This window comes from Pseudomonas sp. B7(2017) (assembly GCF_002112745.1).
GTDB lineage: Bacteria > Pseudomonadota > Gammaproteobacteria > Pseudomonadales > Pseudomonadaceae > Aquipseudomonas > Aquipseudomonas ekonensis.
This window is the reverse complement of record NZ_NEIP01000004.1, coordinates 114,162-224,218: the sequence shown is the minus strand read 5'-3', so window position 1 is coordinate 224,218 and position 110,057 is coordinate 114,162. Positions and strand designations below refer to the sequence as shown.

General features: G+C 64.6%; 109 protein-coding genes and 1 tRNA gene (2 of these 110 cut by a window edge). 57 read left to right on the top strand and 53 right to left on the bottom strand.

What is annotated here, in order from left to right; all coding sequences use genetic code 11:
- A protein-coding gene (locus tag CAG29_RS10110) for a short chain dehydrogenase (protein ID WP_085581640.1) crosses the window boundary here: on the bottom strand, positions 1 to 414 show its 5' portion. The gene continues 186 nt to the left of window position 1, outside the view; only the first 414 of its 600 coding nucleotides appear in the window; it begins with the start codon at positions 412 to 414; the stop codon falls past the left edge of the window.
- A gap of 104 nt (positions 415 to 518) precedes the next feature.
- On the opposite strand from CAG29_RS10110, the gene CAG29_RS10105 reads away from it, so the two are divergent.
- A complete protein-coding gene (locus CAG29_RS10105; protein WP_085581642.1) occupies positions 519 to 1,427 on the top strand; it encodes a LysR family transcriptional regulator in 909 nt (302 codons plus the stop codon).
- Between the two features lie 115 nt (positions 1,428 to 1,542).
- Here the strand turns inward: CAG29_RS10105 and CAG29_RS10100 are convergent, their stop codons facing one another.
- The 9 genes from CAG29_RS10100 to CAG29_RS10060 all read right to left on the bottom strand — a co-directional run bounded on the left by CAG29_RS10100 (position 1,543) and on the right by CAG29_RS10060 (position 9,356).
- A complete protein-coding gene (locus tag CAG29_RS10100) occupies positions 1,543 to 2,016 on the bottom strand; it encodes a DoxX family protein (protein WP_085632164.1) in 474 nt (157 codons plus the stop codon).
- Positions 2,013 to 2,771: a DUF2063 domain-containing protein gene (locus tag CAG29_RS10095; RefSeq protein ID WP_085632166.1), complete on the bottom strand. Its 759-nt coding sequence runs from the start codon at positions 2,769 to 2,771 to the stop codon at positions 2,013 to 2,015. Before CAG29_RS10095 ends, CAG29_RS10100 begins: the two co-directional genes overlap by 4 nt.
- A complete protein-coding gene (locus CAG29_RS10090; protein ID WP_085637310.1) occupies positions 2,768 to 3,655 on the bottom strand; it encodes a DUF692 domain-containing protein in 888 nt (295 codons plus the stop codon). The genes CAG29_RS10095 and CAG29_RS10090 overlap by 4 nt, the downstream gene beginning before the upstream one ends.
- Positions 3,656 to 3,680: 25 nt before the next feature.
- On the bottom strand, positions 3,681 to 3,986 hold the full coding sequence (locus CAG29_RS10085; RefSeq protein ID WP_085581650.1) for a DUF2282 domain-containing protein: 306 nt from the start codon (positions 3,984 to 3,986) through the stop codon (positions 3,681 to 3,683).
- A gap of 374 nt (positions 3,987 to 4,360) precedes the next feature.
- Positions 4,361 to 5,062: an ABC transporter ATP-binding protein gene (locus CAG29_RS10080; RefSeq protein ID WP_085581652.1), complete on the bottom strand. Its 702-nt coding sequence runs from the start codon at positions 5,060 to 5,062 to the stop codon at positions 4,361 to 4,363.
- The gene (gene livG / locus CAG29_RS10075; RefSeq protein ID WP_085581654.1) at positions 5,063 to 5,830 is read right to left on the bottom strand and encodes a high-affinity branched-chain amino acid ABC transporter ATP-binding protein LivG; all 768 of its coding nucleotides are present in this window, start codon (positions 5,828 to 5,830) and stop codon (positions 5,063 to 5,065) included.
- The gene (locus tag CAG29_RS10070) at positions 5,827 to 7,080 is read right to left on the bottom strand and encodes a high-affinity branched-chain amino acid ABC transporter permease LivM (protein ID WP_085581656.1); all 1,254 of its coding nucleotides are present in this window, start codon (positions 7,078 to 7,080) and stop codon (positions 5,827 to 5,829) included. The genes livG and CAG29_RS10070 overlap by 4 nt, the downstream gene beginning before the upstream one ends.
- Entirely contained in the window at positions 7,077 to 8,000 is a 924-nt protein-coding gene (gene livH / locus CAG29_RS10065; RefSeq protein ID WP_085581658.1) for a high-affinity branched-chain amino acid ABC transporter permease LivH, read from the bottom strand. The genes CAG29_RS10070 and livH overlap by 4 nt, the downstream gene beginning before the upstream one ends.
- Before the next feature lie 228 nt (positions 8,001 to 8,228).
- Positions 8,229 to 9,356 (bottom strand): branched-chain amino acid ABC transporter substrate-binding protein, encoded by a 1,128-nt coding sequence (locus tag CAG29_RS10060; RefSeq protein ID WP_085581660.1) that lies wholly within the window; start codon positions 9,354 to 9,356, stop codon positions 8,229 to 8,231.
- 351 nt (positions 9,357 to 9,707) lie between these two features.
- Here CAG29_RS10060 and CAG29_RS10055 point away from each other — a divergent pair, with 351 nt between their 5' ends.
- The gene (locus tag CAG29_RS10055) at positions 9,708 to 10,013 is read left to right on the top strand and encodes a DUF2288 domain-containing protein (protein ID WP_085581662.1); all 306 of its coding nucleotides are present in this window, start codon (positions 9,708 to 9,710) and stop codon (positions 10,011 to 10,013) included.
- 318 nt (positions 10,014 to 10,331) lie between these two features.
- Here the strand turns inward: CAG29_RS10055 and CAG29_RS10050 are convergent, their stop codons facing one another.
- A complete protein-coding gene (locus CAG29_RS10050) occupies positions 10,332 to 12,536 on the bottom strand; it encodes a hypothetical protein (RefSeq protein WP_085581664.1) in 2,205 nt (734 codons plus the stop codon).
- A gap of 196 nt (positions 12,537 to 12,732) precedes the next feature.
- Here CAG29_RS10050 and CAG29_RS10045 point away from each other — a divergent pair, with 196 nt between their 5' ends.
- On the top strand, positions 12,733 to 13,629 hold the full coding sequence (locus tag CAG29_RS10045; RefSeq protein WP_170929958.1) for an NAD(P)-dependent oxidoreductase: 897 nt from the start codon (positions 12,733 to 12,735) through the stop codon (positions 13,627 to 13,629).
- On the opposite strand, the gene CAG29_RS10040 is transcribed toward CAG29_RS10045, so the two are convergent.
- Positions 13,520 to 15,802 carry a bifunctional diguanylate cyclase/phosphodiesterase gene (locus CAG29_RS10040; RefSeq protein WP_085581666.1) on the bottom strand — a complete coding sequence of 761 codons (2,283 nt, stop codon included), beginning with the start codon at positions 15,800 to 15,802 and terminating at the stop codon, positions 13,520 to 13,522. The genes CAG29_RS10045 and CAG29_RS10040 overlap by 110 nt on opposite strands.
- Before the next feature lie 204 nt (positions 15,803 to 16,006).
- Positions 16,007 to 16,375 (bottom strand): YkgJ family cysteine cluster protein, encoded by a 369-nt coding sequence (locus CAG29_RS10035; RefSeq protein ID WP_085581668.1) that lies wholly within the window; start codon positions 16,373 to 16,375, stop codon positions 16,007 to 16,009.
- A gap of 301 nt (positions 16,376 to 16,676) precedes the next feature.
- On the opposite strand from CAG29_RS10035, the gene CAG29_RS10030 reads away from it, so the two are divergent.
- Positions 16,677 to 18,023 (top strand): MFS transporter, encoded by a 1,347-nt coding sequence (locus tag CAG29_RS10030; RefSeq protein WP_085632170.1) that lies wholly within the window; start codon positions 16,677 to 16,679, stop codon positions 18,021 to 18,023.
- Between the two features lie 164 nt (positions 18,024 to 18,187).
- On the opposite strand, the gene rapA is transcribed toward CAG29_RS10030, so the two are convergent.
- Positions 18,188 to 21,034 (bottom strand): RNA polymerase-associated protein RapA, encoded by a 2,847-nt coding sequence (rapA, locus tag CAG29_RS10025; RefSeq protein WP_085632172.1) that lies wholly within the window; start codon positions 21,032 to 21,034, stop codon positions 18,188 to 18,190.
- Positions 21,035 to 21,275: 241 nt separating this feature from the next.
- Here rapA and CAG29_RS10020 point away from each other — a divergent pair, with 241 nt between their 5' ends.
- The 3 genes from CAG29_RS10020 to ccoM all read left to right on the top strand — a co-directional run bounded on the left by CAG29_RS10020 (position 21,276) and on the right by ccoM (position 22,175).
- A complete protein-coding gene (locus CAG29_RS10020; protein ID WP_085581675.1) occupies positions 21,276 to 21,617 on the top strand; it encodes an aspartate-semialdehyde dehydrogenase in 342 nt (113 codons plus the stop codon).
- Positions 21,618 to 21,749: 132 nt separating this feature from the next.
- The gene (locus tag CAG29_RS28480; RefSeq protein WP_008016476.1) at positions 21,750 to 21,911 is read left to right on the top strand and encodes a hypothetical protein; all 162 of its coding nucleotides are present in this window, start codon (positions 21,750 to 21,752) and stop codon (positions 21,909 to 21,911) included.
- Positions 21,912 to 22,058: 147 nt separating this feature from the next.
- The gene (gene ccoM, locus CAG29_RS28900) at positions 22,059 to 22,175 is read left to right on the top strand and encodes a cytochrome c oxidase subunit CcoM (RefSeq protein WP_302471303.1); all 117 of its coding nucleotides are present in this window, start codon (positions 22,059 to 22,061) and stop codon (positions 22,173 to 22,175) included.
- Between the two features lie 989 nt (positions 22,176 to 23,164).
- Here ccoM and CAG29_RS10015 read toward each other — a convergent pair.
- Both CAG29_RS10015 and CAG29_RS10010 read right to left on the bottom strand, forming a co-directional pair.
- The gene (locus CAG29_RS10015) at positions 23,165 to 24,640 is read right to left on the bottom strand and encodes an inorganic phosphate transporter (protein WP_085581677.1); all 1,476 of its coding nucleotides are present in this window, start codon (positions 24,638 to 24,640) and stop codon (positions 23,165 to 23,167) included.
- Between the two features lie 375 nt (positions 24,641 to 25,015).
- Positions 25,016 to 25,216 (bottom strand): hypothetical protein, encoded by a 201-nt coding sequence (locus CAG29_RS10010; protein ID WP_007986337.1) that lies wholly within the window; start codon positions 25,214 to 25,216, stop codon positions 25,016 to 25,018.
- Between the two features lie 641 nt (positions 25,217 to 25,857).
- Between CAG29_RS10010 and pcaR the strand changes: the two genes are divergently transcribed.
- The 11 genes from pcaR to pcaC all read left to right on the top strand — a co-directional run bounded on the left by pcaR (position 25,858) and on the right by pcaC (position 36,887).
- Positions 25,858 to 26,700, top strand: a complete 843-nt coding sequence (pcaR, locus tag CAG29_RS10005; protein WP_085581679.1) for a pca regulon transcriptional regulator PcaR — start codon at positions 25,858 to 25,860, stop codon at positions 26,698 to 26,700.
- Between the two features lie 293 nt (positions 26,701 to 26,993).
- Complete coding sequence (locus CAG29_RS10000; RefSeq protein WP_085581681.1) at positions 26,994 to 28,340, top strand: MFS transporter; 1,347 nt, start codon at positions 26,994 to 26,996, stop codon at positions 28,338 to 28,340.
- Positions 28,341 to 28,594: 254 nt separating this feature from the next.
- Entirely contained in the window at positions 28,595 to 29,455 is an 861-nt protein-coding gene (locus CAG29_RS09995; RefSeq protein ID WP_085694348.1) for a CoA transferase subunit A, read from the top strand.
- Positions 29,452 to 30,231 carry a CoA-transferase subunit beta gene (locus tag CAG29_RS09990; RefSeq protein WP_085581685.1) on the top strand — a complete coding sequence of 260 codons (780 nt, stop codon included), beginning with the start codon at positions 29,452 to 29,454 and terminating at the stop codon, positions 30,229 to 30,231. Before CAG29_RS09995 ends, CAG29_RS09990 begins: the two co-directional genes overlap by 4 nt.
- Positions 30,228 to 31,433 carry a 3-oxoadipyl-CoA thiolase gene (pcaF, locus tag CAG29_RS09985; protein ID WP_170930273.1) on the top strand — a complete coding sequence of 402 codons (1,206 nt, stop codon included), beginning with the start codon at positions 30,228 to 30,230 and terminating at the stop codon, positions 31,431 to 31,433. The genes CAG29_RS09990 and pcaF overlap by 4 nt, the downstream gene beginning before the upstream one ends.
- A 37-nt stretch (positions 31,434 to 31,470) precedes the next feature.
- A complete protein-coding gene (pcaH, locus tag CAG29_RS09980) occupies positions 31,471 to 32,175 on the top strand; it encodes a protocatechuate 3,4-dioxygenase subunit beta (RefSeq protein WP_085637301.1) in 705 nt (234 codons plus the stop codon).
- 1 nt (position 32,176) lies between these two features.
- Positions 32,177 to 32,743, top strand: a complete 567-nt coding sequence (pcaG, locus tag CAG29_RS09975) for a protocatechuate 3,4-dioxygenase subunit alpha (RefSeq protein WP_085581692.1) — start codon at positions 32,177 to 32,179, stop codon at positions 32,741 to 32,743.
- A 231-nt stretch (positions 32,744 to 32,974) separates the two neighbouring features.
- The gene (locus tag CAG29_RS09970) at positions 32,975 to 34,270 is read left to right on the top strand and encodes an MFS family transporter (protein ID WP_085581694.1); all 1,296 of its coding nucleotides are present in this window, start codon (positions 32,975 to 32,977) and stop codon (positions 34,268 to 34,270) included.
- Between the two features lie 46 nt (positions 34,271 to 34,316).
- Positions 34,317 to 35,681: a 3-carboxy-cis,cis-muconate cycloisomerase gene (locus CAG29_RS09965; protein ID WP_085694346.1), complete on the top strand. Its 1,365-nt coding sequence runs from the start codon at positions 34,317 to 34,319 to the stop codon at positions 35,679 to 35,681.
- A gap of 11 nt (positions 35,682 to 35,692) precedes the next feature.
- Entirely contained in the window at positions 35,693 to 36,484 is a 792-nt protein-coding gene (pcaD, locus tag CAG29_RS09960) for a 3-oxoadipate enol-lactonase (protein WP_085581698.1), read from the top strand.
- A gap of 10 nt (positions 36,485 to 36,494) precedes the next feature.
- Positions 36,495 to 36,887, top strand: a complete 393-nt coding sequence (pcaC, locus tag CAG29_RS09955) for a 4-carboxymuconolactone decarboxylase (RefSeq protein WP_085581700.1) — start codon at positions 36,495 to 36,497, stop codon at positions 36,885 to 36,887.
- 96 nt (positions 36,888 to 36,983) lie between these two features.
- Here pcaC and CAG29_RS09950 read toward each other — a convergent pair whose 3' ends face one another.
- Positions 36,984 to 37,790: a methyltransferase domain-containing protein gene (locus CAG29_RS09950; RefSeq protein WP_085581703.1), complete on the bottom strand. Its 807-nt coding sequence runs from the start codon at positions 37,788 to 37,790 to the stop codon at positions 36,984 to 36,986.
- Between the two features lie 185 nt (positions 37,791 to 37,975).
- Complete coding sequence (locus tag CAG29_RS09945) at positions 37,976 to 39,235, bottom strand: OprD family porin (protein ID WP_085581705.1); 1,260 nt, start codon at positions 39,233 to 39,235, stop codon at positions 37,976 to 37,978.
- A 590-nt stretch (positions 39,236 to 39,825) separates the two neighbouring features.
- Between CAG29_RS09945 and CAG29_RS09940 the strand changes: the two genes are divergently transcribed.
- From CAG29_RS09940 to CAG29_RS09925, 4 genes are all read left to right on the top strand, one after another.
- Complete coding sequence (locus tag CAG29_RS09940) at positions 39,826 to 40,086, top strand: Os1348 family RiPP precursor (protein ID WP_085581707.1); 261 nt, start codon at positions 39,826 to 39,828, stop codon at positions 40,084 to 40,086.
- 98 nt (positions 40,087 to 40,184) lie between these two features.
- Entirely contained in the window at positions 40,185 to 40,661 is a 477-nt protein-coding gene (locus CAG29_RS09935) for a GNAT family N-acetyltransferase (RefSeq protein ID WP_085581709.1), read from the top strand.
- A gap of 192 nt (positions 40,662 to 40,853) precedes the next feature.
- A complete protein-coding gene (locus tag CAG29_RS09930; protein WP_256576787.1) occupies positions 40,854 to 41,837 on the top strand; it encodes an HEXXH motif-containing putative peptide modification protein in 984 nt (327 codons plus the stop codon).
- A 16-nt stretch (positions 41,838 to 41,853) separates the two neighbouring features.
- Entirely contained in the window at positions 41,854 to 43,809 is a 1,956-nt protein-coding gene (locus CAG29_RS09925) for a DUF692 family multinuclear iron-containing protein (protein WP_085694342.1), read from the top strand.
- 60 nt (positions 43,810 to 43,869) lie between these two features.
- Here the strand turns inward: CAG29_RS09925 and emhC are convergent, their stop codons facing one another.
- From emhC to emhA, 3 genes are read right to left on the bottom strand one after another with little or no spacing between them, the layout of a single operon-like run.
- On the bottom strand, positions 43,870 to 45,330 hold the full coding sequence (emhC, locus tag CAG29_RS09920) for an efflux RND transporter outer membrane subunit EmhC (protein ID WP_085581715.1): 1,461 nt from the start codon (positions 45,328 to 45,330) through the stop codon (positions 43,870 to 43,872).
- The gene (gene emhB / locus CAG29_RS09915; protein WP_085581717.1) at positions 45,327 to 48,491 is read right to left on the bottom strand and encodes an efflux RND transporter permease subunit EmhB; all 3,165 of its coding nucleotides are present in this window, start codon (positions 48,489 to 48,491) and stop codon (positions 45,327 to 45,329) included. The genes emhC and emhB overlap by 4 nt, the downstream gene beginning before the upstream one ends.
- Before the next feature lie 3 nt (positions 48,492 to 48,494).
- Entirely contained in the window at positions 48,495 to 49,652 is a 1,158-nt protein-coding gene (gene emhA / locus CAG29_RS09910; protein WP_085581719.1) for an efflux RND transporter periplasmic adaptor subunit EmhA, read from the bottom strand.
- A gap of 267 nt (positions 49,653 to 49,919) precedes the next feature.
- On the opposite strand from emhA, the gene CAG29_RS09905 reads away from it, so the two are divergent.
- Positions 49,920 to 50,552: a TetR family transcriptional regulator gene (locus tag CAG29_RS09905; protein WP_085581721.1), complete on the top strand. Its 633-nt coding sequence runs from the start codon at positions 49,920 to 49,922 to the stop codon at positions 50,550 to 50,552.
- Positions 50,553 to 50,795: 243 nt separating this feature from the next.
- Here CAG29_RS09905 and CAG29_RS09900 read toward each other — a convergent pair whose 3' ends face one another.
- The 3 genes from CAG29_RS09900 to CAG29_RS09890 are packed head-to-tail and all read right to left on the bottom strand — an operon-like array spanning position 50,796 to position 53,380.
- On the bottom strand, positions 50,796 to 51,845 hold the full coding sequence (locus tag CAG29_RS09900; RefSeq protein WP_085581723.1) for an alkene reductase: 1,050 nt from the start codon (positions 51,843 to 51,845) through the stop codon (positions 50,796 to 50,798).
- Positions 51,846 to 51,876: 31 nt separating this feature from the next.
- A complete protein-coding gene (locus CAG29_RS09895; protein WP_085656104.1) occupies positions 51,877 to 53,043 on the bottom strand; it encodes an MFS transporter in 1,167 nt (388 codons plus the stop codon).
- 34 nt (positions 53,044 to 53,077) lie between these two features.
- Complete coding sequence (locus CAG29_RS09890; RefSeq protein ID WP_085581727.1) at positions 53,078 to 53,380, bottom strand: helix-turn-helix transcriptional regulator; 303 nt, start codon at positions 53,378 to 53,380, stop codon at positions 53,078 to 53,080.
- A 169-nt stretch (positions 53,381 to 53,549) separates the two neighbouring features.
- On the opposite strand from CAG29_RS09890, the gene CAG29_RS09885 reads away from it, so the two are divergent.
- Positions 53,550 to 54,128: an ACP phosphodiesterase gene (locus CAG29_RS09885; protein ID WP_085632190.1), complete on the top strand. Its 579-nt coding sequence runs from the start codon at positions 53,550 to 53,552 to the stop codon at positions 54,126 to 54,128.
- 108 nt (positions 54,129 to 54,236) lie between these two features.
- Here CAG29_RS09885 and CAG29_RS09880 read toward each other — a convergent pair whose 3' ends face one another.
- On the bottom strand, positions 54,237 to 55,031 hold the full coding sequence (locus CAG29_RS09880) for a 1-acyl-sn-glycerol-3-phosphate acyltransferase (protein ID WP_085581731.1): 795 nt from the start codon (positions 55,029 to 55,031) through the stop codon (positions 54,237 to 54,239).
- On the bottom strand, positions 55,031 to 55,786 hold the full coding sequence (olsB, locus tag CAG29_RS09875) for an L-ornithine N(alpha)-acyltransferase (protein WP_085581733.1): 756 nt from the start codon (positions 55,784 to 55,786) through the stop codon (positions 55,031 to 55,033). Before olsB ends, CAG29_RS09880 begins: the two co-directional genes overlap by 1 nt.
- Positions 55,787 to 55,939: 153 nt before the next feature.
- Between olsB and CAG29_RS09870 the strand changes: the two genes are divergently transcribed.
- The 5 genes from CAG29_RS09870 to CAG29_RS09850 all read left to right on the top strand — a co-directional run bounded on the left by CAG29_RS09870 (position 55,940) and on the right by CAG29_RS09850 (position 60,247).
- Positions 55,940 to 56,818, top strand: a complete 879-nt coding sequence (locus CAG29_RS09870) for an acyl-CoA dehydrogenase family protein (RefSeq protein ID WP_085581735.1) — start codon at positions 55,940 to 55,942, stop codon at positions 56,816 to 56,818.
- Positions 56,819 to 57,037: 219 nt separating this feature from the next.
- A complete protein-coding gene (locus tag CAG29_RS09865; protein WP_085694340.1) occupies positions 57,038 to 58,114 on the top strand; it encodes a serine hydrolase in 1,077 nt (358 codons plus the stop codon).
- Positions 58,111 to 58,416 carry an amidase gene (locus CAG29_RS09860; protein ID WP_085637276.1) on the top strand — a complete coding sequence of 102 codons (306 nt, stop codon included), beginning with the start codon at positions 58,111 to 58,113 and terminating at the stop codon, positions 58,414 to 58,416. Before CAG29_RS09865 ends, CAG29_RS09860 begins: the two co-directional genes overlap by 4 nt.
- Before the next feature lie 84 nt (positions 58,417 to 58,500).
- The gene (locus CAG29_RS09855) at positions 58,501 to 59,088 is read left to right on the top strand and encodes a YceI family protein (RefSeq protein ID WP_085581741.1); all 588 of its coding nucleotides are present in this window, start codon (positions 58,501 to 58,503) and stop codon (positions 59,086 to 59,088) included.
- A 1-nt stretch (position 59,089) separates the two neighbouring features.
- On the top strand, positions 59,090 to 60,247 hold the full coding sequence (locus tag CAG29_RS09850) for a phosphatidylserine/phosphatidylglycerophosphate/cardiolipin synthase family protein (RefSeq protein ID WP_085694339.1): 1,158 nt from the start codon (positions 59,090 to 59,092) through the stop codon (positions 60,245 to 60,247).
- 82 nt (positions 60,248 to 60,329) lie between these two features.
- Here the strand turns inward: CAG29_RS09850 and bglX are convergent, their stop codons facing one another.
- Positions 60,330 to 62,621, bottom strand: coding sequence for a beta-glucosidase BglX (gene bglX / locus CAG29_RS09845; RefSeq protein WP_085581745.1), 2,292 nt, complete (start codon positions 62,619 to 62,621; stop codon positions 60,330 to 60,332).
- Positions 62,622 to 62,882: 261 nt separating this feature from the next.
- On the opposite strand from bglX, the gene CAG29_RS09840 reads away from it, so the two are divergent.
- The 4 genes from CAG29_RS09840 to CAG29_RS09825 all read left to right on the top strand — a co-directional run bounded on the left by CAG29_RS09840 (position 62,883) and on the right by CAG29_RS09825 (position 66,215).
- Positions 62,883 to 63,491, top strand: coding sequence for a LemA family protein (locus tag CAG29_RS09840; RefSeq protein ID WP_085581747.1), 609 nt, complete (start codon positions 62,883 to 62,885; stop codon positions 63,489 to 63,491).
- 13 nt (positions 63,492 to 63,504) lie between these two features.
- Positions 63,505 to 64,257 carry a YgcG family protein gene (locus CAG29_RS09835; RefSeq protein WP_085632202.1) on the top strand — a complete coding sequence of 251 codons (753 nt, stop codon included), beginning with the start codon at positions 63,505 to 63,507 and terminating at the stop codon, positions 64,255 to 64,257.
- 29 nt (positions 64,258 to 64,286) lie between these two features.
- Positions 64,287 to 64,904: a TPM domain-containing protein gene (locus tag CAG29_RS09830; protein WP_085585249.1), complete on the top strand. Its 618-nt coding sequence runs from the start codon at positions 64,287 to 64,289 to the stop codon at positions 64,902 to 64,904.
- 102 nt (positions 64,905 to 65,006) lie between these two features.
- A complete protein-coding gene (locus tag CAG29_RS09825) occupies positions 65,007 to 66,215 on the top strand; it encodes an SAM-dependent methyltransferase (protein ID WP_085632204.1) in 1,209 nt (402 codons plus the stop codon).
- Between the two features lie 150 nt (positions 66,216 to 66,365).
- On the opposite strand, the gene CAG29_RS09820 is transcribed toward CAG29_RS09825, so the two are convergent.
- Positions 66,366 to 67,256, bottom strand: coding sequence for a DMT family transporter (locus CAG29_RS09820; RefSeq protein WP_085585245.1), 891 nt, complete (start codon positions 67,254 to 67,256; stop codon positions 66,366 to 66,368).
- A 183-nt stretch (positions 67,257 to 67,439) separates the two neighbouring features.
- Between CAG29_RS09820 and CAG29_RS09815 the strand changes: the two genes are divergently transcribed.
- A complete protein-coding gene (locus CAG29_RS09815) occupies positions 67,440 to 68,021 on the top strand; it encodes a DJ-1/PfpI family protein (protein WP_085632208.1) in 582 nt (193 codons plus the stop codon).
- 64 nt (positions 68,022 to 68,085) lie between these two features.
- Here CAG29_RS09815 and CAG29_RS09810 read toward each other — a convergent pair whose 3' ends face one another.
- The 3 genes from CAG29_RS09810 to CAG29_RS09800 all read right to left on the bottom strand — a co-directional run bounded on the left by CAG29_RS09810 (position 68,086) and on the right by CAG29_RS09800 (position 72,259).
- Positions 68,086 to 70,644, bottom strand: a complete 2,559-nt coding sequence (locus tag CAG29_RS09810) for a TonB-dependent receptor (RefSeq protein ID WP_085632210.1) — start codon at positions 70,642 to 70,644, stop codon at positions 68,086 to 68,088.
- A 122-nt stretch (positions 70,645 to 70,766) separates the two neighbouring features.
- Positions 70,767 to 71,726, bottom strand: a complete 960-nt coding sequence (locus CAG29_RS09805) for a FecR domain-containing protein (protein ID WP_085694337.1) — start codon at positions 71,724 to 71,726, stop codon at positions 70,767 to 70,769.
- Complete coding sequence (locus tag CAG29_RS09800) at positions 71,723 to 72,259, bottom strand: RNA polymerase sigma factor (RefSeq protein WP_085632214.1); 537 nt, start codon at positions 72,257 to 72,259, stop codon at positions 71,723 to 71,725. The genes CAG29_RS09805 and CAG29_RS09800 overlap by 4 nt, the downstream gene beginning before the upstream one ends.
- Before the next feature lie 155 nt (positions 72,260 to 72,414).
- Between CAG29_RS09800 and CAG29_RS09795 the strand changes: the two genes are divergently transcribed.
- Positions 72,415 to 72,759, top strand: a complete 345-nt coding sequence (locus CAG29_RS09795; protein WP_085585235.1) for a YegP family protein — start codon at positions 72,415 to 72,417, stop codon at positions 72,757 to 72,759.
- Between the two features lie 80 nt (positions 72,760 to 72,839).
- Here CAG29_RS09795 and CAG29_RS09790 read toward each other — a convergent pair whose 3' ends face one another.
- Positions 72,840 to 73,727, bottom strand: a complete 888-nt coding sequence (locus CAG29_RS09790; RefSeq protein WP_085694335.1) for a dihydrodipicolinate synthase family protein — start codon at positions 73,725 to 73,727, stop codon at positions 72,840 to 72,842.
- A 25-nt stretch (positions 73,728 to 73,752) separates the two neighbouring features.
- Positions 73,753 to 74,535 carry an aldolase gene (locus tag CAG29_RS09785; RefSeq protein ID WP_085585231.1) on the bottom strand — a complete coding sequence of 261 codons (783 nt, stop codon included), beginning with the start codon at positions 74,533 to 74,535 and terminating at the stop codon, positions 73,753 to 73,755.
- A gap of 159 nt (positions 74,536 to 74,694) precedes the next feature.
- Between CAG29_RS09785 and CAG29_RS09780 the strand changes: the two genes are divergently transcribed.
- Positions 74,695 to 75,237: a helix-turn-helix domain-containing protein gene (locus CAG29_RS09780; protein ID WP_085585229.1), complete on the top strand. Its 543-nt coding sequence runs from the start codon at positions 74,695 to 74,697 to the stop codon at positions 75,235 to 75,237.
- Between the two features lie 94 nt (positions 75,238 to 75,331).
- On the opposite strand, the gene CAG29_RS09775 is transcribed toward CAG29_RS09780, so the two are convergent.
- Complete coding sequence (locus CAG29_RS09775; RefSeq protein WP_085632216.1) at positions 75,332 to 76,351, bottom strand: DUF4917 family protein; 1,020 nt, start codon at positions 76,349 to 76,351, stop codon at positions 75,332 to 75,334.
- Positions 76,352 to 76,506: 155 nt separating this feature from the next.
- Here CAG29_RS09775 and yiaY point away from each other — a divergent pair, with 155 nt between their 5' ends.
- The 5 genes from yiaY (at position 76,507) to CAG29_RS09750 (ending at position 82,515) form a co-directional block, all read left to right on the top strand.
- Complete coding sequence (gene yiaY / locus CAG29_RS09770) at positions 76,507 to 77,655, top strand: L-threonine dehydrogenase (RefSeq protein ID WP_085632218.1); 1,149 nt, start codon at positions 76,507 to 76,509, stop codon at positions 77,653 to 77,655.
- Between the two features lie 68 nt (positions 77,656 to 77,723).
- Complete coding sequence (locus CAG29_RS09765) at positions 77,724 to 78,632, top strand: LysR family transcriptional regulator (RefSeq protein WP_085694333.1); 909 nt, start codon at positions 77,724 to 77,726, stop codon at positions 78,630 to 78,632.
- A 202-nt stretch (positions 78,633 to 78,834) separates the two neighbouring features.
- Positions 78,835 to 80,028, top strand: coding sequence for a CaiB/BaiF CoA-transferase family protein (locus CAG29_RS09760; protein ID WP_085694331.1), 1,194 nt, complete (start codon positions 78,835 to 78,837; stop codon positions 80,026 to 80,028).
- Positions 80,025 to 80,951, top strand: coding sequence for a hydroxymethylglutaryl-CoA lyase (locus CAG29_RS09755; RefSeq protein ID WP_085585219.1), 927 nt, complete (start codon positions 80,025 to 80,027; stop codon positions 80,949 to 80,951). The genes CAG29_RS09760 and CAG29_RS09755 overlap by 4 nt, the downstream gene beginning before the upstream one ends.
- Before the next feature lie 232 nt (positions 80,952 to 81,183).
- Positions 81,184 to 82,515 carry an MFS transporter gene (locus CAG29_RS09750; protein WP_085585217.1) on the top strand — a complete coding sequence of 444 codons (1,332 nt, stop codon included), beginning with the start codon at positions 81,184 to 81,186 and terminating at the stop codon, positions 82,513 to 82,515.
- Between the two features lie 91 nt (positions 82,516 to 82,606).
- Here CAG29_RS09750 and CAG29_RS09745 read toward each other — a convergent pair whose 3' ends face one another.
- A complete protein-coding gene (locus CAG29_RS09745) occupies positions 82,607 to 83,128 on the bottom strand; it encodes a DMT family transporter (protein WP_085585215.1) in 522 nt (173 codons plus the stop codon).
- Positions 83,129 to 83,207: 79 nt separating this feature from the next.
- Between CAG29_RS09745 and CAG29_RS09740 the strand changes: the two genes are divergently transcribed.
- From CAG29_RS09740 to CAG29_RS09710, 7 genes are all read left to right on the top strand, one after another.
- Positions 83,208 to 84,137 carry a LysR family transcriptional regulator gene (locus CAG29_RS09740; protein WP_170930373.1) on the top strand — a complete coding sequence of 310 codons (930 nt, stop codon included), beginning with the start codon at positions 83,208 to 83,210 and terminating at the stop codon, positions 84,135 to 84,137.
- A 186-nt stretch (positions 84,138 to 84,323) separates the two neighbouring features.
- Positions 84,324 to 85,040: a hypothetical protein gene (locus CAG29_RS09735; RefSeq protein ID WP_085632230.1), complete on the top strand. Its 717-nt coding sequence runs from the start codon at positions 84,324 to 84,326 to the stop codon at positions 85,038 to 85,040.
- Between the two features lie 4 nt (positions 85,041 to 85,044).
- A complete protein-coding gene (gene fos / locus CAG29_RS09730) occupies positions 85,045 to 85,461 on the top strand; it encodes a fosfomycin resistance glutathione transferase (protein WP_085694327.1) in 417 nt (138 codons plus the stop codon).
- A 61-nt stretch (positions 85,462 to 85,522) separates the two neighbouring features.
- A complete protein-coding gene (locus CAG29_RS09725) occupies positions 85,523 to 86,161 on the top strand; it encodes a LysE family translocator (RefSeq protein ID WP_085585204.1) in 639 nt (212 codons plus the stop codon).
- A gap of 79 nt (positions 86,162 to 86,240) precedes the next feature.
- Positions 86,241 to 87,590 (top strand): bifunctional diguanylate cyclase/phosphodiesterase, encoded by a 1,350-nt coding sequence (locus CAG29_RS09720; protein ID WP_085585202.1) that lies wholly within the window; start codon positions 86,241 to 86,243, stop codon positions 87,588 to 87,590.
- A gap of 116 nt (positions 87,591 to 87,706) precedes the next feature.
- A complete protein-coding gene (locus CAG29_RS09715; protein WP_085585200.1) occupies positions 87,707 to 87,865 on the top strand; it encodes a KGG domain-containing protein in 159 nt (52 codons plus the stop codon).
- Between the two features lie 65 nt (positions 87,866 to 87,930).
- The gene (locus CAG29_RS09710) at positions 87,931 to 88,434 is read left to right on the top strand and encodes a DUF4142 domain-containing protein (RefSeq protein ID WP_085637258.1); all 504 of its coding nucleotides are present in this window, start codon (positions 87,931 to 87,933) and stop codon (positions 88,432 to 88,434) included.
- A 172-nt stretch (positions 88,435 to 88,606) separates the two neighbouring features.
- Here the strand turns inward: CAG29_RS09710 and CAG29_RS09705 are convergent, their stop codons facing one another.
- Entirely contained in the window at positions 88,607 to 89,017 is a 411-nt protein-coding gene (locus tag CAG29_RS09705) for a low affinity iron permease family protein (RefSeq protein ID WP_085694325.1), read from the bottom strand.
- A 196-nt stretch (positions 89,018 to 89,213) separates the two neighbouring features.
- Here CAG29_RS09705 and tam point away from each other — a divergent pair, with 196 nt between their 5' ends.
- Entirely contained in the window at positions 89,214 to 89,984 is a 771-nt protein-coding gene (gene tam, locus CAG29_RS09700) for a trans-aconitate 2-methyltransferase (RefSeq protein ID WP_085585192.1), read from the top strand.
- A gap of 389 nt (positions 89,985 to 90,373) precedes the next feature.
- On the top strand, positions 90,374 to 90,742 hold the full coding sequence (locus CAG29_RS09695) for a DUF6124 family protein (RefSeq protein WP_085585190.1): 369 nt from the start codon (positions 90,374 to 90,376) through the stop codon (positions 90,740 to 90,742).
- Positions 90,743 to 90,795: 53 nt separating this feature from the next.
- Here CAG29_RS09695 and CAG29_RS09690 read toward each other — a convergent pair whose 3' ends face one another.
- The 5 genes from CAG29_RS09690 to CAG29_RS09670 form a co-directional block, all read right to left on the bottom strand.
- Complete coding sequence (locus CAG29_RS09690) at positions 90,796 to 91,209, bottom strand: type II toxin-antitoxin system HicB family antitoxin (protein WP_085585188.1); 414 nt, start codon at positions 91,207 to 91,209, stop codon at positions 90,796 to 90,798.
- Positions 91,210 to 91,243: 34 nt separating this feature from the next.
- Positions 91,244 to 91,423, bottom strand: a complete 180-nt coding sequence (locus CAG29_RS09685; protein ID WP_007957952.1) for a type II toxin-antitoxin system HicA family toxin — start codon at positions 91,421 to 91,423, stop codon at positions 91,244 to 91,246.
- Positions 91,424 to 91,685: 262 nt separating this feature from the next.
- A complete protein-coding gene (locus tag CAG29_RS09680; protein ID WP_085585186.1) occupies positions 91,686 to 92,945 on the bottom strand; it encodes a type II toxin-antitoxin system HipA family toxin in 1,260 nt (419 codons plus the stop codon).
- Positions 92,938 to 93,255, bottom strand: a complete 318-nt coding sequence (locus CAG29_RS09675) for a helix-turn-helix domain-containing protein (RefSeq protein ID WP_085585184.1) — start codon at positions 93,253 to 93,255, stop codon at positions 92,938 to 92,940. The genes CAG29_RS09680 and CAG29_RS09675 overlap by 8 nt, the downstream gene beginning before the upstream one ends.
- A gap of 573 nt (positions 93,256 to 93,828) precedes the next feature.
- The gene (locus tag CAG29_RS09670) at positions 93,829 to 94,452 is read right to left on the bottom strand and encodes a TetR/AcrR family transcriptional regulator (RefSeq protein ID WP_085585180.1); all 624 of its coding nucleotides are present in this window, start codon (positions 94,450 to 94,452) and stop codon (positions 93,829 to 93,831) included.
- 83 nt (positions 94,453 to 94,535) lie between these two features.
- Between CAG29_RS09670 and CAG29_RS09665 the strand changes: the two genes are divergently transcribed.
- The 4 genes from CAG29_RS09665 to CAG29_RS09650 all read left to right on the top strand — a co-directional run bounded on the left by CAG29_RS09665 (position 94,536) and on the right by CAG29_RS09650 (position 97,502).
- Positions 94,536 to 95,426 carry an alpha/beta hydrolase gene (locus tag CAG29_RS09665; protein WP_085585182.1) on the top strand — a complete coding sequence of 297 codons (891 nt, stop codon included), beginning with the start codon at positions 94,536 to 94,538 and terminating at the stop codon, positions 95,424 to 95,426.
- 387 nt (positions 95,427 to 95,813) lie between these two features.
- Positions 95,814 to 96,359 carry a PAAR domain-containing protein gene (locus CAG29_RS09660; RefSeq protein ID WP_085694323.1) on the top strand — a complete coding sequence of 182 codons (546 nt, stop codon included), beginning with the start codon at positions 95,814 to 95,816 and terminating at the stop codon, positions 96,357 to 96,359.
- Positions 96,360 to 96,369: 10 nt separating this feature from the next.
- Positions 96,370 to 97,152: a hypothetical protein gene (locus CAG29_RS09655; protein WP_085694321.1), complete on the top strand. Its 783-nt coding sequence runs from the start codon at positions 96,370 to 96,372 to the stop codon at positions 97,150 to 97,152.
- The gene (locus CAG29_RS09650; RefSeq protein ID WP_085694319.1) at positions 97,137 to 97,502 is read left to right on the top strand and encodes a hypothetical protein; all 366 of its coding nucleotides are present in this window, start codon (positions 97,137 to 97,139) and stop codon (positions 97,500 to 97,502) included. The genes CAG29_RS09655 and CAG29_RS09650 overlap by 16 nt, the downstream gene beginning before the upstream one ends.
- 109 nt (positions 97,503 to 97,611) lie before the next feature.
- On the opposite strand, the gene CAG29_RS28155 is transcribed toward CAG29_RS09650, so the two are convergent.
- From CAG29_RS28155 to CAG29_RS09625, 6 genes are all read right to left on the bottom strand, one after another.
- Positions 97,612 to 97,722, bottom strand: coding sequence for an Arm DNA-binding domain-containing protein (locus CAG29_RS28155; RefSeq protein WP_139831484.1), 111 nt, complete (start codon positions 97,720 to 97,722; stop codon positions 97,612 to 97,614).
- Between the two features lie 238 nt (positions 97,723 to 97,960).
- Positions 97,961 to 98,034, bottom strand: a tRNA-Gly gene (locus CAG29_RS09645).
- 171 nt (positions 98,035 to 98,205) lie between these two features.
- Entirely contained in the window at positions 98,206 to 99,090 is an 885-nt protein-coding gene (locus CAG29_RS09640; protein WP_085585168.1) for an alpha/beta fold hydrolase, read from the bottom strand.
- A 308-nt stretch (positions 99,091 to 99,398) separates the two neighbouring features.
- A complete protein-coding gene (locus CAG29_RS09635; protein WP_085633018.1) occupies positions 99,399 to 100,091 on the bottom strand; it encodes a pseudouridine synthase in 693 nt (230 codons plus the stop codon).
- Positions 100,092 to 100,124: 33 nt separating this feature from the next.
- Positions 100,125 to 100,352, bottom strand: coding sequence for a cysteine-rich CWC family protein (locus CAG29_RS09630; RefSeq protein WP_085694317.1), 228 nt, complete (start codon positions 100,350 to 100,352; stop codon positions 100,125 to 100,127).
- Positions 100,345 to 101,832: a sensor domain-containing diguanylate cyclase gene (locus CAG29_RS09625; RefSeq protein ID WP_085633020.1), complete on the bottom strand. Its 1,488-nt coding sequence runs from the start codon at positions 101,830 to 101,832 to the stop codon at positions 100,345 to 100,347. Before CAG29_RS09625 ends, CAG29_RS09630 begins: the two co-directional genes overlap by 8 nt.
- Positions 101,833 to 102,074: 242 nt before the next feature.
- Between CAG29_RS09625 and CAG29_RS09620 the strand changes: the two genes are divergently transcribed.
- A complete protein-coding gene (locus CAG29_RS09620; protein ID WP_085585160.1) occupies positions 102,075 to 102,308 on the top strand; it encodes a hypothetical protein in 234 nt (77 codons plus the stop codon).
- A 178-nt stretch (positions 102,309 to 102,486) separates the two neighbouring features.
- A complete protein-coding gene (locus tag CAG29_RS09615) occupies positions 102,487 to 102,882 on the top strand; it encodes a hypothetical protein (protein ID WP_085633024.1) in 396 nt (131 codons plus the stop codon).
- A gap of 65 nt (positions 102,883 to 102,947) precedes the next feature.
- On the opposite strand, the gene CAG29_RS09610 is transcribed toward CAG29_RS09615, so the two are convergent.
- Positions 102,948 to 104,060: an enoyl-CoA hydratase/isomerase family protein gene (locus tag CAG29_RS09610; RefSeq protein ID WP_085637213.1), complete on the bottom strand. Its 1,113-nt coding sequence runs from the start codon at positions 104,058 to 104,060 to the stop codon at positions 102,948 to 102,950.
- A 132-nt stretch (positions 104,061 to 104,192) separates the two neighbouring features.
- Here CAG29_RS09610 and ung point away from each other — a divergent pair, with 132 nt between their 5' ends.
- Positions 104,193 to 104,885 carry a uracil-DNA glycosylase gene (ung, locus tag CAG29_RS09605; protein ID WP_085633092.1) on the top strand — a complete coding sequence of 231 codons (693 nt, stop codon included), beginning with the start codon at positions 104,193 to 104,195 and terminating at the stop codon, positions 104,883 to 104,885.
- 45 nt (positions 104,886 to 104,930) lie between these two features.
- Here the strand turns inward: ung and CAG29_RS09600 are convergent, their stop codons facing one another.
- The 5 genes in view from CAG29_RS09600 to CAG29_RS09580 are tightly spaced (at most 59 nt apart) and all read right to left on the bottom strand, a layout consistent with a single transcriptional unit that may run on beyond the window.
- Positions 104,931 to 105,965, bottom strand: a complete 1,035-nt coding sequence (locus tag CAG29_RS09600; protein WP_085694315.1) for an AbrB family transcriptional regulator — start codon at positions 105,963 to 105,965, stop codon at positions 104,931 to 104,933.
- Positions 105,958 to 107,472, bottom strand: a complete 1,515-nt coding sequence (locus tag CAG29_RS09595; protein WP_085633026.1) for a tripartite tricarboxylate transporter permease — start codon at positions 107,470 to 107,472, stop codon at positions 105,958 to 105,960. The genes CAG29_RS09600 and CAG29_RS09595 overlap by 8 nt, the downstream gene beginning before the upstream one ends.
- 1 nt (position 107,473) lies before the next feature.
- The gene (locus CAG29_RS09590) at positions 107,474 to 107,932 is read right to left on the bottom strand and encodes a tripartite tricarboxylate transporter TctB family protein (protein WP_085585149.1); all 459 of its coding nucleotides are present in this window, start codon (positions 107,930 to 107,932) and stop codon (positions 107,474 to 107,476) included.
- A 59-nt stretch (positions 107,933 to 107,991) separates the two neighbouring features.
- Positions 107,992 to 108,969, bottom strand: coding sequence for a tripartite tricarboxylate transporter substrate binding protein (locus tag CAG29_RS09585; protein WP_085585147.1), 978 nt, complete (start codon positions 108,967 to 108,969; stop codon positions 107,992 to 107,994).
- A 39-nt stretch (positions 108,970 to 109,008) separates the two neighbouring features.
- Positions 109,009 to 110,057 carry the 3' portion of an OprD family porin gene (locus CAG29_RS09580; RefSeq protein WP_085585145.1) on the bottom strand. 244 nt of this gene lie beyond the right edge of the window, so the window shows 1,049 of its 1,293 coding nt (coding positions 245-1,293); its start codon lies off the right edge, out of view — the gene reads right to left on this strand; the stop codon is at positions 109,009 to 109,011.

Below are 110,057 nucleotides of genomic sequence, written 5' to 3'. Positions count from 1 at the left end.
GGCGCGCACGAAGCTGTCGAGGGCGCCGTTGACCAGCGCCGCCGAGGCGCCGGTGCGGATCGGGTCATGGCTGAGCACGCCGGAGGTGAAGGTGAACGACGCGCCGTCGTTGGCGAACTCGCGGCCGATCAGCAGCAGGTTCACCTGGCCCATCAGCTTGTCTTTCAGGCCCAGCGCAAAGCTGTCTTCACTCATTTCGTTCAGCGCGGCGAAGGTGACGTTGCCGGCCGCGCAGACCAGCGCGTCGAACTTGCCGGTCTTTTCGAACAGTTGGCGGATCGACGCGCTGTCGCTGATGTCGACCTGGAAATCGCCGCTGCTGCGGCCGATGCGGATGATTTCATGGCGTTGCGACAGTTCTTTGTCCACGGCCGAACCGATGGTGCCGCCGGCGCCGATCAACAGGATTTTCATCGTGGGTTGCCTCAAGTGATTGAACGAGCCTTGAGTCTAGAGTGGTTTTTTCCGCAGATAAGCGCACTAATGGGCAACCTTTGGTTTTCAGGTGGAAACAATCCATGAGCGAAATGGATGATCTGGCGGCGTTCGCCGTGCTGATCGAGGCCGGCAGCTTCACCCTGGCGGCGCAGCGGCTGGGCTGCAGCAAGGGGCAGTTGTCCAAGCGCATCAGTCAGTTGGAGGCGCAGTTTTCCGTGGTCTTGCTGCAGCGCACGACCCGACGCCTGAGCCTGACGGCGGCGGGCGCGGCGCTGTTGCCGCAGGCCCAGGCGCTGGTCGCCCAGGCGGAGCGCGCGCGTCAGGCGCTGGCGCGGCTCAAGGACGACATGGCCGGCCCAGTGCGCATGACGGTGCCGGTGTCCCTGGGAGAGACGTTCTTCGACGGCCTGTTGCTGGAGTTTTCGCAGAAGTACCCCGACGTGCAGATCGAACTGGAGCTGAACAACAACTTCCGTGACCTGGCCCGGGACAGCTTTGACCTGGCCGTGCGCACCGACGTGGCCAACGACGAGCGGCTGGTGGCCAGGCCACTGTTGGCCTGGCAGGAAATGACCTGCGCCAGTCCGGCCTACCTGGAACGCTACGGCGAGCCGGCGACTCCGCAGGCGCTGGCCGAGCACCGTTGCCTGCTCAACAGCCACTACAGCGGCCGCGAGGAATGGCTGTACCACCAGCGGCACGAACTGCTTCGGGTGAAGGTGTCCGGGCCGTTTGCCAGCAACCACTACAACCTGCTGAAGAAGGCGGCGCTGGCTGGCGCCGGCATCGCCCGGCTGCCGTCGTACCTGTTGCCGACGGAATTGGCTGACGGTCGGTTGCGATGGCTCCTGCGGGATTTCCAGACCCGGCGCATGCCCATGTACCTGGTGCATCCGTATCAGGGCGGGCTGCCCAAGCGCACCCAGGTGCTGGCGGACTACCTGGTCGGCTGGTTCAAGCGCAGCGGCGAGGCGCTGGACAGGCTTTAGCGGCCAGGCCGCCATCCCTGTAGGAGCGAGCCTGCTCGCGATGGCGCTGTGTCAGCCGACGCATGTACTGACTGACCCGCCGCCATCGCGAGCAGGCTCGCTCCCACACAGGCAGTCATTTGTTCAGCCGGGCAATCAGGTGGTCGATCGACAGCTTGCCAGGCCCCGTCGCCATCAGGTACAGCAACAGCGCCGCCCAGGTGCCGTGGGTCGGGTAGGCGTCCGGGTAGACGAACAACTGGATGGTCAGGGTCATGCCCAGCAGCGCCAGCGCCGAAAAGCGGGTGGCGAAACCGAGCAGGATCAGGATCGGGAAGAAGTGCTCGGCGAACGCCGCCAGGTGCGCGGCGAGTTCCGGCGACAGCAGCGGCACGTGGTATTCGCTCTGGAACAGCGGCACCGTCGAGTCCGCCAGGTGCGGCCAGCCGAGTTCGAAGGTGCCGTCGATCAGGTCGATGGCCAGGCCTTCGACCTTGGTCTGTCCGGATTTCCAGAACACCGCGGCAATGGAAAAACGCGCGATGAAGGCGATCAGGCTGTGGGGAATCCGTTCCAGCAGCGCGATGGCGCGGGCGATCAAGTGGCTCATGGCGACACCTTGGGGTTCAAGTGGGTGATGGCGTTTCGGCTGATCAGCAGGGCCAGGGTCTGGCTGAGGTCGAAGGCCGGAAGGTCCGCCAGTGCCTGCCCCAGCGGTTGGCCGTGAAGCAGGCAGCGGATGAAGCGGCTTGCGCCGGGCTCGAGGGCGAACACCTCGACGTCGAGGCCGTGGCGCAGGATCAGCGCGTGCTGCGCACAGGCCAGGTCGATCCCGGCCAGCGTTGCGTCCTGCTGGTGCGCAGCCCAGATGTCCACCACGGCGAAGGCCGAATCGAGCAGGTGCAGCGAGGGATGCAGGCCGATGCACAGATCGTTGACGGTGCCGGGATCGGCGAAGGCGTCGGCGATCCGCTCATGGGGCAGCGGCGGGGCATCGGCGGCGTGATAGGCGACGGTGCGCAGGCGTTCCAGCCGGGTGACATCCGCCAGATAAGGCACACCGGCGGCGGGTTCGAAACCTTCGATGAAGTCCGCCAGGCCTTCGCCGTACTCGCTCATGACCGGGCTGCGGGGCGGTTGATCCTGCAGGAACAGCGCGGCCATGGCCCGGAAGAAATCGTCGCCGACCAGTTCGGCCACCACCGGGTAGCTGTCGGCCAGGGCACTGATCAACGAGCTCTGCACGTTGTTGCGGTACACCGCGAAACGGCTCGCCGGGTCGGCGCCGTTGGCGCTGCACAGGCCTTCGGGGCAGGGCCGGCGGCTATCGAGCAAGGCTGCGCTGAACACAGCTTGATCGCTCATGGGTGCCCCCCTGCGGCCAGCAGCATCTCATCGGCCTGGCGCGCCTCGGCCAGCAACACATTGAAGGCCGGGACGTGATTGTCCCGTTCGATGAGGGTCGCCACCGGGCCGGTGCGTTGCAGCGCTTGCCGGTACAGGGCCCAGACTGCCTGGTCGACGGGGGCGCCATGGTCGTCGATCAGCAGGCGGTCGCCGAGGCTGTCGGCATCTTCGGCGAAACCGGCCAGATGGATCTCGCCGACCGCGTGCAGCGGCAGCGCCTCAAGGTAGGCCAGCGGATCGCGCTGATGATTGATGCAGGAAACGTAGACGTTGTTGACGTCCAGCAGCAGGCTGCAGCCGCTGCGCCGGATGATTTCGTGGAGGAAGTCCGCTTCGTCGAAGGTCGAGTGCCGGAAGGCCAGGTAGGTGGCGGGGTTTTCCAGCAGCATCGGCCGCTTGAGGGCGTTTTGCACCTGGTCGATGTGGTCGCAGACGCGGTTCAGCGTCGGTGTGTCGTAGGCCAGGGGCAGCAGGTCGTTGAGGAACACCGGGCCGTGGCTCGACCAGGCCAGGTGTTCGGAAAAGGCATGGGGTTGGTAGCGTTCGATCAGCGCCGCCAGACGCTGGAGATGCCGGGCGTCCAGCGGGCCTTCGCCGCCGATGGACAGTCCGACGCCGTGCAGCGACAGCGGATGGCGTTCGCGGATCAGCCCCAGGAAGTGATGGAACGGGCCGCCGGCCACCATGTAGTTTTCGGCGTGGACCTCGAAGAAGCCGATGTCCGGGCGGGTGTCGAGCACTTCATCGAAGTGCCCGGTCTTGAGCCCCAGGCCGGCACGGGCCGGGAGCCCGGTGAGGGCTGCCCGAGTGCGGGGGAGGGCATGGTCGCAGGATGTGATCATGATCGACACTCGGGCAGCCGTCGGATCAGGCCTTGGCCTTGAACGCTTCGAGCTGGCCGAAGCCGGTCGGCGAGGTCTTGCTCTCGGTGGTGGTGCAGGTGCCCTTCGGCACCAGTTTCCAGGCGTTGGACTGGTAGTCCATCTTGGCGGTGCCGGCGCAGGTGGTGCCTGGGCCGGCGGCGCAGTTGTTCTTGCCTTTCATGGCCACGCCGAAGCATTTCTCCATGTTGTCGTCGGCGGCGTGGGCGGTGGAGACAGTGGCCAGGCTCAGGGCGGAACCGAGGGCCAGGACGAGGGCGGTGGCGGACAGGGTGCGGGTGGTGGCGGTCATGGTGTTTCTCCGGTTGGGTTTGGGTTCTGCAAGCGAAGTGCGCTTGCTTGCCCCACTAGAGAAACGACCTCGCGATGCGTTACACGCGATCCCGAATTTTTTTCGAAAAATCTTCGATGCGCCGATTTTTCCTGTGGGAGCGAGCCTGCTCGCGATGGCGTCGCGTCAGTCGGCGAATTCGTTGGCTGACCCACCGCCATCGCGAGCAGGCTCGCTCCTACAGTGGATTTGAGTCGTATAGAGCACCCGGGCATAAGCGCCGGGCGGTCATCGTGAACGGATCTAGGTACCTGTAATTTCTGACAGTCAAGCACGGTAAATGACAGGCACAAAAAAACGGCCCCGAAGGGCCGTTTCCTGTTCACCGCAACCGCTTACCCCCCCAGATACGCCTCGCGCACCTTAGGGTCGGTCAGCAGCGCCTCGCCGGTTCCCTGCATCACTACCCGGCCGTTCTCCAGCACGTAGGCGCGGTCGGCGATCTTCAGCGCCTGGTTGGCGTTCTGCTCGACCAGGAACACCGTCACCCCGTCCTTGCGCAGCTGTTCGATGATGTCGAAGATCTGCTGGATGATGATCGGCGCCAGGCCCAGCGACGGCTCGTCGAGCAGCAGCAGCTTGGGCTTGCTCATCAGCGCGCGGCCGATGGCGAGCATTTGCTGTTCGCCGCCGGACATGGTGCCGCCGCGTTGGGTGAAACGCTCTTTCAGGCGCGGGAAAAGTCCGAGGACCTTGTCCATCTGTTCCTGATAGTCGCCTTTGTCGGTGAAGAATCCGCCCATGGACAGGTTCTCTTCCACGGTCAGGCGGGCAAACACCCGGCGGCCTTCCGGCACCACGGCGATGCTCTTGCGCATGATCTGCGACGAGTCCAGACCGACCAGTTCCTCGCCCATGTAGCGGATGCTGCCGCTGTGGGCCCGGGGCGAGCCGCACAGGGTCATCAGCAGGGTGGACTTGCCGGCGCCGTTGGCGCCGATCAGGGTCACGATCTCGCCCTGGCGGACTTCGACGTTGACGCTGTGCAGGGCCTGGATCTTGCCGTAGAAGGTGGAAACGTTTTCGAACTGCAGCATTTACGCTTCCCCCAGGTAGGCTTTGATCACTTCGGGATTGTCGCGGATCTGTTCCGGCGTGCCGTTGGCCAGGGGCGTGCCCTGGTTGATCACGACGATGTGGTCGGAAATGCTCATGACCAGCTTCATGTCGTGTTCGATCAGCAGCACGGTGACGTTGTGCTCTTCGCGCAGCACGCTGATCAGCGCCTTGAGGTCTTCGGTCTCCTTGGGGTTCAGGCCGGCCGCCGGTTCGTCGAGCATGAGGATCCGCGGACGGGTCATCATGCAGCGGGCGATCTCCAGGCGGCGCTGCTGACCGTAGGCCAGGGTGCCGGCGGGACGGTTGGCGAACTCCTTGAGGTTGACCTTGTCCAGCCAGTAGCCGGCGTACTCCATGGCTTCCTGCTCGCTCTTGCGGAACGACGGGGTCTTGAACAGACCGGACAGGAAGTTGGTGTTCAGGTGGCGGTGCTGGGCGATCAACAGGTTCTCCAGGGCCGTCATTTCCTTGAACAGCCGCACGTTCTGGAAGGTGCGCACCACGCCCTTGAGCGCGATCTTGTGGCCCGGCAGGCCCTGGATCGGCTCGCCGTCCAGCAGGATGCTGCCGCCGGTGGGCTGGTAGAAGCCGGTCAGGCAGTTGAACACGGTGGTCTTGCCCGCGCCGTTCGGCCCGATCAGCGCCACCACTTGTTTCTCTTTCACGGTCAGGGCCACGCCATTGACCGCCAGCAGGCCGCCGAAGCGCATGCTCAGGTTTTCGACTTTCAGGATCTCGCGGCTCATTTGCGCAACTCCATGTGTGGGCGTTGCATCGGCAGCAGACCTTGTGGACGCCAGATCATCATCAGCACCATCAGGGCACCGAACATCAGCATCCGGTACTCGCTGAACTCACGCATCATTTCCGGCAGCAGGATCATCACCACGGCGGCGAGGATCACGCCCAACTGCGAGCCCATGCCGCCCAGCACCACGATGGCGAGGATGATCGCCGACTCGATGAAGGTGAACGACTCCGGGGTCACCAGGCCTTGGCGCGCGGCGAAGAAGCTGCCGGCGAAACCGGCGAAGCTGGCGCCCAGGGTGAAGGCCGAGAGCTTGATCACGGTCGGGTTCAGGCCCAGCGCGCGGCAGGCGATCTCGTCTTCGCGCAGCGCTTCCCACGCGCGGCCGATCGGCATGCGCAGCAGGCGGTTGATGATGAACAGCGCGCCCAGGGCCAGCAGCAGGGCCACCAGGTACAGGAACACCACTTTGCTCACCGGGTTGTAGGTCAGCCCGAAGAACTCGTGGAAGGTCTGCATGCCTTCGCTGGCCGAGCGTTCGAAGCTCAGGCCGAAGAAGGTCGGCTTGGGGATGTTGCTGATGCCGTTCGGGCCGCCGGTGAGGTCGGTGAGGTTGCGCAGGAACAGACGGATGATCTCACCGAAGCCCAGGGTCACGATGGCCAGGTAGTCACCGCGCAGGCGCAGCACCGGGAAGCCCAGCAGGAAGCCGAAGGTGGCCGCCATCAGGCCGGCGATCGGCAGGCACAGCCAGAAGCTCCAGCCGAAGTAGTGCGACAGCAGCGCGTAGCTGTAGGCGCCCACGGCGTAGAAGCCCACGTAGCCCAGGTCGAGCAGGCCGGCCAGGCCCACCACGATGTTCAGGCCCAGGCCCAGCAGGACGTAGATCAGGATCAGGGTGGCGATGTCCACCGCGCCGCGCGAGCCGAAGAACGGCCAGATCAGCGCGACCACGATCAGGCCGACGATGATCCAGCGCTGGGTGCGCGGCAGGGTCAGGAACTGACTGACCTTGGGCGAGACCAGCGGGCCGCGGTCGGTGCGCATCAGCGCACTGAACTGTTCGCTGAACAGCACCCGCAGGAACATCAGCACCGAGCACAGGGCGATGACGGTCAGCGTCAGCGGGCCGGTGCCGTGCACTTCGAGGTTGATGCCGACGATGCTCAGCTTGAGGCCGAGGACAGGGAAGGCGACGGCCCAGACCAGCAGGGCGCTGAACAGCGCTTGTTTAAGATGTTTGCTCATACTTTCTCAACCTCCGGACGGCCCAGGATGCCGGTCGGCCGGAACAACAGGACCAGGACCAGGAGACCGAACGCCACCACGTCCTTGTATTGGTCGCCGAAGATGTCGGCGCCGAACGCTTCGGCCACACCCAGCACCAGCCCGCCGAGCATCGCGCCCGGAATGCTGCCGATGCCGCCCAGGACCGCTGCGGTGAAGGCCTTCAGGCCCACCAGGAAGCCGGCGTTGGGGTTGATCACGCCGTACTGCATGCTCAGCAGCACGGCGGCGACCGCGGCCAGCGCGGCACCGATGACGAAGGTCAGGGCAATGATGTTGTTGGTGTTGATGCCCAGCAGGTTGGCCATCTTGATGTCCTCGGCGCAGGCGCGGCAGGCGCGGCCCAAGCGGGAACGGGAGATGAACGTGGTCAGGCCGAGCATCGCGATCAGCGTCACGACGAAGACCAGGATCTGCATGTAGGAGATCAGGACTTCCTCGGCGCCGCCCGGACCGAAGGAGAAGCTCCCCGGAATCAGGTTGGGGATGGATTTGTCCTTGGAGTCCTGGGACAGCAGCACGGTGTTCTGCAGGAAAATCGACATGCCGATGGCGGAGATCAGCGGGATCAGACGGTTGCTGCCGCGCAGGGGGCGGTAAGCGACGCGTTCGATGCTGTAGCCGTAGGCACTGGTGACGACGATCGACGCGATGAACGCGGCGGTCATGAGCAGCGGCAGTGAGTGGATGCCCATCATGGCCAGCCCGGCAAGGGCGATGAAGGCCACGTAGGAACCAATCATGTAGACCTCGCCATGGGCGAAGTTAATCATTCCAATGATGCCGTAAACCATTGTGTAGCCAATGGCTATCAACGCATACGTGCTGCCAATGGTCAGTCCATTAACCAGCTGTTGGAAAAAATGATAGATCTCAGGCATTACAGCGCTCCTAAAAACCCGATACGCATTTCACTGGTGGAGTCATGTTCCGGCCCTGTGCTGTGTTCTGTGGCCACATTTGCACGGAGCGTTTGCCAGCGAACCGCTGGTGACGGTTTTAAGATTTTCAGGTGAACCAGCGCCCGGATCGCGGGCGACTGGCCCATAAACCTCGTAAAACAAAGCCCACTGCTCGCACAGTGGGCTCACTGACCAGTAATGCCAGGCTTACTGAGGGGAAACTTCGGTCTTGGGCTTGCCGAAGTGCCACTGGTAGACCACGAACTTGAAGTCCTTCAGGTCGCCCTTGGCGTCGTAGGACAGCTCGCCGGTCGGCGTCTTGAAGGTGCCGGCGTGGATGGCTTCGGCCACCTTGGCGGTGTCTTCGGACTTGGCGGCCTTGATGCCTTCGGCGATCAGTTCGACGGCGGAGTAGGCCGGGAACACGAACGGACCGCTCGGATCCTTGCCGTCAGCCTTGATGGCGTCGACGATGGCCTTGTTCGCAGGGTCGGCGTCGAAGGACTTCGGCAGGGTCACCAGCAGGCCTTCGGAAGCGTCCTGGGCGATCTGCGAGATGGAGTCGTTGCCGACGCCTTCCGGACCCATGAACTTGGCGTTCAGGCCCTTTTCCTTGGACTGGCGCAGGATCAGGCCCAGCTCAGGGTGGTAGCCGCCGTAGTAGACGAAGTCGACGTTGTTTTGCTTGAGTTTCTGGATGATCGAGGAGAAGTCCTTGTCACCGGCGTTCAGGCCTTCGAAGACGGCAACCTTGATGCCTTTCTTCTCCAGGGTCTGTTTGACGGCGGTGGCGATGCCTTCACCGTACTGCTGCTTGTCGTGCAGGACCGCGACGACCTTCGGCTTGACGTGGTCGGCGATGTAGTTGCCGGCCGCAGGGCCCTGGGCGCTGTCCAGACCGATGGTGCGGAACACCAGCTTGTAGCCACGGGTGGTGATGTCGGGGCTGGTGGCCGCCGGGGTGATCATGATCACGCCTTCGTCTTCGTAGATGTCCGAAGCAGGCTGAGTGGAGCTGGAGCACAGGTGACCGACCACGAACTTGACGCCGTCGTTGACCACTTTGTTGGCTACGGCCACGGCTTGTTTAGGGTCGCAGGCGTCGTCGTATTCCTTGGCTTCGAGCATCTTGCCGTCGACGCCGCCCTTGGCGTTGATGTCCTTGATGGCTTGCTTGGCGCCGACGAACTGCATGTCGCCGTACTGGGTCACCGGGCCGGTCTTGGGACCTGCGATACCGATCTTGATGGTGTCGGCGGCGAACGAATGGCTGGCCACCCCGGCCAGAACCATAGCGGCAAACAGTTTGGAAATCTGCTTAGTAGCCTTAGTCATAGTGCTCCACTCTTGCTGTTGTATTTTTTAGAGTCCTGGCGCCGTAGCAGCAGAACCGGGTCCGATATCTTTGCGATACCTTCCGGAAATGCCCCCGGCAACTGTACCGGTACAGTGTAGAGCGCCGGTCGTTGGCCTGGGAAGCTGGCGCCAGGGGGCAAATCCTGAGGGTGTCGCTTTGATGAAAGAAAAAGACAGAATTGCGGCGGGGCGTTCAGGGGGCTTATGCCCCAATCATCGGCATTCCTTGGCGTTCCTGCTCTTTTCGTTCGGTACAGCCGTTTCCTACCGGGTTTTTCTGCCGGACCACCGACGTTATCATTCGCGCCGATTTCTTTTCCGGACATTCCCATGAATCAAGAACCTAGCACCCTCTATGCCAAGCTGCTTGGTGAAACCGCATCGATCCGCTGGAAAGAGCTGGAGCGCTTCTATGCCCAGGGTGCCCTATTGTGGGTCGATCCCGGGCTGGATCTGATCGCGGTCGCCGAGGCCGTGGCGTCGGACGAGGGCGAGAAAGTGGCCGCCTGGCTGGCCGCCGAGAAGGTCGCCAAGCTCTCTGAAACGCGGGCGCTGGACATTTTCGGGCGCGACCCCGAGATGTGGGCAGTGGTGGTGCGGCCGTGGATTCTGATCCAGGAAAGGGCGACGGAGTGACAGCGTGCACCGATTGTGTGCGTGATGTCGTCGGCGAAAAGTGTGTAGCCGAGTAGCGTGATGGCACGTTGCCGTAGAGAAATGCCACAAGCGGAGGTGGCATCACGGTGACGTAAACGTAACGGGAACAGTTCATCGGGCAGCCTGAGGGCTGCTCAATTGTTTCTGGATGTTTGAAGGGCTGAAATTTTGAGGGTGTTGTCTGGCCCCATCGCTGGCAAGCCAGCTCCCACAGGTTTGGTGGCGCTCACAATAATGGTGTTCACCTGGATCTTGTGGGAGCCGGCTTGCCGGCGAAGGGGGCAAGTCGGTCTGTAGTCAGGCCGAGTAGGTGCGCCCGGTATGGCTGTTGAGCGAGATGACTTTGGTCTTGCCGATCCGGTGACGGTAGATCTCGCGCAGGTACTTGATCGCTTTCTTCACGCAATCGCGGGAAAGGCGGATGTCGTTGATCGAGACGAACTTCTCTTTGTCGTTGATCAGCTCGCGGTACTTCTTCTCGTACATCGGCTTGATCGCGTACCAGTTGGTGTCGAGGATCTTCGCCGGGTTCTCGAATTCGTTGAGCAGGTCGTCGATCCGGTCTTCGTCGAAGTCCTCGTGGACGATGAAGTCCAGGATCGAGTTGTCCAGGGTCTCGTCGAAGCGGTACGGGTTCTTCGCGAAGCAACGCTTGATGAACGCCACGATCAGGGTCAGGAAGTCGTCCGACAGGCACGGGCTCTTGGCGATCAGGGTGGTCAGCGACAGGTTGGCCGAGGCGCCGATCACCAGCGCGTAGCGTTTGAGCGTGGTGTTGGGGAACAGGCTGTTGAGGTGGGTCTTCAACCGGTTCAGGTCCATGTACGACAGCTTGTAGTCCTTGGGCAGCGAGACGATCGAGACCACCGACGAGCAGTTCTTGAAGAAGTGCAGGTCGTGCAGGGCCGCCGCGTCGTAGCCGGAGTTCTTGTACTGCTCCAGCGAGGCGCGATAGCGCTTGGACTCGATCGGCAGCAGGCTGATGCCTTCGATGGCCTGGGTGACCTTGTTGAAGTGCGGCAGGTCGATGGAGCGGAAGAACAGGTCGTCGATGTTCAGGCGCTGCGGCTCCTTGTCGAAGACCTTGAACTTGTCGCTGCTCGGCGGCGGGGTCTCCGGCACCACGGACTCGGCGTAGGCGATGGCCACAGGGCCCGCCAGGCTCATGAACAGGTCGTTGGCGTCCAGGCGGATGGTCTCGCCGATGTCGATGCCGGCGCGGCGGAAGTAGTTCTGGTCGTAGTCGGTGGTCACCGCCTGCGCCGTCAGGATGTTGAATATCTGCTGCGAGATGTACTGGTTGGCGTGCTTCTCCATCGCATTGACGTCAATGTTCTGGATATTGCCGTCATCGTTCTCTTCGGCGTAACGCATGATGTCGTTGGAGATCAGCATCATGGCGTTCCAAGGGCGGATGCGGCCCATGACGCTGGCTTCGCTGCTGTCTTCGTTGGCGAAGTTGTACGAGAAATCCCATTCTTCCGACAGGTACTTGCACAGCAGGCGGCCGGCGTTGATGTGCAACGCTTCGGACATTTCGCTGCGGTGGTCGGAGATGTTCGGCAGCACGCAAATGCCGCTGGTGAAGATCGGCTCGAACACGAACGAGTGGCCGCTCTTGCCGTCGTGCTCGTCCATCGGCTTGGTGTCGAACGTCTTGTTCATGTACGAGTGCTGCTGGGCCAGGCCGAATTCCGAGGCCATGCCGGAGCCTGTGCCGCCGCCGGCGCTGAAGATCGAGAAGTACAGGCGCGACTGGTTGGCCTTGATGCCGCAGCTGTCGATCAGGTACGAGTGGATCATTTTCCAGTCGGGGCTGGAGAAGCGCTGGGTGTCCTTGTTCAGGATGATCTTGGCCAGGTACTGGCCCAGGATCGGTGCGTTGCCCGCGCCGCCGGCGTGGACTTCGGACAGGTCCATGATCTTCATCTTGCTGTAGTCGCGCAGGAACCCGGTCTTCTCGCCCTTGCGCGAGAAGCGGATGCGCCCGGCGATGTCCTTGTCCAGGTCGCCGAGCATCACCAGCGGCTCCACCAGGAACACCGGTTTGCTGGCCTTGTTCGGGCCGATCCGCAGGTTGGTGCGGATCCACTGGGCCGGGCTGTAGCCCTTGTCGGCCAGGCGGCGGTCGACGGCCCGGTCCTCGTTGTTGAATTCGTTGAGGTAGAACTTGCGCGCGTTGTACACCAGCTCCGCCACGTCCAGGGCGATGTTGGAGCCGCAGCGGCCCAGGCCGATCAGGCACACCGACGGGAATTCCTGGTCGTTGTGCTGTTCGTTGTCGCCTTCCAGGTGCGGCGGGCGCGGGAACACCAGGTCACGCAGGCCGTCGAGGTTGTCGAGGATGCGGTCGGTGTTGGTTTCGGTGAAGTACAGGTACTGCTGGGTGCCCAGCGGACGCGAGGGTGGCAATGGCTTCGACGGCGATGGCGACGGGCTGTTCGCCGCCGGGCTCAGGGTCAGATCGGATACCGCAGTGGCCGGATTGTTCTTGGAAGTCATTGGGCGCCATTTACCTGGACTGGTTGGCCCGGCGACCGCTGTCGCCGAACCTCACGGAATGGAATCTCGCGTCTGTTTGCTGCGCGTGTTTGGCCCGGATTCCGGGCCGTTGGCCTGGGTGTCGTCCGGGGGAATCCTTTCCTGATTGATGATGGATCGGCCATGATTCGGCGATCTTTAATAAAAAGGAGGCTAAATGATGTCAACGCTACCTTCGTTGGGGTTCGCCGGGATCGGCCTGATGGGCCTGCCGATGTGCCGGCGGCTGCTGGCCGCGGGCTATCCGCTGACGGTGTGGAACCGCAACCCGGCCAAATGCGCGCCGCTGGTGGAAGCCGGCGCCCGGCAGGTGGCGACCCCCGCCGAACTGTGCGCTCAGGCCGATGTGGTGATGCTGTGCCTGGCCGACACGGCGGTGGTGCGCGAGGTGGTGTTCGGCCCGGCGGGCATCGCCGAAGGCGCGAAGGGCGGTCAGTTGCTGGTGGACTTCTCCAGCCTGGAGCCCACCGCCACCCGCGAGATGGCCGCCGAGCTCCGTGGCCGCACCGGCATGGGCTGGCTCGATTCGCCGGTGTCCGGCGGGGTGGCCGGCGCCGAGGCCGGCAGCCTGGCGATCATGGTCGGCGGCGAGGCGGCGGACCTTGAGCGGGTGCGCCCGGCGCTGATGAGCCTGGGCCAGCGCGTGACCCATATGGGCGGCGTCGGCGCAGGCCAGGTGACCAAGGCCTGCAACCAGATGATCGTGGCCTGCAATGCCCTGGTGATCGCCGAAGTGGTGGCGCTGGCCGAAAGTGCCGGGGTGGATGCGGGCCTGATCGCCGAAGCCCTGGCCGGCGGGTTCGCCGATTCCAAGCCGTTGCAGATCCTCGCCCCGCAGATGGCCGCCAGCCGCTTCGAGCCGGTGAAGTGGCACGTGCGCACGCTGCTCAAAGATCTGGACACGGCAGTGAAGTTTTCCCGGGAGACCGGTTCGGCCACGCCGCTCAGCGGATTGGCCGCACAACTGATGCGCCTGCATGGGAGCCAGGGCTTTTTGCAGCAGGATCCAGCGACACTGGTGCAGATGTACCGTGGGCCCGACTCAGCGGATTGACCGTGTGGGCGTGCTTGCGCTGGTCGATTTCCTCCAGCACCGGCCGCAGTTCACTCAGCGGCACCGGGCGGCTGAGCAGGTAGCCCTGGATGAAATCGCAGCCCGAGCGCTCCAGGAATTCGTATTGCTCCAGGCTTTCCACGCCTTCGGTGACCACCTGCAAGTGAAGGGTGTGGGCCATGACGATGATCGCCTGGACGATCTCCATGTCGGCGGTGGCCTTGGGGATGTCGAGGATGAACGAGCGGTCGACCTTCAGAGTGTTCAGCGGCAGGCGCTTGAGGTAGGCCAGCGACGAGTAGCCCGTGCCGAAGTCGTCGATCGACAGCGACACGCCGAGGGCGCGGATCTGGCGCAGCAGCACCAGGGTGTTGGCGATGTTGCCCATCAAGGCGTTTTCGGTGACCTCCAGCTCCAGCCGTTCGGGTGAGACCCCGGCGGTGCGCAGGGCGGTTTCGATCTCGTCGGCCAGCTCTTCCCGCGCCAGGTTCAGCGGCGAGCAGTTCCACGCGATCTTCAGTTCGTCGCAGCCGTGGCGGGACAGCTCGCCCAGGTCTTCGCAGGCCTTGCGCAGCACCCAGTTGTCCAGCTCGGCGATCAGGCCGTTGGTCTCGGCGATGGCGATGAACCGGTCCGGGGTCAGCAGGCCGTGCACCGGATGCTGCCAGCGCACCAGCGCCTCAAGCTTGGTGACCCGGCCGCTGCGCAGCTCGAGGATCGGCTGGTAATGCAGGGTCAGGCCGTTCTCCTCGCGCAGGGCCAGGCGCAGTTCCTCTTCCAGCTGCAGTTCCAGGGTGGCGCGGTTCTTCAGGTTGGCGTTGAAGAAGTGCAGACCATTGCGCCCGGCGCCCTTGGATTGGTACAGCGCCAGGTCCGCGTGCTTGAGCAGCTCTTCGCAGGTGGTGCCGTCCTCCGGGAACAGGCTGATGCCGATGCTGGTGGTCATCACCATCCGCCGCCCGGCCAGTTCGATCGGCTCCTTCATCTTGTGCATGATGCGCTGGGCCAGGTTGCGCGCCTCCTCACGGTCGCGCAGGCCGATGAGGATGCAGAATTCGTCGCCGCCGAAGCGGGCGACCACGTCCTCATGGCTGCGCACCGATCCTTTTATGTGCCGGGCGATGACCTTGAGCAGCTCGTCGCCGGCGTCGTGGCCGAGGCTGTCGTTGATGCGCTTGAAATGGTCGATGTCGAGGAACATCACCGCCAGCATTCCGCCTTCCTTGGTCTTCTGGCTGAGCTTTTCGGCGAAGATCTGATTGAAGCCGCGGCGGTTGATCAGGTTGGTCAACGCGTCGTAGTTGGCCACCTGCTGCAATGACATGCGCGCCTGGTCCAGCTGGGTGAGCAGGGTGTTGACCCGGCGCAGGTCGTTTTCCTTGTGCTGCAGTTTCTTGTCGGCCAGCGCCGCGCTGATGGCGCTGCCGAGGATCAGCAGGGTGATCAGCGCCACCGTGAGACCCAGTTGCATGTGCCCGGACTGCGGCGGCAACGCCGGCAGGCTGTTCTCCGGCAGCACCAGTTGCAGGGCGGCCATGCCGGTGAAGTGCATGCTCAGGATGCCGGCGCCGAGGATCAGCGCCGCCGCGTACTTGAGCAGTTGCAGGTACAGGCCGGCGCCGTCGCGCAGGCGGCCGGCCACCCACAATGCGGCGAAGCTGGCGCCGATGGCGATCAGGATCGATACCGTGAACAGGGTAGGGTCGTACCAGGCCGTGGCGGCGGAGCGCATGGCCGCCATGCCGACGTAATGCATGCCGGCGATGCCCAGGCCGATGACGACGGCGGTCTTGAGGTATTGCAGCAGGCTCGGTTGCGCCTCGCTCAGGGTGTGCATCGCCAGCCACGAGGCGAAGAGCGCGATCAGCAGGGAAAACAGCGTGACGGGCAGGTCGTACTGGATGTCGATCGGCGCCTGGAACGCCAGCATGCCGATGAAGTGCATGGCCCAGATGCCGCCGGCCAGGCACAGGGCGCCGATCCAGCGCCAGAAGCGCTGCGAGGCCGGATCTTCGGCGTGCCCGACGCGTTCGGCCATGTCGAGGGTGGCGAAGCTCGCCGCGCAGGCGACGAGGTAGGCCACCAGCACCAGCAAGGCGTCATGTGTGCAATTGAGGATGACCTGCCCGCTCTGCGGCAACTCGGCAACGAACTGTAAACCAAGCCACTCCATAGCATGCCCCGTCTCTGAGTGCGTCCCGAGTGCGTTCCGGCCGCGTCATGAACGCAGACGAACGACTGGAGTATAGAGGCCGAATGTGGGGCGAATGCGGTAGTGGCACATTGGCGCTAATGATTTCGGCATTAGCGTCATAGCGAACGGGACTATAGCCAACGGAACAATAGCCAACGGAGCGATAGCGAGCGGGACTGAGGCTCAGGCGCTCTGTTCGTAAGGCGTCTGCGCCCAGTGCGGCTCCAGCGGCGGCAGGCCGAAGCGGGCGCGGGCCTTGTCGCAGTCGGTGTTCTGTTCGCCGTTTTCCCAGGACGACTCGAACTCCCGGCAAGGGCTGGAGCGCTGCTCGTAGATCGAACAGTGCACCGTGCTGCCCACCTCGCCGACCAGCGCGGTGCAGCGGGGCGACTTGCAGTCCGTGCCGTTCATCGCCACCCGGCTGGGGCTGATCTGCGTCACCAGCTCGTCAGGCACCGTTCCGCCGGCCGAGGCGCACTCGCCCCAGAAAAAGGACACGCGGAAATGGGAACAGCAGGCACCGCAATTCAGACACGGACTGGCTTCGGACATGGTCAGGCATCAAAGGAGGGATGGGAAGGATCCGGACGGATCCGGCGGCTATTCTAGGCTTCGCCGCAGACTTGGGAAGGGGGGCGCAAAAGTATTTTTTCGTTGCCGGATTTTGCCGCAAAAGCCCCGGTTTCCGGGGGATTCCAGGCAATTCAAGGGCTTACGTTTCGTAACATCGCCATGGCCCGGTATCAGGCCGGCGAATGATCACAGACATCCGCCGAACGGCTGACTAGATTGCAGGTTCCGGGCTCGAACGCGTCGGCCGTGCAGCCCACATAACAATAAAAGAGGCGGACCCATGCAGCACTCGACCCAAGCGGCGAATGCCTGGCGCATTCTGTTCCTGCTGTTCCTGGCCAATCTGTTCAACTTCTTCGACCGCACCATTCCGGCGATCATCATCGAACCGATCCGCATGGAATGGCACCTCAGCGATTTTCAGCTGGGGATCGTCGGCACCGCCTTCACCATCGTTTACGCCATCGCCGGCCTGCCGCTGGGGCGCATGGCCGACACCGGCTCGCGCAGCAAACTGATGGGCTGGGGCCTGGCGGCCTGGAGCGCGTTGACGGCGGTCAACGGCATGGTCGGCAGCTTCTGGAGTTTCCTGCTGGTGCGCATGGGCATCGGCATCGGCGAGGCCAGCTATGCGCCGGCCGCCAACTCGCTGATCGGCGATCTGTTCCCTGCCCACCGCCGGGCGCGGGCCATGGGCATTTTCATGCTGGGCCTGCCGCTGGGGCTGCTGCTGGCGTTCTTCACCATCGGCGCGATGGTCAAGGCCTTCGACAGCTGGCGCGCGCCGTTCTTCATCGCGGCGGTGCCGGGGCTGGTGCTGGCGGTGTTCATGTTCTTCATCAAGGAACCCAAGCGCGGCGCGGCGGAGACCGTGCAGGTGTCGCAGGCGCCCGTCGACAGGCCGATCCGCCGGGTGCTGGCGGTGCCGACCTTCCTGTGGCTGGTGATGGCCGGGCTGTGCTTCAACTTCGCCACCTACGCCTGCAACTCGTTTCTGGTGCCGATGCTGCAGCGCTATTTCCTGATGCCGCTGCAGGAGGCGGCGGTCGCCACCGGGCTGATCGTCGGCGTCACCGGGCTCATCGGCCTGACCCTCGGCGGCTGGGTCGCCGACAAGATCCACCAGCGGGTGGCCAACGGTCGGTTGCTGTTCGCCGGGTTCAGCCTGATCGTTTCCACCCTGTGCACGGCTTGGGCGCTGCATGCCGGGCGCATCGAGATCGGCGTGTTCGTGGCGGTGTTCAGTGTCGGCTGGCTGTTTGCCTACAACTTCTACACCTGCGTCTACACAGCGATCCAGGACGTGATCGAACCACGCCTGCGGGCCACGGCGATGGCGCTGTTCTTCGCCGGACTGTACCTGTTGGGCGGGGGCCTTGGGCCGGTGGTGGTGGGAGCCTTGTCGGATCATTTTGCGCAGTCGGCGATGCTGGCGGCGGGCGCGGGGGAAATGAGCGAAGCGTTCAAGGCCGTCGGCCTGCATGACGCGATGTACCTGATCCCGGTGGCGTTGTTCCTGACGATGGTGTTCCTGTTCCTGGCGGCGCGGTGCTTTGTGCGCGACGCCCAGCGGATGAAGACGGGGCTGGCGGCGGTGGTGCCGCAGGCTGAGGCGGCGACGGCGTGATCGCTTTCGCCGGCAGGCGGGCTCTCCCATTGGAACGCCGTTCAGGCTGTGGGAGCCAGCCTGCTGGCGATGCGGCCGTCCGCAGCGCCTGAAAATCCGACAGGCAAACAAAAAGGCCCGCATCGCTGCGGGCCTTTTCGTTTTTTGCCGGAGGGCAGGGTGGATCAGCCCGCCACCAGCACCCGGATCGCTTCCAGGCGCAGGGCGGCCTTGTCCAGCATCGCCAGGCCTTCCTCGCGCTGCTTGCGCAGGGCGACCAGTTCGCTGTCGCGCACGCTCGGGTTGACCGCCTGCAACGCGGTCAGGCGCGCCAGTTCTTCGTCGGTGTCCGCCGCCAGGCGACGGCGGGCCTCGGCCACGCGCTCGGCGTGGCGCGGGGCGATCTTGTCTTCACCGGCGTTGATCCGTGGCGTCAGCTGGTCGCGCTGGGCCTGGATGAACTTGTTGGCGCTGGCGCGGGGCACGCTTTCCAGCTGGTCGTTGAGGGTGTTGAACGACACCCGCGCCGCCAGGTCGTTGCCGTTGGTGTCCAGCAGGCAGCGCAGGGCGGCCGGCGGCAGGTAACGGCCCAGTTGCAGGGCGCGCGGGGCGACCACTTCGCTGACGTAGAGCAGTTCCAGCAGCACGGTGCCGGGCTTGAGCGCCTTGTTCTTGATCAGCGCCACGGCGGTGTTGCCCATCGAGCCGGACAGCACCAGATCCATGCCGCCCTGCACCATCGGGTGTTCCCAGGTGATGAACTGCATGTCTTCGCGCGACAGCGCCTGGTTGCGGTCGTAGGTGATGGTCACGCCCTCGTCGTCGCCCAGCGGGAAGCTGGCGTCGAGCATCTTCTCGCTCGGCTTGAGGATCAGGGCGTTTTCCGAATGGTCTTCGCTGTCGATGCCGAAGGCGTCGAACAGGGTTTCCATGTAGATCGGCAGGGTGAACTGGTCGTCCTGCTCCAGGATCGCCTCGACCAGCGCCTCGCCTTCGCCGGCGCCGCCGGAGTTGAGCTCCAGCAGACGGTCGCGGCCGGTGTGCAGTTCGGCTTCCAGGCGCTGGCGCTCGGTGCGCGCCTCGTCGATCAGGGCTTGCCACTGGCCGTCGTCGGCCTCTTCCAGCAGCGGCAGCAGGCGCGGGCCGAACTGATGCTGCAGGGCGTTGCCGGTCGGGCAGGTGTTGAGGAACGCGTTCAGCGCCTCGTGATACCACTGGAACAGGCGTTCCTGCGGGCTGGTCTCCAGGTACGGCACGTGCAGCTCGATGACGTGCTTCTGGCCGATCCGGTCCAGACGGCCGATGCGCTGTTCCAGCAGGTCCGGGTGCGACGGCAGGTCGAACAGCACCAGGTGGTGGGAGAACTGGAAGTTGCGGCCTTCGCTGCCGATCTCGGAGCAGATCAGCACCTGGGCGCCGAACTCTTCGTCGGCGAAGTAGGCGGCGGCGCGGTCACGCTCCAGGATGCTCATGCCTTCATGGAACACCGTGGCCGGGATGCCGGAACGCACGCGCAGGGCGTCTTCCAGGTCCATCGCGGTTTCGGCGTGGGCGCAGATCACCAGCACCTTGGTGCGCTTGAGCATCTTCAGCTGGTCGATCAGCCACTCGACGCGCGGGTCGAATTTCCACCAGCGTTCCTCTTCGCCGGCGTCCGGCTGGGCCTGGAAGCTGACTTCCGGGTACAGCTCGGCGTGTTCGCCCAACGGCAGTTCGAGGTATTGGTCCGGGCACGGCAGCGGGTACGGATGCAGCTTGCGCTCCGGGAACCCCTGCACGGCGGCGCGGGTGTTGCGAAACAGCACGCGGCCGGTGCCGTGGCGGTCGAGCAGCTCGCGCACCAGGCGGGCGCTGGCTTCGCTGTCGCCGTCGTTGACGGCGGCGAGCAGCGCTTCGCCCTCGGCGCCGAGGAAGTCATGGATGGTCTTGTGCGCGGCGGGCGAGAGGCGGCCCTTGTCGAGCAGTTCCTGCACGGCTTCGGCCACCGGGCGATAGTTGTCGCTCTCGGCGCGGAAGGCGGCCAGGTCGTGGAAACGGTTCGGGTCCAGCAGGCGCAGGCGGGCGAAGTGGCTGTCCTGGCCCAGTTGCTCCGGGGTGGCGGTGAGCAGCAGCACGCCGGGAATCACTTCGGCCAGTTGCTCGACCAGCGCGTACTCCGGGCTGGCCTTCTCTTCGTGCCAGACCAGGTGGTGCGCTTCGTCGACCACCATCAGGTCCCAGCCGGCGGCGAACAGGGCGTCCTGGGCCTTTTCGTCGTCGACCAGCCATTCCAGCGCAACCAGCGCCAGTTGGGTGTCTTCGAACGGGTTGGCGGCATCGCTCTCGATGAAGCGCTCTTCATCGAACAGCGCGACCTGCAGGTTGAAGCGGCGGCGCATCTCCACCAGCCATTGGTGCTGGAGGTTCTCCGGCACCAGGATCAGCACGCGGTTGGCGCGGCCCGACAGCAACTGACGGTGGATCACCAGGCCGGCTTCGATGGTCTTGCCCAGGCCCACTTCGTCCGCCAGCAGTACCCGCGGCGCGATGCGGTCGGCGACTTCACGGGCGATGTGCAGCTGGTGGGCGATCGGTTGCGCCCGGGAACCGCCCAGGCCCCAAAGGGTGGACTGCAACTGGCGGCTGGTGTGTTCCAGGGTGTTGTAGCGCAGGGAGAACCACGACAGCGGGTCGATCTGCCCGGCGAACAGGCGGTCGCTGGCCAGACGGAACTGGATGAAGTTCGACAGCTGGGTCTCCGGCAGGGTGACCGCTTCGTTCTGCCCGTTGAGGCCGTGGTAGACGAGCAGGCCGTTGGCGTCCTCGACTTCGCGCACGGTCATCTTCCAGCCTTCGAAGTGGGTGATGGTGTCGCCCGGCGAAAAGCGTACGCGGGTCAGGGGCGCATTCCTTAGCGCGTACTGGCGGGTGTCGCCAGTGGCCGGGTAAAGCACGGTCAACAAGCGGCCGTCCTGTGCCAGAACGGTGCCTAAACCAAGCTCTGCTTCGCTGTCACTGATCCAGCGTTGCCCCGGTTGATACTGCTGCGCCATGCTGCCTGACTCCCACCTTGAAAAAGCGGGCTATCTTAACGGAATGAGGCTCCGAGGCCAAAGGATTAGGAGCCGTGCCCGGCTTTTAGCTGCCAGCGGCAAACTGAGGGAAGCGTAGGTCATGCATCGGATTCGCGGACGCCGGCGGCACTGTTCGATGCCGATCCGGTCACAAGTTTTCGACCGGTGGCTCAAGGCGTGCCGGGTGCCGCCGATAGCCTGCTGACAGGAGACCCTTCATATGCTGCCACCGATGCTCCCCCTGAGCGCCGTGCCGATCACTTCCCAGCAGGATCCGATCCGCCAGCGGCCGGACATCCCTCCGGTGGTGCCGGTGCAGGAAAGCTCCAACGAAAGCACCATCGACCTGCAAAAGCGCGATCCGGAAGAGGACGGCCTGCTGCTGCGCGAGGAGCAGCGCCGCCAGCAGGAGCGCGACCGCCGCCGGCGCGAGGCCGACGAGGATCCTGAGGAGCACTTGGCCGTGCCCGGCACCGAACTCAACGCCGACAACACCGTGCCGGTGGTGCCGCTGATGGAAGACCAGCCGCGCCAGGGGCTGTGGGTCGACATCGAGATCTGACCCGGGCGGTACATCAATTGTCGAGGTTCATGCGCTGCGGGCTCTGGTCAGCGCCGACGCCAGGCCGCATCATGGGCGCAGTCCTGTCGTTGACGCGGCAGTTGCGATCCTTCCACCCATGCACCGAACGCCATGAGCCAAGACGACAAGCTGATCGACCTCAACGCCGAACGCGCCAAGCGGGTTCACGACCTCAACGACAAGCGCCTGAACGAAGTGCGCCAGGCTTTCGAACAGGCGATGCCGTTGGGCAAAGCCAAGAAAAAGCCGAAAAACAAACCGAAAAAGCGCTGATCTCCCCTGCATCCGTTGATGCAGGTCATTTATTCCCCTTCCTTCCCCCCGCGCATCGACCGGCATTGATCCCGGTCAATTTCTCCCCCCGTCCGATTGGTTAACTTAGCTCCATCGCAACAGAGCAGGGGCCAGGAGGCCAGTGTCATGTTTTTCGATAACGTGGTGTTTGCCGGCGTCCTGACCGTTGGCCTCATGGTTGTGTTTTTTGCAGGGTTTGGAATTTTTATCTGGAAGGATGCGAATAAACGCAAAAAACCGTAGGTCCTTTTGGATTGATGAGCACGCAAGGCATTTTGGGCAACTTCGGTTGCCCTTTTTTTTTGCCTGCGGTTTTTGGGGGTTGGTCTTGGCGGCTTTTGGGCCGACCAGGCTACGGTTTGGTTGAGTACATATCCGTTTCTGCGGTAACGGCGGCTTAGGGTTCCGCCCTTACGGCGGGTCACTTTTTTCAGACGCCAAAAAAGTAACCAAAAACGCTGGCCCCGGCGTTCGGCCCCTCGCTGAGGCTCGGGGTTCCTTCGCTCCGGGATTCATCCGGGGGCATCGGCTACGGTTTGCTTCGCTGCACCTCCTTCCGATGTGTTTGGCTGCGCCAAACGGCGCTGCGCGCCCACCCCCGGATGAACCCCTCCGCTCAGCCTTCCGAAGGGGCCGGCAGATCAAGATCAAAAGCTAGGCGAGCTGACACTCGGCCTTTTGATACGTGCGCGATGGCGGCCTGACAGTCGACCAACCTCTACCTGATTGCACCCGATCCAACTGTGGAAGCTGGCTTGCCAGCGATGGCGGCCTGATGGCCGACCAATCTCTCCCTGACTGCCCCCAATCCAACTGTGGGAGCCAGCCTGCTGGCGATGACGGCCTGACAGCCGACCTGTTTCTGACTGGCCGACACAATTCCCTGTGGGAGCTGGCTTGCCAGCGATGGCGGCCTGACAGCCGACCAATCCCTCCCAGACCACCTCAATCCCTGTGGGAGCCAGCCTGCTGGCGATGGCGGCCTGGCAGCCAACCAATCTCTCTCTGACCACCCCAATTCCTGTGGGAGCTGCGGTGCGACGACTCGACTTGCCAGCGACGGCGGCCTGCCAGCCGACCAATCCCTCCCAGACCACCTCAATCCCTTGTGGGAGCCAGCCTGCTGGCGATGACGCCCTGCCAGCCAACACCCCTCCACCTGACCGCCCCCGCTCAGGCAACAAAAAAGGCGTGACCCTCTCGGATCACGCCTTCTTCAACACCTGTGACGATCAGCTGCCCAGCGCCTTGGACGCCAGCCAGAACAGTCCGGCCGACAGTGCCACGGTGGCCGGCAGGGTCAGTACCCAGGCCAGCAGGATGGTGCGCACGGTGCCGCTCTGCAGGCCGCTCTTGTTGGCGACCATGGTGCCGGCCACGCCCGAGGACAGCACGTGGGTGGTGGACACCGGCAGGCTGAAGATGTTGGCCATGCCGATCATGCACGCGGCGGTGATCTGGGCGGACATGCCTTGGGCGTAGGTCATGCCTTGCTTGCCGATCTTCTCGCCGATGGTCAGCACCACACGCTTCCAGCCGATCATGGTGCCCAGGCCCAGGGCCAGGGCGACCGCCAGGATCACCCAGAACGGGGCGTATTCGGTGGTGGTGGTCAGGTCTTTGCGCAGTTTGTCCAGGTCGGCCTTTTCACGGGCCGGCAGGCCTGGCAGCTTGGCGACCTTCTTCGCGGTGTCGTCCAGGCAGAGCAGGTAGCGGCGCACTTCGATGCGGCTTTCCGACGACAGCGAATGGTAGTCCGCCACGCCCTTGAGGGTGTCGAGCAGGGCGGAGATGGTCGGTTCGGTCTGCTGCGGGTTGCAGCGGAACTTCTCCGGCAGGTCGCCTTCAACGCTCTTGCCCAGGGCCAGGAACTCGCCCAGGGAATCGGCGTTGCGCTTGTAGAACTGGCTCAGGTGCAGGGTGGCGTCGCGGGTGCGCTCGATCTGGTAGGTGGTGCTGTTCAGGTCGAGCACGAACTGCGCCGGGACGATGCCGATCAGCACCAGCATGATCAGGCCGATGCCTTTCTGGCCGTCGTTGGAGCCGTGCACGAAGCTCACGGCCATGGCCGAGATCACCAGCACCAGGCGGTTCCAGAACGGCGGGTGCTTCTTGTCGTCGATCTTGCGGCGCTGCTCCGGCGTCTTGTGCATCTTCGACAGCGGGCGCCACCATTTCAGGCCGATCAGCACCAGGGCCGCGACCAGGAAACCGGCCATCGGCGAGAACACCAGCGAGGCGGCGATGTCGATCGCCTTCTGCCAGTTCACCCCGTCCGCCAGCGGAATGTCGTTGATCAGGGCATTGGCCAGGCCGACGCCGAGGATCGAACCGATCAGGGTGTGGGAGCTGGAGGCCGGGATACCGAAGTACCAGGTGCCCAGGTTCCAGGCGATGGCGGCGGCGAGCAGCGAGAACACCATGGCCAGGCCGTGGCCGGTGTTGACGTTGATCAGCAGTTCCACCGGCAGCAGGTGGACGATGGCATACGCCACGCCGACCCCGCCCAGCAGCACGCCGAGGAAGTTGAACACCCCCGAGAAGAACACCGCCAGGTGCGGCGGCATCGCTTTGGTGTAGATCACAGTGGCTACCGCGTTGGCGGTGTCATGAAATCCATTGATGAACTCGAAGGCGAGGACAAATGTCAGGGCGAGCAAGAGGCTCACAAGCACCCAGGCATCCAGTCCGCTGAATAAATCGATCATGAAGGTTTTCTGGCCCGGTCATAAGGGGGCGCGATTATGCCAGAAAAGACCGGAAATCGATCCCCTACCTGCTCATCGGTAACATTCTTCAACGAATTAATTTGTATCAGGCGGCAAAGTCCGAGCGTTTTGCAGGGTTTTGCAAGTGCTTGATTTAATTGAATAAATGGCTCATCGGCAAGCGTCAGGGCCAAGGCGCGGAGGCCTCGAACGCTTGTGTGAAATATCTCTGAAACGGGTCAGGCTCGTCGTTTCCGCTGTAGGACGGAACGGTTAGGCCGCTGCCCGCGGGTAGCGGGCGCGCAAGGCATCGTCGTTGCACCGCGCTTGTAACCGGTGTCGACGCAAACCCTTGGACAAGTCAATGCCAAAGGCTCATGGCTCTTCGGCTTTGAGTTCCTTTTCCATTTTCTGCAGTTCTTGCTGGAAGACCTGATCCTGAACGGTGGCGCGTTTGCGCCAGGGTTTGCGTTCCGGTTCGGGCTGGGCGGCGTAGGTGGTGACTTCCCCGCCGTAAACTTCCTTGTAACGTTGTTCCTGGCGCTCAAGTTCCGCGCGCAGTTCGTCTTTCGTCACAGTGCTACCTGTTTGAGTTGAGATGAATGTCTGGTGAAACGCACAGCAACGAATCACTCAAGCGAGTCCGCCGAGGGCAACCGGCCTGAACAGGCGACGGTGTTGTCGGCAGAACGCTCGGGACTTCCATGTTGCAGGCGGCTACGGCACCAGATTAAAACTGACGCAGCATCAGTTTCCGGGTTCAGCGAGCGCGCTGGCGGTGTATGGATAACGGGCATCAGGCGCTGGCCGGGGCCGACGGCGATGGACATCGCGTCGGCGGGCGACGCCGTCGGCAACTAAAGGCGCGGCGTCACTGAGTTGCATTATAGCGGCCGATTCGGGATTGACTATCTTCGGCAAGTTAAAAACGGTTGCGCGGGCATGATTGTTTTGTGACTGACATTTTTTATCGGTAGTTGTCGCGGCGATGGCCGGCGGTGTGATTTTGGCGTCATTAAGCCGGACAACTAAGGTTCGCACTCAACGAGTGCTCCAAGTTCAAGGCGACCGTTGCGGCCAACCGGGGGCGCGCGGAGAGCGATTGCGATTATCGGTCGCCGGTTCGATAATCGCCCAATATTGACGACCCCCCGCTTGTGCATTGGCCGGCGGGCCGCTTGTATGGCCGTTGCCCCGCGAAATATTGAGAACCGGACATGAACGATCAAATGCGCAACTCCTTCACCTCGGTGGCACCGCCGATCGTCGCCTCGCCGGCCAAGCGCATCCAGGCCATGACCGGCGATCCGGATTTCATGACCTCGCTGGCCCGGGGCCTGGCGGTGGTGCAGGCCTTCCAGGAGCGCAAGCGCCATCTGACCATCGCCCAGATCAGCCACCGCACGGAAATCCCCCGCGCCGCCGTGCGCCGTTGCCTGCACACGTTGATCAAGCTCGGTTACGCCACCACCGACGGCCGCACCTACTCGCTGCTGCCCAAGGTGTTGACCCTCGGCCACGCCTATCTGTCCTCGACGCCGCTGGCGGTCTCGGCCCAGCCGTACCTCGACCGCATGAGCGAGCAACTGCACGAGGCCTGCAACATGGCCACGCTGGAGGGCGACGACATCCTCTACATCGCCCGGTCGGCCACCACCCAGCGGCTGATTTCGGTGGATCTATCGGTGGGCGGGCGACTGCCGGCGTACTGCACCTCCATGGGCCGGATTCTGCTGGCGGCGCTGGACGACACGTCGCTGCGCGAATACCTCGACCACGCGGAACTGGTGGCCAAGACCAGCCGCACGCTGCACACCCCCGAAACCCTGCTCGAATGCCTGCAGGAAGTGCGGCGCCAGGGCTGGTGCATCGTCGACCAGGAACTGGAGCAGGGCCTGCGTTCGATCGCGGTGCCGGTGTACGACGCCTCGGGCCAGGTGGTGGCCGCGCTCAACGTCAGCACCCACGCGGGGCGCGTCAGCCGCACCGAGCTTGAGCAGCGCTTTCTGCCCGGCCTGCTGAGCGCCAGCCGCGACCTCAGTGCGCAATTGTTCGCCTGAGGAAGCTGTTCGATAAACGCACAGAGTTGCGTTTATCGAATTGACGCTCATTCCCCCGGATCATTAATGTCGCGGCAGCGTCATCCGGCACAGGCCTTCTCCGGCCGGCCGTTGACGCCTCTGATAATAATGACAAGAGGCAACCTCCCATGCGCACGTTTCCCGACTGTCGCCGTTCTCGCCCGTGTTGCCGGGCCTGACGCAACGCCCTGACTCCAGCCTTCTATTCTCATGACCGTGCCGCTCTTCGGCCGGCCTCCGTTCGACTGCGTTTTTTGCGTGGAATAAAAACAATGAACCAGCCTCAGTCCGCTGTGGGGCACTGCCTCGACGTGCAGTCCTTCATCAATGCCCAACCGATCTCGCGCTATCAGTGGCGGGTGGTGATCCTGTGTTTCCTGATCGTGTTCCTCGATGGCCTCGATACGGCAGCCATGGGCTTCATCGCCCCGGCCCTGTCCCAGGACTGGGGCATCGACCGCGCCAGCCTGGGTCCGGTGATGAGCGCCGCGCTGATCGGCATGGTGTTCGGTGCCTTGGGTTCGGGCCCTTTGGCCGACCGTTTCGGGCGCAAGGTCGTGCTGGTCGGGGCAGTGGCGCTGTTCGGCGCCTTCAGCCTGGCGTCGGCCTACAGCACCAACGTCGAGCAGTTGCTGGTGCTGCGCTTCCTCACCGGCCTAGGGTTGGGCGCGGGCATGCCGAACGCCACCACGCTGCTGTCCGAATACACCCCGGAGCGTAAGAAGTCGCTGCTGGTGACCAGCATGTTCTGCGGCTTCAACCTCGGCATGGCCGGCGGCGGATTCATTTCGGCCAAGCTGATTCCGGCGTTCGGCTGGCACAGCCTGCTGCTGATCGGCGGGATCCTGCCGCTGATCCTCGCGTTGGTGCTGATGGCCTGGCTGCCGGAGTCGGCGCGGTATCTGGTGGTGCGCAACCGCGGTACCGACAAGGTGCGCAAGGCCCTGGCGCCGATCGACCCCGCCCAGGTCGCCCAGGCGTCGGCCTTCAGCGTGCCGGAGCAGAAGACCGTCAAGGCGCGCAACGTGTTCGCGGTGATCTTCTCCGGCACCTACAGCACCGGCACGCTGCTGCTGTGGCTGACCTATTTCATGGGCCTGGTGATCGTGTACCTGCTGACCAGCTGGCTGCCGACCCTGATGCGCGACAGCGGCGCGAGCATGGAGCAGGCCGCGTTCATCGGCGCGCTGTTCCAGTTCGGCGGCGTGCTGAGCGCGGTGGCCGTCGGCTGGGCGATGGATCGGTTCAATCCGCACAAGGTCATCGGCACGTTCTACCTGCTGGCCGGGGTGTTCGCCTACGCGGTGGGGCAGAGCCTGGGCCATATCACGCTGCTGGCGACCCTGGTGCTGGTGGCCGGCATGTGCGTGAACGGCGCGCAATCGGCGATGCCGTCGCTGGCGGCGCGGTTCTACCCGACCCAGGGGCGGGCGACCGGGGTGTCGTGGATGCTGGGGATCGGCCGGTTCGGCGCGATTCTCGGGGCGTGGATGGGTGCCACCCTGTTGGGGCTGGGCTGGAACTTCGAGCAAGTGCTGACGGCGCTGGTGATTCCGGCGGCGCTGGCCACCACGGCGGTGCTGATCAAGGGCGTGGTCAGCCACGCGGATGCGACTTGAATCAGCACTGAATGATCCGGCTTTCGCGAGCAGGCTCGCTCCTACAGGAAAACGCATTTCTCTGTAGGAGCGAGCCTGCTCGCGATGCTTTTGGCAGTGATCGTTAGTGAGATAACAATCTGTTCGATAAACGAACACTCACTCGATTATCGGATTGTTTGGCGTTTTTCACGGGCTTAATCTTCAGTGACTCCGGCGCCGAACCTCGCGCCTTTTTATCACTGGCGATTCACTACAGAACGGGAGCCAGCTCCATGGCCGAGATCCTTTCGCTGCACGACGCGGTGAAGCAATTCGTCAACGATGGCGACACCGTCGCGCTCGAAGGCTTCACCCACCTGATTCCTACGGCGGCGGGTCATGAAATCATCCGGCAGGGCAAGAAAGACCTGACCCTGGTGCGGATGACGCCTGACCTGATCTACGACCAACTGATCGGTGCCGGTTGCGCCCGCAAGCTGATCTTTTCCTGGGGCGGCAACCCTGGCGTGGGGTCGCTGCACCGTCTGCGCGACGCGGTCGAGAAGCAATGGCCGCACGCGATCGAGATCGAAGAGCACAGCCACGCCGACCTGGCCAACGCCTACGTGGCTGGCGCGTCCGGCCTGCCATTCGCGGTGCTGCGCGCCTACGCCGGTTCCGACCTGCCGAAGGTCAACCCGCTGATCAAGAGCGTGACCTGCCCGTTCACCGGTGAGGTGCTGGCGGCGGTGCCGTCGGTGCGCCCGGACGTGACCGTGATCCACGCGCAGAAGGCCGACAGAAAGGGCAACGTGCTGCTGTGGGGGATCCTCGGGGTGCAGAAGGAAGCGGCGCTGGCGGCCAAACGCTGCATCGTCACCGTCGAGGAAATCGTCGATGACCTCAACGCACCGATGAACGCCTGCGTCCTGCCGACCTGGGCCCTGAGCGCGGTCTGCCATGTGCCGGGCGGCGCGCACCCGTCCTACGCCCACGGCTACACCGAGCGCGACAACCGTTTCTACCAGGCGTGGGATCCCATTGCCCGCGACCGTAGGACGTTTACCGCGTGGATCGACGAATACATCCATGGCTGCGCTGACTTCGGCGCGTTCCAGGCCAAGTTGGCCGCGGCTTCGGAGGCCCAGCAATGACTTACACCACTAACGAAATGATGACCGTGGCTGCGGCCCGTCGCCTGAAGAACGGCTCGGTGTGCTTCGTCGGCATCGGCCTGCCGTCGAAAGCCGCCAACCTGGCGCGCCTGACCTCGTCGCCGGACGTGGTGTTGATCTACGAATCCGGCCCGATCGGCGCCAAGCCGAGCGTGCTGCCGCTGTCCATCGGCGACGGCGAGCTGGCGGAAACCGCCGACACGGTGGTGCCCACCGGCGAGATATTCCGCTACTGGCTGCAGGGCGGGCGCATTGATGTGGGCTTCCTCGGTGCGGCCCAGGTCGACCGCTTCGGCAACATCAACACCACGGTGGTGGGCGATTACCACCAGCCGAAAGTGCGCTTGCCGGGGGCCGGCGGTGCGCCGGAAATCGCCGGCTCCGCCAAGAGCGTGCTGATCATCCTTAAACAGTCGGCGCGTTCGTTCGTAGACAAGCTCGACTTCATCACCTCGGTCGGCCACGGCGAAGGCGGCGATTCGCGCCAGCGTCTGGGGCTGCCGGGCGCCGGGCCGGTGGGCATCATCACCGACCTGTGCATCATGGAACCGGAGGCCGGCACCCACGAGTTCGTGGTGACGGCGTTGCATCCGGGCGTGACCCGCGAGCAGGTGAGCGCCGCCACCGGCTGGCCGATCCGTTTCGCCGAGCAGGTGGCCACCACCGCCGAGCCGACCGCCGTCGAGCTGACCGCCCTGCGCGACCTGGAAGCCCGCACCGCCGCGGCCCACGGCCAAGCCCCGGGAGAAGCCTGATGCGCGACGTGTATATCTGCGATGCGATCCGCACCCCCATCGGCCGGTTCGGCGGCGGCCTGTCCGCCGTGCGCGCCGACGACCTGGCCGCCGTGCCGATCAAGGCCCTGATGGAACGCAACCCGTCGGTGGACTGGACGGCCCTGGACGAGGTGTTCCTCGGCTGCGCCAACCAGGCCGGCGAAGACAACCGCAACGTGGCGCGCATGGCGCTGCTGCTGGCGGGCCTGCCGGACAGCGTGCCGGGGGTGACCCTCAACCGTCTCTGCGCCTCGGGCATGGACGCCATCGGCACCGCGTTCCGCGCCATCGCCAGCGGCGAGATGGAACTGGCCATCGCCGGCGGCGTCGAGTCGATGTCCCGTGCGCCGTTCGTGATGGGCAAGGCCGACGCGGCGTTCTCGCGCAACCTGAAACTGGAGGACACCACCATCGGCTGGCGTTTCATCAACCCGCTGATGAAGGCCCAGTACGGCGTGGACGCGATGCCGCAGACCGCCGACAACGTGGCCGACGACTATAAGGTGTCCCGCGCCGACCAGGACGCCTTCGCCCTGCGCAGCCAGCAGCGCACCGCTGCGGCCCAGGCCGCCGGTTACTTCGCCGAAGAGATCGTCGAAGTGCGGATCGCCCACAAGAAGGGCGAAACCGTGGTCAGCGAGGACGAGCATCCCCGCGCCGATACCACCCTTGAGGCCCTGGCCAAACTGAAACCGGTCAACGGCCCGGACAAGACCGTCACCGCCGGCAACGCCTCGGGCGTCAACGACGGTGCGGCGGCCCTGATCCTGGCCTCGGCCGAGGCGGTGAAGAAACACGGCCTGACCGCCCGCGCCAAGGTGCTGGGCATGGCCAGCGCCGGGGTGGCGCCGCGGGTGATGGGCATCGGCCCGGTGCCGGCGGTGCGCAAGCTCACCGAACGCCTGGGGCTGGCGGTCAGCGATTTCGATGTGATCGAACTCAACGAAGCGTTCGCCAGCCAGGGCCTGGCGGTGCTGCGCGAACTGGGGCTGGCGGACGATGCGCCGCAGGTCAACCCGAACGGCGGCGCGATCGCCCTCGGCCATCCGCTGGGCATGAGCGGCGCCCGGCTGGTGCTGACGGCGCTGCATCAGCTGGAGAAGGGCGGCGGCCGCAAAGGTCTGGCGACCATGTGCGTCGGCGTCGGCCAGGGTCTGGCCCTGGCCATCGAACGCGTCTGACCCTGCGCCCTGACGAACAAGAACCGAGGAAAGCGAAATGACTGACAAGCCTGGCTACCGCCGCCCGCAGGAAGGCACCCAGCCGCCGTACCTGCACCCGACCTATCAATCCACCAACCTGCGTGCGCCGTCCAAACCGTTGGTGTTCCTGCCGCATTCGCTGTCGGAGATCACCGGCCCGACCATCGGTGCCGAGCGGGTCGGCGACAACGATCACGACCTGACCGCGCAGCACGCCGGCGAGCCATTGGGCGAGCGGATCATCATTCACGGCCGTGTGCTGGACGAAGACGGCCAGCCGGTGCCGGGCATCCTGGTGGAAATCTGGCAGGCCAACGCCGCCGGCCGCTACAACCATGCCCGCGACCTGCACGACGCGCCGCTGGACCCGAACTTCACCGGCACCGGCCGCACCGTGACCGACGCCGACGGCCGCTACGAATTCCAGACCATCAAGCCCGGCGCCTACCCGTGGGGCAACCACCACAACGCCTGGCGCCCGGCGCACGTGCATTTCTCGCTGTTCGGGCCGAGCATCCTCACGCGCCTGGTCACCCAGATGTATTTCCCCGGCGACCCGCTGCTGGCCTACGACCCGATCTACAACTGCGTGCCGGACACGAGCGCCAAGGAACGCCTGATCGCCGCTTTCGATCTGGAAAAAACCATTCCGTCCTACGCCCTCGCTTACCGCTGGGACATCGTGCTGCGCGGCCGCGAAGCCACGCCGATGGAGAAATGAGATGACCCTGACCGCGACCACGTCCCACACCGTCGGGCCGTACTACCACATCGGCCTGACCTGGCTGAACCGTGAGCAACTCGCCGACGAACTCGCCCTGGGCGAGCGCGTGGCGATCACCGGGCAAGTCGTCGACGGCAACGGCGACACCGTCAATGACGCCATGCTCGAAGTCTGGCAGGCCAACGCCGCCGGCAAGTACGCCCACCCGGAGGACGAGCAGGACAAACCGCTGGATCCGCACTTCGAAGGTTTCGGCCGGGTGCCGGTGGACGCCGAGGGGCGCTTTCGCTTCACCACCATCAAGCCGGGCACCGTGCCGGGCCTCAAGGGCACGACCCAGGCGCCGCATCTGGTGGTGCTGGTGTTCGCCCGTGGCCTGGTCAAGCATCTGCTGACCCGGATCTACTTCGAGGGCGATCCGGCGAACGTGAACGATCCGCTGCTCGAATGCGTGCCGGCCGAACGCCGCGCGACGCTGTTGGCCAGGCCGGACGCGAGCGGCGTTCACCAGTGGAACGTGGTCCTGCAGGGCACCGAGGCCGAGACGGTGTTCTTCGACTACTGAATCCGCCGCAGCTTCTGTAGGAGCCAGCCTGTTGGCGATGGCGGTGTGTCATTCAACGGTTTGGGGCCTGATTCACCGCAATCGCCAGCAGGCTGGCTCCCACATGGGTAAGGCATGACTGATCCGTCACCGAGATTTCCCATCAGGAAACCCGGTGACGGATGTAGGTGTGGAACGGGGCTGTTACGAAGTGTGTCTAGACTTTCACCTGTCCCCTCAGAGTAAACAACAATGACAACATTGACCTCCCCTTACACGGGCGAAGAGCGCAGCAAGCGTATCTTCGCCATTGTCGGCGCATCGTCCGGCAACCTCGTCGAATGGTTCGACTTCTATGTCTACGCGTTCTGCGCGATCTATTTCGCCCCGGCGTTCTTCCCCTCCGACAACCCGACGGTGCAACTGGTCAACACGGCCGGCGTGTTCGCCGCCGGCTTCCTGATGCGGCCCATCGGCGGCTGGATCTTCGGCCGCGTGGCGGACAAGCACGGGCGCAAGAACTCGATGATGATCTCGGTGCTGATGATGTGCTTCGGCTCGCTGCTCATCGCCTGCCTGCCCACCTACAACAGCATCGGCGTCTGGGCGCCGGTGCTGCTGCTGTTCGCCCGCCTGCTGCAAGGCCTGTCGGTGGGCGGCGAGTACGGCACCACCGCCACCTACATGAGCGAAGTGGCGCTCAAGGGCCAGCGCGGGTTCTTCGCCTCGTTCCAGTACGTGACCCTGATCGGCGGGCAACTGCTGGCGGTGCTGCTGGTGGTGATCCTGCAGCAGTTCCTCAGCGAAGATGAATTGCGCGCCTACGGCTGGCGGATCCCGTTCGTGGTCGGCGCGGCGGCGGCGCTGATCTCGCTGTTCCTGCGCCGTTCTCTGAAGGAGACCACCAGCAAGGAGGGCCGCGAAAACAAAGACGCCGGCAGCATTCGCGCGTTGTTTCGCGACCACAAGGCCGCGTTCATCACCGTGCTCGGCTACACCGCCGGCGGCTCGCTGATCTTCTACACCTTCACCACGTACATGCAGAAGTACCTGGTGAACACCGCCGGCATGCACGCCAAGACCGCCAGTTACATCATGACCGGCGCGCTCTTCCTATATATGTGCATGCAGCCGCTGTTCGGCATGCTGGCGGACAGGATCGGCCGACGCAATTCGATGCTCTGGTTCGGCGCCCTCGGCACGCTGTTCACGGTGCCGATCCTGTTGAGCCTCAAAAGCGTCAGCAGCCCGTTCCTGGCCTTCGTGCTGATCACCGTGGCGCTGGCCATCGTCAGTTTCTACACCTCGATCAGCGGCCTGGTGAAGGCCGAAATGTTCCCGCCGGAGGTCCGCGCCCTCGGCGTCGGCCTGGCGTATGCGGTGGCCAATGCGATCTTCGGCGGTTCGGCCGAATACGTGGCCCTGAGCCTGAAGTCGGCGGGCTTGGAAAACTCGTTCTACTGGTACGTCACGGTGATGATGGCGGTGGCGTTCCTGTTCAGCCTGCGCCTGCCGAAACAGGCGGCATACCTGCACCACGATCTCTGAAACCCTGTGCGCGGGCCCCTGTGGCCCGCGCCGGCAAGGACTGTTTATGACGCAACGACCGGGCAATCAATTGTTCGATGCCTACTTCACCGCCCGCGACATGCGCGAGGTGTTCTGCGACCGGGGCCGGGTGCAGGCGATGCTCGACGTCGAAGCCGCGTTGGGCAGGGCCCAGGCCCGGGTGGGGGTGATTCCGGCCAGCGCGGTGCCGGCCATCGAAGCCGCGTGCCGTGCGGACCTGTACGACTTTGCGGCGTTGGGCGAGGCGATCGCCAGCGCCGGCAACTCGGCGATTCCGCTGGTCAAGGCGCTGGGCAAGCGGATCGCCGCGACGGACGCCGAGGCCGAGCGCCACGTGCACTTGGGTGCCACCAGCCAGGACGTGATGGACTCGGGGCTGGTGCTGCAACTGCGCCAGGCCCTGGCGTTGATCGAAGGCGACCTGGCGCAACTGGCCGATGCGTTGGCCACGCAAGCGCAGCGCCACGCCGCGACGCCGCTGGCCGGGCGCACCTGGCTGCAGCACGCCACGCCGGTCACGCTGGGCATGAAGATCGCTGGATGCCTCGGCGCCGTGACCCGCAGCCGTCAGCGCCTGCGTGAGCTGAAGCCGCGCCTGTTGGCGCTGCAGTTCGGCGGCGCCTCCGGCACCCTCGCGGCGCTGGGCGAGCAGGCGCTGCCGGTCGCCCGGGCGCTGGCCGAAGAACTGCAACTGGCGTTGCCCGAACAGCCCTGGCACACCCAGCGCGACCGCATCGTCGAGTTCGGCGCCGTGCTCGGGCTGATCGCCGGCAGCCTCGGCAAGCTCGGCCGCGACATCAGCCTGCTGATGCAGACCGAGGCCGCCGAAGTGTTCGAGCCGTCGGCGCCGGGCAAGGGCGGTTCCTCGACCATGCCGCATAAGCGCAACCCGGTGGGGGCGGCGGTGCTGATCGGCGCCGCGACGCGGGTGCCGGGGCTGGTCTCGACGCTGTTCAGCGCCATGCCCCAGGAGCACGAGCGCAGCCTGGGGCTGTGGCACGCCGAATGGGAAACCCTGCCGGAAATCTGCTGCCTGGTGTCCGGCGCGCTGCAACAGGCGCGGCTGCTGACGGACGGCATGGAGGTCGATGCCGAACGCATGGGCCGCAATCTTGAGTTGACCCAAGGACTGGTGCTCGCCGAAGCGGTGAGCATCGTCCTGTCGCAGCGGGTCGGGCGCGACGCCGCCCATCATCTGCTGGAACAGTGCTGCAAACGGGCGGTGGCCGAGCGGCGCCACCTGCGCGCCGTGCTCGGCGACGAGCCGCAAATCACCGCCCGGTTGAGCGGCGCTGAACTGGATCACCTGTTGGACCCCGCCCATTACCTCGGCCAGGCGCGTGCCTGGGTCGAGCGGGCGGTGGCCGAACATCACGCGTTGTCTGTCTGAAGGAGAGGGCTGTGGCTTTCGTACCACTCGCCGATGGCGAACTGCATTACCAGATTGAAGGCCCGGTCGATGCGCCGGTGCTGGTGCTGTCCAACTCGCTGGGCACCGACCTGCACATGTGGGACGTGCAGATGCCGGCGTTCACCGGGCATTTTCGCGTGCTGCGCTTCGACACCCGCGGCCACGGCCGCTCGCTGGTGACCCCGGGCCCGTACAGCATCGAACAGTTGGGCCGCGACGTGCTGGCGCTGCTCGATGCGTTGAACATCGAGCGCGCACATTTCTGCGGGCTGTCGATGGGCGGGCTGATCGGCCAGTGGCTGGGGATCAACGCCGGCCAGCGGCTGAACAAGCTGATCGTCTGCAACACGGCGGCGAAGATCGGCGATCCGTCGGTGTGGGATCCGCGCATCGACACCGTGCTGCGCGACGGCCCGGCGGCGATGGTCGCCCTGCGCGATGCGTCCATCGCCCGTTGGTTCACCCCGGACTTTTCGGCGGCCAACCCGGCGGCCGCGAAGCAGATCACCGACATGCTCGCGGCCACATCGCCCCAGGGCTACGCGGCCAACTGCGCGGCGGTGCGCGATGCCGATTTCCGTGACCGGCTGGGCGAGATCAAGGTGCCGCTGCTGGTGATCGCCGGCAGCGACGACGCGGTGACGCCGCCGTCCGGCGGGCTTTACATCCAGGCGCGTGTGCAGGGCGCCGAGTACGCCGAGTTCCATGCCGCGCATCTTTCCAACGTCCAGGCCGGCCACGCGTTCAGCGACCGGGTGCTGGCATTCCTGAAGGCCGATTGAGGAAGACACCGTGGACGAGAAGCAACGTTACGACGACGGCATGCAGGTGCGCCGCGCGGTGCTGGGCGATGCCCACGTCGACCGCAGCCTGAACGCCCTGACCGAGTTCAACGCCGAGTTCCAGGAGATGATCACCCGTCATGCCTGGGGCGACATCTGGACCCGCCCGGGCCTGCCGCGCCACACCCGCAGCCTGATCACCATCGCCATGCTGATCGGCATGAACCGCGAAGGCGAACTCAAGCTGCACCTGCGCGCCGCCGCCAACAACGGCGTGAGCCGGGGCGAGATCAAGGAAGTGATCATGCAGAGCGCGATCTACTGCGGGATCCCGGCGGCCAACGCGACGTTCCACCTGGCCGAGTCGGTGTGGGATGAACTGGGGGTCGAATCCCGCGGTTGAGCGGCGTCTGGACTGACGCCATCGCCAGCAGGCTGGCTCCCACGGGGATCTCGGGTGGATGCGGGGATTGTGGACACAGCCTTCGGCAGAGTGAGCTCAAACCCTGGCGACCATGAACACCCGCTTGAACGGAAACAGCGTCAGCCCGTCGTCCTCCGGGGGGTAGTGCGCATGCAGCCTGAGCAGGTAGTGGTAGATGAACCGCGCCTGCTCCCCGGCGTCCAGCCCTTGCAGCACCGGCCGCAGCGCCGAGACCTTGACCCAGTCGTAGACCGGCGACTGGCCTTGCACCGCCTGCAGTTGCTCGGTTTCCCAGATGTCCAGCGAGCGGGTCAGCGGCGCCAGCAGGCGGTAGTAGCCCTCCAGCGACAGCAGCGGCCGCGCCGCCATGCGCTGGCGCAACTGCGCCGAGCCCAAGGGTTTGCCGCCGGGGCCGGCATCGTCGAGGGTGTCGAGCATCAGCCGGTACCACAGCGCGTCGCGCCAGTTCGGCAAGTGTGCCGCCAGGCAGCCGCCGGGGTTGAGATGGCCCAGCAGATGCGGCAGCAACTGTTCGTGGTCGTCGAGAAAGTGCAGCACCGCCGCCGCGAACAACAGATCCGCCGGCCGGTCGGGTCGCCAGTGCAGCAGGTCGCACTGCTGCCAGTGCGCCGTGATCGGCAGGCGCCGCGCCTCCTCAAGCATCTGCGCGGAGCTGTCGATGCCGCACAGGTACGCACGGGGCCAGCGCCTGGCGAGCAATCGGGTGGCGATGCCGGTGCCGCAGCCCAGGTCGTAGAGGCACTGGGGCTTTTTCAGCGTGATGCGGCTGAGCAGTTCGTTGACCGGTCTTTGCCGGTGCAGCGCAAACCGCTGGTAAGCCTTGGCGTCCCAGTCGGGTGTCGCGTCGAGTCGGGCGACCATGAGGGTGTCCTCCGGTGATCGGTGGTGTCTTCCGATGACAGCCTGGCTCGAACTTCAACAGATAACGGAAGCGGAAAAGGGGAGTCACCTGAGTCTGTCAGGTGCACTCACTTTACTGGATTGCGCACGCCGCACAGGGCTTTCTGACGGAAGGGAAAGCGGGGCAGGCCCGCTCCCGCAACGGATCACAGCAGGCTGATCGGGTAACTGACGATCAGGCGGTTCTCGTCGAACGCGTTGTTGCTGTAGTCCCGGCGCATGGTCGAGTTGCGCCAGCGCACGCTCAGGTCCTTGAGCGTGCCGCTCTGCACGGTGTAGCCCAGCTCCGACTCGCGGCCCCATTCCTTGCCGTCGGAGGTGGTGGCGGTGTGCACGTTGTCGCCTTTGATGTAGCGGTTCATCAGGGTCAGGCCGGGGACGCCGAGGGCAGCGAAGTTGTAGTCGTGGCGCACCTGCCAGGAACGTTCCTGGGCGTTGTCGTAGCTTGAGTTGTAGCTGTCGTTGGCCAGGGTGCCGCCGCTGGTGCCGTTGACCCGCATCCAGGCGCTGTCGCCGGTGAGCTTCTGCAGGCCGACGTAGAAGGTGCTGGCGCCGTACCTCGCCGAGAACAGGCCCGACCAGGTCTTGTTGTCGAGGTCGCCGGCCCGGGCGCTGCCGTCGTCCTTGCCGTAGAAGAAGCCGAGGTTGGCCCCCAGCGTCCAGTCGCCCAACGGCTGGCTGTGGGTCAGGTTGACGTACTGCTGGCGGTAGATGTCCTTGAGCTGGGCGTTCCACACGCCGATCTGGGTGCGCTTGCCGTTGAACGCGTATTCGCCGCCCTGGAAGTTGAAGCGGTCGGAGGTGAACGCCGGTTTGCCGGTCATCGACAGGTCGCCCATGCTGCTGTCGTCGCGAGGGCTGTTGGCGCGGAACTGACCGCCGTAGAGGGTCAGGCCGTCGATTTCCTTGGAGGTGAGCTGCCCGCCACGGAAGGTCTGCGGCAGCGAGCGACCGTCGTCCGAGCGCAGGATCGGCAGCACCGGCATCCACTCGCCGACCTTGATCTCGGTCTGCGACAACCGGGCCTTGAACGCGACGTTGGTGCGGCCGAAGGTGTCCGCCGGGCGGCCGTCATGGTCCAGCGGCAGCAGTTGCGTGCCGCCGGTGCCCTTGCCGCCGTCGAGCTTCACCGAGTACAGCCCCAGCACGTCGAGGCCGAAGCCGACGGTGCCCTGGGTGAAGCCGGACTTGGCGTCGAGGATGAAGTTCTGCGTCCATTCCTCGGCCTTGCCCTGGGCCTTGGTCGGGTCGGTGAAGTTGCGGTTGATGTAGAAGTTGCGCAGGTTCAGGCCGGCCTTGGCGCCTTCGATGAAACCCGGCTCTTCGGCGGCGGCGGGCAGGGCCGTGCCGGCCAGGGTCAAGGCGATCAGGCCGGGAAGGGCGAAAGGGGCAGGGGAACGGGTCATGGGCTCGGGTCTCTCTGATTGTTTTGTTGGGGATGAGGCAGGGCGCCGCCGCAACCTTGGGTTGCAGACAAAAAAAGCGGTCGTCATGGCGGAGGGGCGGATCAGCCCGAGCGGGGAGGGCGCGTGGTCATGGGGATGAACCTGTTTTTATTGGTTTTGTCGGTGCGGGCAATGGTGAAGGGGATCGGCGCGGGGATTCAATCGGGGTGAACCGGGTTGTGGGCGATTATCGAACGCAAATCGGCGGCGGTTGCCTCTGCCCCACGGGCGCCATTCCCAATCAAATCCCGTGCTTATGTTGCTTGTTCGCTGATTGTTTTTTTGCCGCTGAATTAATGGCGGAGTTTGAACTGTTTATTTCTTTGGTAGTAGGAAAGTTCTTACAGTAAATATGGCAATTAAAGGTGCCTGGATAATCGCCGGATAAACTTAATATTTGGTGTTGTCGCTTATCGTGAAAAGATTTAATGATATCCGTGCTTGTAACTGGCAAAGGAAAGCGGCGTTGCTATATTCAGGATTCCCGGAGGGGACAGGGAGTTTAATGTTTCGCCCGGGATGTTTCTTTATTGATGACAAGGAGAGAAAGCATGTCTGCAAAAGTGAATCAGGAACGTCTCGCGACAGTGGTGGGTCGTGCCCTTATTGATAAGGAGTTTGCGGAACAGTTGCATAAGGACGCCGAAGGCGCCGCCAAGAGGATCGGCGTGCACTTGAGTGCCACCGAACTCACGGCGGTGAAAAACATCGACTCCGCCAAACTGGTCAGCGCAGGGGCGGGCATTCGCGACAAGCTGGGCACTGCCGCGATCTTTGACCAGCAACAGCAGGTCCAGGCGCGGATGGACTGACGCCCGGGGGCCGTTTGGCGCGCTCCGGAGCGGCGATCCGGTTCCGAAGCACGCCAAACGGCCTGATCGAAAGCGCTTGGACAAGGAGTGAGCCGCTCATGCCTGTCACCTTGGTTCCCATGGACGATGCGGATTTTACGGTGTTCACCGAACGGGCGGTGGAGGAGTACGCCCAGGGCATGGCCGCTTCGGGAGAGTGGAGCGAGCAAGAGGCGCCGCAGCGCTCCAGCGCGGCGTTCACGCAGCTGCTTGAACACGGGCGGCAGACCGCCGGCCACCGGCTCTGGGTGATCAAGGACGGGGAACGGCGCATCGGCGAACTGTGGATCGCCCAGCGGCATGTCGGTACCCGGTCGATCGCCTTCATCCTGGATGTCTACATCGAGCCCGGCGAGCGCCGCCAAGGCTATGCCCGGCAATCGATGCTGGCCGCCGAGGACTGGGCGCGCCAGCACGGGTGCGAAGAAATGCGCCTGCACGTGTTCGGCCGCAACGCGCCGGCCCGTCGCCTTTATGAACAATTGGGGTATGACATCGCCAGCCTGAGCATGGCGAAGCCATTGCCGCCTGCCTGAAAAGGATGGTTGAACATGGATATTGCACACCACGGCCAACTTGATGCGGCTGTCGATGAACTGTTCAAGGGCACTACCTTTCTTCCGGATACCGATATGTCCCGGTTTGAAACATTGCTCGAACATGTCAGCCGGAACCGCTTCACGACGTTCACTGTTTTATATGCTGAGCTATACAAGTTGTTTGCCGAGGTGGCGCGCTTATCGGACTTCTTTGATCAGGCGGTCGAACTTATCGTCCTGCCGAAACGTGAACAGTATCCGATCGTCAATGATCCGGTGTTTCAGATCTGGGTCGGCCAGGCTTTCCGTGACACCAACCATATCCTGACCGGGAAGGTCGAAGGCACGGCGGAACTTGAAAAGACTGTGTCCGGGTTCGCCGACATGTTGAGCCGGGTCAAGGCCCGGCAGGCCTCTGGCGTTTTTCCGGAGGATCCGCCGGTGTACCGGTTCGATGCCGACCCGTTGATCATGCAGGCCACGCCGCCCAGCTACGAGTTCCCGGAAGACGATGCGGCCCGCAAGCGTCTGGAGCGCGGCGTGTTTTCCAGCCGGTTCTTTGCCGACGTGGTGAAGATCGCCCTGCTGCGGATCGAACACACCTGGCCGGACTGCCGGGAACAGATCAGGCACCTGATCAAATCCATCTGCTTCCTGCCCGACGGCACTTTCCGCAGTTGCTCGGCCTCGCGCTACACCGGGGTGGTCCTGCTGGCGAGCCGGGACGAGTCGATCCTCGACCTGGAAGAATCGCTGGTGCACGAGGCCACCCATCAGTTGCTCTACCACGTCGTCGAAGTGGCCCCGGTGGTCGAGCCGCAGACTTCGCAGGAGGCCACGTTCAGCCTGCCGTGGTCGGGGCAGAAGCGTGACCTGTATGGCTACTTCCATGCGTTCTACGTGTACATCGCGCTGGTCAAGTACATGGAGCGGGTGCGTTCGCGCTCCGCCGAGGAACTCAAGCGCGCACAGAACCGCATGCTGTTCATCGTGCGCGGGCTGATCCGGGCCTTGCCGGACCTGGAAGGCAGCCCCGACTTCACCCGCCACGGGCGCCAGTTGCTGGACAACCTGGCGGCGGAGGTGCGGGCCATGGAAAGCCGCCACGCCGGCCTGCTCGCCATCACCGCCCCGTTGTCCGCCGCACTGCCGGTGCTGGGCGCCACCGCTTGACGCCAGGGAGGCGACCATGACGCTATTCGATGCTTCGCGGTTTCCCGAGGCTGGGGTGGGGCTGGAGTACCACTTGCCCAAGCGGCCGGATCCGGATCACGGCCTCGACCCGGTGCTTGAGCGGATCCTCGCCGAAGGGCTGCCGCATTTCGATTACCTGGAGTTCCAGCCGACCCACAGCATCCTGCAGCCGCGCCTGCTCGACGTCGGGGCGCAGACGCCGAGCCTGCTGCATTCCTCCAGCCTGTCGTTGGGCAGTGTGGGGATCGCGATGGACCGTGAGTTCCTGCGCATGACCCGGCGCCTGTGCGACGCGACCCGCTCGCCGTGGCTGGCCGAGCACATCTCCTGGTCGCGCTTCCATGGCGGCGACACCCAGCATTTCATCCTGCCGACCCTGGCCAAGGAGGTGGCCGACACCGTGGTGGCCAACGCCCTTGAGCTGCAGGCGCTGACCGCCACGCCGCTGGTGCTGGAGAACGCGCCGCGCCTGTTCGCGCTGGCCGACGCGGCGGAGCAGTCTGAGGGCGAGTTCATTTCGGGCGTGGTGGCGCGCAGCGGTGCGGGGTTCCTGCTGGATCTGGACAGCGCCCTGGCCACCGCCCGGGCCCAGGGCTACGACTTCAAGGATTACCTGCGTTCGCTGCCGCTGGACCGGTTGATCGAGATCCACACCGGCCATCCGCGGCGGGACTGGGATCTGCTCAAGGAGCTGTTTGCGCGGTCTCCGGTCAGGGCGGTGACCCTGGAGTGGGACATCGACGACAAGGCCGGCGACGCGCAACTGGAAACACTGGTGCGCGACCTCAAGCGACTCAAGCCCAAGACGCTGTTCTGGCAGGGGCGGGAGCGGCCGATCGAACCGCCGGCGCCGGCGCCGGCCCCGGAGCCCGGGGATCTGCTCAAGCTGCGCGACAGCGTATGGTTCAGCGTCGGCGCGTCGACGTTCGTCGTGCATGACCGGCGCACCGGCCTGAGCCTGGAGTTCTGCCTGACCCTGCTGCCGCTGCTGAACCATTTCATGACCCCGCGGACGCTGGAGAGCGCCCTGATGCTGCCGGGCGTGCTGCGCAGCCCGGCGCAGGACAACAGCCTGGCGTTCCTCGGCACCCTGGTCGGGCAGGGCATCGTGCAGCCGGTGGGGCGCCTGTCGGACTCGGGGCGCAGGCAGGCGCACCGGCTGTGGTCGCGCTGGGAAGCGGCGTTGGAGTTCTACCTGAGCACCCGCACGGGGTTGCAGACGCCCTACGTCAGCGTCGTCGAGCTGGAGGCCGAGCTGGAGCAGAAAGCCTCGCAGCAACGCCAGCCCTCGTCCTTCAAGGACTATCACTCGCACCCGTTCATCGCCCTGGAGAACCCGCTGCTGGCGCCCGGCGAGGCCATCGCCGGCGCCACGCTGCTGGATTCGCTGTGCGCCCGGCGCACGGCCCGGGCCTTCGGCGGCGCACCGCTGACGCCGACGCAATTGTCCCTGTTGCTCTATTACACCTGGGGCATGACGGCGATGGAGCCCAACGGCATGGGCGATTTCTTCCTGAAGAAGACCTCGCCTTCCGGCGGTTCGCTGCAAGTCACCGAGGTGTACGCGGTGCTGATGAACGTGCAGGGGTTCGAACGGGGGCTTTATCACTATTCGGTGCGCCGCCACGGGCTGGAGCTGATTTCGCGGGAGGATCCGCGGGCCTGGATCAGCGAAGCCTGCGGCGGGCAGCCCTGGGTGAAGGACGCGGCGGCGGTGTTCGTGTCCACCGCAAGGGTCGAGCGGCTGGCCTGGAAGTACGAGTTCAGCCGGGCGCTCAGGGTGGCGATGATGGACGCCGGGCACCTGAGCCAGACCTTCTCCCTGGTGGCCACGGCCCTGAACCTGGGCTGCTTCACCACCGCCGCGCTGCGCGACGAGATGTTCGAGAACCGCCTGGGGCTCGACTATCTGGAAGAGCCGGTGTTCCTGCTCAACGGCGTGGGTGGCTGAACAAGGCCCGGACAGCAAAAAGCCCACCGTTCGGTGGGCTTTTCGTTCATCGCGGCGCGGTCAGAACAGCTTCATCTTCGGCGCTTCTTCCTTGAGCGGCTCGTTCTGCGCGGTCTGCGCATTCCAGCCGCCGCCCAGGGCCTTGTACAGGTTGACCGCACTGGTCAACTGCGCGAGGCGGTCGGTGATCAGCGCCTGTTGCGCGCTGAACAGCTGACGCTGGGCGTCGAGGAAGGTCAGGTTGCTGTCGACGCCGATGCGGTAGCGACGCTCGGCCAGGCGGTAGTAGTCCTGGTTGGCGGCGACGAAGTCACGCTGGGCCTGCAGCTGCTCGGTGTAGGTCTGGCGGGCGGCCAGGCCGTCGGCGACTTCCTGGAAGGCCGTCTGGATGGACTTCTCGTAGTTCGCCACGCCGATGTCCTTCTGGATCTTGGCGGCGTCGAGGCTGGCGCGCAGGCTGCCGGCGTTGAAGATCGGCAGGTTGATCTGCGGCTGGAACAGCCAGGTGCCCGAGCCGCCCTTGAACAGGCCGGACAGGTCCGGGCTCAGCGTGCCCGCGTTGGCGGTCAGGCTGATGCTCGGGAAGAACGCCGCTCGGGCCGCGCCGATGTTGGCGTTGGCCGCCTTCAGGTTGTACTCGGCCTGAAGGATGTCCGGACGGCGTTGCAGCAGGTCCGACGGCAGGCCGGCCGGCACGTCGCTGAGCAGGTCATCGGACAGCGGCCGGGCCGCTTGCAGGTTGGCCGGGATGCCGGTGCCGAGCAGCAGGGTCAGGCTGTTTTCGTCCTGGGCCACCTGGCGGGTGTAGCGGGCCAGTTGCGCACGGGCGTTTTCCACCGAGGTACGCGACTGGGCCAGGTCCAGCGCCGAGGCCACGCCGACCTCGTTGCTGCGGCTGGTCAGCTTGTAGCTTTCCTCGAAGGCGGCGAGCGTCTCCTGGGTCAGCTTGAGCAGTTCCTTGTCGGCCTGCCAGGTCAGGTAAGCGTTGGCCACGCTGGCCACCAGGCTGATCTGGGTGCTGCGGCGCGCCTCTTCGGTGGCGAAGTACTGCTGCAGCGCCTGTTCGCTCAGGCTGCGCACCCGGCCGAACAGGTCGAGTTCGTAGGCGCTGATGCCGACGGTGGCCGAGTAGGAACTGTTGATGGACGCTTCGCCGGTCTGCGAGGCCCGGGCCGGGACGCGCTGGCGGCTGCCGCTGGCGTTGGCCGAGACCGCCGGGAACAGGTCGGCGCGCTGGATGCGGTACTGGGCCGCATAGGCGTCGATGTTCAGCGCCGCGACGCGCAGGTCGCGGTTGTTCTCCAGCGAGACCTGGATCAGTTGCTGCAGGGCCGGGTCATGGAAAAACTGCTTCCAGCCCTGCTCGGCGGCGGCCTGCGCCGGCGCCTGGGCCGGCGAATATGCCGGGCCCTGCGGGTACTGGCCGGCAATCGGCGCTTCGGGTTGCTGATAGTCCGGTATCAGCGAGCAACCGCTCAGCACGAAGGCGGCGACTGCGATGGAGAGTAGCGACTTGCTCATTGGCCAGCCTCTTTAGGGGTTTCTGTGGCGTCGTCCTTGCCGGCGTTTTTGCGCTGGCCCATGGACGACACGGTGACGAAGAACAGCGGTACCCAGAAGATCGCCAGGATCGTTGCGGTGAGCATACCGCCGATCACGCCGGTACCGATCGCATGTTGACTGCCGGAGCCGGCGCCGGTGGAGATCGCCAGCGGCACCACGCCGAGCACGAAGGCCAGCGACGTCATGATGATCGGCCGCAGACGCATGCGGCAGGCCTCGATGGCCGCGTCGCGCAGACTGCGCCCTTGCTCGTGCAGCTCCTTGGCGAACTCGACGATCAGAATGGCGTTTTTAGCCGCAAGACCGATGGTCGTCAACAGACCCACCTGGAAGTACACGTCGTTGGACAGGCCGCGCAGGCTGGTGGCCATCAGCGCACCGATGATCCCCAGCGGCACCACGAGCATCACCGCGATCGGGATCGACCAGCTCTCGTAGAGCGCCGCCAGGCACAGGAACACCATCAGCAGCGACAGGGCGTACAGCGCCGGCGCCTGGGAACCCGACAGGCGTTCCTCGTACGACAGGCCGGTCCAGGAAATGCCCACGCCGGCCGGCAGTTTCTTGGCGATGGCTTCGACTTCGGCCATGGCTTCACCGGTGGAGTAGCCCGGCGCCGGGGCACCGAGGACTTCGATCGCTTCCACGCCGTTGTAGCGCGCCAGCTTCGGCGAGCCGTAGATCCACTGGCCCTTGGCGAACGCGGAGAACGGAACCATGGTGCCGGCGGCGTTGCGCACGTACCACTTCTTCAGGTCTTCGGGGTTCATGCGCGAGTCGGGACGACCCTGCACGTACACCTTCTTCACCCGGCCGCGGTCGATGAAGTCGTTGACGTAGCTGGAGCCCAACGCGATCGACAGGGTGTTGTTGATGTCGGCGATGGTGATGCCCAGCGCGCTGGCCTTCTCGTCGTCGATCTCCAGCTGGAACTGCGGCTCGTCGTTCAGGCCGTTCGGACGCACCTGGGTCAGCACCTTGCTCTGCGCCGCCATGCCGAGGAACTGGTTGCGCGCTTCCATCAGTTTTTCGTGGCCGATGCCGGCGCGGTCCTGCAGGAACACGTCGAAACCGGTGGCGTTGCCCAACTCCAGCACCGCCGGCGGGGCGAAGGCGAACACCATCGCATCGCGGAAGGTGAAGAAGTGCTGCTGGGCGCGGGCGGCGAGCTTGAACACGCTGTTGTCGGCGTTACGCTCGTGCCACGGCTTGAGCATGATGAACGCCATGCCCGAGCTCTGGCCACGGCCGGCGAAGTTGAAGCCGGTCACGGTGAACACCGACGCCACGGCGTCGCCTTCGCCGCCGTCCTTGCTCGGACGCAGCAGGAACTCACGCATTTCGTCCACCACCACTTGGGTGCGCTGGGCGGTCGAGCCGGCCGGGGTCTGCACCTGGGCGAACAGGACGCCCTGGTCTTCTTCCGGCAGGAACGCGGTCGGGATGCGCGAGAACAGCCAGATCATGCCGACCACGATCAGCAGGTACGCCAGCAGGTACGGCGCCTTGCGTTGCAGGATGTTGCCGACGCCGCGCTCGTAGCTGCGCACGCCGCGGTCGAAGTTGCGGTTGAACCAGCCGAAGAAGCCTTTTTTCGGCGCACCGTGCTCGCCGTGCGGAATCGCCTTGAGCATGGTGGCGCAGAGCGCCGGGGTGAAGATCAGGGCGACCATTACCGACAGGGCCATGGCCGACACGATGGTGATCGAGAACTGCTTGTAGATCACACCGGTGGAGCCGCTGAAGAACGCCATCGGCAGCAGTACCGCCGACAGCACCAGGGCGATGCCGACCAGGGCGCCCTGGATCTGGCCCATGGACTTCTTGGTCGCTTCCTTCGGTGACAGGCCTTCTTCGCTCATCACCCGCTCGACGTTCTCCACCACGACGATGGCGTCGTCCACCAGCAAGCCGATGGCCAGCACCATGCCGAACATGGTCAGGGTGTTGATGCTGAAGCCGGCGGCGGCGAGGATGCCGAACGTGCCGAGCAGCACCACCGGCACGGTCATCGTGGTGATGACGGTGGCGCGGAAGTTCTGCAGGAACAGGAACATCACCAGGAACACCAGCACGATCGCCTCGACGAGGGTTTCAACCACACCCTTGATCGATTCGGTCACCACCGGGGTGGTGTCGTACGGGAACACCACTTCCATGCCTTGCGGGAAGAACGGCTTGAGGTCGTCGATCGTCTTGCGCAGCGCCTTGGCGGTGTCCAGGGCGTTGGCGCCGTTGGCCAGCTTGACCGCAAGGCCGGAGGCCGGGCTGCCGTTGAACTGGGCGCTGATCGAGTAGTTCTCGCCGCCCAGGCCGACGTCGGCGACGTCCTTGAGGCGAACCTGGGAGCCGTCCTTGTTGACCTTGAGCAGGATTTCCTTGAACTGCTCGGCGGTCTGCAGACGGGTCTTGCCGATGATCGTGGCGTTCAGTTGCTGACCTTGCACGGCCGGCAGGCCGCCCAACTGACCGGACGACACCTGGACGTTCTGCGCCGCGATGGCGGTCTTCACGTCGACCGGGGTCAGGTTGAAGTTGTTCAGCTTGGCCGGGTCGAGCCAGATGCGCATCGCGTACTGGGCGCCGAAGACCTGGAAGTCACCTACGCCGGCGGTCCGCGAGATCGGATCCTGCATGTTCGACACGATGTAGTTGGACAGGTCGTCCTTGGTCATGCTGCCGTCGCGCGACACCACACCGATCACCAGCAGGAAGTTCTTCACGGCCTTGGTGACGCGGATGCCCTGTTGCTGCACTTCCTGCGGCAACAGCGGGGTGGCCAGGTTCAGCTTGTTCTGGACCTGCACCTGCGCGGTGTCGGAGTTGGTGCCTTGCTCGAAGGTCGCGGTGATGGTCATGCTGCCGTCGGAGTTACTTTCCGACGACACGTAACGCAGGTTGTCGATGCCGTTGAGCTGCTGCTCGATCACCTGCACCACGGTGTCCTGCACGGTCTGCGCGGACGCGCCCGGGTAGGTCACCTGGATCGCGATGGCGGGCGGCGCGATGCTCGGGTACTGGTTGATCGGCAGCTTGAGGATCGAAAGGGCGCCGACCAGCATGATCACCAGGGCGATCACCCAGGCGAAGATCGGGCGGTCGATAAAGAATCTTGACATGGATTACTCCCCTTTGCCGCCGGCGGCCTTGTCGGCTGCCTGAGCGGGGGCCGGGTTCTTCGCGCCGACGTTGGTCGCTTCGGTCGGGTTGACCACCGCGCCCGGACGCACGAACTGCAGGCCTTCGGTGATCAGGCGGTCGCCGGCCTTCAGGCCGTCTTCGACCAGCCACTGGCTGCCGACGGTGCGGCTGGCCTTGAGCTGGCGCAGCTCGACCTTGTTGTCGGCGCCGACGACCAGTGCGGTCGGGGTGCCCTTGAGGTCGCGGGTCACGCCTTGCTGCGGCGCGAGGATCGCGGCGCTGTTCACGCCGGCCTGCAACTGGGCGTGGACGAACATGCCTGGCAGCAGGGTGTGTTCCGGGTTCGGGAACACGGCGCGCAGGGTCACCGAACCGGTGGTCTGGTCCACCGACACTTCGGAGAATTCCAGCTTACCGTCGAGCTTGTACTGGCTGCCGTCTTCCAGGGTCAGCTTGACCGCGGCGGCGTTGTCGCCGGCCTTCTGCAGGCGACCGCTTTCCAGTTCGCGGCGCAGTTCCAGCAGTTCGACGGAAGACTGCGTCACATCGACGTAGATCGGATCCAACTGCTGGATCGTCGCCATCGCGTCGGCCTGGGCGTTGCTCACCAGCGCACCTTCGGTCACCGAAGAGCGACCGATGCGGCCGGAGATCGGCGCGTAGACCTTGGTGTAGCGCACGTTGATCTGCGCGCTCTGCAGGGCGGCTTCCGATTGCAGGCGGTTGGCCACGGCGGTGTCGTATTCCTGGCGGCTGACGGCTTGCTCGTCGACCAGTTGCTTGTAGCGGTCGGAGATCGACTTGGTCGAACGCAGGTTGGCTTCGGCGCTTTTCAGGGTCGCCTCATAGACCGACGGATCGATCTGGTACAGCTGCTGGCCGGCCTTGACGTCGCCGCCTTCCTTGAACAGACGCTTGAGGATGATGCCGTTGACCTGCGGGCGGACCTCGGCGATGCGGAACGCACTGGTGCGCCCCGGCAGTTCCGAGGTCAGGGTGAAGGTCTGGGGTTGCAGGGTGACGACGCCGACCTGAGGAGGTGGGGCGGCGGGCGCCGCCTCTTCCTTTTTGCATCCGCTGAGCAGCGATGCCAGGGCGACGGCAGTGACCAGAGCGGTAACAGCTGGCTTGAATTGCATGAAGATCCTCGGGTCAGGCGCGCAAAAAGCGCACAAGAAAGGTGGAAGGGTAAAAAAGGGATGCCGGGTGGATAAGTAGCTTGCTAAGGAATATACTTACGTTCATGGTTGTTTGTAAACACCTTGACTGCGTACCCACCCTGTTACAAAAGTCGTCGCAAGGTTCGAAATTGTAGGCCGGGGCAGTCGATCCACGAGAGATCACCCCCTTTTTATTCAGCGGATATTCAGCCATCCCTGAAACATCCTGTTTGAGGTTTTACTGCCATGGTCCGTCGCACCAAAGAGGAAGCTCAAGAGACCCGGAGCCGGATACTCGAAGCGGCCGAGCACGCGTTCTACGAGCGTGGCGTGGCCCGCACGACGCTGGCCGACATCGCGACGCTGGCCGGTGTCACCCGCGGCGCCATCTACTGGCATTTCAGCAATAAGGCCGATCTGCTCCAGGCCATGCTCGACACGTTGCGCGAGCCGCTGGACGAACTGGCCCGGGCCAGCGAAAGCGAAGACGAAGTCGACCCGCTGGGCTGCATGCGCCAACTGCTGGTTCATTTGCTCCATCAGATCGCGCTGGATCCGAAGACCCGGCGCATCAACGAAATTCTTTTTCATAAGTGCGAGTTCACCGATGAAATGTGCGACCTGCGCCAGCAGCGTCGGGCGGCCAGCCTCGAATGCAACGTGGGCATCGGGCTGACCCTGAGCAATGCGGTCAAGCGCGGGCAGTTGCCGGCCGACCTCGACACCGTCCGGGCCGCCATCGCGATCCATGCCTACATCGACGGTCTGCTGTATCAGTGGCTGCTGGCGCCGGACAGCTTCGAGCTGCAGGCCGAAGCCGAACGCTGGGTCGATGCAGGGTTGGACATGCTGCGCTTGAGCCCCGCCCTGCGCAAATGAAACAAAATGCGTATTTGGATCAGCGTGTGTCAATCAAGGAGGCCGATGAAGATCCCTGTTCACAGGCCCCGCTGCCTAGGAGTGCTTTTATATACGCCTGCGGCAGGGGTTGATACATAGCGGGCTACGTATTTTGTAGGGATTTTGTTGCGCACCTGTGAAGGTGTGTGAGGCGCGTTGCGAACGCGCAAGAAAAAGCCCCGGCTCTGACGAGTCGGGGCTTTTGCGTTTCTGCGGTGCGGCTTACAGGGTCGGGTAGTCGAGGTAGCCGACCGCGCCCTTGCCGTAGAACAGTTCAGGACGCGGCTCGTTCAGCGGCGCGTCGGCCTTGAGGCGGGCCGGCAGGTCCGGGTTGGCGATGAACGGAACGCCGAAGGCCACCGCATCGGCCTTGCCGCTGGCCAGCCATTGGTTGGCGCTGTCCTTGGTGAAGCGCTCGTTGGCGATGTAGGCGCCGCCGAAGGCTTCCTTGAGCTGCGGGCCGAGGCTGTCGGCGCCTTCCTTCTCGCGGGAGCAGATGAACGCGATGCCGCGCTTGCCCAGTTCACGCGCCACGTAGGTGAAGGTTTCGGCGAGGTTGTCGTCGCCCATGTCGTGGGAGTCGGCGCGTGGCGCCAGGTGCACGCCGACGCGGCCGGCGCCCCAGACATCGATGGCGGCGTCGGTCACTTCCAGCAGCAGGCGGGCACGGTTTTCCAGGGAACCGCCGTACTGGTCGGTGCGCTGGTTGGTGCTGCTCTGCAGGAACTGGTCGAGCAGGTAGCCGTTGGCGCCGTGGATCTCCACGCCGTCGAAGCCGGCGGCCTTGGCGTTCTCGGCACCGGTGCGGTAGGCCTCGACGATCTCGGCGATCTCATCGGTTTCCAGGGCGCGCGGGGTGACGTAGTCGGACAGCGGACGCACCAGGCTGACATGACCTTTTGGTTGCAGTGCGCTCGGCGCGACCGGCGTCTCGCCGTTCAGGTACGACGGGTGGGAGATCCGGCCGACGTGCCACAGTTGCAGGACGATCTTGCCGCCGGCGGCGTGCACCGCCTTGGTCACGTTGGTCCAGCCGCGCACCTGGTCGTTGGACCAGATGCCGGGGGTGTCCGGGTAGCCGACGCCCATCGGGGTCACCGAGGTGGCTTCGCTGAGGATCAGGCCGGCGGAGGCGCGCTGTACGTAGTACTCGGCCATCAGCGCGTTGGGCACGCGGCCTTCGTCGGCGCGGCAGCGGGTCAGCGGCGCCATGATGATGCGGTTGGACAGTTCCAGGTCGCCCAGTTTGATCGGATCGAAAATCGTTGCCATGAGATACAACCCTCGTGAGGTGAAAAGTGAATCAGTTTGCAGCCGGTGCCAGTTCGGGATTGCCGTTCTGGCGGAAAGTGATCAGGGTCGCCAGCAAGGCGAGCACGGCCAGGACGGCGGCGGCCAGGGGTACGCTGGTCAGGCCGTAGCCGTGGGCGATGACGCTGCCGCCGACCCAGGCGCCCAGGGCGTTGCCGACGTTGAAGGCGCCGATGTTCAGGGTCGAGACCAGGTTCGGGGCCGCCTTGCCGAAGGTCACCACGTTGACCTGCAGTGCCGGCACGGCCGCGAAGCAGGCGGTGGCCCAGAGGAACAGGGTGATTTCGGTGGGGATCAGCGCGACGCTGGTCCAGGTCAGCACGGTGGAGACGACGGCCATGGCGATGAACACGCCGATCAGCGTGGCGGCCAGGCCCTTGTCGGCCAGCTTGCCGCCGATGATGTTGCCGACGGTCAGGCCCAGGCCGATGAGCATCAGCGTCCAGGTCACGCCGCGGGGCGAGACGCCGGTGACTTCGCCCAAAAGCGGCGCGACGTAGGTGAACAGGGTGAACACCGAGGCGGCGAACAGCGCGGTCATGCTCAGCGACAGCCAGATGCCGGCGCCCTTGAGGGCGGCGAGTTCGGCGCGCATGTCGAGCTTTTCCTCGTCGCGCTTGGCCGGCAGGAAGCGCACCAGGCCGAACAGGGCGACGACGCCGATCACGGTCACGGCCCAGAAGGTCGAGCGCCAGCCGGCTTCCTGACCGAGGGCGGTGCCCAGCGGCACGCCGAGGACGTTGGCCAGGGTCAGGCCGGTGAACATCAGGGCCACGGCCGAGGCGCGCTTGTTGGCCGGCACCAGGTTGGCCGCCACCACCGAGCCGATGCCGAAGAAGGCGCCGTGGCACAGGGCGGTGATGACCCGCGCCAGCATCAGCACGTTGTAGTCGCTGGCCACCGCACACAGCAGGTTGCCGACGATGAAGATGCCCATCAGTGCGATCAGCGCGGCCTTGCGCGGCAGGCGGGCGGTGGCCAGCGCCATGAACGGCGCACCGATGGCCACGCCCAGGGCGTAGCCGGTCACCAGCCAGCCGGCGCCGGGGATCGACACGCCCAGGTCGGCCGCCACATCGGGCAGCAGCCCCATGATGACGAACTCGGTGGTGCCGATGGCGAAGGCGCTCAAGGCGAGTATGAGAAGCGGGATGGGCATCGTTATTTCCTTTTGGGCCGGCTGACGTTAAGGGTCAGAGCTCTTTGCCGAGTGTTTCGAGGAACGCCTGGATCACGTCCTCGTTGCGTTTGAAGAAGTGCCACTGGCCGACCTTGCGGCTGCTGACCAGGCCGGCGCGCTGCAGGGTCGCCAAGTGGGCGGATACGGTCGACTGCGACAGGCCGCAGCGTTGGTCGATCTGCCCGGCGCAGACGCCGTGCTCGTTGCTGTGGGACTGGTCGGGAAATTCGACGGTCGGGTCTTTCAGCCAGTGCAGGATGTCTCTGCGTACCGGGTGCGCCAGGGCTTTTATGATTTCGTCGAGGTTGAGGTTCATGGTCGGGTGCTCGTGACGTGTAGCGTTATATCGCGATGAGGCGAACTTTAAATCGGTATTTCGCGATATACCAATATGATTTCGATCTGACGACCGCATAAATCGGTATATCGGGTTATAACGATATTGTGGTTGTGATCCAGCAAAGGAGCAGTGCTAAGCTGCGCCCATGAACTATCTCGCACATTTGCACCTCGGAGGCCAGCGCCCCGGACAATTGCTCGGCAGCCTGTACGGCGATTTCGTCAAAGGGCCGCTGCAAGGGCAGTACGCGCCGGAGATCGAGGCCGCCATCCGGCTGCACCGGCAAATCGACGTGTTCACCGACCGGCACCCGCTGGTGGGGACGGCGCTGGACCGCTTCGCCACCACCCGGCGGCGTTATGCGGGCATCGTCCTCGACGTGTTCTTCGACCATTGCCTGGCCCGAGACTGGACGCTGTACGCAGACCGGCCGCTGGAACACTTCACCTCCGATGTCTACCGCACGCTGTCCAGCGAACGGCAATTGCCGGAGCGCCTGGCGAAGATCGCGCCGTACATGGTGGCCGACGACTGGCTGGGCTCGTACCGGGAGTTCGAGGTGCTGGAACAGGTGCTGCGGGGGATTTCCCGGCGGCTGAGCCGGCCGGAGGAACTGGCGGGGGCGATGGACGAACTGCGGCGGCTGTACGAGCCGTTGAGCGAGGATTTCGCGCGGTTCTATCCCAGGCTTCAGGACTTCGCGCAGCCCCCGCCGACATCTTGATTCCCTTGTAGGAGCCAGCCTGCTGGCGATGGCGGCCTGTCAGTCGATGTTGATGTGACTGATCCGGCCCTATCGCCAGCAGGCTGGCGCCTACAGGGTTGCGTGGCCTCAGGCGGCAATCAGGTCGCCGGCACGGCTCGGTTCGACCGGCTTGGCCACCTCGCCGAACAATGCCTTCTGCACCGCCTGCTGCGCCTCGAACGCCAGCGCGGCACGCTCGCGGCCCTGGCAGGCGATCGGCTTGAGCAGGTGGATCTCCACCTCGCCGCAGTCATGGCTGAACAGGCGCATCAGGTGCGACAGCAGGTCATCGTCACCGATGAACGGTGCCAGCGGGTCGATGTGGCCATTGCGCAGGTAACGGATCGCTACCGGTTGCAGCTTCACCTCGGAGTCGATGGCCGCCGACAGCAGGCGCCCGTGGAAGGTGCGCAGCGAGCGGCCGTCGGTGGTGGTGCCTTCCGGGAACATCAGCAGCGGATGTTCCGATTGCAGGTGACGGGTCATCTGCTTGCGGATCAGCTGGCTGTCGCCCGAACCGCGGCGGATGAACAGGCTGCCGGCCTTGGCGGCCAGCCAGCCGGCCACAGGCCAGGTGCGCACTTCGGCCTTGGACAGGAACGACAGCGGCGTGAGCATGCCCAGCAGCGGAATGTCGGTCCAGGACACATGGTTGCTGACCCACAGCATCGGCTGCTTGGGCAACTCGCCCAGGACGGTCACGCGAAAGGGCAGGGCGTTGCTCAGGCGCGCCATGAAAAACCGCGACCAGCGCTGCCGGCGCACCATCGAATGGGCCAGGCCCAGCCGCTCGAACACCCCGAACACGCTGGCCATGCACAGGCCCAGCGCCACCACCAGCAGCACCCGCGCGATCCGCGCGTACACCCGCAGGCGGCCCATCACACGGCCGCCTTGAAGTGCTTGGCGTAGCGCGGGCAGAGCTCGTCGCGCTTGAGCAGGATGAACACGTCGGCCACCTGGAAGTCTTCGTCCCAGCAGGGCTCGCCGCAGATCTTCGCGCCCAGGCGCATGTAGGCCTTGAGCAGCGGCGGCATTTCGGCGATCACGTTGGACGGGATGTCCAGCGACGGCAGCGGATTCTTCGGTTCGGCGCGCAGGTGTTCGGTGCACAGGTAGCGTTCGCGCAGGCGCTGCATGATCGCGTGGGCCTGCACGCCGCCGTCCTGCATCGGGATGCTGGCGCAGCCCATCAGGTAGCTGTAGCCGCCCTGGTTCAGCACTTCGGCCAGTTCGCCCCAGAGCACGGCGATGGTGCCGCCGTTGCGGTAGGCCGGATCGACGCAGGTGCGGCCGATCTCCAGGATCGGGCCCTGCAGGCCGGCGAGGCCGTGCAGGCTGAATTCCTCTTCGCTGTAGAAGCGGCCCAGGCTGCTGGCGGCAGTGTGGTCGAGCAGGCGGGTGGTCGCCACCAGGCGACCGGTGTTCAGGTCACGCACGCCGATGTGGCTGCAGTGGACATCATAGTCATCCATGTCCAGACCCAGCTCCGCGCCCTTCAGCTTGGCGTTGAACTCGCCGCTGAACACGTTGAAGCGCAAGGCCTGGGCTTGCTGCAGAGCCTCGGCGCCGATCAGGCGTTCGGCTTGCAGGCGGCGTTCATTGCCGGTGTCGCTGATGCGGGCGATCTGAGTCATGTGAATCTCCGTACGGGCCGTTCACCCGTCAAGGGTTGCAGCCGATCGACTTTCTTTATGCCGCCGTGTTGGGCAAAGTCAGGCTATGTAGCCCCGGTGTCATCGCCATGAATGTTTGGTGATGCTTGTATGACAGCCCTCAAGGAGCCTCCTATGCCCTGGCCGACCCTGCTCGAATGCCGTGAACGAATGCCCGCCGTCCCTGACCTGAGGGAAGGTTTCGCGATGCTGCTGCATCAGTTGGGCACCGTGACCCCGTTCGAACTGGCGGTGGCCGGCGGGCGGCGGATGGCCACGCCGGGCCTGGCGTTCCTGGTGGGCTATCAGGCGGCCCTGCGCATGCTCTGGCCGAGCGCGCCGCCCAGCCTGGGCGCCCTGTGTGCGACCGAACAGCGCAGCCTGCGCCCGGCGGACATGCAGACCCGTCTCACGGACCTGCGCCTGGACGGGCGCAAGGATTTCGTCACCGCCGGCGACGCCGCCGACTGGCTGCTGGTCGCCGCGCGCAGCGAGGCGCCGGGGGAGGCGCCGAGCCTGAGCCTGGCGGTGGTCTATCCGGACGAGCCCGGTGTGCGGGTGGAAACGCTGCCGGCCCTGCCGCTGATGCCGGACATCAGCCACGGTCGCCTGCACCTGGAGAACGCGGGCTGCGAATTGCTTGCCGGGGATGGCTGGGACGCCTACGTGAAACCGTTCCGCACCCTGGAGGACATCTACGTGCTGAGCGCGATGACCGCGTGGCTGTACGGCGTCGGCCAGGACAGCGGCTGGCCGCAGGCGCTGCAACTGCGCTGGGTGGCGCTGCTGGCCGGGTGCGCGGAAGCCAGCCGGCTACCGCCGGACAGCCCGGTGGCGCATGTGGTGCTGGGCGGATTGTTCGCGCAGTTCGACGCGCTCAAGCCTGAGTTGGATCAGGCGCTTGCCCAAGGGGCGCCCGAGTGGGCGGCGATGTGGGCACGGGACCAGTCCGTCATGCAGTTGGCGGCGGGGGCACGGGCCAAGCGGCTGGCCAAGGCCTTGGCGGCGGGCTGACCGCAAGCCCTGCATTCAGCCGAACACCCTGTGGGAGCCAGCCTGCTGGTGATAGCGGTCTGTCTGACACCTCAATGCCGGATGTGCTGCCGTCATCGCCAGCAGGCTGGCTCCTACCGTGTTCTGGGGTGACCGCAGACTCTGCATCAGGCCCCGTCCATCGCCAATCTGTCATCAATGCCGGCTACCCTCGTCGGGTTCATCCCCAGAGCCCCCGCCATGTTCAAAGGCCTGTTCCTGTGTCTGCTGCTGATCAGCCTTGCGGTGCGCGCCGAGGAATGGCCGGTCGTCCCGCAAGCGACCGGCCCGGCCATCGAGGCCCTGGAGGCTTACGCCTTCCCGCCCCGCGACGACGTCACCCGCCAGGGCATCCGCACCGACGCCTTGCTGGTGATCCGCGACGGCCGATTGGTCTACGAGCGCTACGCCGGTCCGACCACCGCCGACACCCCGCACCTGACCTGGTCGATCAGCAAGAGCCTGATGGCCACGGTGCTGGGGGTGGCCTACGGCGAAGGGCGGTTGCGCCTCGAAGAACCGGCGTCGAAGTATTACCCGGCGCTGGAGCGGCACCCGACCCTCACCCTGGGCGACCTGCTGCACTGGGCGTCCGGCCTGGACTGGCAGGAAGACTACGAATACGCGCCGCTCAAGTCCTCGGTGGTGGCCATGCTCTACACCCGCGGCCATCGCGACATGGCCGCGTTCGCCGCGGGCCATGAGGCTTATGCCGCACCGGGCAAGGCCTTCCGTTATTCCAGCGGCGACAGCAACCTGCTGGCGGCGGCGCTCAAGGGCATCGTCGGTCCGCAGCGCTATGCGGACTATCCCTGGACGGCCCTGTTCGAACCGCTGGGCATCCGCCGTGCCGTGTGGGAGACCGATGCCGCCGGCATCTTCGTCGCTTCGTCCTATGTCTACCTGACCGCCCGCGATCTGGCGCGGATCGGCCTGCTGATGGCCCGGGACGGGCGCTGGGGCGAACGGCAATTGCTGCCTGCAGAGTGGATCGCCTTCAACCGCACCCCGTTCGCGGGCTACAAGGCCGGCCAGGACGAGGCCGTGCCCGGCGGCCACTGGTGGCTCAACCTTGCGGTGGACGGCGCGCCGTCGCCCTGGCCTGACGCGCCGCCCGACACGTTCGCCGCCCTCGGCCATTGGGGGCAGGCCTTGTATGTGATCCCGAGCGCGAACCTGGTGATCGTGCGCTACGGCGACGACCGTGACGGCCGCTACCGGCACAACGAACTGCTCAAGCGGGCCCTCGCGGCATTCGCCGGGACGGTGCGGCCATGAAATTGCTGGGGCGTGTGTTGCTGCTGGCGTTCGTCGCGCTGCTGGGCTGGGGCTGGCTGGAGCGCCAAGCGCTGTGGGCGTTCCCGGACATCATCAGCGCCTACACCGCCAAGGAATACTGCTCGTGCCGGTACGTGATGAACAACGACGCCGCGTACTGTCGCGGGTATGTGAAGCAATGGCTGGCCACCAGCGCCTTTGCCGACGAGCCTTTGAGCAAGACCGTCACCGTCAGTGGCCTGGGCCGCAGCAACAGCGCCCGATGGATCGGCGAGCGCCAGGGCTGTCGCCTGGCGCCCTGATGCTGTGACTTGCGGCGGGGGCTTTGCCGGAACGGCCCGGGCCGGTTAAGGTTCGTGCAGGTTTTTCTGCCCCACGGGTCTTCAATGCTCAACCGTTCTCTCTGCACCGCCGCCGGCCTGCTGCTGGCCGCGGCCGCCCTGCCGGCCCAGGCCAACTGGTACCTGGACGGCGAATCCTCGCGGCTGTCGTTCGTCAGCACGAAAAACGCCAACGTCTCCGAAGTGCAGCGCTTTTTGGTACTGCACGGCAAGGTCGACCCGGACGGCCGGGCCGAGGTCGAGGTCGAGCTGGAGTCGATCAACAGCGGCATCCCGCTGCGGGACGAGCGCATGCGCAAGGAGCTGTTCCAGATCGATCAGTTCCCCGACGCCACCATCTCCACCCAGATCGACCTGCGTCCGATCAACGACCTGGCGCCCGGCGCGCAACTGGAACTGCGCCTGCCGCTGACCGTCAGCCTGCACGGCAAACAGCGCGAATACCCCGCCGAACTGCTCGCCACCCGTCTCGACGACCGGCGCTTTCAGGTAGTGACCCTGGAGCCGCTGGTGATCAACGCCGCGGACTTCGACCTGGCGCCGGGTCTGGAAACCCTGCGCAGCCTGGCCGGCCTGTCGGCCATCAGCCTGTCGGTGCCGGTGGGTGCGGTGCTGATTTTCGCGGCGCGCTGACATGCGCGGCGCGGTGTTCCCCTGGCGCGACGGCAACCGCTTCGAACTGTTGATCGACGGGCCGCAGTTCTTCCCGCGCATGCTCGACGCCATCGCCGGCGCCCGCGAGCAGATCGAGCTGGAACTGTACCTGGTGGAGGCCGGCGCCTGCGCCGAAACCGTGGTGCAGGCGCTGGTGCTGGCGGCGGAGCGGGGCGTGCGGGTGCGTTGCCTGTTCGACGACTACGGCAGCCTGGCCTTCACCCTCAACCTGCGTCAGCGGCTGACCGGCGCCGGGGTCGAACTGCGCTTCTACAACCGCCTGAACTGGCGGCGCTGGGTCGGCAATTTCTATCGCGACCACCGCAAGCTGCTGCTGGTGGATCAATGCCTGGCGGTGGTCGGCGGCACCGGGGTCACCGACGAGTTCTGGACGCCGGGCCACGACACCAGCGAATGGCACGAGGTGATGGTGCAGATCACAGGCCCTCTGGTGCTCGACTGGCAACTGCTGTTCGACCGCCAGTGGATCGCCAACCGCCATCGCCGCGCGTGGCGGCCCACGGCGCATTTCGGCCTGCCGCGCCTGCCCCGGGTGCCGGACGCGGGGGAGGGCATGGGCCGGGTGGCCTATGCCGACGCCCGTCAGCACCGGGACATCCTGCAGTCGCTGTTCCGCGCGCTGAACAGCGGCCAGCGCCGCATCTGGCTGGCCACGCCGTATTTCCTGCCGACCTGGAAGATCCGCCGCTCCCTGCGCAAGGCCGCCGCCCGGGGCCTCGACGTGCGCCTGCTGCTGACCGGGCCGCGCACCGATCACCCTTCCGTGCGCTATGCCGGGCACCGCTACTACCCGCGCCTGCTCAAGGCCGGGGTGAAGATCTTCGAGTACCAGCCGTGTTTCCTGCACCTGAAGATGGTGCTGGTGGACGATTGGGTGAGCATCGGTTCGTGCAACTTCGACCACTGGAACCTGCGCTTCAATCTTGAGGCGAACCTGGAGGCCTTGGATCCGCCGTTGACGGCGGCAGTGGTTTCGAGCTTCGAGCGGGATTTCGGCCTGAGTCAGCAGGTGAGCCTGGAGGAATGGCGGCGGCGGCCGTTGTGGCGGCGCATCAAGCAGCGGCTGTGGGGGTGGGTGGACCGGTTGGTGGTCAATCTGCTGGATCGGCGCGGATAGTCGCTACACAGAAAACTTTGTGGGAGCTGCGGCGCGACGACTCGACTTGCCGCCGCTCCCACAGGTATTGCGTTGCTTTGCCTTACAGCAGTTCGAAGCTCTGCTGCGTCACGTCCTGGGAGTCCAGGCCGATCTGCACGTTGAACTTGCCGGGCTCGGCGGCGTACTTGAGCTGGGCGTTGTAGAACTTCAGGTCGTCTTCGGTGATGGTGAAGTGCACGACCTTCTGTTCGCCGGCCTTGAGCAGGATCTTCTGGAAGTTCTTCAGCTCCTTCACCGGACGGATCATCGAGCCGGTGACGTCCTGGATGTACAGCTGCACCACGGTTTCGCCGTCGCGCTGGCCGGTGTTCTTCACCACGACGCTGGCGTCGAGCTTGCCGGTGGCGTTCAGGGTGGTGGAGGACAGCGCCATGTCGCTCAGGCTGAAGTCGGTGTAGCTCAGGCCGTAGCCGAACGGGAACAGGGGGCCGGTGGTGTCATCGAAGTACTGCGAGGTGTAGTTGCCCGGCTTGCCCGGCGTGAACGGCCGGCCGATGCTCAGGTGGTTGTAGTAGGTCGGGATCTGGCCCACGGAGCGCGGGAAGGTCACCGGCAGCTTGCCCGACGGGTTGTAGTCGCCGAACAGCACGTCGGCGATGGCGTTGCCGCCCTCGGTGCCGCTGAACCAGGTCTCCAGGATCGCATCGGCCTGTTCCTTCTCTTCCAGGATCGTCAGCGGACGGCCGTTCATCAGCACCAGCACCAGCGGCTTGCCGGTGGCCTTGAGGGCGCGGATCAGTTCGCGCTGGTTTTCCGGGATGTTCAGGTCGGTGCGGCTGGAGGACTCGTGGGACATGCCGCGGGACTCGCCCACGGCGGCCACGACCACGTCGGCGTCCTTGGCGGCTTTCACCGCTTCGTCGATCAGCACGTTGGCCGGACGCGGGTCATCGACCACTTCCGGCGCATCGAAGTTGAGGAAGTTGAGGTAGTCGAGCACCTTCTTGTCGCTGGTGATGTTGGCGCCGCGGGCGTAGGTCAGGTTCGACTTGTCGCCGATGACCGCGCTCATGCCGTCGAACAGGGTGACCGACTGGGCCGGACGGCCGGCGGCGGCCCAACTGCCCATCATGTCGATCGGCGCCTTGGCCAGCGGACCGACCAGGGCGACCTTGGCGGACTTCTTCAACGGCAGGGTCTGGTTGCGGTTGGTCAGCAGCACCAGGCTGCGGCGGGCCACGTCGCGGGCCTCGCTGCGGTGCAGGCGGCTGTCGGCGTAGGTGTCGGCCGGATCGTCCTCGGCCTTGCCGATGCGCAGGTACGGATCCTTGAACAGGCCCATGTCGTACTTGGCCGCGAGCACTTCGCGCACGGCGTTGTCGATGTCCTTCTGCTCGATCTCGCCGGACTTGAGCAGCCCCGGCAGCTCCTTGCCGTAGAGGGTGTCGTTCATGCTCATGTCGATGCCGGCCTTGATCGCCAGCTTCGCCGCCTCGCGGCCGTCACGGGCCACGCCGTGCTTGATCAGCTCGAAGATCGCGCCGTGGTCGCTGACCGCCAGGCCCTTGAAGCCCCAGTCCTTGCGCAGCAGGTCGTTCATCAGCCAGGTGTTGGCGGTGGCCGGGATGCCGTTGACCGAGTTCAGCGCCACCATCACGCCGCCGGCGCCGGCGTCGATGGCCGCGCGGTACGGCGGCAGGTAGTCCTGGTACATCTTCACCGGGCTCATGTCCACGGTGTTGTAGTCGCGGCCGCCCTCGACCGCGCCGTACAGGGCGAAGTGCTTGACGCTGGCCATGATGCTGTCCGCCGCGCTCGGCGAGTCGCCCTGGTAGGCCTTGACCATCACCTTGGCGATGCGCGAGGTCAGGTAGGTGTCTTCGCCGAAGCCTTCGGAGCTGCGGCCCCAGCGCGGGTCGCGGGAGATGTCGACCATCGGCGCGAAGGTGATGTCGAGGCTGTCGGCCGCCGCCTCGTTGGCGGCCACGCGGCCGGAGCGGCCGATGGCGTCCATGTCCCAGCTGGAGGCCAGGGCCAGGGGAATCGGGAAAATCGTACGGTGGCCGTGGATCACGTCGTACGCGAAAAACATCGGGATCTTCAGCCGGCTGCGCATCGCGGCGTCCTGCATCGGACGGTTTTCCGGACGGGTGATCGAGTTGAAGGTGCCGCCGATGTTGCCGGCGGCGATCTCCTTGCGGATCAGCTCACGGGGCATTTCCGGACCGATGCTGATCAGGCGCAGCTGGCCGATCTTCTCGTCGAGGGTCATTTGCTTCATCAGGTTGCTGATGAACGCGTCCTTGTTTTCCAGAGGGATCTGGGTCGTGGCGGCCAATGCCTGATGACTGGCCAGGCTGACGAACAGGCCCAGCAAACACAGCTTCTTCATGAATGGTTTTCTCAAGGGCCTAAACGGCAATGCGATGCCGGCCAGCCAAAATTTAGGGAGCGACTATTGTTGTTCGGGTGCTGATTGAAAAAACGACAGCCGAAAAAACGTCGCCGGTGTTCGGCGACGCGATCGCGCAGGGCCTCTTTGTAGCCCATCGGCCTGCGGCAATCCAGTGGTGCGGGCGATTATGCCCCAAGAGCCCGCCGAGAATGTTTCGCGATCGCCTTTTAATGGAATGCGCCAGGGAGCACCCGTGCGATGAATGTCAGTCCCGCCCACCGTTCGCGTTTGCAGGTCGCCACCTTGCTGGTGCTGGCCACGCTGTTGACCGCCTGCGGCATCAACAACATCCCGACCCTCGACGAACAGGCCAAGGCCGCCTGGGGCCAGGTGCAGAACCAGTACCAGCGGCGCGCCGACCTGATCCCCAACCTGGTGGAGACAGTGAAGGGCTACGCCAAGCATGAGGAAGCGACCCTGACCGCCGTGGTCGAGGCGCGGGCCAAGGCCACCTCGATCCAGGTCGACGCCAACACCCTTGACGATCCGCAGAAGCTCAAGCAGTTCCAGCAGGCCCAGGATCAGCTCAGCGGGGCCTTGAGCCGGCTGATGGTGGTGTCCGAACGCTACCCGGACCTTAAGGCCAACCAGAATTTCCTCGCCTTGCAGTCCCAGCTCGAAGGCACGGAGAACCGCATCAGCGTGGCCCGGCGCGACTTCATCCTGGCGGTGCAGAAGTACAACACCGAGATCCGCACCTTCCCCGGCCTGCTCTGGCACAAGGTGATGTACAGCGACCTGCCGGTGCGCGAGACCTTCGAGGCCACCAGCCCCGGCGCGGACAAGGCGCCGGAAGTGAAGTTCTGATCCGGGGCCGGCCATGCGCATGCTGAAGGCGGGTCTGGCGCTGACGCTGTGGCTGTTGGCCGGCAGCGCGTTGGCCGAACTTTCGTTCCCGGCCCTGACTGGGCGGGTGGTGGATCAGGCGCAGATGATCGAGCCGTCGGTGCGCGCCCAGTTGAGCCAGCAGCTGCAGGCCCACGAGCAGGCCACCGGCGAGCAGGTGGTCGTGGTCACGCTGCCGGACCTGCAGGGCGACACCATCGAAGACTTCGGCGTCCAGCTCGGCCGGCACTGGGGCATCGGCCAGAAAGACAAGAACAACGGCGCGCTGCTGATCGTCGCCCGCGCCGAGCGCAAGTTGCGCATCGAGGTCGGCTACGGGCTGGAGGATCGGCTGACCGACGCCCAGGGTTCGGTGATCATCCATCAGGTCATCACGCCGGCCTTCAAGGCCGGCAACTTCAGCAAGGGCATCAGCGACGGCGTGGCGGCGATGCTGGTGGTGCTGGGCGGCAATCCGCTGGACGAACCGTCGACGGTGTACGAACCGGCCGGGGATCCGGCGGACGATTTCGTCTCCCGCCATCCGACCCTGTTCGTGTTTCTCGTCATGTTGTTCATCCTGACTGTCTTTGTCTGCCAGATGCTCGGTATCCTTCCCGCCGGCCGGGGCGGTTCCGGGGGATCGGGCGGCGGTTTCGGCGGTGGCGGCTTCGGTGGCGGCGGGGGCGGAGGCTTCAGCGGCGGCGGGGGCAGTTTCGGCGGCGGCGGATCGTCCGGCGGCTGGTGACACAACAATAAGACTGGGCATTTCACGACATGGCACTACTGACCGAACACGAACAACGCAAGGTCGCCGAGGCGATCGCCCGGGTCGAGCGCGAGACCGACGCCGAACTGGTGACGGTGCTGGCCGCCCGCGCCGACGACTACGCCTACGTCCCGCTGCTGTGGGCCAGCCTGCTGGCGCTGGTGCTGCCGGGCGTCGTGCATTACTTCACCGGCTGGCTGACCCTGCGCAGCCTGCTTGTGGTGCAGTGGGGCGTGTTCATCGTGCTGTGCCTGGTGTTCCGCCTGCCCAAGGTCACCACCCACCTGGTGCCGCGCCGGGTACGCCACTGGCGGGCGTCGAACCTGGCGCGCCGGCAGTTCCTGGAGCAGAACCTGCACCACACGGTGGGCGGCACCGGGATGCTGATCTTCGTCTGCGAGGCCGAGCGCTATGTGGAGATCCTGGTGGACGAAGGCATCTCTCGCCGGCTGGACAACCGCAGTTGGGATGCGATCGTCGCAGCGTTCACCGAGCAGGTGCGCCAGGGGCAGACATTGCAGGGATTCGTCGCGTGCATCGAGGCCTGCGGCGAATTGCTCAAGGTGCATGTGCCGGTGACCCAGGTGCGCAACGAGTTGCCGAACCGCCTGGTGGTGCTGGGGTAGGCCAAAAGAACGCCGTTGGGCAAATAACTGCGTGTCCCCGGCGCCCATCCCCCCTAAACTGTGCGCCATTTCCGATTTGCCCCGTCCGAGGCCGTTTTCCGCATGTCCGTCACCGCCGCTTCCGCCCCCGATCAGCACGCCAGGTTCATCGGCCTGCTGCAAACCAGCCTCGATCAGAACGGTTTCATCAAACTGGTGCTGGCCCGGTACGTCGGCGACGAGGCGGACCTGCAGCGGGTCATCGTCAAGCCGGTGACGGTCAAGGGCCAGCCGAGCCTGTCCTTCGTCTACCGCTACAAGACCCGCGACATCACCAAGAACCTGGCCCTGGCCGACGGCGTGGCGGCGGTCGCCGGTCTGCTGCCCGAGGCGTTCAGGAACGCGCACCTGCTGACGCTGACCGACGAGGCCCAGCTCGAATACAGCAAGAAGGGCAAGCCTTCGCTGTTCATGAGCAAGCCCCAGCAACTGCGCGAAGTGCCGACCGCCGGCCACAACCGCGAGAAGCACCGCTTCCTCGAACTGAACCGGCCGTTCCTCAAGGACCTGGGCGTGACCAACGCCCAGGGCGAGCTGATCCCGGCGATGTCGCGCAAGTGGAAGCAGATCAACAAGTTCATCGAAGTGTTCAGCCATGCGCTGACCTCGTCGCCGCTGGCGCTGGACAAACCGGTACGGGTGGCGGACTTCGGTTCGGGCAAGGGCTACCTGACCTTCGCCATCCATGACTACCTGCGCAACACCCTCAAGGCCGAGGGCGAGGTCACCGGCGTCGAGCTGCGCCAAGAGATGGTCGACCTGTGCAACGCCGCCGCGCAAAAGCTGGAGCACCCGGGGCTGGCGTTCAAGTGCGGCGACGTGCGCAGCGTGGCGCCGAGCGAGCTGGACGTGATGATCGCCCTGCATGCCTGCGACATCGCCACCGATTACGCGATCCACACCGGCATCCGCTCCGGGGCGTCGATCATCCTGTGCTCGCCGTGCTGCCACAAGCAGATCCGCCTGCAGATCCAGAGCCCGGCGCTGCTCAAGCCGATGCTGCAATACGGCCTGCACCTGGGACAGCAGGCGGAAATGGTCACCGACAGCCTGCGCGCGCTGTTCCTGGAGGCCTGCGGCTACGAGACCAAGGTGTTCGAATTCATTTCGCTGGAGCACACCAACAAGAACAAGATGATCCTGGCGGTCAAGCGCGCCGAACCGGCGGACCCGGCCCGGCTGCTGGAGAAGATCCAGGAACTGAAGGCGTTCTACCACATCAGCGAACACTGCCTGGAAACCCTGCTGCGCGCCGACGGCTACCTGGCCTGACCTGAGTTTTGGGGGCCTGGGCTGACGTCATCGCCAGCAGGCTGGCTCCCACAGGGTTCTCGGTTGAATGCCGAAACGGCGGCCACTGCAAAACAATGTGGGAGCCAGCCTGCTGGCGATGGGGTCAGTCAAATCACCGCCGGCCAAAACCTAGGCAGTGGCCCCCACCTTCGATTGCACCGCCGTCTTGCGCCCGAGCATCACCGTCGCGATCACCCCGCAGGCGAACACCCAGGTGACCGGTTCCACGTGCTCGCCGAAGAACAGCGCCGAAAACGCGATGGTGAAGAAGATCTGCAGCAGTTGGATCTGGCTGACCCGGGCGATGCCGCCCATGGCCAGGCCGGCGTACCAGGCGAAGAAGCCGATGAACTGCGAGAACAGCGCGACGTAGCCGAACGCCCACCAGGTCTTGGCCGACACCGCGCCCTGATGCTGCAGCGCCAGGTACAGCACCGGGCCGACCAGCAGCGGCGTCGACAGCACCAGCGCCCAGCAGATCACCTGCCAGCCGCCCATCTCCTTGGCCAACCGGCCGCCCTCGGCGTAGCCCAGTCCGCCCACCGCGATGGCGGCGAGCATCAGCAGGTCGCCGGCCTGAATGCTGCCGGCGCCGCTGAGCAGCGCGTAGCCGAGCACCAGCGCACTGCCCAGGGCCGCGCAGGCCCAGAAGGCCTTCGACGGCCGCTCGTGGGACAGCCACGCGGCGTACAGCGCCACGCACAGCGGCTGCAGGCCGTTGACCAGCGCGCCATGGGACGCCGGCAAGGTCTGCATGGCCCAGGCCGACAGCACCGGAAAGCCCAGGATCACGCCGGCGATCACCAGGCTCAGGCCTTTGACCTGACGCCAGGTCGGCCACTTTTCCCGTCGCCACAACAGCAGCAACGCCGCCGGGGCCGCCGCGAACAAGGCGCGGCCCAGGCCGTTGAGCAGCGGGTGCAGTTCCTGCACCACGATCCGGGTGAAGGGCAGGGTGAGGCTGAAGATCACAACCCCGAGCAGGCCCAGGGCCATGCCGGTGTTTTCGCGGGAGGACATGTTGGCGACCGGTTAGGAAGGTGGCAGGGAGGTGGGTTCATCTAGCCACAAACCGCCGGGTTTGGCGCTTACAGCTGGCGGCAGAATGGTCGGTACAGTTCGGCTGCAGGCCACATATCCGCAGAGGCGGCGGATCCGGTCTACCTTGTAGGTTCCTGTGCATTTACCTGAGGAGTCCGGGCCATGGCCGCAAAGAAAATCCTGATGCTGGTCGGCGACTACGTCGAAGACTATGAAGTGATGGTGCCGTTCCAGGCCCTGCAGATGGTCGGTCACACCGTGCATGCCGTGTGTCCGGACAAGGCGGCGGGCAAGACGGTGCGCACGGCGATCCATGATTTCGAAGGCGACCAGACCTACAGCGAGAAACCCGGTCACCTGTTCGCCCTGAACTTCGATTTCGCCAAGGTCCAGGCCAAGGACTACGACGCCTTGCTGATCCCCGGCGGCCGTGCGCCGGAATACCTGCGGCTGAACGAGAAGGTGCTGGAACTGGTGCGCGCCTTCGACCAGGCCGGCAAGCCGATCGCGGCGGTGTGCCACGGGGCGCAGCTGCTGGCGGCGGCGGGCGTTCTGGAGGGGCGCGAGTGCAGCGCCTACCCGGCCTGTGCGCCGGAGGTGCGTCTGGCCGGCGGCACCTACATCGACATCCCGGTGACCGAGGGCCATGTCCAGGGCAACCTGGCCACCGCCCCGGCCTGGCCGGCGCATCCGCACTGGCTGGCCGGTTTCCTCGGGTTGCTGGGCACCCGGATCACCCTGTAGCCGACGGGCCTCGTCCTTGCGGTAGCCAGCAGGCCGGCGCCCGCAAGGGCGCCGCCGGAGCGGGTCAGAAGAACCGCGTCACGCTCACCTTGGCGTTGCGCCCCTGGCTGTAGGCGCGGTCACCGCTGAGGGCCGGGCGGTAGTCTTCGTTGAACAGGTTGTCGACCGTCAGGTTCACCTCGGTGCCCTTGAGGTAAGGCTGCTGCGGTTTCCAGTTGGCGAACAGGCCCTGCACGTTGTAGCGGTCGTTGTCGTACTGGTCGTAGAACACATCGCCCACGGTGTTCTTGCCGGAGCCGTACTTGTCGCTCGGCAGGCGGTCGGTCTGGCGCACGAACTCGCCCTGCCAGCCGACCTGGGCGTCCCAGGACGGGATCTTCACGCCGAGCACCGCCACCCACTTGGCCGGCGGAATGTCCCGGGCCCAGACGTCCGGCCCCCACGGGTTGGTGTAGGCCCCCTCGTGCTTGCCGGTCATCCACGAATAGGACAGCGAGCCGAACAGGTACGTCGAGTCATAGAAGCTCTCGACCTCGAAGCCCTTGATGGTCACCCCGCCGATGTTGCGGTAGTTGCCCATCGGGCCCATGCCTTTGCAGTCGGTGGAGATGCTGCCGCCCTTGATCGCCTGGTTCTCGCAGCCGATGCCGGTGGCCTTGAAGATCTCGTCGTCGATCTTGTTGCGGAACAGGGTGGTGCGCACCTGCACGTTGTCGTGGTCGGTGAACACGCCGGCGAAATGGCTGATGTTGCCGGCGCGCCAGCCGGTGATGCGTTCCGGGTCGAGGTCGACGCTGGTGGCGGTGCGGCTGCCCAGGCCCTGGACTTCGTACTGTTCGTCGATCACCGGCGCGCGCCAGGTCTTGCTGTAGTCGACGAAGAAGCCGACGTCCGGGGTCATCCGCCAGAAGGCCGACAGGCGCGGCGACCAGCCGGTGTAGGTGCGGTCGCTGTAGTCATGGCCGAAGGCCGGATCCGGGTTGTTGTAGTACGGCGCTTCGTTGGCTTCGCCGCGGTTGCGCACATGGTCGTAGCGCAGGGACGGGGTCAGGGTGAAGTCGCCCAGGGTGATGGCGTCCTGGAAGTAGACGCTGTTGGTGTCGACCTTGCCCTGTGGCATGAAGCTGGGCTGGAAGCGGCCGCCGTTGTACTTGGGCACCTCGTAGGCCTTGCCCGGCATCCACATTTCGGTGTCGCGGCTGTGGCGGCGCAGTTGCACGCCGGTGGTGAACGCATGGGCCAGCGGGCCGGTCTCGAACAGGCTGACGTTGCTGGCCTCGACGATGCGGTCCTTGTAGGCGGTGTCCATCTTGCGTCCGCCGGTGGAGGTCTGGAAGAACGCCGTGGCGTCGCGTTCATCGGTCTGGTCGGTGTTGGACTCCGAGTAGCTGAGCTTGAAGTCGATCAGGCGGTTGTCCAGCGGCTGGTACTGGTACTTGGCCGACCAGGTGGTGTCGACGGTTTCGCGGTTGGCCAGGAAGCGCTTGAGCGCCTTGTCGTAGCCGTACTGCTTGATGTTGGACCAGGTCGGCGGCGTCGGGTAGCTGGCGGACGAGAACGGAGTCCAGCGCTCGCTTTGCGAACGCGAGTAGGACAGCCCCACGCTGTGCTCGTCGTCCAGGTGCAGGTTGAACTTGAGCAGTTGGCCGTCCAGGTCCTGGGCGCTGTTGGGCAGGCGCTTGGGGTTGATCGGGTACTGGTTGTCCGGGTCGGGCGGGGTGCCGGCCAGCTTCATGTCGCCGCCGTCGCGCCGGGTCAGGTACACCAGCGCGTCGGCGCGGCCGTCCTCGGTGCGGCCGAACGCGGCGCCGCTGTAGGTCTGCTGATGGTCGTTGCTGGCGTAGCCGTACTTGACCATCGCGCCGCTGTTGCGACCTTCCTGCAGCAGGTCTGGCGCGTCCTTGGTTTCCATGTGGACGGTGCCGCCGAAGCCGCCGTTGCCGGTGAGCACCGAGTGCGGGCCCTTTTCCACCTCGATGCGTTTGATCAGTTCCGGCTCGATGAAAATCGTGCCCTGCTGATAGCGCTCGAAGCCGCTCTTGGTGGCGCCGTCGACGGTCAGCGGCACGTCCTCGGCGTCGCCCAGGCCCCAGATGTTGATGGTCTGGCCGCCGGGTTTCATCGACCCGCCCATGCTCACGCCCGGCAGGGTGGCGAGCAGGCTGGGGATGTTGGCGGGCTGGCGGCGGTCGATGTCGGCCTGGGTCAGGGTCGAGCGGCCAACCGTGCCGGAATCGACCTCGGTGCCGCTGCCGATCACGCTCAGGGCATCGAGCTGGATCCCGTCGCCGCTGCTGGCCACGGGTTCTTGAGGGCGCACCACATAGGTCTGGTTGACCTTGATCAGGCCGAACGGGCTGTTTTCCAGCAATTGCCGGATGGCGGCTTCCGCGCTGTATTCGCCGTCGAGGGCCGGGGCCTTGAGGTCGCGCAGCTGCGATTCATCGAACAGCAGCTGGATCCCGGCCTGCTGCGCGATCTGGCTCAGCGAGGCGGCCAGCGGCTGCGCCGGCAGATGCAGGCTGAGGTTGTCGGCATGGGCCTGAACGCTGAACGCCAGGCAGGCGGCGAGCAGGGTCGGTCGAAGGCAGGTGAGCGGGTACGGCGAAAGCACGCGAAACATGGAATCCCCCAAAGCGGCAAAAGGGCCGGAAAGGCCTGCGTTCGGAACGCAGACCGGAGGAAGACGGGACAGGCGAAAAAAACCTCACATGCGAATGCAAAATATTCTCATGTGAGATGCCGTCAGCGGTTTTCCAGGCGGATGCGGCCGTCGGCCAGTGGCACGGCCTTTACCGGAATCAAGGCGGGCAGGGCGTTGACCAGGGCGTCCGGATCCTGGGTGTCGAGATGGCCGGAGACCTTGATCTGCCCCAGTCTGGCGTTGGCCAGCAGCACAGGGTGCGGGCGGTAGAGGTTCAGCTCGTCCACCAGGCTGGCGAGCTCGCGGTTGCGGAACGACAGATGCCCGGTGCGCCAGTCGGCCACCTGGCCGTCGGCCAGGGTCTGCTGGCGCACGGCGCCGTCGGCCAGATCGACCGCGGCTTGCTGCTGCGCACCGAGCAGCAGCGGCGCCCGGTTGGCCGGCGCGAAAGCCACCTGACCGTGGGCGACGCTCACCACTACTTGCGCATCGCTGCGTCGCACATCGAAACCGGTGCCGACCACCCGCACGGTCGCGCCGCCGGCCTGCACCCACAGCGGCCGTTCCTTGTCCGGCGCCACGTCCACATAGAACTGGCCGTGGTCGAGGATGAGCCGGCGCTGCTGGCTGTTGAACTCGATGCGCAGCTGCGTGTTGGCGTTGACCGACAACGTGCTGCCGTCCGGCAGTTCGAGGGTGCGCCTGTCCTTGGACTGCGTGGCGATCTGTTGATGAAGCACCGTGTGGGACGTGCCCAACGGCAACGCCAGCACGGCACAGAGCAACGCCGCCGCCGTCGCCAGCGCCCGGCGCCATCGGCTGGCGGGCTTTCGCGGCGCCAGGGTTGCCGGGCGGTGCAGGGGGCGCACCCCTTCCAGGTCGGCCCACAGCGCTTCGAATGCCTGATAGGCCTTGGCGTGTTCGGGCTCGCGCAGCCACCACTCGAATGCCCGGCGCGTGGCGGGGCCCGGTTGCCGGCGGTTGCGCGTGAACCAGGCGGCGGCTTGCGCGTCGACGCTCTCGCCCGCCGGGCCGACGGTCAAATCGTGAGGGAGGTTCATTGAGGCTGCTCCGTGCCGTTGTCGTGATCCAGGCGTTGCTTGCAGTGCAACAGCGCACAGGCGATGTGTTTCTCCACCATGCTCAACGAGATGCCCATGCGCTCGGCGATCTGCGCCTGGCTCAGGCCTTCGAAGCGGTGCAGCATCAGTGCCTCGCGCCGGCGCGGCGACAGTTCGCCCAACACCGCCTTGAGCTGTTCCAGGCGCTGCTGGCGTTGCGCGGCGGCCATCGGATCCTGGCGTTCGTCGGCCAAAGGCTCCGGGTCGGCCTCGTGAGCGGGCTGGATGATATGTCGCACTTTCTGCCGCCGCCAGTGGTCGCGCAGCAGATTGCGCGCCATCTGGAACAGGAACGCCCGCGGCTGCTCGACCTGGGCCCGGTCGCGGTAGTCGAGCCACTGGGTGAAGACGTCCTGGGTCATGTCCGCCGCGTCGCTGGGGTTGTCCGTGCGTTTGTGCAGGTAATGCAGGATGTCCCTGTAGAACCGGCGAAATGAATCCACCGGCAGAGGATCGGGCGTTGGGCGGGACATGGATATCCTTCTCGACGGAGCGGGGGCGCAGAAAGGCGCGAATGATATCGAGAATGATTGCTATTTGTCATGTTGGCAAACGACACCGGCCGTCCACTGGCTGAACCGCGCAAAGGGTCTTTACTGTCGGAAGTCCAATCGACGGGAGCAGGAACATGTCCGGATGGTACGAATTGAGCAAAAGCAGCAATGGTCAGTTCAGGTTCGTCCTGAAGGCCGCCAACGCCGAGATCATTTTGACCAGCGAGCTCTACACCACGCACGCGGCGGCCCAGGCCGGCATCGCGGCGGTGCAGGCGAACAGTCCGCTGGATGAGCGCTACGAGCGAAAATCGACGAAGGACGGCCACCCGTACTTCAACCTCAAGGCCGCCAATCACCAGGTCATCGGCAGCAGCGAGGCCTATTCCTCCAATGCCGCGTGCGACAAGGGCATCGCCAGCGTCAAGGCCAACGGGCCTTCGAAGACGGTCAAGGACAAGGCGCGGCCGGTTCTCTGAACCGCTGATGCGGGCTTGCCCGCGATGGCGGCCTTGAAGGTGCCGTCGCGAGCAGGCTCGCTCCTGCAGGAGCGGCGGGATCAGCGCAGGTGCTTGAGCAGCGCCTTGAGTTGCGTGCGTCCGGCCTCGCTCAGCGGGAACACCGGCAGGCGCGGATCACCGGCCTCCAGCCCGGTCTCGCGCAGGCCGGCCTTGATCGTCGCCGGCAGCCCGCCCTTGAGGATGAAGTCCAGCAGCGGCAACTGGCGGTAGAACAGCTCCCGCGCCTTGGCCAGGTCGCCCGCCAGGGTGGCGTCGTACAGGTCCAGGTTGAGCTGTGCGATCAGGTTCGGCGCCGCCGTGCACCAGCCTCGGGCCCCGGCGGCGAACGCTTCCAGGGCCAACGGGTTGCAGCCGTTGTAGAACGGCACCCGGCCTTCGCCGAGCAGTTGCAGCTTGTGCATGCGCTGGATATCGCCGGTGCTCTCCTTGACCATGGTCACGTTCTCCACGCCGTCGACGATGCGCAGGATCAGCTCCACCGACATGTCGGTGCCGCTGGTGGCCGGGTTGTTGTAGAGCATGATCGGCACGCCGATGCTGTCGCCGATGGCGCGGTAGTGGGCGAGGATCTCCGCTTCGCTGAGCTTCCAGTAGGAGGCCGGCAGCACCATCACCACGTCGGCGCCGTGGGCTTCGGCGAAGCGGGCGCGGCGGATGGCCTTGGCGGTGGTCAGGTCGGACACGCTGACGATGGTCGGCACCCGCTTGGCCACGTGGCGGAGGCTGAACTCAGCGACCTGGTCCCACTCGGCGTCGCTCAGGTAGGCGCCTTCGCCGGTGCTGCCCAGCGGGGCGATGGCGTGGACGCCGCTGTCGATCATCCGGTCGATGGAGCGGCCGAGGGCCGGCAGGTCGAGGCCTTCGCCATGGACGCCGAACGGGGTGACGGTGTAGCCGATGATGCCGTGAATGTCGGTCTTGGACATGGGGGTGACTCCGTGAAAAGGGGCTTCAGTTCAGGCAATCGGCGTGCTGGCGCAGATTCTGCCGGGCGTAGTAGTTGAAGGCGGCGGCATGGCGCTTGGGCTTGGACACCCAGTCATGGGCTTCGCGGCCCAGAGCCGGGATGATCGGCTTGACGGTGCCGGCCGCCATCGCCAGCAGTTGCAGTTTGGCGGCGCGCTCGATCAGTTGCGCGATCACGCAGGCTTCCTCGATGGTGGCGCCGGTGGACAACTGGCCGTGGTGCGACAGCAGGATCGCCCGCTTGTCGCCGAGGGCGCCGGCGATCAGCTCGCCTTCTTCGTTGCCCACCGGCACGCCCGGCCAGCCTTCGAGGAAGGCGCAGTCGTCGTACAGCGGGCACAGGTCCATGTGGGAAATCTCCAGCGGCACTTCCAGCATCGACAGGGCGGCGATGTGCGTCGGGTGCGTGTGGATGATGCAGTTCACGTCCGGCCGGGCGCGGTACACCCAACTGTGGAAACGGTTGGCCGGGTTGGCCATGCCGTGGCCTTCGAGCACTTCCAGGTCTTCGTTGACCAGCAGCAGGTTGCCTGCGGTGATCTCGTCGAAACCCAGGCCCAGTTGCTGGGTCCAGTAAGTGCCGGGCTGCGGCCCGCGGGCGGTGATCTGCCCGGCGAGGCCGGCGTCGTGGCCGTTCTCGAACAGGATGCGGCAGGTCAGGGCCAGCTTTTGCCGGTCTGTCCACGTATTATCCGCCAGGGTGTTCTGCATCTGCGTCAGCGCCTGCTTGACCAGCTGCTCTTTGGGTAGTGCTAATGTCTTGGCCATATCGGTGTCCTTCGGGTGGTTCAACGGACGTCGGGTTTGCTGTCGCTCCGCTGCTCGCAAGGTCGTGGGTGACTGCAAATGACACTAAAGAGGCTATATGACACTTTGTGTCATTGGCAAGGAATAATCGTCGCTTCCTTGATGGATTAATCGCTTCGCATGTCTATCCGTTTGAAATTATTGAGAAAAAAACTTGGCGTGACGTTGGAGGCCTTGGCCGAGAAGTCCGGCATGACCAAGAGTTATCTGTCGAAGGTCGAGCGTGGGCTCAACACGCCGTCGATCGCCGCCGCGCTGAAACTGGCCAAGGCGCTGAACGTGAAGGTCGAGGAGCTGTTCTCCGAGGACAACGTCAGCCTCGACAGCTACAGCCTGGTGCGCAGCCACGAGCGCCAGTCGCTGGCCGCCAACGACCACAGCCACGGCTACGCGGTGCTGGCCCATCAGGTGAGCGAGCGCAGCCTGCTGCCGTTCATCATCTACCCGCCCGCCGAGTTCACCGACAAGACCTTCAAGGAACACTTGGGCGAGGAATTCCTGTTCGTCCACGAAGGCCGGGTGGAAGTGGACTTCATGACCGAACGGGTGCTGCTGGAGAAGGGCGACGCGCTGCACTTCAACGCGCAGAAGCCGCACCGGATCCGCTCGGTGGGCGAGGAGCAGGCGCAGTTGCTGGTGGTGGTGCACAGCGCCGAGGAATGACCGGCCGGTTTGGCTGACGCCTGCATGGGCAGGCGTGCAGCACCGGTCTCCTGTGGGAGCTGGCCTGCCAGCGATGGCGTCCGATGGTCCGCCGCTAAACCTCGACCGGCACCGACAGCTTCGGATTCCCCAACGCATGGCTCTTGGCGTCGAAGAAGCGCAGTTCGGTCGCGGTTCCCTCGAACAGCCTGGCGTAATGGCGCTTCTGGTGCTGGATGAACGCGCTGCTGCGCGGGTAGACCGAGATCGCCAGAACCTTGGGCTGGGCCAGGCGCAGGGCGCGGACGATGTGCGCGTCCTGCTCGCCCAGGGCATGGCCGAACAGGCACAGGTTGTCGCTGTGCCGCTGCAACTGGTCCAGGCAGAACGACAGGTAGTCCGAACTGCGGATGGTCTTGAGCTTGTCCGCCACCGGCCCTTCGTTGACGATCAGCGGCACATCGTCGAGGGTCTTGATCGTGTTGTTGATCGCGAACTGGCCCAGCAGCGTGCCTTCGGTCGAGGCCAGCCGGCGCGCCGTACCGTCCTGGTTGCGCACCAGGTGCAGGCCGCCGTGCAGGTACAGCAGGCGTGGCTTGCGCGTGGCGTTCGCGCACAGGTCGAACCCGGCGTCGGGGCCGTTGAACAGGTCGTCGACGGCCTCGCCGCCGTGCTGGACCGCCCAGTGGCCGAGCAGGTCGTAGTTGGTGGTGAACACCGTGCGGTAGCGGGCCAGTTCCTCGCCCAGCGCCGCCAGGGTCGAGGCCTCGACCAGGCGCCAGGGGATGTGCACCGCGTGCACCGTGTTGATCAGCGCTTCCTTGATCGCGTAGTAGCGGTTGCGCGGCGCCGCCGAGCTGACCGCCAGGGCCTTGTTCACCCGGCTGGTGGTCTTCAGCGCGCCCAGCACCTGCTCGAAGCTGCGCGTCTGCAGGGCGTCGAAGACCGCCAGCTCGGATGCACCCAGCGGTTTCTCTTCCACCGTGCGGGCGTTCTCGAACAGCGAGTCGTAGCCGAAGTCGTCCCACACCGCGCGGCTGGCGCCGTTGCCCGTGAGCAGGCCGCCGAAGGCCACAGTGTCGCGCAGGGCGTTCCAGTCTTCGAGGCGGTCGTCGACATCCAGAAAATCGGTCATTGCAGGGCAGGTCTCAAACAAAGGGGCAGATGGGCGGCGACTTTATCACGAGCGGGCATTGAGCCAGATCAACAACGGCCGTGACCGTTCGGTCGATCCTGTGCGCATCCGCCGGATCGGAGCAACCGGTCCGCCCCCTGTCAGGAGACCCGTTCATGAGCAGCACGTTCTTCATTCCCGCCGTCAACATCATGGGCAGCGGCTGCCTGGACGACGCCATGGGCGCGATCCGCAACTACGGCCTGCGCAAGGCGCTGATCGTCACCGACGCCGGCCTGGCCAAGGCCGGCGTGGCGCAGATGATCGCCGAGAAACTGGCGATGCAGGACATCGACTCGGTGACCTTCGACGGCGCCAAGCCCAACCCGAGCATTGCCAACGTCGAGGCGGGGCTGGAGATGCTCAAGGCCGGCCGCTGCGATTTCGTGGTGTCCCTGGGCGGCGGCTCGCCCCACGACTGCGCCAAGGGCATCGCCCTGTGCGCGACCAACGGCGGGCACATCAGCGACTACGAAGGCGTCGACCGCTCCGCCAAGCCGCAGCTGCCGCTGATCGCGATCAACACCACCGCCGGCACCGCCAGCGAGATGACCCGCTTCTGCATCATCACCGACGAATCGCGCCACGTGAAAATGGCCATCGTCGACCGCAACGTCACACCGCTGCTGTCGGTCAACGACCCGGCGCTGATGGTGGCGATGCCCAAGGGCCTGACCGCCGCCACCGGCATGGACGCGCTGACCCACGCCATCGAAGCCTATGTGTCCACCGCCGCCAACCCGATCACCGACGCCTGCGCGCTCAAGGCCATGACCCTGATCAGCAACAACCTGCGCCTGGCGGTGCGCGACGGCAGCGACCTGGCGGCGCGGGAGAACATGGCCTACGCGCAGTTCCTGGCCGGCATGGCGTTCAACAATGCGTCGCTGGGCTACGTGCACGCGATGGCGCACCAGTTGGGCGGCTTCTACGATCTGCCCCACGGCGTCTGCAACGCCGTGCTGCTGCCCCATGTGCAGACGTTCAACGCGCTGGTGTGCGCCGACCGCCTCACCGACGTGGCCCACGCCATGGGCGCGGACATCCGCGGCTTCAGCCCGGAGGAGGGCGCTCAAGCGGCCATCGCCGCGATCCGCTGCCTGGCCAAGGACGTCGAGATCCCCGGTGGCCTGCGCGACCTGGGCGCCAAATGCACCGACATCCCGGTGCTCGCCGCCAACGCCCTGAAAGACGCCTGCGGCTTCACCAATCCGCGGGCGGCGGATCAGCGGCAGATCGAGGAGATTTTCCGCAACGCATTCTGAGGCGGGCACGGCGCAGGCGAACGGCGTTATGCTGCGGACTCGCCCGCGCCGTCACCGCCGAGTCCCGCATGCTGCAAAAGAGCCTGATCCGCCGCCTCGACCTGATCACCCTGCACCTGTTCGTCGCTGTCCACGAAGAGGGCACCCTGACCCGCGCCGCCGCCCGCGAGGCGATCGCCGTGTCGGCGGCGAGCAAGCGTCTGATGGAGCTGGAAGAGGCGCTGGGCATCAGCCTGTTCGTGCGCCAGGCCAAGGGCATGACCCTGACGCCGGCCGGCGAGACCTTGCTGCACCACGCCCGGCAGATGCTGTTCAACGTCGAGAAGATGGGCCTGGAGCTGGGCGAGCACAGCCATGGCGTGCGCGGCTATGTGCGGATGCTCGCCAACCTGTCGGCGATCATCCAGTTCCTGCCCGAAGACCTGCGCGACTTCTCCGGATCGCACCCGCAGATCAAGACCGACCTGGAGGAGAGGCCCAGCGCGGGCGTGATCCAGGGAGTGCTCGACGGCGTCGCGGACCTGGGCATCTGTTCCTGCGACAGCGACATCAAGGGGCTGCAGAGCGTGCTGTACCGCCGCGACCGCCTGGTGGTGGTGACGCTGCCTGAACATCCGCTGACCGCCCGCGAATCCGTCGCGTTCGCCGACACCCTGGACAACGATTACGTCGGCCTGCACGCCGCCAGCTCGATCAACATGCGCACCCACGCCGCCGCGCGCCAGGCCGGCAAAGTGCTGCGCATCCGCATTCATGTGCCGGGGTTCGATGCGGTGTGCCGGATGGTGCAGGCCAACATGGGCATCGGCATCCTGCCGCAGCGCGCCTACGAACTGTTCGGCCGGGCGTTGGGGCTGCGGGCTGTGCCGTTGAGCGATGAGTGGTCGGACCGGGCGCTGATCCTCGTGGCGCGGGACGAGGCGGCGCTGTCGCCGGTGAGCCGGATGCTGTTCGAGTATCTGCGCGGGCAGGGCTGAGGTTTCCATCCGGGCAAGCCGATGCAGCGGGCAATACCGCGGGAACTCGCCTGCTGGCGATGACGGGCAGAGCTGTACCGTCGTTCCCACATTCACCGAGCGTTCGCATTTGGCGAACGCCCCTTGCCGAGTGAAGGTTGGATTCATCCTTCGGCATTCCTCTAGCCTTGGCCGCAATTCCAAGAACAAGAGGTAACCCGCGATGACCGCCCCCTTGAGTGCAATCAAAGTGATCGAGATCGGCACGCTGATCGCTGCGCCGTTTGCCGCGCGGATGCTCGCCGAGTTCGGCGCCGAGGTGATCAAGATCGAAGCCATGGGACAGGGCGATCCGCTGCGCAAATGGCGCAAGCTGCACGAAGGCACGTCGCTGTGGTGGTACCTGCAATCGCGCAACAAGAAATCCCTGGCGCTGAACCTCAAGTCCACCGAGGGCATCGACCTGGTCAAGCGGTTGGCGCAGGACGCCGACGTGATCATCGAAAACCTGCGCCCCGGCGCCCTGGAGAAACTCGGGCTGGGCTGGGACGTGCTCCAGGCGCTGAACCCCAATCTCACCCTCGTGCGCATCTCCGGCTACGGCCAGACCGGCCCCTACCGTGACCGCCCGGGCTTCGGCGCCATCGGCGAGGCCATGGGCGGCATTCGCTATACCACCGGCAGCCCCGGTTCGCCGCCGGCGCGGGTCGGGGTCAGCCTGGGCGATTCGCTGGCTTCGCTGCACGCGGTGATCGGCGCGCTGATGTCGCTGCTGCGGGTCAAGACCGGGCAGGGCGGCGGTCAGGTCGTCGATGTGTCGTTGGCCGAGAGCGTATTCAACGTGATGGAAAGCCTGGTGCCGGAGTACGACATGCTCGGCCATGTCCGCGAACGCAGCGGCGGCGCCTTGCCGGGCATCGCACCGTCCAACACCTACCTCACCGGCGACGGCGCCTATGTGGTGATCGCCGGCAACAGCGACCCGATCTACCGGCGCCTGATGCAGGTGATCGGCCGTGCGGACCTGGCCGATGCCCCCGAGTTCGCCCACAACGACGGGCGGGCGGCGAAAAGCGGCGTGCTGGACGCGGCCATCACCCATTGGACCAGCAGTTTGCCGATCGACGATGTGCTGAGCGTGCTGGAGGCCGCCGAAGTGCCCGCCGGACGCATCTATTCGGTGGCCGACATCGTCGCCGACCCGCATTACCGGGCGCGGGACATGCTGCTCGACGCCGAACTGCCCGGCGGCGTTACGGTGAAGATGCCGGGCATCGTGCCCAAGCTCTCGCAGACCCCGGGCGCGGTGAACTGGTCCGGCCCGGCGCTCGGTCAGCACACTGACGCCATCCTCGCCGGGCTCGGCCTGGCGCCATCGGACATCGAACGCCTCAAAGCCCAGAAGGTGGTGCAATGATCACGGACTTTTCGCAACGCCTCATCGTCCAGGAAGTCTCGCCCCGGGACGGGCTGCAGATCGAGCCGACCTGGGTTGAGACCCAAGACAAGATCGCGCTGATCGATCAACTGTCCCTGGCCGGCTTCAGCCGCATCGAGGCCGGCTCCTTCGTCTCGCCCAACGCCGTTCCGGCCCTGCGCGACGGCGAGCAGGTGTTCAAGGGCATCCTTCGCCGGCCCGGCGTGACCTACGTTGCGCTGATTCCCAACCTCAAAGGCGCACAGCGTGCCCTGGCGGCCGGGGCGGACGAGCTGAACCTGGTGATGTCCGCCAGCCAGACCCACAACCTGGCGAACATGCGCATGAGCTGCGAAGCCTCGCTGGCGGCGTTCGCCGAGACCGTGGCGTTCGCCAGCGGCTCCGGTACGGGCCTCAACGGCAGTATCGCCACCGCGTTCGGTTGCCCGTTCGAAGGCCGGACAGACGAGGACCGGGTGCTGCGGATCGTCGACGCCTATCAGGAACTCGGCATCCGCGGCATCACCCTGGCCGACACCACCGGCATGGCCAACCCCCGGCAGGTGGACGGCTTGGTGCGGCGGGTGCTGCAACGGGTGCCGGCGGCCGACCTCACCTTGCATTTCCACAACACCCGCGGCCTGGGCCTGTGCAACGTGCTGGCGGCCTACGAGGCCGGGGCCCGGCGCTTCGATGCGGCGCTCGGCGGGCTGGGCGGCTGTCCGTTCGCGCCGGGCGCGTCGGGCAACATCTGCACCGAGGACCTGGTGAACCTCTGCGACGAGGTCGGCATTGCGACGGGCATCGACTTGCCGCTGCTGCTGAAACTGTCCCGAGGTTTGCCGGCGCTGCTGGGCCACGACGTTCCCGGCCAACTGGCCAAGGCCGGGCGCAATTGCGACCTGCATCCGGTTCCCTCGTGACAGGCGCCTTGCCCTGTGTGAGCGACCCCGACTGACGCTTTCGCCAGCAGGCCGGCTCCCACAGGTTCTGCGTCCGCCCCCGGCACGGTCGGAGCCAGCCTGCTGGCGATGACGTCAGACCGGGCGCCGCAGAAGCGGGCCAAGACAGTGGCCCCTCCGTTTCAAAAAGCATTTCAACCGCCAGACAACAAAAACAATCGGACGCCCCCGGCAGTCCGCCTGGAGAATACTTATGAGCCTCAACGTCATGGAGGCGGGCGCGAGCCCGTCCGTCAATCACGATGCCGAAAAAGCCCTGGTCAGCAAGGTCGCCTGGCGCCTGATGCCGCTGATCATGGTCTGTTACCTGTTCGCCTTTTTCGACCGCATCAACATCAGCTTCGCCAAGTTCCAGCTGCAGGCCGACCTGAGCCTGAGCGACACCGCCTACGGGTTTGGCGCCGGGCTGTTCGTGGTCGGTTACGTGCTGTTCGAAGTGCCGAGCAACATGATGCTGTACAAGGTCGGCGCACGGCGCTGGATCGCCCGGATCATGATGTCCTGGGGCATTGCCACCGCGTTGATGGTGTTCGTCACCAGCGAATGGCAGTTCTACGCGCTGCGGTTTCTCATCGGTGCGATGGAGGCCGGTTTCGCCCCCGGCGTGCTGTATTACCTGACGCTGTGGTTCCCGCAGCATTTTCGCGGGCGCATCACCTCGATGCTGTTCCTGGCCTCGGCGTTCGCCGGGCTGGTGGGCGCGCCGTTTTCCGGCCTGGTGCTGGAGCACCTCGACGGCGTGCTGCAGATGCGCGGCTGGCACTGGCTGTTCCTGCTCGGTGGCGTGCCGTGCGTGGGCCTCGGCTTCCTGGTGCTGACATTGCTCAAGGACCGCATCGAGGACGCGCCGTGGCTGACGGCGGACGAAAAGAGCCTGCTCGCCAGCCGCATCGCCCAGCATGAACCACACAAGAGCGGCGGGTCGTTGCTGGCGGCGCTGAAGATCCCGGGTTTCCTGACACTGGGCCTGATCTACTTCCTGATCCAGGTCGCGTCCTACGGCCTGAACTTCTGGGCGCCGCAACTGATCCGCAGCGCCGGCACCGAAAGCCCGGTGATGATCGGCCTGCTGACTGCGGTTCCCTACATCTGCGGGGCCATCAGCATGGTGGTGATCGGCCGGCTGTCGGACGCCACCGGCGAGCGGCGCAAGTTCGTCGCCGGGCTGGTGACCGTCGGCGCCATCGGGTTCTTCAGCGCGGGGATCTTCGCCAGCCATACCACGTTCCTGATCGTCGCCCTGGGCCTGCTCGGCGCCGGCATCATCGCCTCCATCCCGAGCTTCTGGACGTTGCCGCCCAAGTTGCTGGCAGGTGCCGGCGCCGGGGCGGCGGGCGGGATCGCGGTGATCAACACGCTGGGGCAGTTCGGCGGCATCGTCAGCCCGGTGATGGTCGGACGGATCAGGGACCTGACCGGCAGCACCACCCCGGCGCTGTATGTCATCGGCGTGGCGGCGCTGATCGCGGCGGCATTGCTGCTGTGGGGGTTGCCGCAGAAGCTGCGCACGCTCGATAAGGGCTGAGTCGGTGCCGTTGCCGCTGGATGGCGGCAACGGCGATGCTCACTTCGGTTGCAGCACTTCAAACCTGCGGACAAGGGCCCAGTCGGAAACATTATTGCCCTCGCGTTGTTTGGCCGAAATCGTCCCGAGGCGCATCGTTGAGGCTTTTCGCCGGAGCGGCGCTGAACTGCATCAGCGCCACGCCGGCGATCAGCAGCAGGGCGGCCACCGCTCGTGCCGGCGTCACCTGCCGTTGGACGAGACCAAACAGCCCGAAGTGATCGAGCATCATCGACGAAACCACCTGCCCGGCCAGCGCCAGGGCCACGAAACCCGAGGCGCCGAGCCTGGGCAGCAGCACCACCGCCAGCCCGACGAAACACACCCCGAACGCCCCGCCGGTCCACATCCACAGCGGCGGCATTCCCGTCTGCGTCAGCGACGGCAGCGGCAGGCGCAGCGCGACGATCACCGGCAACAACACCAGCACGCTCACCACCAGCGACACCATCGTCGCCCACAGCGGGTGCCCCAGGCCCCGCGCCAGGTTGAAGTTCAACGCACTCTGAAACGGCACCACGGCGCCGGCGAGCGCCGCCAACAGCATTAGTCCAGCCCACTGCAAGGTTCCCATGGGTCTTTCTCCGGCAAGGTTTCGCTGGACTGTAGGGTATTCGTCGCGCAGATTTAAATTCCGTTTTGCTATTCGGAGCATGCATCGAATGAATGATCTGCGCCGCGTCGACCTCAACCTGCTGGTGATCCTCGACGCCTTGCTCATCGAGTGCCACGTGACCCGTGCCGCCGAGCGCCTGCACCTGAGCCAGCCGGCGGTCAGCCATGCGCTGGCCCGTCTGCGCGACCTGCTCGGCGATCCGCTGCTGGTGCGGGCCGGCGCCGACCTGGCGCCCACGGCCAGGGCCCTGGAACTGGCGGCGCCGCTGGCCGAGACCCTGGCGCAGGTGCAGGCGCTGCTGGCGCCGAATGCGTTCGACCCGGCCAGCGCCCGGCGCACCTTCCGTGTCGCCATGTCCGACTACGGCGCGGCGATCATCCTGCCGGACCTGATCCGCACCCTGCGCCACGAAGCGCCGGGCATCGACCTGCAGATCTGCCACGCCAGCCGCGAAGGCATGCTCGAAGGCGTGCTCAACGGTGACATCGACGTCGCCGCCGGCGTCTTCCCCGACCTGCCCGGCGAACTGCGCAGCACGCCGTTGTTCGAAGAGCGCTACGCCTGCCTGCTCGACCGCAGAAGCCTGCCTGCCGACGGCGTGCTTGACCTGCCGAGCTACCTGTCCCGTCCCCACGTCCTGCTGGAAATGCGCGGCAGCGGCACCCCGGAAATCGAACGCACCCTGACGGCCCTGCGCGAACGCCGCCGCGTCGCCGTCAGCCTGCCGCACTGGAGCGTCGCCCCGCAGTTGATCGCCGGCACCGACTTGATCCTGACTGTGGCTTCACGGGCGCTGGGCGGGATCGACCGGACATCGCTGGCCGTCGTGCCGCCGCCGTTCGAGATCGCGCCGTTCACCTTTGTGCTGGCGTGGCATGGGCGGCGGGGTGGGGATCAGGCGTTGAACTGGTTGAATCGGCGGATTCAAGAAGGGGGCGAGGGTGGCGGGCGAGTGCCAGTCTCATGAGCGCTGTTTCTTTCATGTCTCCAGACTCGTTCTGCGTGGGACGTTGAGCGGGGCGGGGAAAGTGGTAGTTCTGGTGAGTGCATGAAAGACGTGGGATTCCTGTCGTGTGGTTTATAGTGCGCAGCTTGTTACCGTGTCAGATTGGGCCAGAGGCAATGCCTCCAAGGCTGTCATCAAGGAAGAACAATGCTCACCCGTTCCCGACTTCTCATCGCCCTCGGCCTTTTGGCCATCACCGCCCAAGCCCAGGCCGCCTGCGAAACCAAGCCCTTCAACGGCCACTCCCTGTCCCGCTGCAAGATCTGGCCGGCGTTCGCGAATCAGGCGATTTCCGCCAAGTCCTCGTTCGTGCCGGATGCGGACGGCAGCCAGGACGGCGTGTTCGACCTGGAACTGTCGGTCGTCAACGCCTCCAGCCTCAAGCCGTTGGTCACCTACGTCAAACCCGGCGCCTTCAACTCCGATGCCATCAGTTTCGACGACCTCAAGATCGATACCGCCCGTTACCGCTTGGCGACGGATGTGCGGGCGTTCGGGCTGCGTTCCAGTTTCGGCCACAGCTCCCGGGCCAACCCCTACGAGAAAACCGATCTGGCGCTGTATGTCCGCGAGGGCGACAAGCTGCGGCCGGTGCTTGAGGGGCTGGTGGTCTACAAGAACAGCGGCGAGTGGATGGCCAATTGCGAAGGCGAGGGCAAGACGCTGCGCCGCACCCTTGAGGTCGGGCCGCAGACCCACCACGGGTTCTCCGACCTGATCGTGACCACCAAAGGCACGCAACTGAAGACCGTCAAGTCGGGCCAGGCGTGCGTGTCCAGCACCACGGAACTGGGCGCCACCCAAATCACCCTGAGCTACGACGGCCGGCAGTACACCGTCCCCGAAGACCTGCGAGGTTACTGAACCGATGCTCACCGGGCTCAATCATCTGACCCTTGCGGTCACCGACCTTGAGCGCAGCCTGGCGTTCTACCGTGATGTGCTGGGCCTGCGCGCCGAAGCCACCTGGGACGCCGGGGCCTACCTGTCGCTGCCGGGCCTGTGGTTGTGCCTGTCGCTGGATCCTGAGCGCAATCCCGAGCCCGCCGCCGACTACACCCATTACGCCTTCGGCCTCGACGAGGCCGATTTCCTGCCGTTCGTGCAAAGGCTCCGTGCCGCGAACGTGCGGGAATGGCGGGACAACCGCAGCGAAGGTGCGTCGTTCTACTTTCTCGACCCGGACGGCCACAAGCTCGAAGCCCATGTCGGCGACCTGGCTTCGCGGTTGGCCGCATGTCGGCAAGAGCCCTACGCGGGCATGCGTTTTTTCAACGAACCGTGAATATTCGCCGAACGCTGGGATAGACTGGCGGCCACGTTTTCCGGCGCTTGCAGGTTTTTCCATGACTTCATCGTTGCTGATGGCCGTGCTGGCCTCGGGATTCATCTACGGCATCACGCCTGGGCCTGGCGTGCTCGCGGTGTTCGGCATCGGCGCGGCCCGCGGGCGGCGGGCCGGGGCAGGGTTTCTGTGCGGGCACCTGCTGGGCGATGTGGTGTGGTGCAGCACCGCGCTGATCGCCATCGTCGGCGCCCGGGAAATCGGCAGCACGGCGTTCGACGTGCTCGGCGTGCTCAGCGGCCTGTACCTGTTCTGGCTCGGCTGGCGTGCGGTGCGGGCCCGGCGCAGCAACGGCGATCAGCCCCAGGGCGCGGCGCGCCAGCCGTTCTGGCACGGCATCCTGTTCGGCCTGACCAACCCCAAGGCCTACCCGGTGGCGGTGGCGACCTTCACCGCGCTGCTGTCGAGCCGCGCCGAGCTGCTCAACTGGTCGATGCTGCCGATGCTCATCGCCTTGAGTTTCCTGGGCGGCCTGCTGGCCTACGCTATCCTCATCGGCATCGTCGGCGCCCGTCAGGTGCGCACGCTGTATCAACGCCATGAGCTGGCGATCACCCGGCTGTGCGGGGTGATGTTCATCGGCTTCGCCGTCAACGCGCTGGTGCATGCGTTGCCGGGGCTGATGCCGAACAAGGCTTGAAACCGAACGCAAGGATGCGCAGTAGCCAGGTCAGGGACGGTTGATCAGTGCTGTATTGTCCGGACACCTACGCCGAACCATGGAAAGCCGAAACTCCGCGCCGCTGGCGAGCTACATCGATCTGTTGCTGGACGCCGTCTGCGCGGTGGATAAACAGGGCCGTTTCGTTTTTGTCAGCGCCGCCTGCGAGCAGATCCTGGGCTATCTGCCAGACGAACTGATCGGCCAGGCGATGATCGACTTCGTCCACCCGGCCGACCGCGAGCGCACCTTGGCGGCGGCCCGGGAGATCATGGGCGGCGAGCCCAAGCACAACTTCGAGAACCGCTACGTGCGCAAGGACGGCAGCGTGGTGCACATCCTGTGGTCGGCGCGCTGGTCGGAGGTCGACCAACTGCGCATCGCCGTGGCGCGGGACATCACCGAGCGCAAGCAGGCCGAGTCCCGGCAGGCGGCGCTCTATGCGATCTCCGAAGCGGCCCACGCGGCCGAAGATTTGCTGGCGCTGTTCAAGCGCATTCACCTGATCATCGGCGAGTGGCTGCCGGCGCTGAATTTTTCCGTGGCGCTGTATGACGAGCACTGCGCGCAGTTGAACTTTCCCTATCACGTCGTCGACGATGAACGTCAACCGGAGCAGCCCGGCACCGTGACCGGGCGTCTGTGCGCAGAGGTGATCCGCACCGGGCAGCCGATTCTGTTGACGCCCGACAGCGCCGACACGCCTGCGGGGTTCGAGGAACTGGTGGCCGGGCAACATGGCCCGTGCTGGCTGGGCGTGCCGCTGAACTCGAAGAACGGCACCATCGGCGCGCTGATCGTCAAGAGCTTACCCGGCGGCGAGCGCTACACCGAGCGGGACAAGGAACTGCTGCAATACGTCTGCGCGCAGATCGCCACGGCCATCGAGCGCCAGCAACTGCACGCCCGCCTGCGGCACATGGCGCAGTACGATCAGCTCACCCAACTGCCCAACCGAGAATTGCTGCGCGAGCGGCTCAAGGCCGCCCTGGCCTGTGCCCGGGAGCAGTCGGGGTACATGGCGCTGTTGTATGTCGATCTGGATCGCTTCAAACAGGTCAACGACTCGCTGGGCCATGCCGTCGGCGACATGCTCCTGCAGACCGTGGCCAACCGGCTCAAGGGCTGCGTGCGCGAGACCGACACGGTGGCGCGGATCGGCGGCGACGAGTTCATCGTGCTGCTGCACAGCGTCCACGCCGCCGACGATGCCGACGGCGTGGCGGAAAAGATCCGACACGTGCTGGTGCAACCCATGCGCCTGGACGGCCACAACCTGCACATCCAGCCGAGCATCGGCGTCGCCCGCTATCCCGAACACGGCAGCGAAGAACAGCAACTGTTCCGCCACGCCGACCAGGCCATGTACGCCGCCAAACGCTTGAACCACCGCGCCCTGGACAGTTGAACCGCGCTCGCCGTTCGTCGCGGCGCCGGCAACTTTTCTAAACCTTTGGCGGTCAGGAAATTCTCAACCTAGGCGGGCACCTGCTCGCCACGATCAACGCCAAGAGGTAGAGAATCATGCCTAATTCAAGAAACTCGAACTCGGGAAACTTCGCCAACGACCGGACCAAGGCGTCCGAGGCCGGCCGCAAAGGTGGGAAAACCACCACCACGACCGTCGACAAGGATCCGGGCAAGGCCGAAATGGGCCGCAAGCCGGCGCAGAAGTCGAAGTAGCCGTTTGATTGAGAGGCGGGGGCGCAAGCTCCCGCTTGAATGCTTCAGAGAAGGAGGGCACGACCATGAGCCGCAAGGCCAGCCGAGTCCGCGACATCAGTTTCTTCACCCTGCTGGCGCTGGGCGCCGGCAGCGCGTTCGCCCAGTCGCCCGCCGACTTCATCAATGATGCCTCGGCCAAGGGCATGGCCGACATCGAAGCCAGCCGCGTGGCGCACCAGAAGTCTGAATCCAAAGAGGTCAAGGACTACACCATCGTGGTCATCAACGACCGCACCACCGCCAACCAACACCTGGCGAAGATCGCCAAGAAACTCGACTTGCCGGTGGCGTCCCACGACGACATGGCCGACAAGGCCAAGACGCTGATGCCCGAAGCCCTGGAGGGCGAGACCTTCGACCAGGCCTACGCCGCCAGTCAGGTCAAGGCGACGGAGGAGGCCATCCAGCAGATCGAGCAGGAAGCGCAGACCACTGACGTGCCTGAGATCAAGGCCTTCGCCGCCGAGACCCTGCCCAAACTGCAGAACCACCTGGAAATGGCCAGGGCCCTGCAGGCCAGCCGCTGACGGCCACCACGCAATCCCCACGCAATCCCACTGTGGCGAGGGAGCTTGCTCCCGCGGGCCTGCGCAGCAGGCCCAAACAGTCCAGACGCCAGCTCCCTGTGGCGAGGGAGCTGGCTCCCGTTGGCCTGCGCAGCAGGCCCCTTCCTTGCTCGCGGAACAAACACCGCAACCCTCAACAATCGTTCAGATCCTGCTTCGGCTTGCTCTTGTCCCCCAACCCCTCCAGGTTGAACACCTCGTTCTCACCCAGCGACCGGTAATGCTTGCGCAACGACTCCAACTGCTTCAGGTCCAGCGACTCCAGCCCGAGCATCGCGTTCTGCGCCTCCTGCGTGACCCGCAGCAACTCGTCCAGCTTCAGGTGCAGGATGTCTGTGTCGCGGTTCTGGGTGTTTTGGATCAGGAACACCATCAGGAACGTGATGATGGTGGTCGAGGTGTTGATGATCAGTTGCCAGGTGTCGTTGTAACCGAACAACGGCCCGCTCAACCCCCACAGCCCGATCAGGATCAACGCGCCCATGAACGTCTTGGGGCTGCCCGCCCACAGGGCGAGGGTCTGGGAAATCTTGGCGAATTTCATGGCGGTGATCCTATCGCGGGGGGATTGAAATTCAGACATCGGTGGTGAGATGAAAATTCTCTTGGGGCGGTGGCCGTCGCGGGGAGAGCCCTGAGCCTTTTCTCTGACACGGATTGCAACGTGTCGCTCTGGAGCTGAGCGCAAGGGAGGCGGTATCGTAGCGAACCGCTGCAATGCCCACCGACAGGAGTACGCAATGAGTTGGTCCGCCAAGCAATACGTCGCTTTTGAAGATGAACGCACCCGTCCGGCCCGTGACCTACTGGCGGCGATCCCCACGCCGGAGGCGCGCACGGTGGTCGACATCGGTTGCGGCCCCGGCAATTCCACCGAGCTGCTGGTGCCGCGCTTCCCGGGGGCGCAGGTGCGCGGGCTGGACAGTTCGCCGGACATGATCGAGGCCGCGCGCAAGCGCCTGCCGCAGTTGCGGTTCGATGTGTCGGACATCGATGCGTGGGCCGATGAGGGCCCGTTCGATGTGATCTTCGCCAACGCGGTGTTGCAGTGGGTGCCCGACCACGCGACGCTGCTGCCGGCGCTGGCGGGCAAGCTTGCGCCCGGCGGCAGCCTGGCGATCCAGATGCCGGACAACCTCAACGAACCCTCCCACCGGCTGATGCGCGAAGTCGCCGCCAACGGGCCGTGGGCCGGCAAACTGGCGGGCGCCGCCGGGCAGCGCACCGAAATGGCGGATGCCAGCGGTTACTTCTCGATGCTGCGGCCGCACTGTTCACGGGTCGATGTGTGGCGTACCACCTATCACCATCCGTTGCCGGGCGGGGCGGCGGGGGTGGTGGAGTGGTTCAAGGGCAGCGGCCTGATTCCGTTCCTCAACCCCCTCACGGAAGCGGAGCGGGCGCAGTACCTGGAGCAGTATCTGGCGGCCGTGGCCCAGGCTTATCCGGCGTTGCCTGACGGTTCGGTGCTGCTGCCGTTCCCGCGGCTGTTCATCGTCGCGACGCGCTGAGCAAGCGGTGGTGGGCGCCCTCGGGCGCCGGGCGGGAGCTCTCTGCAGGCGATGGTTTGATCCGGGATGTTTAATCCCTGTTCATGATTTGCTGAACCTTCCCACATGGTTTTCAGGTTGTCCGTCGGAAGTCGGCTCTTTAGCCTGAGTGGGTCGCTGACGAATCAGCGGCCGGGATTGGAACCCCGAACAACACTGAAAGCAAACGCACCTTTCATGACGTATGCTGCGCACCTTGATGGTGTGCGCTCCGCTATGGCGGCTGTGCGCGGGAGACTTCGAGTCTGCCGGGTTTTGCTCAGTGGCCCGGGTTCCAACCTGCGTACAGCTGCCACCCTTCGCGTGGAACCGAAGGCGGCAGCTCTGACCATCACGCTGAGTAAAAAATCATGAAAAAACCAACACCGAACCCGCCCGAAATCCCCACCGATCCAACTTCCCCCTACACCTCGATCGACTCGCGAAAACTTCACGAAGCCGCAGAACGCGCGCTCGACCATTACCTGAATCCGGCCGCCGGGATCATGGCCACGTCCCTTGACGCCGAACCCATGTACCTCCCCAACCCCGTCTACGACACCGAATCCCTGCTGGCCAACGCTAGCGAGAACCTCGGCTCGGCCTCGGAAATGCTCAACAACTTCGCCGCCGTGCTGGACGCCGGCCACCGCCGGACCGCGCTGGGCATCGCGCAACTGGTGGCGCTGGGGGAAGCGGCGGTGAACCAGGCGTTGGATAACGTCGAACCGAAGGGGTGACGGCCCGTTGGGCAGGCACAAAAAAACCGGTCATCGCGACCGGTTTTTCTCTTTCAGTTGCCGCTCTGCTGCAGCACCTTCAGCGCCGCCGACGCCAGAAACCCCGAGCGGCTCTTCTCCTCGGGATGATGCAGCACGTACTCATCGATCCGGTTGAGCAGATACCCCGGCAGCGTGATGTTGAGTTTCTGGGCCTTGCCCAGGTACTTGGTCACATCGATGTCCACGACCGCCCAGGTGCAGCCCGCGTACTTGGGATTGGCGGCGTGCAGCGTGACCTTGTTGGCCGGCGGGATGGGCGAACCGTCCTCCGCCAGAATTTCGAAATGGCCTTCAATGGCTTCACGGGCCATGGCCATCGCATCGTCCAGGTCGTCGCCGGCGGAGAAGCACCCCGGAATGTCCGGCACTTCCACGCCCCAAGCCTGTTCGTCATCGCCCACCGAAATCGCGATCGGGTAAAGCATGTTCGTTGTCCTCCATGGCGACTGGCCTTGCGGGTCAAAGCAGCGCCTGTTGCAGAATGCTGATGGCCGTCTTCTTGAGCAGATCCTTCTTCGGATGCGGCACCGTCACCAGCCCGGGTTTGGTCGGGTGCTTGAAGTGATGATGGCTGCCGCGGACCCGCACCAGATACCAACCGTCCGCGACGAGTTGGCCGATTAGAAAACGGCTGTTCACAACACCTCCTTGTGGTGTGCTTGGTGGGTACTATACCTACGGGTTTTTTATGATCAACACCATAACCACCAGGCGGTGGCTCGCTCAGTGACAAACGGTGGCGTCGATCAGTCTAGGCAGCGGTGAAACCGAGGCGAGAGGAGTGTGTTGCATGCCGTTGCGATCGGATGCCCGCCCACGAAACAGAGAATTCCAGACACAAAAAACCGGCCTTATAGGCCGGTTTTTTTACATCCCCGTTCGCTTGCTGGCGACGCTGGCCTCAGCGAAGCAGGGCAATGTTTTCGTCGATCCGATCCTGAATGACCTGCAGCGTGTCCCGGGTGATCACACCGGGGTATCCATGCTCGGCCATGGCCGCGAACTGGCTGGCCACGTTGCACATCCGGTCAATGATGTCGCCTGCCGCGCCTGCCGGGATCTCGGCTTCCTCAGCGAGCCTGAGCAGGGATTTCCGGTCGATCTCCAGTGCCTCGCCCATCACATCCATTTGATGGTATCCGCCGGGGCCTTCGCAGAAGGTCACGTCGTAGGCCGGTGCCAATGTCCATTGACCCGAAGGTGACATCAGGTAGGCAAAGTTCTTGGGGTGATCGTCCCGGTTGTTGAACACAACGTTGAAGGCTGCACGTTCGAACGCCAGCGCCTTTTCCCGAATGTCATTGGTGCAGCGATGGGTCGCCCGCAGGAAACTGACGTAATCCAGCGTGCCTGCGGTCTGGAAATCGGCTCCGGTGAAGGCCGCAAGACTTTGCATGGGCACACGGAGCTCGCCTTGTCGGTCAAAGCGCCGGGTGGCGAAGGCTGCCAGTCCGTTCGGCAGGCTGAAGTACTGGGTGTCGGGTGTGCGGATGCCGCATTTGCGCAAGCATTCGGCGTAGACCATTTCGATGGCACAGACTTCGGGGTGTTCTTGCCTGGCCGGAAACTTGACCAACCAAGCCTCGAAACCCGGCGTGGCAATCGTCGTAAAGGCTAGTGTCAGAGGATCGCGATAGACCAAGGCCTTCGGCCTGGCGCCTTGGGGAGAGCCGCCGACCAGCAGCAGCCTCTCCAGGAATTCGCCGCCTTCGCCGTTGAGCACGTCCTGTACCTCGGCCGCGAGCAGGTCGAGTGGAATGTGTTCTTGCGGCTCCAGCCCTTCGGGCGCCACGGGCTTGAAGGACATCGCGCCCATGGCGTTGTTGCCGATGTAGGCCAGCCGCTCCAGCGGCCTGATGCGAGCCGGGTTCAGACGGCGGCGCTTGAAGAGACGATCCATCAGCAGCATGCCCCATCCGTCGGGCAATGAATCGTAGACCGGGCCTGGAAGCCCCAACTGATGGCGCGGGAAGTCGCGGCTTAGCTTGGGGCCTTCCAAGGGAAGCTTGAGGGAGGACAGCTCCAGCCCTTTGCGCTTCGCTTCGTCGCTGTACTCGAACACGATCAACGGGCGCCCCGTGAGGGCCGTCGTGGAAACCAGCGTGCCCCAATGCCAGTGTTCGCCCCAGCCGTCGTAGTAGACATCGACTTGCTCAAGCATCGCCGGACTTCCTCCTGACACGATGACGCGTGGAGCTGTTTTCGTAGCGAAGGATATCGTCCAGGCTGTCCAGCTTCGGCATGAACAGGTTTTCGAGCTCGTGGGCGCGCCCGAGCACCATGGCCACGCGAATCACGTTTTCAAACCCGACATTGCGCCCGGATTCCAGATTGGACACGGTGTTGGTGCCGATGCCGGCGCGCGCCGCCACTTCGGCCTGCGTCATTTGCCGGGCCAACCGTTCGGTGCGAAGGCGTTCGCAAAGCCGTTTGACGATTTCACTGGGGGTGCTGAGGCTTAATTCCAGCATGATGGGCCTAAGGCGGGACTGAGTGCGTGGGTGCTCAAAAGTATAGAGTTGGCCTTGGCTTTGTCAAAGCGCACAATTCACATATTTTGTGGATTAACTATCGATTTTCGGCTTAAGAAGTTGTTTTATGGATTTATCATTCAGGTGAGCTGATGCTCTGCATGAATGGGATGCCAGATTCCAGACACAAAAAAACCGGCCCTATAGGCCGGTTTTTTTCATCCCCGTCAAACGACGCAGGACTGAAATCTGATTGGAGCGGGTGAAGGGATGATCAGTGGGCATCCAACGAACTGGTTATCAATGGATTAACTGGCCACCGGGACGGTGGCTGTGCCGCAGTGTGTACCAGGATGGGAAGTGGATCAAGTGCCGTTGACTCGCTTGGCGTGCACATGAGATCTCCCGCGTTGAGCGTGCGTGGAGGTGAGGGCTCTGTTCGCGGGCTAGAACTGTACTGATCTACCCCATGACCCGGATGTCGCCGGAGGTTGATTATTCGCTGAGACCGTCAAAGGTTTCTTACTCGTGAAGGGCAGCTAACGGCCAATAGCGGACGCTTGATCGCGGGACTCACCGCAAATGAGCGGTCAACCCTTTAAACGTCAATTCCATGGATTGAGCTAGAAGCTGATCCATTACATCCGACGGGACGGCCGCACTATCTGCTCGCCAGGCCAGGCTAAGCATGCCATTCATGGCAGCCCACATCGCGGTGGCCACAAGGTATGGGTCGATGGCTGGATCGATTGAACCGTCGGCTATGCCATCGCGCAGCGCAGCCTCAAGTTGAGCGTTATGTTTCTTCACCATCGAGCTAATACGGGTCTGAGCCTCCGGTGTATCTGGAGGAGAGGCCATGAGACGGAACTCGTTGGGGCGCTCCTTGGCAAACCGGATGTATCCCATAGCAGCAACCCGAATCCGCTCCAACGGAGTACCTGCCGCCGCGTAGGCCCTTTCCATGTATACCCGGTTCTCCTCCATGGCCTTTTCCGTCACGGCTAGGAGCAAGGCAGATCGTCCACCGACCCGGTTGTAGATCGTCTGCACGGCGATATCGGCACGCTCAGCAACTGCCTCTAGCGTCAGGGCAGAAAGCCCTTCCTCCAGAATCAATGCTTCGGCGGTATGGATGATCGCAAGGCGAGTGGCCTCGGCTTTGCGCTGGGTGCGGGTTGGAGTGGAGATGTTCATGGGACGGCAGTATACCTGAAAAAAATTTGATGCACTTCTAAAATTGGAATAGCATCAAAAAAACGAAAGAGGTTCGCTGCCCCATGACTTCACGCCTGGATGTTTCCTTCGCTTCGGGAAATTCACGTTGCTCAGCTTGGCTGTACCTGCCATCCGCAGGGGAGAAGCCACTACCCGTCATCGTCATGGCTCACGGTTTGGGGGCCATTCGCCATATGCGGCTGGACATGGTCGCTGAGCGATTCAGAAATGCTGGCTATGCCTGCCTTGTTTTCGACTACCGCCACTTCGGCGACAGCGACGGCAACCCTAGAAATTTGCTCAGCATCTCCAGGCAACTGGAGGACTGGCGCTCTGCTATTTCCTACGCACGTTCCAGAACTGAGTTGGATGCCAAGCGAGTAATTCTTTGGGGTACATCATTCAGTGGCGGCCATGTCATGCGCGTTGGCGCACAGGACGGCTGTGTAGCTGCAGTGATGAGCCAATGCCCGTTTACCTCTGGATGCGCTTCTGCAATGGCCCAAAGCACAAGAACGGCTTTGAAGCTGACGCTCTTGGGCGTCGTTGATCGCATTGGCTCGATCTTCGGCGCGGCTCCGTTGCTGGTAGATGTTGCTGGGCCTGCTAACGCTGCAGCTTTGATGACGGCTCCTGATGCTCTGCCTGGCTACCTCGCTCTCGTGCCGGAGGGCAAGGCATTTATCAACAAAGCCGCTGCACGAATTGCCCTGGATATCTCCAGCTATCACCCAGGACGCAGCGCCGCTGAGATCAACTGCCCTTTGCTGGTTCACGTGTGCGAGACCGATAGCGTGGCCCCCTCTGGGCCGACGCTGCGCTATGCCAGGCAAGCCAAAAAAGCTGAGGTGGTTCTCTGCTCAGAAGGCCATTTCGAAATTTACGGTGGCGAAGCCTTCGAGCGAGTGAATCGCCAGCAGCTCGAATTTCTACGCCGCAACGTGCCTGTCTAGCGTTCAGCACCCTCCCTGCAAAGCAATGATCAAGGCCGAGTGGCCTGAGGACAAGAAATGGAAAAGTACGATTTGACTGGACGCGTAGTGGCTAGAAAGCTGCACGCGAGTTGCACATAAGCCAAGGGCTTTGCCAGAAGCACGGGGTATTGACGTCCATTTCATCATCGAAACGATCTAACGGCTGCTTTTGGCCGAAAGCAGACGCTGGTTCGATCCGAAGATGGTTTGTGCCCTGCCTAGCCTTTGCCGATTTTTGAAGGACAAATATAGAAGTATCTAAGCAATTGTTCGTCCATCGCTCGCGTCTGGCTGCATAGGTGCAGGCCACCGTCAACGCGAGTCTGATACAGTCGGCTCCGGAAAATCTTTGACAGGGAGTCAAGCATGGCAAAGCCAGCGGCACGTATTACTGATCCAACCAGTTGTGCTATGCCTGGGCACGGTTCCAAAGCAATCGCCTCGGGTTCTCCTGATGTGTTCTTCGACGGTCTTGCGGCCGCTCGCAAAGGGGACGCGTGCACCTGTGGTAGTGCGTTAGCCTCAGACGTGTCCAGCACCGTGTTTATCAACGGCCAAAATGCCGCACTGGTCGGCACTGTTGGCACCCATGGCGACGTCGTGATCGGCGGTTCGAGTACGGTCATCATCGGAAGCACCCATACCCCCGCTCCCTTTACTCCACCTACGCCCTTGGTCATCCACGGTAACTGGATTGGCTTTAAAATTTCTGCGGAAGAAAGCTACGAAGGATTTGCCTGCACGGCACACTTTGATGATGGGGCGTCCATGCCCGGCGTCTTTGACGCAAACAACTCGGTCAAATTTTCTAATCCCACCGGTAAGACATGTCATACCTTGGCATTTACCCAAGACGAGATTGCCTGCACCACCTCAGGTATTGACGGGTTGCTGAACGACATTTTGGGATAAGGATTTTCTCGTGACGGAACCGAACCTGGTAACCGGAAGTTATGTTGTCAAAAGCGAACACACTCTCGACCGTTCTCCCCTAGAGATGGCGGTTGCAGGCATGGAGGGGGCGGCCAGCCGTTTTTCCATCGATGCCATCAAGGACGAGCGCGTCCGTGCTAGCTACGAGGGCAATATTCGACGAATGTCACAGCAGATCTTCGCTGAAGTCAGAGCCGGCAATATCAGCGTTGAGGACGCGACAAAGTTCAGCAACGAGATGCGCAACAAAATCATGTACGAACACCGCAAACTGACGTCTGCACACGGCCTTGCCATCGTGCAAAAAAAGAAGAGTACTGGAAAAACATACAGAGAAATACTGGATGGAAAATCTCAAGCCCAGTTCAACAAAAATTACGAACAACTTTCTAAGGCTCAACAGAAAGAGGTTTTGTACAAAGCTCTAGAGCGGTCTGGTAGTGCCAATGCCAAATTCACTTCTGGCACAAAAATCATGTCCGTCATGGGGAAGGTCGGCATCATCATGACAGCGGTGCTTGCCTCTTACCAAATACTGAACGCAGACGACAAAGCCAAAGAAACGGCCCGTCAGGCCACCATCCTCAGTGGTGGTGCGGCAGGTGGTTTCCTGGCGGGCTTGGGTGTATCCGCTCTTTGTGGACCTGGAGCGCCGGCCTGCGCCATAGCCGTTGTTCTCATTGGAAGTATTGCCGGCGGCATTGCTGGAGGGGTTGCGGCTGATACGTTCGACGCCGAGCTAGAGGAGCTGGCCCATTGGGACATATTCTGACTTCCGCGGAAAGAGCGAACATCCAGATTGCGCTGGCAGAGGCATTTGTAGATAGTTTTGTCGACTACGCCTCTATCGCAGAACGAATCCGCGGCTATGATCCAAAGGTTGTTGAAGACATCTTGTATTCAGAGGTAGCTCCCGTGTGTTTCAGCAACCTCGAAACGCCTGTCCCACCTGTTTGGACCGGTTTTCAGGATGAATGGTTACTGGATGAAATAGCGAAAGAACTCAAAGCACGAGAAAGCAGTTGGGTAAGGCGTAGCTTTGACCGGTTAAAAGTTTGTTGGCTACGCTACAGCTACGGTTACATCTGGAAAGAACTGATGAAATTTGATCAATTCCAATAACCCTTCAAGAATATTTAGCGCAATTATCGAGCCCCTGAGATGAAGGTTCGAACCCCTCCCTGCGTCGTGAGAAACGGTTTCGCTTGCCGAGCCGTGTATAGCGAAAGTGCTAAAGCTTGGAGCCGCTTGCCGAAACAAACAGATAGAGCCCGTCGCAATCGTTGAGCGTGTAGTTTTTGTCAGTGGATTTGGCTTGGCGGATTTTCAAATCGGTGAGCATGTGCCCAACTCCTCAGATGAGAGTTGGATGCGATGGTCATGCCTCGGGGGTCGCTCCTCCAGCAACAATGCGATACCGGGGCGGCCGCAAAGATGTACCACTTCATGTGCCGGAAAAGGCCGGCTGTCAGTGGATTTCGCTGGATGTCACTGGAATCAAGCTGGGAGGAAAAACCGTATCAGCTCAGTGACTTGCATGCGTTCCGTGGATTTGTATAAACATCCATGGAAAGGTGATGTGGAGCGGGTGAAGGGAATCGAACCCTCGTTATCAGCTTGGGAAGCTGGAGTAATGCCATTATACGACACCCGCTCGGAACGGCTGACTTTGTACCAGACTCGGGCGCGGATTTGAAGTTTTCTTTGCGCCGGATGGCCTTCAAAGCTTGAAGCAGACGTGCGTTCGGTCAGTCGCGGGCAAGCGCTGCGGGCGTGAAGTCGGTAAAGGCTTCAGTGGCGCAGGCTTGCTCGCGGTGACGCTTTTTCAGATGGCCAATGCATGGTAGTCCTGGGCGAACGCGTTGCGCGCGCGGCTGCTGTGCTGCGCAGGTTTCAGGAAACCCAGCAATGCCTTGCGGCTGCCTTCGCAGGCGGCCTTGTGTTCCATGTCGAGGAAGTGGCCGGTGGCCTGCAGCGTGCTGAAGGTGCTCAGCTGCACATGGTTGCCGAACAGCTTGGCGTCCACGGCCGAGGTGTACTCGTCCCATTCGCCGTTCATGAACAGCACCGGCACGTCGATCTGCTTGGCGGCGCGCAGGTAGCAGTCGCGGTCGTTGTTCAGCACCTCGTTGATGTGAAAGTGCATCTGCCCGTATTCGTGCTCGGCCAGGCTGCTGACGTGGCGATAGTTGAAGCGCTTGAACAGCGACGGCAGGTGTTTGCCGATGGTGTTGTTCACCAGATGGCCGACGCGGTCGCGGTCCAGGTTGCCGAGGTGTTCGACGCCGCGTTCGAGGTAGTCGCGCATCGGTTCGTTGATTACCGGGGAGAACGAGCTGATCACGGCCCGTTCGATGCGCCGGGGACGATGCGCCAGGGCCATCATGGTGGCGGCGCCGCCCCAGGAGAACGACAGCACATGCTCGGCGGCGAAGTGGTCGATCAGCTCCAGCAGGATCTGGGCCTCGACTTCCTTGGTCAGCATCCTGTCGTGGCGGTTGTGCGCCTTGGAGCGGCCAGCGTAGGGTTGGTCGTAGCAGACCACGTTGAATTGCGGGTGCAGGTTCTTGACGGTTTGCGCAAACGACGCAGTCGTGGCCATCGAGCCGTTGACCAAGATGATGGTCTTCTCTGCGGCGTCTGCGCGATAGAACTCCGTGTAAACCCGATACTGACCCTGTATATCCAGCACAGCGATTTCTGGCCTCATGTCATAAGACTCCTGGCAAGCGGGTATGCGCGCAAAAGATTGCACGAGCTTTGTGACAGGTAGGCATACGCCTGGAATTTTGCGGGCCCATGTCGATCCGTTACGGCAGGTCGACGGGTGTTGTTATTGGCGGGCGATTTGCCGGGGGAGGCGGAGCCTTGGGCTCTCTGCCGGCAAAAGGTTTCTTAGAAGTATGTTGTGACTCATCGGTCACATTTTGGCCGACGTCCTGATTCAAGCAGGGGGATCAGGATCGCGCAAGTGCCGTCGGTAATTTGTTCGACAACTTCTGCTGAGCGGTCGCAGGCTTAGAACAAATGGATCTCTTCGGTGCGCAAAGCGCGGTACTCGCCCGGTTTTAGCGCATTGTCCAGATGCAGCGGGCCCATGGATTCGCGGTGCAGGCGCAGCACTTTGTTGTTGAAGTGACCGAACATGCGCTTCACCTGATGGTAGCGGCCCTCGACGATGCTCAACCGCGCCGTCTTCGGGCCGATCACGTCCAGCACCGCCGGCTGCGTGGTCAGGTCTTCGAAGGCGAAGTAGATCCCCTGGGCGAATGTGCTCGCATATTCCGGGCCGATTTCCTGTTCGGTCTCCACGTAGTAGACCTTCGGCAGTTTGGTCTGCGGCTGGGTGAGGCGCCGCGACCAGGCGCCGTCGTTGGTGATCAGCATCAGCCCGGTGGTGTTGAAGTCCAGCCGGCCGGCGATGTGCAGGTCGTCCTTGTCCGCTTCCAGGATCAGATCCAGCACGGTCGGGTGCTGCGGATCGCGGGTGGCGCTGACGCAGCCCGGCGGCTTGTGCAGCATGAAGTAGCGCGCCGGTTTGCCGGCCTGCAGCACTTCGCCGTCCACCTCGACGCGGCTGAACTCCAACACGTCGCTGTGCGGGTCGCTGACGACTTTTCCGTCGATGCTCACACGCTTTTCCACCAGCAGCAGGCGAACTTGCTGACGGTTGTAGCGGGGCAGGTTGCTGAGGAAACGGTCGACGCGCATGGTCAGGAATCGGTGGGCACAGGGGCGCGCATCTTACGGGATCGGCGGCCCGGACGCTTGCAGTTGCGCTTCGACCTGCGCGCAACGCGGGCACAGGCAGGCGCGGTCGCGCAGTTCGGGCGGCAGGGCCTGGAGCACCGCCGCATCGATGGTCACGCCGTAGCACCAGCAGGCGCGGTCGGCGGTGCGCGGGTCGGCCAGGGTGCAGTCGTTGCGGGCACCGCAGGCCGGGCAGAGGTCGGGACGAGGAAGGTCAGGCATAGGTCGAGTGGGGCATTTCCATGCAGGTGCGGTTGCGGCCGGTTTGCTTGGCCCGGTACATCGCATGATCGGCCCGGGACAGCAGACTGTGCAAGGTGTCGTCCCGTTGCAGGGTGGTGATGCCGATGCTGACGGTCAGGTTCAGGGCATGGCCGTTGTAGGCATATTCGTGCTGCTCGACGTGCCGACGGATTTTCTCGGCAATTTTCTGACCGGTGGCGCCGTCGGTGTCCTTCAGCAAAACGATGAATTCCTCACCGCCCCAGCGGCAGACGATGTCGGAATGGCGCAGGCAGCTTTGCAGGTCGCGGGCGAAGCCGATCAGCACCTGGTCACCGGCCATGTGGCCGTAGGTGTCGTTCAGCGCCTTGAAGTGATCCAAGTCCAGCAGCAGCGCGGTCAGCGGTTTCGGTTCCCGCTGCGCCTCGTGCAGGGCCTGCACGGCAAGCAGGTCGAAGCCGCGCCGGTTCGGCAGTTCGGTGAGGCTGTCGAGGGTGGCCTGGGCGTGGATCTTTTCCTGGAAGCGGCGGATCACCCGGTTGAGCAGGGCCAGCACGATCAGCGTCACCAGCAGGCAGATCAGCAGGTTGAGGTACAGCGACTGGCGGATTTCGCTCAGGGCGCCGTCTTCGCGCTTGTCGACGAACAGGTACCAGTTGAGCTCCGGGATGAACCGCACGTTGAGGAAATGTCCCAGACCGTGGGCGGAATATTCGTAGCTGCCGCTGTGGGGTTTGGGCAACTGGCTGACCAGGTTTTTCATGCTGTCCAGGTCGTTCAGGCTTTTGCCGGCGCGGGCGCCTTCCGGGCCGCCTTCGGCGCCGGTGAGCACCAGCCGGCCGAAGGTGTCGACGAAGTACACACTGCGCTGGTAGCGCTGCTGGTACTTGTCGATCAGCTTGATCACCGCGTCCACCGTCAGCCCCACCCCGGCCGCGCCGATGAAGCGGCCGTGGTAGTCGTAGACCTTGTAGTTGATGAAGAAGGTCATGTTGTCTTTGTTGGCCAGGTCCGGGTCGACGTTGATCTCGTACGGATCCTTCATGTCGCGCACGCGGAAGTACCAGGCATCGCGCGGCTCATCGATTCGCACCTGCTTGAGCACGCCTTTGGCGTGGTAGTAGGTATGGGTGCTGTTGGAAACGAAGAACGCAGTGTAGGCGCCGTAATGGGTCATGACCTCGTCGAGGTAACGGGTCATCTGGTCGGTGTCCTTCTCACCGTTCACCACCCAGTCACGCATGAAGGTGTCGCGGGACATCATCGACGAAATCAGGATCGGTCTGACGAGGTCTTTCTGGATTTCCGAGTAGACGGTGTCGGACGTCAGCGGCAGTTCGGTGTTGACGATGTTGTCGCGGATCGAGGTGCGCGAGGCGTAATAGCTGAGCAGCGAAGTGGCCAGGAAACCGGCGCCGAGCAGGATGACCACGGTCATCACCAGCGAGCGTTGGGAGTACAGCGCGGATCTGAGCGGCATGGGCGATTCCCTTGGCGGTGACCTGATGGCAGGCATTCTAGTGGCACGGCGGGAGAAATAGCTGCCTCTGTGCGAACCGAATCCGATTCGCAGGAAACTTCGTCCGTTTTGGCCTCTCGCGCAGACGTCTGCGCCACTGATCCGAACCTACGGCGGCATCGGCACTTGAGGGGCGCCAACCAGTCAAAAGAGTGTCGGCCGGATTCCTTCGTCGTCGGTCGCAGGTCTTTCAGGAGGCCATCATGTTTCGTCGAATCCTGCTGGGTCTGTTGCTCGGTCTTGGTTTGTCGGGATGCTATTACTACGCCGGCACCTACGATGCCTATTCCGCCCCTTACTACTATCCCGGCTACTACTCGCCTTACTCCTACGGCGGGTACTACGGCCCGCGCTACTACGGCGGCGCCCGCTACTACTATTACGGCGGCCACGGCCCCGGTTATTACCGTGGCGGATACCACCGCTGGCACCATTAATCACCCCGTGAATCGGGCCGTAGAAGATGAACAACCTTTCATCGGCTACGTGTTTCAAGTTGTTACCGAAGCGCACCAGATTCCGAAAACGCTGTCAGATCATTCGTCAGTCACCGAATAAACGACTGACGCCTGCCAGCGTCGCTGGCGTGGCCCACCCGCGGTCCAGGAGGCCGCCATGTATCGCCGAATTCTTCTGCTTGCCGTGATGCTGTTTTCCATTGGCGGATGCGTCCCATATTCCTACGGAGATGGCTACTACAGTTCGGAGGTCTACACGTCCCAGTCGCCGTCGTACTACACCAGTGGTGGCACTTACTACAGCGGGGGCAGTACCTATTACTCTGCTCCGCGCTACTACCAGCCGGCTCCCCGCTATTACTCGGCGCCGCGCTATTACCAACCGGCCCCGCGCTACTATTCGGCGCCGCGCTACTACGAGAGCCGGCGCTGGCACGACAATGACCGCGGACGCTGGGACGGCCATCGCGGTGGCTGGGATAACCACCGGGGACGGGGCGACCATGACCGTCACGGCGACCGGGGTGACCACAACGGTCGCGGTCGCTGGTAATTCACCGCAGCAAAAAGCGGCGCATCGAGCGCCGCTTTTTTTGTGTCCGCGATTGACCCCGGGCCTCAGTAAGCCGACAGATCCGCCAGCGGATGCCGCCCCTCCCAGACCTTGTGAAAATGCGCCTCCACCACCGCCTCCGGCACGCGGCTGACATCCGGCCAATGCCAGTGCGGCTTTTGGTCCTTGTCGATCAGCCGCGCCCGCACCCCTTCGCTGAACTCCGGGTGGCGGCAGCAATTGAGGCTCAAGGTGTATTCCATCTGAAAGACTTCCGCCAATGACAAGTGGCGGGCGCGGACGATCTGTTCCCAGACCAGGTGCGCCGTCAGCGGCGCGCCTTCGCTCAGGGTCTTCGCCGCGCGGGCGATCAGCAGGTCGCCGCTGTCGCGTTGCAGGGTGATGGCTTTCCACGCGCAGGCCACGTCGCTGACGTCCAGCAGTTCGTCGATCTGCCGGCGCCTCGGCAGCCACTGCGCGTCGGGCATCTGCGCTGCCGCCTCCTGCTGCAGGGCCTTGAGCAGGCTGTTGAGCTGCATGGCGGTCTGTTCCTGCCAGTTGAGCTGCAGCAGGCGCTCGATCAGTTCCGGCTGCTGTTCGTCGAGCAGGAAACGGTCGGCCAGGTCCAGGTCCAGTGCATCGCGGCCGTTCATCTGTGCGCCAGTGAGGCCGAGGAACAGGCCAAGCTTGCCCGGCAACCGCGACAGGAACCAACTGGCGCCGACATCCGGGTACAGGCCGATGCTGATCTCCGGCATGGCCAGGCGGCTGCTCGGCGTGACGATGCGGGTGCTGGCGCCCTGCAGCAGGCCCATGCCGCCGCCGAGCACGTAGCCGTGGCCCCAGCAGATCAGCGGCTTGGGGTAGGTGTGCAGGCTGTAGTCGAGGCGGTATTCGGCGTTGAAGAACTGCGCGGCCAAGGGCGGCACTTCACCGGGGTGGGCGCGGCAGGCCTCCACCAGGCTGCGCACTTCGCCGCCGGCGCAGAACGCCTTGGCGCCGTTGCCGCGCAACAGCACGCAGACGATTTGCGGATCCTTGGCCCAGGCGCTCAGTTTGTCGCTCAGGGCGTGGATCATCGGCAGGGACAGCGCGTTGAGCGACTTTTCGGCATCCAGGGTGGCGATACCCAGGCGGGCGCCGTCGGTGCCGGTGCGTTCTTCGAAGTGCAGGTTCATCGTGACCTCGATCGGGAATTTGAGCGTTCAGTATGATCGCTGTACGGGAAAGTGCCGGTTCCGTGTCAGATCAATTGACAAGCGTTGTCGGCTTTCCTAGGGTTCGCCCCATTGTTTTTGCCGGGTATGACCATGACTGCTGACGACCGTATCAAACTCGAACCGAGCTGGAAGGAGGCACTGCGTGCCGAGTTCGACCAGCCCTACATGGCGGAGTTGCGCACTTTCCTGCAGCAGGAGCGGGCGGCCGGCAAGGAGATCTATCCGCCGGGGCCGCTGATCTTCAACGCGCTGAACTCGACGCCGCTGGACAAGGTGAAAGTGGTCATCCTCGGCCAGGACCCGTACCACGGCCCGGGCCAGGCCCACGGTCTGTGCTTCTCGGTGCAGCCGGGCGTGCCGGCGCCGCCGTCGCTGGTCAACATCTACAAAGAGCTCAAGCGCGACCTGAACATCGACATCCCCAACCACGGCTATCTGCAGAGCTGGGCCGATCAGGGCGTGCTGATGCTCAACACCACGATGACCGTCGAACGCGCCAACGCCAATGCGCACAAGGACAAGGGCTGGCAGTTCTTCACCGACCGGATCATCGAGGTGGTCAGCCAGCGGCAGCCGCACCTGGTGTTCATGCTGTGGGGCTCCCACGCCCAGAGCAAACAGAAGCTGATCGACGCGACCAAGCACCTGGTGCTGACCTCGGTGCACCCGTCGCCGCTGTCGGCCTACCGGGGCTTTCTCGGTTGCGGGCACTTCAGCCGCACCAACAAGTTCCTTGAGCAGAACGGCGAGACGCCGATCCGGTGGCAATTGCCGCCGCTCTGAAACCGGTGGCGAGGGAGCAAGCTCCTTCACCACAACCAAGCGGTGTCACTCGGGGCTGCGGTTCCAGTACCGGAACAACGGCTCCGCGAGAAACAGCACGAACAGCAAGCGCATCACCTGCATCGCCGTCACCAGCGGCACCGACAGCTGCAGGGTTTCCGCCGTCAGGCTCATTTCGGCGATGCCGCCGGGCATCATCCCCAGGGTCAGCGAGCGCAGGTCCAGGTGGGTCAGCGCACTCAATCCCAGCGCCGCCAGTGTGGCGATCAGCATGGTCAGCGCCGTGCCGATCAAGGTACGGCCCATGAACGACGGCGCGCGGCGGAAGAACTGCCGGTTGAAGTGACAGCCCAGGCCGCTGCCGATCAGCCACTGGCCGATCTGGCTGCCGCCGTTGGGCAGGCCGATGTGCAGATCCCAGCCGATGCTGACCGCCGCGCTCACCAGCAACGGCCCGAACAGCCATGGGTTGGGCTGGCGCAGGCGCTGCCAGAGCCAGGCGAGCAGGGCGCCCGCCGGAAACAGCAACGCCAGCCAGCGCCAATCGACGCTGCCGGCGTGGGCAATCGGCGTGCCTTCGCCGAGCAGGTACTTGAACGCCGCCGGCACGCACAGCACCACCACCAGCACCCGCAGGCTCTGCCCCGCCGCCACATGGCTGAGCATCGCGCCGTTGCGGGCGCCGAGGTTGACCATCTCGCCCGAGCCGCCGGGCATGCTGGAGAAGAACGCGGTGGCGCGATCCTCGCCGGTGCGCCGCATCAGCCACACGCCGACCACTGCCGACAGGCTGGTGACCAGCGCCCCGAAGAAGATCAGGCCGAAGTGGCTCAGCACCTGTTCCATCACCAGTGGGGTGAAGTGCAGGCCGATGCCGATGCCGACGATCCATTGGCCGCATTTGCGGCCGCCGGGGATTTCAGCCAGTTGCCACGGCGTCAGACAGCGCACGAGGATGATCGCCAGGAGCGAGCCGACCATCCACGGCAGCGGCCAGCCGATCTGGCTGGCGACGTAGCCGCCCAGCAGACCGACCAGCGGTGTTCCCCACCAGCCTTTGAGCGATGTCCGGTCAGACATCGGCGATGGTGCGCTGCGCGGCCGAACGTTTGCGCCAGATGCGCAGAAGCGGCACGGCCAGCATGACGGCGGTCAGCACCCAGACGCCGAAGGTGATCGGGCTCGACCAGAGGATGTCCAGCGCGCCGTTGGAGATCGACAGGGCGCGGCGCAGGTTCTGCTCCATCAGGCCGCCGAGGATGAAGCCCAGCAACAGCGGCGACAGCGGGAAATCCAGTTTGCGCAGGATGTAGCCGAAGATGCCGATGCCGATCATCAGGAACAGGTCGAAGGTGGTGGCGTGCACGGCGTAGACGCCGATCCCGGTGATGATGGCGATCACCGGCACCAGCGCCCAGTTCGGCACGGCGAGGATGCGGGTGAAGACGCGGATCATCGGGATGTTGAGGATCACCAGCATCACGTTGGCGATGAACAGCGACGCGATCAGGCCCCAGACGATGTCCGGCTGATCCTGGAACAGCAGCGGGCCTGGCGTAATGTTGTACAGCGACAGGGCGCCGATCATCACCGCGGTGGTGCCCGAGCCCGGAACGCCGAGGGTCAGCATCGGCACCAGCGCACCGCAGGCGGCGCCGCCGATGGCGGTTTCCGGGGCGGCGAGGCCGCGCTTGTCGCCTTGGCCGAACGTGCCGCCGGTGCCGGCGATGCGTTTTTCCGTCATGTAGGCCACGGCGCTGGCCAGGGTCGCCCCGGCACCCGGCAGGACGCCCATGATGAAGCCCAGCACGCCGCAGCGGATGTTCACCACGAACACCGAAGCCGCTTCCTTGAAGTTGAACAGCATGCGGCCGGTGGCTTTCACCGCTTCCTGGCCGTGATGGGTCTTCTCCAGCAACAGCAGGATTTCGCTGATGGAGAACAGGCCCAGCACCAGCACCACGAACTGGATGCCGTCCGTCAGGTGGATGTTGTCGCCGGTGAAGCGGTATACGCCGCTGTTGGCGTCGATGCCGACCGTGGACAGGAACAGGCCGATCAGCGCCGCGATGAAGGTCTTCAACGGCCGGTCGCCGGCCATGCCGCCCAGGCAGACGATCGCGAACACCATCAGCACGAAGTATTCGGCCGGCCCGAACGCGATCGCCCACTTCGCCAGCAGCGGTGCGAACAGCACCATGCCGCAGGTGGCGATGAATGCGCCGATGAACGAACTCCACGCCGACAGCGACAGCGCCACCCCGGCCAGGCCCTGGCGGGCCATCGGGTAGCCGTCCAGGGTGGTCATCACGGTGGAGGCTTCGCCGGGGATGTTCAGCAGGATCGAGCTGATCCGTCCGCCGTATTCGCAGCCCAGGTACACCGCCGCCAGCAGGATCAGCGCCGACTCCGGCGGCAGGCCGAGGGCGAACGCGATCGGGATGAGCAACGCGACGCCGTTGATCGGGCCGAGGCCCGGCAACAGGCCGACCACGGTGCCGATGAGGGTGCCGCACAGGGCGGTCGCCAGGTTGTAGGGGCTCAGCGCGACGCCGAAGCCCTGACCCAAGTAGCCGAGGGTATCCATATCAGTTCTCCAGTACGTCGAGCAGGCCCAAGGGCAGGGGAACGTCCATCAGACGGTCGAACAACAGGTAAAGACCGATGGCCATCAGGCTGATGATCACGGCGCTGGGCAGCCAGCGCCCGCCGTAGAGCCGGGCCATCGGCACACCGGTGACGATGCTGGCCAGGATGAAGCCCAACGGTTCGAAAGTGCCGGCGAACACCAGCAGCAACAAGGTGCAGAGGCCGATCTTGGTCAGCGTTTCGCGGTCCAGCGGCGGTTCGTCCTCGCTGTGCTTGATCGGCGCGGGGCGGAACAGCATGTACAGCAAGGCTGACCCCATCAGGCCGAGCATCAACAACGGAAACGCCCGAGGGCCCACGGGTTCGTAGGAAAACGCCGCCTGGTACGGCCAGGCCATCAGCGCCAGGCCGGCACAGGCCAGCAACAGCACCGACGCGAAGATGCGTTGAATGAGCATGGAGACACTCCTGTGCCATGACCCCGCCGGGCAGGGCCATGGTCGCTAGACAGAGACGATCACTGGATCAGGCCGAACTCTTTGGCCAGCACCTTGTAGTCCGCGACTTGCTTCTTCACGTAGGTGTCCAGCTCCGGGCCGGTCATGGCGAAGGGGAACAGCTCGCGCTGATCGCGCAGCTTGGCGAACTCGTCGGAGGCCAGCAGCTTGTCGAAGGAGGCTTTCCACCAGGCGTAGTCTTCGTCGCTGACCTTCGGGCCCAGGTAGAAGCCGCGCACCACCGGCCAGACGATGTCGTAGCCTTGCTCGCGGGCGGTCGGGATGTCTTTCATTTCCGGCTCGTCGAGGCGGTTCTCGGCGAACACCGCCAGCAGGCGCATGTCGCCGCTGAGGATGTGCGGCATGGAGTCGGAGATGTCGGTGCTGCCCACCTGGATGTGCCCGCCGAGCAGGGCGGTGGCGATCTCGCCGCCGCCTTCGAGGGCGACGTAGCGCAGGTCGCGCGGGTTGATCCCGGCGGCCTTGGCGATCAGGGCGGTCTGCATCCAGTCCTGGCTGCCGACGGTGCCGCCGGAGCCGATCACCACGGCGCTCGGGTCTTTCTTCAGTGCCTTGACCAGGTCGTCGAGGGTCTTGTAGGGCGAATCGCTTTTCACCGCGATGGCGCCGTAGCTGGTGCCGACCGCCGCCAGCCATCGCACGTTGGTCTCATCGAAACGGCCGAACTTGCCCTGGGCCAGGTTCAGCAGCGAACCGCTCGACCACGCCACCAGCGTGCCCGCATCGGCCGGACGCTGGGCGACCACCGCGTTGTAGGCCACCGCGCCGACGCCGCCGGGCATGTAGGTCACGCGCATCGGTTTGGTCAGCAGCTTTTCGTTCACCAGCGCGCTCTGCGCCAGTTTGCAGGTCAGGTCGAAGCCGCCGCCGGGGGAGGCCGGCGCGATGCATTCCGGGCGTTTGGGCTCGGCCATCAGCTGGCCGGCGAACACCATGAGGCCGGCGGCCAGAGCGACTTTACGCAGTGATAAGTTCATCTATGTCTCCTTGGGAGTTGTTGTTATGGACGTACTGAATTACCAAAGGGCAACGCTGTAGCTCACCAGCAGACGCACTTCATCGGCATCGCGGGCGGAGTAGTTGGAACGGTAGGTGGCATTGCGCAGGCGCACGGCGACGTCCTTGAGGGCGCCGCTTTGTACTACATATTTGATCTCGGTGTTGCGCTCCCACTCCTTGCCTTCGTCGCCGTTCTTGAGCTGGATGTTGTCGCCGCTCAGGTAACGGGTCATGAAGCTCAGGCCGGGGATGCCGAGCCTGGCGAAGTCGAAGTCGTAGCGGGCTTGCCAGGAGCGTTCTTCGGCGCCGGCGAAGTCGTTGATCTGCACGAAGTTGACCAGGTACGGGTCGCTGCCGTCGACATACGGGAAGGCGCTGTCGCCGGACATGTGCTGGTAGCCGGCGGTGAACTTGTGGCCGCTCAGGGCATAGCTGACCAGGCCGTTGAGCGAGCGGTTGTCGATCTTGCCGCCGCGGGCCGCGCCCTGGTCGTCGCTGAGGGCGAACCGCAGGTCGGTGGCGAAGGTGCCGGGGCCCATCGGCTGCGAGGCGACCAGGCCGAGGAAGTGCTGGTTGTAGACTTCGGCGAGCTGGGCGAAGTGGTAGCTGCCGGTGATCTTGTCGGTGAACTTGTAGTCCAGGCCGCCGAAATCGAAGTGCTTGCCGGCGACGGTGCCGGCGAAACGGCTGTTCTTGTTGTTGAGGGCGATGTCCTCGAAATCGGTGCTGTCGCGGTCCTTGGCCTTCTCCAGGCGCCCGCCGGTGAAGGTCAGGTTCTTGATCTCCTTGGAGGTCAGCAGGCCGCCTTCGAAGGTCTGCGGCAGGATGCGTCCGTCGTTGGGCTTGAGGATCGGCAGTTCCGGGATCAGGCTGCCGATCTTCAGTTCGGTGGCGGAGATCTTGACCTTGCCGGTCAGGCCGAGCTTGGAGTACTCGTCCGCCGCGCGTCCGTCATCGTGGGTCGGCAGCAGGCCGGTGCCGGTGCGGTCCGGGCTCGAATCGAGCTTGACACCCAGCATGCCCAGCGCATCGACACCGAACCCCACGGTGCCGTCGGTGTAGCCCG

What these genes read in the sequence shown, in the direction of transcription:
- CAG29_RS09715 (WP_085585200.1), top strand. Translation starts at nt 87,707, where the DNA reads ATGCCTAATTCAAGAAACTCGAACTCGGGAAACTTCGCCAACGACCGG.
- emhA (WP_085581719.1), bottom strand. Translation starts at nt 49,652, where the DNA reads ATGCAATTCAAGCCAGCTGTTACCGCTCTGGTCACTGCCGTCGCCCTG.
- CAG29_RS09900 (WP_085581723.1), bottom strand. Translation starts at nt 51,845, where the DNA reads ATGGCAACGATTTTCGATCCGATCAAACTGGGCGACCTGGAACTGTCC.
- ung (WP_085633092.1), top strand. Translation starts at nt 104,193, where the DNA reads ATGACTGCTGACGACCGTATCAAACTCGAACCGAGCTGGAAGGAGGCA.
- CAG29_RS09720 (WP_085585202.1), top strand. Translation starts at nt 86,241, where the DNA reads ATGGAAAGCCGAAACTCCGCGCCGCTGGCGAGCTACATCGATCTGTTG.
- CAG29_RS10085 (WP_085581650.1), bottom strand. Translation starts at nt 3,986, where the DNA reads ATGACCGCCACCACCCGCACCCTGTCCGCCACCGCCCTCGTCCTGGCC.
- CAG29_RS10045 (WP_170929958.1), top strand. Translation starts at nt 12,733, where the DNA reads ATGATGTCAACGCTACCTTCGTTGGGGTTCGCCGGGATCGGCCTGATG.
- CAG29_RS09690 (WP_085585188.1), bottom strand. Translation starts at nt 91,209, where the DNA reads ATGCTTTACCCGATCGCGATTTCGGTGGGCGATGACGAACAGGCTTGG.
- CAG29_RS09765 (WP_085694333.1), top strand. Translation starts at nt 77,724, where the DNA reads ATGCTGCAAAAGAGCCTGATCCGCCGCCTCGACCTGATCACCCTGCAC.
- CAG29_RS09970 (WP_085581694.1), top strand. Translation starts at nt 32,975, where the DNA reads ATGACAACATTGACCTCCCCTTACACGGGCGAAGAGCGCAGCAAGCGT.
- CAG29_RS10095 (WP_085632166.1), bottom strand. Translation starts at nt 2,771, where the DNA reads ATGAGCGATCAAGCTGTGTTCAGCGCAGCCTTGCTCGATAGCCGCCGG.
- CAG29_RS09595 (WP_085633026.1), bottom strand. Translation starts at nt 107,472, where the DNA reads ATGGATACCCTCGGCTACTTGGGTCAGGGCTTCGGCGTCGCGCTGAGC.
- CAG29_RS09990 (WP_085581685.1), top strand. Translation starts at nt 29,452, where the DNA reads ATGACTTACACCACTAACGAAATGATGACCGTGGCTGCGGCCCGTCGC.
- CAG29_RS09880 (WP_085581731.1), bottom strand. Translation starts at nt 55,031, where the DNA reads ATGGGCCGCCTGCGGGTGTACGCGCGGATCGCGCGGGTGCTGCTGGTG.
- CAG29_RS09850 (WP_085694339.1), top strand. Translation starts at nt 59,090, where the DNA reads ATGCGCGGCGCGGTGTTCCCCTGGCGCGACGGCAACCGCTTCGAACTG.
- CAG29_RS09950 (WP_085581703.1), bottom strand. Translation starts at nt 37,790, where the DNA reads ATGGTCGCCCGACTCGACGCGACACCCGACTGGGACGCCAAGGCTTAC.
- CAG29_RS09625 (WP_085633020.1), bottom strand. Translation starts at nt 101,832, where the DNA reads ATGCCGCTCAGATCCGCGCTGTACTCCCAACGCTCGCTGGTGATGACC.
- fos (WP_085694327.1), top strand. Translation starts at nt 85,045, where the DNA reads ATGCTCACCGGGCTCAATCATCTGACCCTTGCGGTCACCGACCTTGAG.
- CAG29_RS09830 (WP_085585249.1), top strand. Translation starts at nt 64,287, where the DNA reads ATGGCACTACTGACCGAACACGAACAACGCAAGGTCGCCGAGGCGATC.
- CAG29_RS09635 (WP_085633018.1), bottom strand. Translation starts at nt 100,091, where the DNA reads ATGCGCGTCGACCGTTTCCTCAGCAACCTGCCCCGCTACAACCGTCAG.
- CAG29_RS09775 (WP_085632216.1), bottom strand. Translation starts at nt 76,351, where the DNA reads ATGACCGATTTTCTGGATGTCGACGACCGCCTCGAAGACTGGAACGCC.
- CAG29_RS09750 (WP_085585217.1), top strand. Translation starts at nt 81,184, where the DNA reads ATGAGCCTCAACGTCATGGAGGCGGGCGCGAGCCCGTCCGTCAATCAC.
- CAG29_RS09805 (WP_085694337.1), bottom strand. Translation starts at nt 71,726, where the DNA reads ATGAACCTCCCTCACGATTTGACCGTCGGCCCGGCGGGCGAGAGCGTC.
- CAG29_RS10055 (WP_085581662.1), top strand. Translation starts at nt 9,708, where the DNA reads ATGAATCAAGAACCTAGCACCCTCTATGCCAAGCTGCTTGGTGAAACC.
- CAG29_RS09610 (WP_085637213.1), bottom strand. Translation starts at nt 104,060, where the DNA reads ATGAACCTGCACTTCGAAGAACGCACCGGCACCGACGGCGCCCGCCTG.
- yiaY (WP_085632218.1), top strand. Translation starts at nt 76,507, where the DNA reads ATGAGCAGCACGTTCTTCATTCCCGCCGTCAACATCATGGGCAGCGGC.
- olsB (WP_085581733.1), bottom strand. Translation starts at nt 55,786, where the DNA reads ATGACTCAGATCGCCCGCATCAGCGACACCGGCAATGAACGCCGCCTG.
- CAG29_RS09810 (WP_085632210.1), bottom strand. Translation starts at nt 70,644, where the DNA reads ATGTTTCGCGTGCTTTCGCCGTACCCGCTCACCTGCCTTCGACCGACC.
- CAG29_RS09675 (WP_085585184.1), bottom strand. Translation starts at nt 93,255, where the DNA reads ATGCTGGAATTAAGCCTCAGCACCCCCAGTGAAATCGTCAAACGGCTT.
- pcaG (WP_085581692.1), top strand. Translation starts at nt 32,177, where the DNA reads ATGACCCTGACCGCGACCACGTCCCACACCGTCGGGCCGTACTACCAC.
- CAG29_RS09905 (WP_085581721.1), top strand. Translation starts at nt 49,920, where the DNA reads ATGGTCCGTCGCACCAAAGAGGAAGCTCAAGAGACCCGGAGCCGGATA.
- CAG29_RS09665 (WP_085585182.1), top strand. Translation starts at nt 94,536, where the DNA reads ATGACTTCACGCCTGGATGTTTCCTTCGCTTCGGGAAATTCACGTTGC.
- CAG29_RS09840 (WP_085581747.1), top strand. Translation starts at nt 62,883, where the DNA reads ATGAATGTCAGTCCCGCCCACCGTTCGCGTTTGCAGGTCGCCACCTTG.
- CAG29_RS09710 (WP_085637258.1), top strand. Translation starts at nt 87,931, where the DNA reads ATGAGCCGCAAGGCCAGCCGAGTCCGCGACATCAGTTTCTTCACCCTG.
- CAG29_RS09895 (WP_085656104.1), bottom strand. Translation starts at nt 53,043, where the DNA reads ATGCCCATCCCGCTTCTCATACTCGCCTTGAGCGCCTTCGCCATCGGC.
- CAG29_RS09780 (WP_085585229.1), top strand. Translation starts at nt 74,695, where the DNA reads ATGTCTATCCGTTTGAAATTATTGAGAAAAAAACTTGGCGTGACGTTG.
- CAG29_RS09600 (WP_085694315.1), bottom strand. Translation starts at nt 105,965, where the DNA reads ATGTCTGACCGGACATCGCTCAAAGGCTGGTGGGGAACACCGCTGGTC.
- CAG29_RS10080 (WP_085581652.1), bottom strand. Translation starts at nt 5,062, where the DNA reads ATGCTGCAGTTCGAAAACGTTTCCACCTTCTACGGCAAGATCCAGGCC.
- livG (WP_085581654.1), bottom strand. Translation starts at nt 5,830, where the DNA reads ATGAGCCGCGAGATCCTGAAAGTCGAAAACCTGAGCATGCGCTTCGGC.
- bglX (WP_085581745.1), bottom strand. Translation starts at nt 62,621, where the DNA reads ATGAAGAAGCTGTGTTTGCTGGGCCTGTTCGTCAGCCTGGCCAGTCAT.
- CAG29_RS09585 (WP_085585147.1), bottom strand. Translation starts at nt 108,969, where the DNA reads ATGAACTTATCACTGCGTAAAGTCGCTCTGGCCGCCGGCCTCATGGTG.
- emhB (WP_085581717.1), bottom strand. Translation starts at nt 48,491, where the DNA reads ATGTCAAGATTCTTTATCGACCGCCCGATCTTCGCCTGGGTGATCGCC.
- CAG29_RS09855 (WP_085581741.1), top strand. Translation starts at nt 58,501, where the DNA reads ATGCTCAACCGTTCTCTCTGCACCGCCGCCGGCCTGCTGCTGGCCGCG.
- CAG29_RS09870 (WP_085581735.1), top strand. Translation starts at nt 55,940, where the DNA reads ATGCCCTGGCCGACCCTGCTCGAATGCCGTGAACGAATGCCCGCCGTC.
- CAG29_RS10090 (WP_085637310.1), bottom strand. Translation starts at nt 3,655, where the DNA reads ATGATCACATCCTGCGACCATGCCCTCCCCCGCACTCGGGCAGCCCTC.
- CAG29_RS09935 (WP_085581709.1), top strand. Translation starts at nt 40,185, where the DNA reads ATGCCTGTCACCTTGGTTCCCATGGACGATGCGGATTTTACGGTGTTC.
- CAG29_RS09705 (WP_085694325.1), bottom strand. Translation starts at nt 89,017, where the DNA reads ATGAAATTCGCCAAGATTTCCCAGACCCTCGCCCTGTGGGCGGGCAGC.
- CAG29_RS09790 (WP_085694335.1), bottom strand. Translation starts at nt 73,727, where the DNA reads ATGTCCAAGACCGACATTCACGGCATCATCGGCTACACCGTCACCCCG.
- CAG29_RS10040 (WP_085581666.1), bottom strand. Translation starts at nt 15,802, where the DNA reads ATGGAGTGGCTTGGTTTACAGTTCGTTGCCGAGTTGCCGCAGAGCGGG.
- CAG29_RS09815 (WP_085632208.1), top strand. Translation starts at nt 67,440, where the DNA reads ATGGCCGCAAAGAAAATCCTGATGCTGGTCGGCGACTACGTCGAAGAC.
- ccoM (WP_302471303.1), top strand. Translation starts at nt 22,059, where the DNA reads ATGTTTTTCGATAACGTGGTGTTTGCCGGCGTCCTGACCGTTGGCCTC.
- emhC (WP_085581715.1), bottom strand. Translation starts at nt 45,330, where the DNA reads ATGAGCAAGTCGCTACTCTCCATCGCAGTCGCCGCCTTCGTGCTGAGC.
- CAG29_RS09680 (WP_085585186.1), bottom strand. Translation starts at nt 92,945, where the DNA reads ATGCTTGAGCAAGTCGATGTCTACTACGACGGCTGGGGCGAACACTGG.
- CAG29_RS28480 (WP_008016476.1), top strand. Translation starts at nt 21,750, where the DNA reads ATGAGCCAAGACGACAAGCTGATCGACCTCAACGCCGAACGCGCCAAG.
- CAG29_RS09825 (WP_085632204.1), top strand. Translation starts at nt 65,007, where the DNA reads ATGTCCGTCACCGCCGCTTCCGCCCCCGATCAGCACGCCAGGTTCATC.
- CAG29_RS10100 (WP_085632164.1), bottom strand. Translation starts at nt 2,016, where the DNA reads ATGAGCCACTTGATCGCCCGCGCCATCGCGCTGCTGGAACGGATTCCC.
- rapA (WP_085632172.1), bottom strand. Translation starts at nt 21,034, where the DNA reads ATGGCGCAGCAGTATCAACCGGGGCAACGCTGGATCAGTGACAGCGAA.
- CAG29_RS09965 (WP_085694346.1), top strand. Translation starts at nt 34,317, where the DNA reads ATGACGCAACGACCGGGCAATCAATTGTTCGATGCCTACTTCACCGCC.
- pcaR (WP_085581679.1), top strand. Translation starts at nt 25,858, where the DNA reads ATGAACGATCAAATGCGCAACTCCTTCACCTCGGTGGCACCGCCGATC.
- CAG29_RS09660 (WP_085694323.1), top strand. Translation starts at nt 95,814, where the DNA reads ATGGCAAAGCCAGCGGCACGTATTACTGATCCAACCAGTTGTGCTATG.
- CAG29_RS09835 (WP_085632202.1), top strand. Translation starts at nt 63,505, where the DNA reads ATGCGCATGCTGAAGGCGGGTCTGGCGCTGACGCTGTGGCTGTTGGCC.
- CAG29_RS09785 (WP_085585231.1), bottom strand. Translation starts at nt 74,535, where the DNA reads ATGGCCAAGACATTAGCACTACCCAAAGAGCAGCTGGTCAAGCAGGCG.
- CAG29_RS09615 (WP_085633024.1), top strand. Translation starts at nt 102,487, where the DNA reads ATGTATCGCCGAATTCTTCTGCTTGCCGTGATGCTGTTTTCCATTGGC.
- CAG29_RS10030 (WP_085632170.1), top strand. Translation starts at nt 16,677, where the DNA reads ATGCAGCACTCGACCCAAGCGGCGAATGCCTGGCGCATTCTGTTCCTG.
- CAG29_RS09735 (WP_085632230.1), top strand. Translation starts at nt 84,324, where the DNA reads ATGCTCACCCGTTCCCGACTTCTCATCGCCCTCGGCCTTTTGGCCATC.
- CAG29_RS09925 (WP_085694342.1), top strand. Translation starts at nt 41,854, where the DNA reads ATGACGCTATTCGATGCTTCGCGGTTTCCCGAGGCTGGGGTGGGGCTG.
- CAG29_RS09670 (WP_085585180.1), bottom strand. Translation starts at nt 94,452, where the DNA reads ATGAACATCTCCACTCCAACCCGCACCCAGCGCAAAGCCGAGGCCACT.
- CAG29_RS09820 (WP_085585245.1), bottom strand. Translation starts at nt 67,256, where the DNA reads ATGTCCTCCCGCGAAAACACCGGCATGGCCCTGGGCCTGCTCGGGGTT.
- CAG29_RS09795 (WP_085585235.1), top strand. Translation starts at nt 72,415, where the DNA reads ATGTCCGGATGGTACGAATTGAGCAAAAGCAGCAATGGTCAGTTCAGG.
- CAG29_RS10020 (WP_085581675.1), top strand. Translation starts at nt 21,276, where the DNA reads ATGCTGCCACCGATGCTCCCCCTGAGCGCCGTGCCGATCACTTCCCAG.
- CAG29_RS09740 (WP_170930373.1), top strand. Translation starts at nt 83,208, where the DNA reads ATGCATCGAATGAATGATCTGCGCCGCGTCGACCTCAACCTGCTGGTG.
- CAG29_RS09865 (WP_085694340.1), top strand. Translation starts at nt 57,038, where the DNA reads ATGTTCAAAGGCCTGTTCCTGTGTCTGCTGCTGATCAGCCTTGCGGTG.
- CAG29_RS09590 (WP_085585149.1), bottom strand. Translation starts at nt 107,932, where the DNA reads ATGCTCATTCAACGCATCTTCGCGTCGGTGCTGTTGCTGGCCTGTGCC.
- CAG29_RS10070 (WP_085581656.1), bottom strand. Translation starts at nt 7,080, where the DNA reads ATGAGCAAACATCTTAAACAAGCGCTGTTCAGCGCCCTGCTGGTCTGG.
- CAG29_RS28155 (WP_139831484.1), bottom strand. Translation starts at nt 97,722, where the DNA reads ATGCTCACCGATTTGAAAATCCGCCAAGCCAAATCCACTGACAAAAAC.
- tam (WP_085585192.1), top strand. Translation starts at nt 89,214, where the DNA reads ATGAGTTGGTCCGCCAAGCAATACGTCGCTTTTGAAGATGAACGCACC.
- CAG29_RS09890 (WP_085581727.1), bottom strand. Translation starts at nt 53,380, where the DNA reads ATGAACCTCAACCTCGACGAAATCATAAAAGCCCTGGCGCACCCGGTA.
- CAG29_RS09630 (WP_085694317.1), bottom strand. Translation starts at nt 100,352, where the DNA reads ATGCCTGACCTTCCTCGTCCCGACCTCTGCCCGGCCTGCGGTGCCCGC.
- CAG29_RS09860 (WP_085637276.1), top strand. Translation starts at nt 58,111, where the DNA reads ATGAAATTGCTGGGGCGTGTGTTGCTGCTGGCGTTCGTCGCGCTGCTG.
- CAG29_RS09695 (WP_085585190.1), top strand. Translation starts at nt 90,374, where the DNA reads ATGAAAAAACCAACACCGAACCCGCCCGAAATCCCCACCGATCCAACT.
- CAG29_RS09725 (WP_085585204.1), top strand. Translation starts at nt 85,523, where the DNA reads ATGACTTCATCGTTGCTGATGGCCGTGCTGGCCTCGGGATTCATCTAC.
- livH (WP_085581658.1), bottom strand. Translation starts at nt 8,000, where the DNA reads ATGCCTGAGATCTATCATTTTTTCCAACAGCTGGTTAATGGACTGACC.
- CAG29_RS09885 (WP_085632190.1), top strand. Translation starts at nt 53,550, where the DNA reads ATGAACTATCTCGCACATTTGCACCTCGGAGGCCAGCGCCCCGGACAA.
- pcaH (WP_085637301.1), top strand. Translation starts at nt 31,471, where the DNA reads ATGACTGACAAGCCTGGCTACCGCCGCCCGCAGGAAGGCACCCAGCCG.
- CAG29_RS09995 (WP_085694348.1), top strand. Translation starts at nt 28,595, where the DNA reads ATGGCCGAGATCCTTTCGCTGCACGACGCGGTGAAGCAATTCGTCAAC.
- CAG29_RS10050 (WP_085581664.1), bottom strand. Translation starts at nt 12,536, where the DNA reads ATGACTTCCAAGAACAATCCGGCCACTGCGGTATCCGATCTGACCCTG.
- CAG29_RS09745 (WP_085585215.1), bottom strand. Translation starts at nt 83,128, where the DNA reads ATGGGAACCTTGCAGTGGGCTGGACTAATGCTGTTGGCGGCGCTCGCC.
- CAG29_RS10035 (WP_085581668.1), bottom strand. Translation starts at nt 16,375, where the DNA reads ATGTCCGAAGCCAGTCCGTGTCTGAATTGCGGTGCCTGCTGTTCCCAT.
- CAG29_RS10060 (WP_085581660.1), bottom strand. Translation starts at nt 9,356, where the DNA reads ATGACTAAGGCTACTAAGCAGATTTCCAAACTGTTTGCCGCTATGGTT.
- CAG29_RS10000 (WP_085581681.1), top strand. Translation starts at nt 26,994, where the DNA reads ATGAACCAGCCTCAGTCCGCTGTGGGGCACTGCCTCGACGTGCAGTCC.
- CAG29_RS09945 (WP_085581705.1), bottom strand. Translation starts at nt 39,235, where the DNA reads ATGACCCGTTCCCCTGCCCCTTTCGCCCTTCCCGGCCTGATCGCCTTG.
- CAG29_RS10105 (WP_085581642.1), top strand. Translation starts at nt 519, where the DNA reads ATGAGCGAAATGGATGATCTGGCGGCGTTCGCCGTGCTGATCGAGGCC.
- CAG29_RS09620 (WP_085585160.1), top strand. Translation starts at nt 102,075, where the DNA reads ATGTTTCGTCGAATCCTGCTGGGTCTGTTGCTCGGTCTTGGTTTGTCG.
- CAG29_RS10015 (WP_085581677.1), bottom strand. Translation starts at nt 24,640, where the DNA reads ATGATCGATTTATTCAGCGGACTGGATGCCTGGGTGCTTGTGAGCCTC.
- CAG29_RS09760 (WP_085694331.1), top strand. Translation starts at nt 78,835, where the DNA reads ATGACCGCCCCCTTGAGTGCAATCAAAGTGATCGAGATCGGCACGCTG.
- CAG29_RS09940 (WP_085581707.1), top strand. Translation starts at nt 39,826, where the DNA reads ATGTCTGCAAAAGTGAATCAGGAACGTCTCGCGACAGTGGTGGGTCGT.
- CAG29_RS09640 (WP_085585168.1), bottom strand. Translation starts at nt 99,090, where the DNA reads ATGAGGCCAGAAATCGCTGTGCTGGATATACAGGGTCAGTATCGGGTT.
- CAG29_RS09800 (WP_085632214.1), bottom strand. Translation starts at nt 72,259, where the DNA reads ATGTCCCGCCCAACGCCCGATCCTCTGCCGGTGGATTCATTTCGCCGG.
- CAG29_RS09755 (WP_085585219.1), top strand. Translation starts at nt 80,025, where the DNA reads ATGATCACGGACTTTTCGCAACGCCTCATCGTCCAGGAAGTCTCGCCC.